This window comes from Streptomyces sp. A3M-1-3 (assembly GCF_024213665.1).
Lineage (GTDB): Bacteria > Actinomycetota > Actinomycetes > Streptomycetales > Streptomycetaceae > Streptomyces.
In genome coordinates, this window is sequence record NZ_JANAVP010000018.1 from 1 (window position 1) to 115,343 (window position 115,343).

A 115,343-nucleotide genomic window follows, 5' to 3' on the forward strand; every position below is an offset into this window, starting at 1 on the left:
CGTTCACAGCGTCCTCGCTGTGTTATTGCCTCCCACCGAAGCAGAAGGACTTTCAAAGGAACCTCGAACCTGCCGAAACAGGTCGGGGTATCAACATATCTGGCGTTGACTTTTGGCACGCTGTTGAGTTCTCAAGGAACGGACGCTTCCTTTGTACTCACCCTCTCGGGCTTTCCTCCGGGCGCTTCCCTTCGGTTTTGCGTTTCCGACTCTATCAGACTCTTTCGTGTCCGATTCCCAGTCGAAGCGGGATTTGATTCGCCTTTCAGGCCTTCGCTTTCGCGTTTCCCTTTGCGGCGGTTCCGACTTTATCAGAAGATTTCGGCCGAGCCGATCGGCTTCGAAATCCAGCAGGAAGTCGGATGCACTCCCCGGAAGTTCATTTCCGCTGGGGAGGCGACGTAGGTTCTAACCCATTGCGGTCGGATGTGTCCATCCGAGGCAACCGTTCGAATCTACCTCCCCACGCCACCCGTGTCAACAGGCCTTGCGGGGCGAGGAGGAGACTAACAGCTCGGATGCCGTCGACGCACATCAGGCCGCGGTGGGCAGCACCGCGCTGCGGTCCGGTGCCTCGACGTCCCCCGTCTCACCCGCTCGCGCCGCCCTGCCGCCAAGGACGTACACGTACACAAGAAACGCCAGCTCAGCGGCGATACCGATGGCGATGCGCGCCCATGTCGGCAGTCCGGACGGAGTGACGAAGCCTTCGATCACGCCCGACACGAAGAGGACAACGGCGAGGCCGATCGCCATCCCGATGGCCGCTCGGCCTTGCTCCGCAAGGGCTACGCGGCGCGTGCGGGGGCCCGGGTCGATGACGGTCCAGCCGAGGCGCAGGCCCGTGCCGGCGGCGACGAACACGGCGGTCAGTTCGAGCAGGCCATGCGGGAGGACCAGGCCCAGGAAGGTGTCGAGGCGGCCGGCGGAGGACATCAGGCCGATGCCGATGCCGAGGTTGAGCATGTTCTGGAAGAGGACCCAGATCACCGGCAGGCAGAGAAACGCGCCGAAGACGAGGCAGATGGCGGCGGCCTGGGCGTTGTTCGTCCAGACCTGGGCCGCGAAGGACGCGGCGGGGTGGCTCGAGTAGTACGTCTCGTACTGGCCGCCGGGACGGGTCAGCTCGCGCAGCTCCGCAGGCGCGGCGATCGCGGCCTGGACCTCGGGGTGGGTGGCGATCCACCAGCCGATCAGGGCGGCCACGGCGGTGGAGATGAGCGCGGTGGGCACCCACCAGTGGCGGCTGCGGTAGACCGCGGCCGGGAAGCCGGCCGTGAAGAAGTGGGCCGCGTCGCGCCAGGTCGAGCGGCGGGTGCCGGTGACAGTGGAGCGGGCCCGGGCGACGAGCTGGGTCAGGCGGCCCGTGAGCATGGGGTCGGGGGCACTGGACTGGATCAGGGAGAGATGAGTCGCCGTGCGCTGGTAGAGGGCGACGAGTTCGTCGGCCTCGGCTCCGGTGAGGCGGCGGCCGCGGCGCAGGAGATGGTCCAGGCGGTCCCACTCCGCACGGTGGGCGGTCACGAAGACGTCGAGATCCATCCGGCTGCTGCTCCGCTCCAGGGTGCTGGTGACGTGCCAACCGTACTGAGGCACGATTCCGGTCAGCTTGGCAGACTGGATGTTCAAGGGGCAGGGCAGGGAAGGGTGGGCTTGGGTGAGTGAGCTGGTGACGGGGGACGCGGTCGTCCTGGGGTTGCGGCCGGCGAGGTTGCCGAGCCGGGCGCTGGCGCTCGTGATCGATTTGGCGCTCGTGTGGGCGGTCTACCTGCTCGTGTCGATCGGGCTGCTGGCTGCCACCGCGTCGCTGGACGACGCGGCGGCGATGGCGGTTTCGATCGCGAGCTTCGTGCTGGTGCTGGTGGGCGCGCCGATAGCCGTCGAAACGCTGAGTCATGGGCGGTCGCTGGGGAAGCTCGCCTGCGGGTTGCGGGTGGTGCGGGACGACGGGGGGCCGATCCGGTTCCGGCACGCTCTGGTGCGTGGGGCGATCGGGGTCGTCGAGATCCTGATGACTTTCGGTGTGGTCGCCTGTATCGCTTCGCTGGTGTCGGCGCGTGGGCGGCGGATCGGTGATGTGTTCGCGGGGACTCTGGTCGTACGGGAGCGGGTGCCCGTCGCGCGGGCTGCGGCCGTGCCGCCTCCGCCGCCGTGGCTCGTGGGGCGGTTCGCGGCGCTGGATCTTTCGGGGGTGCCGGAGGGGCTCTGGCTTGCGATACGTCAGTACCTGACGCGGATGGGGCAGCTTGACGCGCAGGTGGGCTGGTCGATGGCGCAGCGGCTGGCCGCGGATCTGGCGGCCGCCACCGGGGCTCCGGCTCCCGAGGGGGTGCCGCCGGCGGCGTATCTGGCCGCGGTGGTAAACGAGCGGCAGGCGCGGGACGCGCGACGGGCATTCGGGGTGTCCGGCGCGCCCGGGCCTGTGGGCCCCGCTCCTGTTGCTGCTGCTCCTGCTTTTCCGGTTCCTCCTTCCCCGCTTCCTGCTGGTCCTCGGCCCTCTGCCGGTCCCGCTCCTGCTCCTGCTCCTGCCCCTGTTCCCGCGCCCGCTCCTGTGTACGGGCAGCCCGCCGCGAGCGAGTCGAAGCCGCCGGCCACGGGGTTCGCGCCTCCCTCGTAGGCGGTCAGGCGACCGGGAAGACCGACGGCGGGCTTTCGAGGTCCTCGAGTTCGATGCCGGGAGCCGACAGGACCACGTCGCCAGCGATGTGGATCACGTGCTGCTCTCCCGTGTCCAGGGCGCTGACCTGGTACTCGTCCACCATGAGCCGCCCATTGTCAGTGGCGTGCGCTTCACTCTTCAGCAAGGCCCAGGACTGGTCCACAGTCCGCGGCGCCAGGACCGGGTCGGTGAAGGCCACGAGACGGACTCGGGTCGCGGGGAAAGCGGGGGTGAGGCGCAGCAGACGCGATGTCGCGATGAGGAACGCGGGGGACGTGCCGGTGAAGGCGTGGGCGGGGACATTGCCTTCGGTGGCGTGAGCGCCGGTCGGGTCGGTGCGTACCCAGGTGACGCCGTCCAGGGCGGCACCGCGCACCTGCCAGCTCGCGGCGTGCAGTTCTAGTCGGATGGGGCGGCCGAGTTCGTCGATGGCCAGATCGACGGATCCGGCGTGATCACCGGTGGGGGTGGTGGTTTGCGATACGTAGCGCCAGCCGGACGGGCCGGGGGCGCAGTGGAAGTGTTCTTCACCCAGGGGGGTGTGATCGTGCGGGTCATGGAGCGAATAGCGACCGCGGGGCATCGTGCTGTGAGTCCTTCACGATCCGGAACGGGGCAGGCCCCCGGCACGGGGGTGCGGGGGCCTGCTTCTTACCGATAGCCGTCAGTAGCGGTAGTGGTCGGGCTTGTACGGGCCTTCGACCTCGACGCCGATGTAGGCGGCCTGCTCGGGGCGGAGCGTGGTCAGCTTGACGCCGAGCGCGTCGAGGTGGAGCCGGGCGACCTTCTCGTCGAGGTGCTTGGGCAGCACGTAGACGTCGGTCGGGTACTCCTCGGGCTTGGTGAACAGCTCGATCTGGGCCAGCGTCTGGTCCGCGAAGGAGTTGGACATCACGAACGAGGGGTGACCGGTGGCGTTGCCCAGGTTCAGCAGGCGGCCCTCGGAGAGGACGATGAGTACCTTGCCGTCCGGGAACGTCCAGGTGTGGACCTGCGGCTTGACCTCGTCCTTGACGATTCCGGGGACCTGGGCCAGGCCGGCCATGTCGATCTCGTTGTCGAAGTGGCCGATGTTCCCGACGATCGCCTGGTGCTTCATCTTGGCCATGTCCGCGGCCATGATGATGTCCTTGTTGCCGGTGGTGGTGATGAAGATGTCCGCGCTGTCCACCACGTGGTCGAGGGTGGCCACCTGGTAGCCGTCCATCGCCGCCTGCAGGGCGCAGATCGGGTCGATCTCGGTGATGATCACGCGGGCGCCCTGGCCGCGCAGCGACTCCGCGCAGCCCTTGCCGACGTCTCCGTAGCCGAAGACGACCGCGACCTTGCCGCCGATCAGGACGTCGGTGGCGCGGTTGATGCCGTCGATCAGCGAGTGGCGGCAGCCGTACTTGTTGTCGAACTTCGACTTCGTCACCGCGTCGTTCACGTTGATCGCGGGGAAGAGGAGGACGCCGTCCCGCTGCATCTCGTACAGGCGGTGGACACCGGTGGTGGTCTCCTCCGTGACGCCGCGGATCTCGGACGCCAGCTGCGTCCACTTCTGCGGGGCCTCGGTGAGGGTGCGGTTCAGCAGGCGCAGGATGTGGCCGTACTCCTCGCTGTCCGCGGTCGACGGGTCGGGCGCCGCGCCGGCCTTCTCGAACTCCACGCCCTTGTGCACCAGGAGGGTGGCGTCACCGCCGTCGTCCAGGATCATGTTCGGGCCGCCGGTGGGCGTGTTGGGCCAGGTCAGCGCCTGCTCCGTGCACCACCAGTACTCCTCCAGCGTCTCGCCCTTCCAGGCGAAGACGGGGACGCCCTGCGGGTTCTCCGGCGTGCCGTTCGGGCCGACCGCGATGGCGGCGGCCGCGTGGTCCTGGGTGGAGAAGATGTTGCAGGAGGCCCAGCGGACCTCCGCGCCGAGGGCGACCAGGGTCTCGATCAGCACGGCGGTCTGCACCGTCATGTGCAGCGAACCGGTGATGCGGGCGCCGGCCAGCGGCTGCGCGTCCGCGTACTCCTTACGGATCGACATCAGGCCGGGCATCTCGTGCTCGGCGAGGGTGATCTCCTTGCGGCCGAAAACGGCGAGGGAAAGGTCGGCGACCTTGAAGTCCTGGCCGGTGGCGACAGTCGACATGCGAGCTGCTCCTCGTGGGGTAGGTCGAGGGTGGGTACGGCTGGCTCTGCGGCGACGCGGGCACACGAATGCCCGAGGCGACTCGCAGCGCAGTCCGTCGGAGGCCCTCTCTCCCTCGGCCGGCCCGCACTGCGGACCGCCCGACCGCCATCAGCAGCGACGTCTGACACTGGGAACGAATCTACACCGATCGGCTGACCGGACCCCAGCCCGCCCGGAGACGGGACGTGGCCGAATCGCGGACCCACAGAACAGAAGATTGCGGGCCTTCCGGGTCTTTTGGTCCGTGGTTGTCCGTGGCGCGTACGACGAAGACCCCCGCCCTGCCGGCGGGGGCCTTCATACGTACGGATCAGTGCGCGGCGTCCGGGGCGGGGCCGGGGCCGCCCGGCTTCTTGGCGGGGTTCTCCCGGCGCGCGGCCGCCGCCTCGCTGTAGATGTCCGGCTCCAGGTAGATCACGCGGGCGATCGGGACAGCGGCCCGGATGCGTTCTTCCGCCGCGTTGATCGAGTCTGCGACCTGTGCTGCCGTTTCGTCCTGCCGGACCGCGATCTTGGCGGCTACCAGCAGTTCCTCGGGCCCGAGGTGGAGCGTACGCATGTGGATGATGCGAGTGACGGTGTCGCCGTCGACGAGCGCCGTCTTGATCTTCTCCACGTCCTCGACGCCCGCCGCCTCACCGAGGAGCAGCGACTTGGTCTCGGCCGCGAGCACGATGGCGATCACGATCAGCAGCACACCGATGCAGAGGGTGCCGATGCCGTCCCAGACGCCGTTGCCGGTGGTCAGGGCCAGGCTGACGCCGACGAGCGCGAGGATCAGACCGACCAGCGCGCCGAGGTCTTCGAGGAGGACGACCGGCAGCTCAGGGGCTTTGGCCCGGCGGATGAACTCCTTCCAGGACAGCTTGCCCCGGATCAGGTTGGACTCCTTGATCGCCATACGGAAGGAGAAGGTCTCCGCGATGATCGCGAAGACGAGGACTCCGACCGGCCAGTACCACGCCTCGATGGCGTGCGGGTGCTTGATCTTCTCGTAGCCCTCGTAGATCGCGAACATGCCGCCGACCGAGAAGAGCACGATGGAGACGAGGAAGGCGTAGATGTAGCGCTCGCGCCCGTAGCCGAAGGGGTGCTGCGGCGTCGCCTGTCGTTGTGCCTTCTTGCCGCCGAGGAGCAGCAGCCCCTGGTTGCCGGAGTCGGCGACCGAGTGCACGCTCTCGGCGAGCATCGACGACGATCCGCTGAAGAGGAATGCCACGAACTTGGCAACCGCGATGGCGAGGTTGGCGGCGAGCGCCGCCACGATCGCCTTGGTTCCGCCTGACGCGCTCATGGGTGCAGGATGTCCCTTCCTTGGTGCTGCGGCCCTGGCGCCGCGGTACGGCCGCACATTGTTGCAGGAGCCGGTACGGGCTCCGCGTCAGGCCACCACTGTCGCCCGGAAGACCGTACCGGTCCCGGACAGGGTTACGGCCTCGCCCGCGGGTACGAACGCCGACTGGCCCGGATGGAGGGTCAGTTCACCGGCCCGTGGCGCGCCGGCCGTGCAGAGCAGGATCTGCGGGGTGGCGGTGGGGAGTTGGCGGGGTGCCGCGCCCTCGGCCAGTACGTAACGCGACAGCCGGAACTCGTCGGTGGGTGTCTCGTAGAGCTCCTCGCCGTCGGGTGTGGCCTCGGGGCGCAGGATGCCCGGGTCCGTCGGCTCGAAGCGCACGATGCGCAGCAGCTCGGGGACGTCGACGTGCTTGGGTGTCAGGCCGCAGCGCAGCACGTTGTCCGAGTTGGCCATGATCTCGACGCCGAGGCCGTTGAGATAGGCGTGCGGGATGCCGGCGCCGAGGAACAGCGCCTCGCCGGGCTGCAGTTGTACGTGGTTCAGCAGCATGGCGGCGACGACGCCCGGGTCGCCCGGGTAGTGGTGCGCGAGGGAGGCGTACGGGGCGTACGCGCCGCCGAGGCGTTCGGCGGCGGCCGTGGCCTCCGCGACGGTGTGGGCCATCTCCACGGGGTCCGCGCCGAGTACGGCGGTGAGGATCTCGCGGAGGGCGGCGTCCTCGGGATGCGCGTGCAGCAGGTCCACGTACGGCTTGAGGGAGTCGACGTCGAGGCCGGAGAGGAGTCCGGCGGACTCGTCCGGAGGCCGGAAGCCGCACAGTCCGTCGAAGGGGGTGAGTGCGCAGAGCAGTTCGGGTTTGTGGTTGGCGTCCTTGTAGTTGCGGTGGGGTGCGTCGATCGGGACGCCGCGGCGCTGCTCGTCCGCGTACCCGTCCTTCGCCTGGGCAAGGTCGGGGTGCACCTGGAGGGAGAGAGGTGCGCCGGCCGCAAGGATCTTGAGCAGGAAGGGCAGGCGCGGGCCGAACTTCGCGACCGTCGCAGCGCCCAGCTCGCGCTCCGGGTCGGCGTCGATGAGGGTGGACAGGGCCGTTGCGCCCGCGCCGCGGTCGACGCGGGAGGGGGCGCCGGGGTGGGCGCCCATCCACATCTCGGCCTGGGGTTCGCCTGTCGATTCGATGCCGAGGAGTTCCGGGATGGCGGTCGTCGAGCCCCAGGCGTAAGGGCGGACGGTGTTGGAGAGGCGGTCCATTGCGTCTCTTCCTGGGTACGTGTCGGGCCGGGCCGTGGTTACGCGTGGTGGTTACGCGTGCCCCGCCGAAGCCAGCGACAAGTAGACGGCGGCGAAATCCGTGACGGCGAGGAGTTCGGCGAGGCCCTCGAGCTCGCTGCCCTCCTCGGGTTCGAGTTCGCTGATCGCGGTGTCATGGCTCAGCGCGAGTTCGCGGGCGGCGGGGGCGGCGGTGAGTCCGCCGGTCGGGCGGTCGCGGAGCAGGACGACCCGGGCGTGCAGGGCCTGCGGCTCCTCCACCCGGTCACGGAAGAAGTCCTCGGGGTCGGCGCCCGCGGCGTACACGCCCGAGAGCAGTACCCCGTGGGCGGGCAGGGCCTGGGGCAGCTCGGCGGCGAGTGCGGGCTGCCCGGCGAGTTCGGCGAGTACGGCGGCGAACCGGCGCCCGGCGGGGCCCGCCCCCGCGCCCTCCGTCCAGATGAGCGGGAGCGAGTCGGCGAGCTCGGCGGCGAGGGTCTTGGCCGGATTGCCGTACGTGGCGATGGCCGGGCCGCAGCGTTCGGCGGTGCGGTCGAGGCGGTCGGCCACCCGCTGGAGGGCGTCGGGCGGTGCGGTGACCAGGCCGACCCGGTCGAGGAGGATCAGCAGCGGGGTGAGCAGGGCCCAGAGCGCGCCGGGGCCGGCGGACGCCGCGGTCTCGTCGTACTCCTCGAACGGCGCGGTCGCCATCGGCACGACAAGGCCGTGCACGCCGCCCACCGCCTCGCTCAGTGGCGAGCGCTGCGGGGCGACGGCGACGACGGTGCAGCCGCGCCGGTACGCCTGCTCGGCGAGCACGGCGAGGCCCGGTTCCGAACCGTCCGTCGTCGCGATGAGCAGCAGGTCCACCGAGCCGGCCCAGCCGGGCAGCGCCCAGCGCAGCGCACCGGCGGCCGCGGCGACTCCGGTGGGATGCAGCCGGCTGACCGGGCAGGCGGCGCCGGCCAGCGCGGTGATGAGGTCCGCGACGCCGTTCGCCGCGGTGCCGGGGCCCGCGATGAGGACGGCGCGGGGCCGTCCGTCCGGCTTGATGTCGCCGAGGCCCGCCTCGGTGGCGTGCCGGGCGGCGGTGCGCACCCGTGCCCCGGCCTCCGCGGCCCCGCGCAGCAGGCCGCGGCGGTCGGCGCGGGCCAGGGCTTCGGGGGCATCGAGGAGCGACTCGTCGAGCATGGTGGTAAAGCCTCCGATCGCCGTTTTCGTACGTCGTGCGGGGTCGTACCGGTGCTGCTGTGCCGTACGGGTCTACGCGTGCGGGTTATGCGGGGCGGCGGGCCTCGTCGACGAGGAGCACGGGGATACCGTCGCGTACGGGGTAGGCCAGGCCGCAGTCCTTGCCGGTGCAGATCAGCTCGGGGCTGTCGGATGCCGACCGGTCGCTGAGTGGCGAGTGGCAGGCGGGGCAGGCGAGGATCTCCAGAAGGCCGGCTTCGAGCGGCATGGGGTGGGTCCCTTCGAGCATGCGGTTTGGGCCACGTCAGCGTACCGCCGGGGGGCGTGGTCCGCGGCGCGGCGCCCGGCGCGACCGGCGTCGCGCCGCGGTCGGCCGGGGGCCCCGGAGCAACTGCTCCCCGGCCGTTCCCCTCCCCGAAACCGGTGGCAGGCCCCCAGCCTCCCGGCGGCGCGGCAGCTTCGCGCCGCCGGTGCGTCCGACCATGGGCCGGCCCCGCGCCGGGGGTCAGGCGCGGATCAGGGACAGGACCTCGTCGCGGATTCTTGCCGTTGTCGCCTCGTCCCTCGCCTCCACGTTCAGACGCAGCAGCGGTTCCGTGTTGGAGGCGCGGAGGTTGAACCACCAGTCCGGCGTCGTGACGGTCAGGCCGTCGAGTTCGTCGAGGGTGACGTCCTCGCGGTCCGCGTACGCCGCCTTCACCGCGGCCGTGCGGCCCGCCTGGTCGGCCACGGTCGAGTTGATCTCGCCCGAGCCGCGGTAGCGGTCGTACTGGGCCACCAGCTCGGACAGCGTGCCCTGCTGCCCGCCGAGGGCGGCCAGCACGTGCAGCGCGGCCAGCATGCCCGTGTCGGCGTTCCAGAAGTCCTTGAAGTAGTAGTGGGCCGAGTGCTCACCGCCGAAGATCGCGCCGGTGCGGGCCATCTCCTCCTTGATGAAGGAGTGGCCGACCCGGGTACGGACGGGCGTGCCCCCGTGCTCGCGGACGACCTCGGGCACCGACCACGACGTGATCAGGTTGTGGATCACCGTGCCGCCGCCGTGCTTGGCCAGCTCGCGCGCCGCGACCAGCGCGGTGATCGCGGACGGCGAGATGCCCTCGCCGCGTTCGTCCACCACGAAGCAGCGGTCGGCGTCGCCGTCGAAGGCCAGGCCGAGGTCCGCGCCCTCGGCGATGACCCGGGCCTGGAGGTCGGTGATGTTCTTCGGGTCGAGCGGGTTGGCCTCGTGGTTCGGGAAGGTCCCGTCCAGCTCGAAGTACATCGGGACCAGGTCGAGCGGCAGGCCCGCGAAGACGGTGGGCACGGTGTGGCCGCCCATGCCGTTGCCCGCGTCGACCACGACCTTCAGCGGGCGGATCGAGGCCAGGTCGACGAGCGAGAGGAGATGCGCGGCGTAGTCGGTCAGGGTGTCCCGCCGGCTGATCGTGCCGGCGGTCGCGGCCGGGGCCGGAGCCGGCGCACCGGTGGACGACCACTCCTCGACCAGCGCGCGGATGTCGGAGAGGCCGGTGTCCTGGCCCACCGGGGCGGCGCCCGCGCGGCACATCTTGATGCCGTTGTACTGGGCCGGGTTGTGCGAGGCGGTGAACATCGCGCCCGGCAGGCCCAGTTGCCCAGAGGCGAAGTACAACTGGTCGGTCGAGCACAGGCCGATCTCGGTCACGTCGACGCCACGCGCCGCGGCGCCCCGCGCGAACGCCCGCGACAGGCCGGGGGAGGAAGGACGCATGTCATGGCCGACGACGATCGCGTCCGCACTCGTGACCTGCACGAAGGCGGCGCCGAAAAGTTCGGCCAGGGGCTCGTCCCACTGGTCGGGGACCACTCCGCGTACGTCATACGCCTTCACGATCTGCGACAGATCAACAGCCACGGCCACCATCCTCCTGAGTTCCCCTGCGGTCGGTTCAACCTACCCGCAAGAGCTGAACGACGGCCGTGCGGCGGGATGCTGGTCAGGATTCCGGCGAACGCAGTACGCGCAGATGTCCGCGGCGCGTCGCCCCGCCGTAACCGGCCGAGGGATCGGGCGTCCGTGCGCCGCTGCCGCCGGCTTCCGCCGCGCGGTCGTGCGGCCGGGCCGCTTCCCGTACGGCGTTGGCGAGCGCCTCGAGATCGTCGCCGCTGGGGCGCGAGGGGGCGGACCCGTCGGAGAGACGGACGACCTCCCAGCCGCGCGGGGCGGTCAGCCGCTCGGAGTGCTCGGCGCACAGGTCGTAGCAGTGGGGCTCGGCGTAGGTGGCGAGCGGGCCGAGGACTGCGGTCGAGTCGGCGTAGACGTACGTCAGTGTTGCGACGGCAGGGCGGCCGCACGCGGTGCGCGAACAGCGACGTACAAGGCTCACGATGTTGGACGGTACCGCACTCTTGAGCGGGCCGCGACGACTCTCCCTCAGGTCACTCCACCGTGTCGTGACGTGATCCCAACCACAGGAGCACCAGGGGCAACTGGGTTGACCTGCGGAGAAATGAGGGCACTCCGGCACTGTCGGCGATGATTGCCGTCACCACTCGACCCAAAAGCCTTCAACCGACGTGAGATCGCCGGTCACGGAAAGATCCGGAATCGAACCAAAGCTTGGCTGGAATGCTCAATGAGCGACATGCCGTATCCCGTCCGACGGAGGCGGCCGACCGCGCGGCCGCGGAGCTACCCTGCGTAAGTGATGGACACTCCCGTACCGCCCCGCCCGACCGAGCCCCGCCCGACCGAGCCGCGACCGCGCCGCCGCGACCGTCACGGGCGCGGGATGCGCGGGCCCGTCGCCCCGCCCCAGGTGCCGCTGTCGGCCAGCCGCGCGGAGGTGTTCGGGGACCTTGTCCAGGACTCGGTGGAGCGTCTGGAGCGGCGCTGGCCGCAGCTGGCAGAGGTCGAGTTCCTCGTACTCGACGTGCCGGCGACCGGCGGGCCGGACAGCGGGTGGAACGACGAGGCGGTCCCGCTGGGCGGACTGATCACCGCTCGGGACGGCCGGGCCGCGCGGATCGTCGTCTACCGGCGGCCGGTCGAGATCCGTACGAAGAACCGCGACGAACGCGCGATGCTCGTGCACGAGATCGTCGTCGAGCAGGTCGCCGAACTCCTGGGCCTGGCACCGGAGTCGGTCGATCCACGGTACGGACAGGACTGACGGCCGGCCGGCCGACGACGTCTCGGCCGCCCGGTCGCTCGGCCGCTCGGCCGCTCAGTCGTCCAGTACCGACAGGTCCTGCACGGCTCGCGGCACCGCGACCGTCCCCCGGTCGTCCGACAGCGTCTGGACCGTGAACATCGGGATGCCGTCCTCCGGCAGCTCCAGCGTCCGCGCCGCGTGGAGCGGGCCGCCCGACTCCGTCTCGACCGTCAGCGCGTACGAGCCCTTGAGCCCGGCCGGGACGGGCGGCTGAACCTTGAGGGTGGTGCCGGCCTTGACCGTGTACGTCTCGACCGCCTGGGCCCCCGCCTCGGTGCCCGCGGAGGCGGTCACCTTCACCTTCACGGTCGACTCGGGCGCCACCAGCGACAGGACCGATCCCTTGGCCCGGTTGTCGGCGACGGTCGCCCGCTCCCCCACCGGCCCGGCCGCCGGGATGAACGCGACCTCCTGCTTCACGCCCGTGCCCCGCGTGACACGCAGCGCCGCCACGACCGGGGTCGCGCGGCGGCCCTCGGCGGGCGTCAGCACGAGGGAGCCGACTTCGCCCTTGGTGACGTCCTTGAGCTCCAGTGACGTGGTCATACCCGACTTGACGTGCAGGTTCTCCGCACTGGCCGGCGTGAAAGAACCGGTCGGGCCCGCCAGCCGCACCTTCAGGTCGGCGTCGTCCTGGCCGGGCACGAAGGCCACCAGCCGGGCCGAGGTGGCGTCCGCCGGGACGCCGGGGAGCACAAGGCTTCCGGCGGGGTCGGCGGAGGCCGGCAGCCAGTCGGAACCGGCCTTGTCGTCCATGGCCTGGACGGAGGCCCCGACGCGGCCGGTGCGCGTGGTGACGTGGACCGTCACATCGGCTGCGGCGGTCCCGGTGAGGGTGGAGAGCAGCACGGGGACGGAGGACTTGGCGGGGACGGGGATGCCTTCGCCGGCCTCGGCCTTGAGGGCGCCCTCGGGTCCGTACAGCTCGATGTCGACGACGGCGGCGGTGTCGTCCGGGTTGGTCAGGTGGACGTAGTCCTGGCGCTCCTTCGCGGTGCTCGCGGCGGGGAACCAGAAGTCGGTGTCGGGCGGGGTGCAGCTGACGCCGAGCACGCCGCGGGCGCCGCCCACGGTGACCGTGGTGGTCTGCTGAGCGGCCCAGCCGGGGGCGAGCCGGCCCTCGGCGGCGCCGATGAGGGCGGGGGCCTCGGCGCCGGTGGCCGTGCCCGCGGCCGGCTTGCCGGGCTCCTTGACGGAGACGACGGGCTTATCGGCCGCCGGGTCCTTCGGGGCCGTGTCCGTGTCCTGGTCCTGGTCCGCGTCCTGCTCAGTGTCCTTCTCGTCGTCCTTCTTAGGCTTGTCGGCGTCCGGCGCGGCCAAGGAGCTTACGGACGGCATCAGTTGAGCGGTGCCGGCCTTGGCGGAACCCGCCGAGCCGCCTCCCGCCGGGGTGAAGGACGTGTACGTCGTCTCGGCGAGGTCCGACGTGCTGGGCGCAGGGCACAGCAGCGAGGAACGCTCGACGGGCAGCCGCGCCGCCGCGTCGGCGTCCGGGGCATCCGGGCCGCCCGGCGCGGTGAGCGCGGCGAAGCCGGTGACGGCGGCGAGGGCCGCGGCGGCCGCGATGAGGGAGAGGGTGGGGCGGTTCACTGGTTGTTGCTCCCGTCAGGGCGCTCGGTCTCATGGCCGTCGGGGCGGGGCCGCTGTCCGTAGCCGTAGGGGTCGTACGAGTCGGCCGGGTAGGACTCGCCGGGGTACTGCTCTGCGCCGTACGGGTCAGCGCCGGCCTGGCCACCACCGGACCGCCCACTGCCGTACCGGTCACTGCCGGACTGGCCGCGGGCGTACTGCTCCCCGGCGTGCTGGCCGCTGCCGGACTCGCCGCCGGGGTACCGGTCGCCGGCGTACCGGCCACCGCCGGACTGGCCGCCGGCGTACTGGCCGCCGGGGTACTGGCCTTCGCCGGACTCGCCGCCGGCGTACTGGCCGCCGGGGTACTGGCCTTCGCCGGACTGGCCGCCGGCGTACTGGCCGCTGCCGGACTGGCCGCCGGCGTGCTGCGAGTTCGGGTACTGGCCGGCGCTGGACTGAGCTTCGCCGTACTGGTCGCTGCCGGACTGGCCGCCGGCGTGCTGGTCGCCTGCGTGCTGCGAGTTCGGGTACTGGCCGGCGCTGTACCGGCCTTCGCCGTACTGGTCGCTGCCGGACGGTTCGCCGGCGTGCTGGTCGCTGCCGGACGGCCCGTTGCCGTACTGCTCGCTGCCGTACTGCCCGTAGCCATCGCTCCCGTACGTCTGTTGCTGCGGCACCGCGGCGTACGGGTCCTCGTAGCCCGGCGCCTGCGCGGGAACGGCGGGGCGCGGCTCCGGCGCGTCGCCGTCCAGGTCCGCGTCGGCGGCCTCCGCCTGGGCCGCGGCCCGCAGTCGGCGGGCCCGGCGGCCCTCGCCCTCCACCGGCTGGGCCGACACCGTGACGGCCTCCTCGGGGAGGTCGTCGTCGATCTCCCGGCGCCGACCCGGCAGGGCGAGCACCAACAGCACGACGGCGAGCGCCCCTTGGGCCCAGATCCACGCCGTGTGGGTGACGGGGTTCTCGTACGTCAGGTCGAACCGGCCGCCCTCGGCGGGCAGTTCGAAGCCCTGCGCCCAGCCGTCGACGGTCTTCTTGTCCAGCACCCGCCCGTCGAGGGTGGCCTGCCAGCCCGGCGCCGCCTCGTCCGCGATACGCAGCACGCGTCCGTCCGGGCCCGCCGGGATCTCGGTGTGTGCCTCCACGGGCTGGGAGGCGACCGGCAGCGGATCGTCGCCCGGCCTGCCGGAGACGATCACGGCCCGCGCGACCTGGCGGTCGACCCGCCACAGCGCGCTGCCGTCCAGCTGGCTCAGCCGGCTGAGGCCCGGCGTGGCGTCGAGCACCCGGCTCATCTGGCGCGGGGCGCCGTCCCGTACGAGGACGTAGCGCACCGCGAAGCCGCTGAGCTGGCTGGTCTGGTCGGCGCCGGAGCCCGCGACCAGGTTGGAGACGATCTTGTCGAGACGGGCGTTGCTGCCGCCCGCCTCGGCCAGTTCCGCGTCGCCAAGGCGGCCGCCGGACCCGCGGACCAGCGTGTACGAGACCTCCGCCTGCGACGCACCGCCGAGCACAAGGGTGCGTGCCTGGTCCCGCGTACCGCTCTCCTCCGCGACGAACGCCGGCACCTGCACCGGGTCGCGCCGCGTCAGCGGGCCGTCGGCGCCGCTGATCATCCAGCCGGCGACGGCCACCAGCGGTCCCACGACCGCGGCCAGCGCGATCAGCGCGGCGACGGGCTGCCGCCAGCCGAAGCTCTGCGCGGCGACCCGCTCGCGGGCGCCGTCGGCGCCCAGCACGGCCGCGCCCAGCAGGGCGATGCCGTATACGAGGGTCGCCGGGCCCGCCCAGCCGGACCGGTTGGCGAGCGCGGCGAACAGCAGCGCGACGAGTGCCACGGCCCACGCGGTACGGATCGCGAACTGCCGCTCCCCACGCAGCAGGGCCGCGAGCGCCGCCAGTACGACGCCGATGAGCACCAGCCCGCCCCCGGTACCCGGGCCGCCGGGGCTGGTGCCGAGCAGGTCGAGGGCGGAGGCGGAGCCGGAGCCGAAGGCGAGACCCGCCTCGCGGAAGAAGGCGGACGGGCCGGCCAGCAGCGACAGCGACCAGGGGGCGAGGACGAGCAGCGGGGCGCCGAGGGTGGCCAGGAAGCGCAGCCCGTACGCCGTGATGTCGTCCCGCTTCAGCGCCAGGCCGGCGATGCCGAGCACGAGGGCGATGGGCCACACGATCGGGGTGAAGGCCATCGCGAGCGTGAGGAGGAGGGTGTACGTCCAGACCGCTCCCCCGCCCGTCGCCCGACCGCCACCCCTCAACGACGCGCTTCGCGCGGCCCCGTCTGATGCGCGCGCGCCCCCGGCGCGCACCCCGTGTGCCGCGATGCCCGCACGTGCGATCAGCGGCAGCAGAACCGCCAGTACGGCCGTACCGAGCCTGCCGCCGGCGAGCGCGCCGGTCGCGGCGGGCAGGAAGGCGTACGCGACGCTCCCCCAGGCCCGCAGCAGCCGGGACTCGACGAGCGGCCGCGAGGCGAAGTAGGCGGCGAGTCCCGCCAGCGGCACCGAGCAGACCAGCAGCACGGTGAGCGCGATCCCGGTGGAGCCGAAGAGCACGCTCGACAGCGCCGCGATGACGGCGAGATACGGCGGGGCGGTCTGGGTGCCGCCGGTGCCGACCGGATGCCAGCCGTCGAGGTGGCGGGACCACAGGCCGAAAGGCTCGGCGGGCGCGGGCAGCAGCGCCCCGCCGGCGAGCGCGCCGCCGCCCAGCAGGGCGCGGCAGGCGACGAGGGAGACCAGAAGGAGTACGGCGAACAGGACGGGGGCCGGCTTGCGCGCGATCCGCTTGAGCCGCGCGAACTGCTCGATCTCCAGGTAGTCGGCGTCGTCGCCGCCGGGGCCGGACTCGACGGCGCCGTGCCGTCCCGCGGAGGCGGCGTCGGGCTCGGCCCGGCCGCCGAAGTTCCCGGCGACCTGTTCGACGGTGGCCCGGATGGTCGCGCCGGGCGGCGGGAAGAGGGGGCGCAGCTCGCTCGCCTCGACCGCTCCGCGACCGCGCCTGCGCCGCGCGGCCAGGATCTTTCCGGGCCGCAGGAGGGTGCCAATGAGGCCGGTGACCTCGTCGACGGCCTGCCCCGGCGCCTTGCCGACCAGATAAGCGAGGGTGCGCAGCAGGGTGCCGAGCACCAGGCGCAGCAGTACATAAGGGAGTGCGGCGCCGCGCGAGTTGACGAGCATCGTGTAGACGGCGCCCGCCTTGTCGACGCGGTGCGGGGACGAACCGCGCCGCGCGAAGCGCGTCGTTGAGGGGTGGCGGTCGGGCGACGGGCGGGACGAGCGGCCCGCGCAGTCGATCGGCCGCCGTTCGCGGGCGGCCGCCTCCGCGTGCCGCATGACGGCGTCGGGGCCGATCTTGACCAGGTGGCCGGCGGCGTGGGCGCGCCAGCACAGGTCGACGTCGTCGCGCATCAGGGGCAGCCGCCGGTCGAAACCGCCCAGCTGCTCCCAGACGTCACGCCGGATGAGCATGCCCGCGGTGGAGACGGACAGGACGGAGCGCACGGCGTCGTGCTGGCCCTGGTCCTGTTCGCGTCGGTCGAGTCCGGTCCAGCGGCGGCCGCTGTTGGCGATCGAGACACCGGCCTCGAGCAGCTGCTTGCGGTCGTACCAGCCGCGGAGTTTGGGTCCGACGATGGCGGTGGACGGGCTGCCGTCGGCGACGCGCAGCAGCTCGGCGAGCGCGTCGGGCTCCGGCGCGCAGTCGTCGTGCAGGAGCCACAGCCACTGCACGGGCTCGCCGTGCGGCAGTTCGGGCATGTCGTAGGCGTCGTCGCGCCAGCTGCGGCTGACCGGGTCCCAGCCGCTGGGCCGCTTCAGGTACGGCAGGTCGTCGGGCGTGAGCACGCCGGCGGTACGGGCCGCCTCGTCGACGGCCGTACCGAAACCGCTGCGGCGCGCGAGGTGCAGTACGCGCTCGGCGCCCAGTGCGTCGGTGAGCAGCCGGGCGGAGTCGTCTGCGCTGCCGGTGTCGGCGGCGATGACGTTCTGCACGGGGCGCTCCTGGCCGATCAGCCCGGCGAGCGCCTCGGGCAGCCAGCGCGCGCCGTCGTGCGAGACGACGACGGCGGTGACGACATGCCGTGGGAACTCTGGGGCGGCGGCCGCGTAGGGGGCCGCCGAGTGGCTGTGCACGGACATCGCGGTACGGGCCCTCCGGCCGGGGTCCGGGGGTCGCGCCCCCGAAGGCTGCTGTGCTGACTGCGGTTCACGCCCGCGCCCGGTGGGGCGTTGGTGCGTCTCGGACGGGGCCCCACCCTAACGGTCCACAACAGCGACGGTCCGCCGCCTGCGGGGAAGGTGCAGGGGACGGACCGTTCGTTACGTACGGCTTGTGCTGTTTGGTCGCTCAGCCGGTCGCCCGGCGTCAGATGGCGGCCTTCTTCAGTCTCCGGCGCTCACGCTCTGACAGTCCGCCCCAGATGCCGAATCGCTCGTCGTTGGCGAGGGCGTACTCGAGGCATTCGGAGCGGACCTCACAGGCGAGGCAGACCTTCTTGGCCTCGCGGGTCGAGCCGCCCTTCTCGGGAAAGAAGGACTCGGGATCGGTCTGGGCGCACAGTGCGCGCTCCTGCCATCCGAGCTCTTCGTCCGCCTCGTCGACCAGCAGTTCCTGAAACAGCTCGGTCATGTGCGCCCCTCGTCTGTCTTTGCGTCCCCGTGATGTTGCCGTTACCGAATCCGGCTGAACGACACGAGTGAAATTACAAGTGTGTGGATCCGGGCCAGTCAAGCCGAGATCTGCTATTGGGCCCCTTATTCACTCTGCGGAACCAAGGCTGTGCGGAAAGTGTTCAAATCGCTAAAAACCATGACACATGCCAATGGCCCATCCGCGACCCGTCCGCAACGTCCCCCTCACCCGTACAAGACGCAGCAGAAGACGACCTTGTTGCGATCCGGCCACCGAAGCGATCCGGATCACAGTCCGGTCACGAGACCACAATGGCGTTTACGGGTTCGGTTGCTGCGCACCTCTCCTGGCCGCCGCCTGCACAAACCTTTCTCCGAGTGGAGTAACCGGATGAGGTGAAAGATTTCACTCCAACCGGACATTGAGTTGACAGCGGCGGAAGGAGTCCGGTCTCCTTTACTTCATGCCAGCGACCGCAGCGCTCTCCCGGACCCCCATGCGTGGGTTCCGCAGCGCTGTCCAGGCGCGCTGTTGCTGTTCCAGCTGTTGATGCCCCGCGCTCCAGCTCATCTCTTCATCTCTGCGACACCCCAGCACTTCTGCCGAGGAACCCCCGCACCCATGAACAGCGACAGCGACCTCTCGATCGCCGGCGACATCCTCGCCGTACAGCACCTTCTCCGGCCTGCCCCCGAGCACCCGGCCACCGTCGCCGAGTTCGCCGGGCTGGCCCGCTCCATCGCCGCCGACCGTGCGCAGTGGGAGCACCTCGTCGAGTACGACGCCTCCTCCCGCTGGTACCACCGGCTGCGCACCGGCCCCGGTTACGAGGTCTGGCTGCTGAGCTGGGTCCCCGGCCAGGGCAGCGGACTGCACGACCACGGCCGCTCCTGCGGCGTGCTCACCGTCCTCGACGGCGAGCTGACCGAGCGCACCGAGCGCGCTCAGCGGTCCCTCGGCGCGGGCGCGCAGCGGGTCTTCGCCCCGGGCTACGTCCACGAGGTCGTCAACGACTCGCTCGAGCCGGCCGTGAGCCTGCACGTCTACTACCCGGGCCTGACCGAGATGCCCATGCACTCGGCGCAGTGCTCCCCGACGGCCCAGGACATCGTCCCCGCCTGACACACTGCTGCCCATGCGCATTGTGGTTCTGGCCGGCGGCATCGGCGGCGCCCGTTTCCTCCGCGGCCTGAAGGCGGCCGCTCCCGAAGCGGACATCACCGTCATCGGCAACACCGGAGACGACATCCATCTGTTCGGGCTGAAGGTCTGTCCCGACCTCGACACCGTGATGTACACCCTCGGCGGTGGCATCAACGAGGAACAGGGCTGGGGGCGTACGGACGAGAGCTTCCGGGTCAAGGACGAACTCGCGGCGTACGGCGTCGGCCCCGAGTGGTTCGGCCTCGGCGACCGCGACTTCGCCACCCATATCGTCCGTACGCAGATGCTCGGCGCGGGCTTTCCGCTGAGCGCGGTCACCGAAGCACTCTGCGCCCGCTGGAAGCCCGGCGTCCGGCTGCTGCCCATGTCCGACGACCGGATCGAGACGCATGTGGCCGTCACGGTGGACGGCGAGCGCAAGGCGATCCACTTCCAGGAGTACTGGGTCAAGCTGCGGGCCTCCGTCGAGGCGCACGCGATCGTCCCGGTCGGCGCGGACCAGGCCAAGCCGGCACCCGGCGTGCTGGAGGCCATCGCGGAGGCGGACGTCATCCTCTTCCCGCCGTCCAATCCCGTCGTCAGCGTGGGCACCATCCTCGCCGTCCCCGGCATCCGCGAGGCCATCGCCGAGGCCGGGGTCCCGGTCGTCGGCCTCTCCCCCCTCGTCGGCGGCGCGCCCGTGCGCGGGATGGCGGACAAGGTGCTGGCAGCGGTCGGGGTCGAGGCGACGGCCGCGGCGGTCGCGCAGCACTACGGCTCCGGGCTGCTCGACGGCTGGCTCGTCGACACGGTGGACGCCGGGTCGGTGGACGAGGTCGAGTCGGCCGGTATCCGCTGCCGTGCCGTACCGCTGATGATGACCGACCTCGACGCCACGGCGGCGATGGCCCGCGAGGCGCTGGCGCTCGCTGAGGAGGTACGGGCGTGAGCTCGCCGTCCTTCCGGGTGTGGGCGCTGCCCGGGATCCCGGAGGTCCGGGCCGGCGACGATCTGGCCAAGCTGATCGCCGCCACGGAGCCCGGTCTCGTCGACGGCGATGTCCTGCTGGTCACCTCGAAGATCGTGTCGAAGGCGGAGGGCCGGATCGTCGAAACGGCCGACCGCGAGGCGGCCATAGACGCCGAGACGGTACGGGTGGTCGCCCGGCGCGGGCCCCTGCGCATCGTCGAGAACAGGCTCGGCCTGATCATGGCCGCGGCCGGTGTCGACGCGTCCAACACCCCTGCGGGCACCGTGCTGTTGCTGCCGCTCGACCCGGACGCCTCGGCCCGCGCGATCCGGGAGGGACTGCGGGACACGCTCGGCGTGGATGTCGGCGTCGTCGTCACGGACACCTTCGGCCGGCCCTGGCGCAACGGTCTGACCGATGTCGCCATCGGCGCCGCGGGCGTCCAGGTCCTCGACGACCTGCGCGGCGGCACCGACGCGCACGGCAATCCGCTGAGCGCCACGGTGGTCGCGACCGCCGACGAACTGGCCGCCGCGGGCGACCTGGTGAAGGGCAAGACGGGCGGCCTGCCGGTCGCGGTGGTCCGCGGTCTGCCCCATCTCGTGGCGGACGTAACGGACGGAGCCAGCGCGATGGTCCGGTCCGCCGCGGACGACATGTTCCGGCTCGGCACGTCGGAAGCGGTGCGCGAGGCACTGACCCTGCGGCGCACCGTGCGGGAGTTCACGGACGAGCCGGTGGACCCGGGCGCGGTGCGCCGCGCGGTCGCGGCCGCGGTCACGGCCCCGGCGCCGCACCACACGACGCCCTGGCGTTTCGTACTGCTGGAGTCGGCGGGGTCCCGTACCCGGCTGCTCGACGCGATGCGGGACGCGTGGATCGCGGACCTGCGCGGCGACGGTTTCACCGAGGAGTCGATCGCGAAGCGGGTGCGACGCGGCGATGTGCTGCGCCGGGCGCCCTACCTGGTCGTCCCGTGCCTGGTGATGGACGGCTCGCACACGTACGGGGACTCGCGGCGCGACTGCGCCGAGCGCGAGATGTTCGTGGTCGCGGCCGGCGCGGGCGTGCAGAACTTCCTGGTGGCACTGGCGGGCGAACGCCTCGGCTCCGCGTGGGTCTCGTCCACGATGTTCTGCCGCGATGTCGTACGCGAGGCCCTGGACCTCCCGGCCGGCTGGGACCCGATGGGAGCGGTGGCGGTGGGCCACGCGGCGGCCCCGCCGAAGGACCGGCCGGGCCGGGACGCGGAGGACTTCATCGCGGTGCGGTGAGAACGACCGCTTCCCGCCCCTCCGCTCCGAGCACGTCAGGCAGGACTTCGACTTCTACTCCCCCTGATCAAACGGCTTCACTTTGGGTCGTCACGAAGCCGCGGGCTACGCCAGAAGTTCCCTCTCCACCAGTACAGCGCCTCTCTGTCCTGAGGCCAAGGAGCCTCCTTGACGCCAGGCTCCTCAAAGTGGTCCCGATCGAGATCGATTGGCCTCCAATCGGGATCGCGAGAATAGCTCTCGCTAGTAGATTCAATTTTGGGAAGCCGCTCTATACTACTGTCCGTGTGCCCATTCACGAACTCCACGAACTCGTCCAGCGTGTAATCACTGCCGTGGAAATCTTCCCCACCAAGTTTGTCGCCAGGCTTTCCACCAACGGCCGTTCGGCAGTCCGGCCCACTGTTGTGAACGAGTACCGGCGTAGCTCCCGCCAGCACATATTGATCCGAAACGGTTCGGGTTCTGGGTCGTTGTGGTGGTGTGAGTGATCTGGTGGGGGACGCGCGGCATCTGTCGCCGTCAGCGCAGGAAGCGTTACGGCTGCGGGCGGTGGCCGCGCTGGTGGAGGGCCGGGGCCGCGAGGAGGTCGCGGCGGTGTTCAGGGTCTCACTGAAGGCGGTGGACGGCTGGTGGGCGAAGTGGCTGGCCGGAGGCCGTGACGCTCTGACCGCCCGGCCGCGGGGCAAACGCGTGGGTGAGCATCAGGTGCTGTCCGAGGCCGAGCAGGCAGCCCTGCGCCAGGCGGTGCTCGATCACCGCCCTTGCGATCTGGGGCTTTCGGGGCAGTTGTGGACGCGCGGCCAGGTTGGTGCTCTGATCGCGAAGCTGTACCGGGTCCGCCTGACCGACCCCGGGGTCGGCAAGTACCTGAAGCGGTGGGGGCTGTCCTTCCAGCGCCCTGACAAGCGGGCCGTGGAACAGGACCCGGAAGCGGTGCGCGAGTGGCTGGAGGAGACCTGGCCGGCGATCCGGGCGAAGGCGAAGGCCGAGGGCGGCGAGGTGCTCTTCGCCGACCAGGTCGGGATCCGCTCCGACCAGGTCACCGGCCGCACCTGGGGCGAGAAGGGACGCACCCCCATCGTGCGCCGCACGGGAAACCGGTTCTCCGTGAACGCGATGTCCGCGATCAGCACCAAGGGCCGCATGCACTTCATGGTCTTCACCGAAACCTTCGACGCGACCGTGATGTGCCGCTTCCTGGAACGGCTTGCGGTCACTTCAAGCACAAGATCCATCTCGTAGTCGACGGGCACTCCGCACACCGCTCGAAGACGGTCCGCACCTGGCTCGCCGGCCACACCGAGGAGATCGAGCTGCACTTCCTGCCGCCGTACTCGCCCGAGCTCAACCCCGACGAGCTCGTCAACGCCGACCTCAAGCACAGCCTGCCCAAAGGCCACCGGGCCCGTAACCAGGCCGAACTCGCCACGGAGACCCGCCGGTTCTTCCGCCGACGGCAACGCCAGCCCCACATCGTCCGCGGCTACTTCCACGGCCCCCACGTCCGCTACACCCTCGAAGAGAACCCTTTGAGTTTCTGATCAATAGTACGTGTGCTACGCGACCCCTCTCTATCTGCGTATTCGCAGATCAGCGGCGGTTTTTGGTTCCGCTGGTGTCCGTGGTTGTGCGGGGGAATCCGTGGTTGTTGCCGTCGCTACTGCCGTCAGGGGTACGGGGCGCGCGGTCGTGCTGCCGCTGGCGCAGTGTCGGTGCAGGGGAGGTCCGTGAGCGGGCGGTTCGCCTGGTCCTGGAGACCCGCGACCAACTCCTGCGCCAGGGCCACCAGGTCGCCCGCTGCACCGTGGAGCGGCTGATGAAGGCCGAGGGCCTGTCCGGCGCGGTGCGCGGCAAGAAGGTCGTCACCACCGTGTCCGACAAGAGCGTCGAGCGGGCCCCCGACCGGCTGAACCGCCGGTTCCTGGCCGGCGCCCCGAACCGGATCTGGGTCACCGACTTCACCTACGTGCAGACCTGGGCCGGGACCGTGTACGTCGCCTTCGCGGTCGACACGTTCTCGCGCCGGATCGTGGGCTGGGCCGCGTCGACCAACAAGCGCACCCAGTTCGTCCTGGACGCCCTCGACAGGGCCTGTGGCAGCGCGACCGCACTGGCACCTCCGTCCAGCCGGGCGAGCTGATCCACCACAGTGACGCGGGATCGCAGTACACCAGCTTCCGCCTCGCCGCCCACCTGGCCGCCGAGGACATCGCGGCCTCGGTCGGCGACGCCTTGGACAACGCCCTGATGGAGTCGACGATCGGCCTGTATAAAACAGAGTTGATAAACCGTCAGGGACCCTGGCGGACTCTCGCCGATGTCGAACTCGCCACCGCCGAGTGGGTGGACTGGTACAACCACACCCGGCTCCACGGTGAGCTCGGCCACATCCCCCCGGTCGAACACGAAGCAGCCTACTACCTCCAGAACCCCCCAAACACGCAGGTCACAGCCACAATCTAGAGTCTCGAACGAATTCGGAGCGGTTCATCAAGACCCCATGAAGACCCGCCAGCACCGTCTGGCGGGGCTTCAGATTTGCGAGTTGAACGACTACGGACCTTGGTTCCCACCCAGGAAGTCACGAACTGCCGAGACGCTGGTCCGCCATTCAGAGATGGAATTTCCGTCTTCATCGACAGTGAGTCGTGACCTAACGGAAGACCACGGCTCAAGCGGGTCGAAATCCCTCTCCAGCTCATCCAGGAAGATGATCGAGTTCTGGATAATTACATCTTCCCCTCGCCTATAAAGGGGCCAGCAGAAGATGAAATTACTCGCTTCCGGATTGGTGATCGACGCAATGAGACAGGAGTCTCTTTCCTCCCCATCGAAAATCACCTGAATCGAATCGCGCCAACTACGTTCATACTCATCGATGCTCCAGTAGGAGAGATCCATGTAGAACGACTCGGCGAAGTCGCCAACAGTGATTCTGCCAGTTGCCCCCGCTTCTTGATGGAGCAAGGCAGCCGGGGGTCGATCCGATGCAACCTCGATAGAGAAGGCGTCAGTTCTTGAGGTAGTTGAGATCTGCATCATAGGTGCCAATCCTGTCGCCTCGACGGCTGAATACTTTCCAGCCCCCAGACACGTTGTGCCCATCGACATCGGGAGTGATGTAGTTCTTGCCGTTGAAAAATACGTCCTGCCCGTGCGAGTTGAACGGCGCCTTTTGGGGAGCAATTCTCCTGCCGTACCCCAGGGCTCCCGCCCGATCCTTTAGCGTACCCGCGTAAAGCTCTCGGTTCTGCGCACTGCGCGCGGCCACCGAATCAGGATGATACGGGTCACCCTTCAATGCGGGAGAAGAGGTGTAGCCCTCAGGGAGATCACAGTTGCTGTTGTGAACCAGGACCGGAGTCTCGCCCGCCAGCACATAGTACGTGTGGATGTTGCTGACCGTCAGGTTGTAGACGGCTGCCTTCTGAGTCCAGCGTTCGACTGCGGTGATCTGGACAAGCGTTCCTGCACTGGTGCGGAGCCACTGGCCCGAGATGAGGTCCGTGGCGTCGAGCCACTCGCCGAGTTCCGGGACCCAGAACGGGTGGCCCTCCGTCGCCGTTACCTTCGCAGTCGCTTTGCCGCGGTCGCCATCCGTGTCAATCGAGACGCGGACGAGGTTCTTCTGGCCCTCACTCTCATGAACGGCCGTTACTTTCTCGATCCGCGTCTTTCCGGTGTCCGGATCGGTCGCCACGACCTTGTCGCCCGGCTTGATCTCCTCAATGCGCGTCGTTGAACCGTCCGCCATGAGAACAAGGGCGCCCGCGGTGAAGCTGTTGCCGCATGTCTCGGCGACCTTGCCAACCACCTTGAAGCCCTTGAGGACCTTGGCCCACGGGAGGTCCAGCGCGGCTGCGCCGCAGCTCGACATCTTTCCTTGGCCGAGGCATCCCTTCCAGGCCTCGATGTCCGGAGCGACGACGCCGACGATGACCGCCGTCACCACCTTGTCGAAGGCGCTCTGTTCGTAGGACACCAGGCCCATCGCCTCTGAGGACTGGCAGAACGCGCTTCCCTGATCCGACGGCTTGTGGCACTTTCCTTGCGCCCACCGCTTGAGTCGCTCCTCGGCGCTGTCGAACTGCGCGTATTGCACGGCCAGTTCCTGTGCCGTCGGCACCTGTATGTTCTCGATCCAGACGCGCCCGTCCGCGGTCTGAGTGACCGTGACGTTCGGCTGCTGGGGAGAGGGGGTGGGGCTGGGGGTGCTGCTGACGTCGTAGATCTTGTCGCCGTCGCGGTCGTAGCACCCCTCGGTGGTGCACCCGGGGCCGTTGTCCGGGGTCCACACCGTGCCGGGGTCCGAGCCGCAGCCGTCGCAGAACAGGCCTGACGGGTCGGACGAGCTGGTGGGGTTGTTGTTGCTGTAGGCGTAGCCGTTCATCTGGAGCGGATCCGCGATGTCGATGATCGGGTCCACGGAGATGAAGCGACCGGCTGCTTGGTCGTACTCGCGAGCGCCGATGTGCGTGAGGCCCGAGGGGTCGTCGATGCCGTTGCCGAGGTACGAGCGCTTGTTGGGCCAGCTCGCCGGCTTGGTGCCGCGGACGTCGCCGTAGGGCTTGAACGCGCGGCGCAACACCGGCTGGCCCGACGTCTGTTCCACCGTGGTGGTGGCCGTACCGAGGTGGTCGGTGAGCAGCACGGTCAGCTTGTGGCCCGTGGTCGCGCCATTGGACGCCGAGCGGATGACCGTGGGGGCGCCGTCCTGGGTGTAGGCGCGGGTGGCCTGCTTGATCTGGCCCGCGGCCGTGGTCAGTTCGGTCTCACCCAGGTAGAGCACGCTGCCCGAAGGGGAGTTCTCCAGGACGCGGTTGCCTTCGGCGTCGTAGACGTACTTCGTCGTGACACCGTCGTCGGTGATCGTGTCGAGCTTGTTCTCCCTGGTCCACTTCAGGTTCTGGGTGGTGTTCGGCAGGTCGCGCAGCTTTGTGTTGCCCGCCGTGTCGTACTCGTAGACGCTGCCGCTGCCGGCCGGTGTGGACGAAACATAGGCGAGCGCGTGCGGCTGCGTCTTGTAGGACGGCAGGGCGCCGTTGGCCGGCACCGTGGTTCCGTAGCCGTAGGTGAGTTTGATGTCCTTCGTCGCATCGGCGGGGTTGTGCTTGACCAGCCCCTTGCGGTTGCCGATGACGTCGAAGGTGTAGCTGTCCCAGTAGCCCGTCGAGCCGCCCGAGACGGTTCCGGAGGCCGGAGCCGCTCCGTTCAGTGAGCTGGTCAGCGCGGCGTCCGGGGTCTCGGTGTCCGAGACGGTGTCCGGTGCGTTGGCGATGGGCCCGCGCGACGGCGCTCCGTCCGTGCGGTTGCCCCAGGCCGTACCGTCCGCGCTCTTGCAGCCGACGCCCGCCTTCGTCGGCGTGATGTTCGACGTCCAGGCGTGGACGAGCTCGTTCATCGCGTCGTAGGTGTAGCACTGGTTGTCCCAGGTGGACACAGCGCCGTCGGTGAGCCTGCGTGCCTGCGAGGTGATGTTCCCCGCGAGGTCGTACGAGTAGTAGTCGTCGTTGATCCGGTGCGAGTTGGCGGTCTCGCGGTCCACGACTGTGCGCTGCAGCTGCCCCGTGTGCTCGTTGACGAAGTTGGTCGTCCACACGCGGTAGGGCTGCGGCCCGCTCACCGTACGCAGCGGCTCGCCGTACGCCGAGTACGTTGCATCCGTGGTGTACCAGCTGGCTCCGGAGGTGGACTCGGGCAGCCCGTCCCCGTTGTAGCGGGTGATGACCTTCTCGGCGGCCAGCCCGCCCTTGGCCGGCAGCGTCGTCGTCAGCGGCTTGCCGGTCGGCGTGTAGGTGTGCGTGTAGGTGTAGGTGCCCGAGACGCCGGTCGTCATGGCGTTCGCGGGGATCACCGTCTGGCTGCCGGTCGGCCGGTAGCCCGTGTCGTACCCGGTGACCCGGTTGATGTAGTCGCCGCTCGCGTCGTGGCGGATCGAGGCGACGGGCAGGCCCGCGGCACCCGGCAGGGTGTCGTAGGTGAACTCCTTGGCGAGCGGGGCTGTCGCCGTGCCCTCGCGGACCCCGGTGATGCGGTTCAGCTCGTCGTACGTCGTGTAGACCGAGCCCCGTACGTCGCTGGTCCTGACCATTCGGTCGGCATCGTCGTAGAAGGCCGAGACGGTGCCGGTGTCCGGATCTGTGGACTCGGTGAGTCTCCGACGGGTGTCGAACGTGTAGGACCAGACATTGCCCGCCGGGTCGGTGACCTTGTCCCGGTTGCCCCGCGTGTCGTAGCCGTAGGTCGTCGTACGCCACTGGGGCGACGAGGCGCCTGCGTTGTGGTCAATCTTGGTCACCCGGCCAAGAGCATCGGTCCAGGTGTTCACCCTCGGGTACGTCGCTCCCGGCGGACGGACGGACGTGTTCGTGTCGCCGTACGTCCTCGCAGCGTCGTACGCGAACTCCCCGCCGTGGTAGGTCGCCACACGGACCGGGCGCTCGAGCCCGTCGAACCGCGTGCGGGTCAGGCTCGGGACGAGCGTGTCGGAGACCCGCTTGAACTGGACGGGCTGCGGCTCGCCCTTGGCCAGGTACCCCCCGGTCTGCTCGCTGACCAGGCCATGGTCGTCGTAACGGGTGTCCGTGATGATCCGGCCGGGGCCGTGCGCCTCCGACTGGGTCTGGACCGCGCGCATCAGGCCGTCGTAGATGGTGACCTGCTTGGCGTAGGTGCCGTCGTCCTTGATGGTCTCAAGGGTCACCGCGGACGGCCTGGTCACCGTCGGCTCGGCGTTCGCCAGCTGGTACGAGATCTTCACGTCCGGCTCCTGCGTGCCGGAGGAGCGCGCCGGGGACCAGCCCTTGACCAGTCGGCCGAAGGCGTCGTACTCGTTACGGGCCACCCGTCCGTTGGTGTCGGTGACGGTCAGCGGCAGGCCGCGCCCGGGGTCGAACGACGTGACGTTGGTGTGGCCCTTGGGGTTGATCGTGGTGATGGAGGTGACCGGGCCTCCGGCGTCGCCCGGCGTGTACCGGGTCTCGGTGGTGCCGACGACCGGCCTCTCCACCGTGCGCAGGCGCCCCAGCGGGTCGTAGGTCATACTGGTGACGACGGAGTAGGCCGATCCGGTGGCGTTGGTGTCGGCAGTCGCCGTCACCAGTCCCTTCACCGGTGTCGCTCCGTGCGCCAGGCCGTCGTACGACGTGCGGGTGGCGTTGAGCAGGTACGTCACGACGACGGCGGAGTCGTAGTCGGCACAGGAAGTGGCCGTGGTCCGCGCCTCCTTCGGCAGGCCGATGAGGTTGGCGGAGGTGTTGTGCACGTACTGCGTCTTGGCGCAGGTGTAATTGCTGAGCGTCTCACCGGTGCCGTTGGGCTTGACCACCGCGGTCTGCACCTGGATGGGCAGGCCGTAGACGGTGTCGACCTCGGCTTCCGTGCGGATCGCCTGCCAGCTGCTGCCGACGTTCTGAATCGCGTCGGAGCGCTTCATTCCGGAGCGGTGCGCGAGCAGCGGTCCGACTCCGCCCGCGCGCTCGCGCGACGCGGTCTGCTTGGACCAGGGAAAGTTGAGGGTCCGCTTGAGCTCACGGCCACCCGCGCCGGCGTGGGTGATGGTCTCGGCGACCATACCCGCGTACTGCTCATCGTCGTCCTCGACGAGCGTGATCGTGCCTGTTGAGTCCTTGACGGGTCCGCCCGCACCGCGAAAGTAGCGGGTGACGGCGTACGACTGGGCCTGCGGCGTACTCGCGGTCGGAGTCGAGTTCTTGGCGCCCTTGCGTGTCGTGACCTTCTGGTAGCCACGCCACTCGTTGTGCGTGCGCAGTTCGGGCTTGGTGAACTCGTCGTCGCCCTTGGCCCAGGCGGCATTGGCGTAGTCGTACTGGGTGGTGACGGTCTTCGAAACGCCGGTGATCTTGTCGGTCTCGGTCACTGCGTGGACGACGTACTTGTTGAACCATGCCAGCGCCGGCTTCTCCACCTCGCCGTCCGGCGACCAGCGGACGGGGTAGCAGGTGCCGTGGTTGTTCTCGGGTGCGACGGTGGGCTGGACCTTGCAGCCACCCTTGTAGATCACCTCGATGTCGCCGCCGTGCTCGGTGGAGACGGCACCGATGCGCGGCCGGGTGAAGCCCGGACGAGGGTCGGAACTGTTCCTCGGGACGAGGTTCGGGAGCTGCTTGTCCTTCAGGTAGCTGCCCAGCGGGTGGCTGGGGTCGACGACGTACGGGTGGAAGCTCACCCCGGCCTCGGACATCAGCGTGCCGCTGGTCGCGCCGGGCGTGAAGCCGTAGCGGGTGATGGAGTTCAGCCAGAGGCCGGGCGAGGTGTTGTACCAGTCACGCGGGAAGGCGTGGTTGAGCAGGTACGTGTCGACCTTGGCCGGCGCGGTGCCACCGGGGCGGTGGGCGTAGGTGGTGATACCGCCAAGGCGCATCCGGTTCCAGAAGGACGGGAAGGACGGGCACAGCTTGGAGGTCGACTTGCAGTTGAGGTTGCCGGGGCTGTCCCACCACGGCCGGTAGGAGGCCGGGTCGTCTGTGATGTCGAACTTTGCCGACTCGCAGGCCGCGGCACTCTGCAGACAGCGCTGTTGCAGCACGAAGTCGATCTTCGCGGAGGGGGTGCCGCCGAGGTTGTCGTCACGCAGGCCGTACTCGATGAGGTCGGGCAGACCGCCACGGATGTACTTCTCGGGCGTCTTGTACTTCTCGTTGACCGCGTAGTAGTTCGTCGACTGGTGCCAGTTGACGATCATCGCGTTGCCGTGGACGTCGACGACCTTGTCCAGGCCCCATTGCCACGCCTGCTGCTTGTTGGTGTCGTTGTTGCAGCGGGAGGCTGCGAAGGTGGAGGCGTAGCACGGCTCGCCGGGGTGGTTGCCGAAGACCGGAACGGTGAACACCGATTTCGTGTCGGCGTGACCGTCCCCGATCTTGTTCAGGCCGTAGTAGTACTTCGTGCCGTCGGGCGTCGTGACGATCCAGTGCTCACCGTTGTTGTCGCCGTTGTCACCGCCGGTCTTGAGCTCGACGCGCGTGCCGTCGTCGCTCTGCGGCCGGTAGGTGTCAGCGTCGACGCGTACCAGCTCGGTGGTCTTCCCGCCGAGGGACATCACGGCGTTGTAGGAGACCCAGCACAGGTCTCCCGTCTTGTCCTTCTTCCCCGGATTGTTGGGGGGGCCGGCGTCCGTGGCCTCGCGGTCGTCCTGGCACGTGCGGTAACGACGCTCGATGTGGCCGGGGTCGTAGTCCCAGCCCTCGCCGACCCAGGAGGACTGCGGTGAGGAGGAGGCCGTCCTGCCGTCCACTGCCTGGGAGTTGTAGTCGAGAGAGATCCGAGGCGCGGGGCCTGCCGCGACCGGCGGCACCGCGACCGGGTACGACCATGTGAAGGCGCCCGAGGAGCTGCCGGCCGACCAATGGCCATTGGAGATGAGCGGGGTCGCCTTGAAGGAACCCCCTTCACCCGCACCCGAGTCGACCGCACCGACGACGGCCCTGTCACCGCCGGCCGCGGCCGGCTGGACGTACGTGGCCTGCATGACGCCGGAGCCCGGCTTCGCGGACCGCTGGGCCGAGACCGGGGCGACCGTGCCGTCGGCGGCGGTGTCGACCGTCGCCGTGATCGTCTTCGTCTTCGCGTCGTTGACCGTCTCCAGTTCCTCGTACGCCTGGCACTCCTCAAGATCCGGGGTGGCCAGGTAGCACTCGGGGAACTGCACGAACTTCAGGCGGGAGGACCAGTCCGCGCCGTAGAGGTTCTGGTACGCCTGGTAGCCGAGCTGGACGGAGATGGGCACCGAGCCGGTGACAGGCGCGGTCACGGTGACGACCGCGCCGTCGACGCCGTCGGACACGGCAGCCGTCGGAGCCGCGATGTCCACCGTCCAGGTGCCGGTGGGCATCGCACCGCCCGGGGCCTGGCCCAGCTTCACCGGCAGATCCTCGACCGGCTCGTACGCGGCGGGATCGGCCGAGGCCGCGCCGGTGGTCAATGCTGCGGGCTGCACGGGGGTGCCGAACGTGACGGAACCGGTATCCGCCGCAGGCTGGGTGGCCGTACCGGCCGGAGCCTCGTTCTGGTTCTCGGGCGCCTCGGCCTCGATGCGCTCCAGGTCGGCGTCGTGGTCCCCGCCACTCACCTCCCGCTCGTCGGGCAGCTCCTCCAGGACGAGTTCCTCGCGCGGGACCTCGTCCTTGGCCGGGTCCGGTGGCAGTGCCAGCGCCTGCACCGGAAGGAGCGCAACGAGCAGTGCGGCGCTGACAACCGGCACTACGGCGGAGCGAATGCGCCGACGGCGCGCGGAAACAAAGGCAGGCACGGGTGAGGTCCCCCCGGACGACAAGGAGCGGCTCTGGGCGAACCCAAGGTGAAGCCACATCAGACCGGGCGATTGTGTGGGGCCTCTGTGAAGAAAGACCAGCCCAGAAGTGATCATGTGGTGATGATCGCAGCCATTTATGGGGCGAATTCACCACAGTGGAGGCGGAATTATGATATTGAAATCCAATACATCATCAGCGGGGAGAACGGAACTCTCGACGCATTCCCCATGCTGCGGCACCAGACGACGTGAAGTGGCCTGCCGTTTTGCCCTGTCGGCGGCCTAATCCGTGTGTTTGAGCTCCGCTCCGTCCCCGCCGGCGCATTCGCCGAACAGCCGCCGGGCCCTGCCAGTGGCACCGCTGACTTCCGCGCCCGGCTCCTCTACAGACGCGTGGGACGTGACGCCAGTTCCCCGGTGGGTCATGATCTGCTCGTATCCGTCACGCCCGGGCTCTGTTCTCAGCGCTCCCCGTGACCAGTTGGAGCCCGGTCGCGGTCTGCCGCAATCCGGTTTCGAGGGGGGAAGGGAACCTCGCTCATGACGAGCAGATGGCGCCGCATGCCCGGACGCCGGTCACTCGCGGCGGCCGCGGTGGCAGTCGTCTTGGCCTCAGGCCTCACGTACGCCGGATTGAACGGCCCGACGGAGCAGCGGGATTCCGCCAAGGCAACGGCCCGCGCTCCCCTGAGCGAGGCCGACGCCTCCGTGCAGGCCGCGCGCACGGGTGCGCCGGTGGAGGCGACGGCCATGCGTACCGCGTACTCCTCCACGTGGGCACGCGCCGACGGAATGATGCAGCGGCGCATACATGCCAGCCCCATCCGCGCGAAGGTGGACGGGACCTGGAAGGCCATCGACGCCACCCTCACCCGGGCCGACGGCGGCTGGGCGCCCAAGGCGACCAACGTCCGGATGGTCTTCTCCGCCGGCGCGAAATCGTCGGCCGCGTCCGGCTCCGGGCGTGCGTCCCGCAGCGAGGTCCGCAGGGTGTCGCTGCTGAAGTCCGAGGGACCGGCCGGAAATGCTCTGGTCACCCTGACCACCGGGGGTCACGACATCGTCCTTACGTGGCCGGGCCCCATACCGACGCCGGTCATCGACGGCTCGCGCGCGCTCTACCCCGAGATCCTCCCGGGCGCGGACCTGGTGCTGACCGCCGACGACGGCGGCTTCGCCCAGCTCCTGGTGGTGAAGAACCGTCAGGCGGCCGCCGACCCGCGCGTGGCCCAGCTCTCGTACGGGCTCTCCTCCCCCGACCTCAGCTTCAGTCTCGACCCGGTCACCGCATCCTCAGCGCCGTGGACCCCGGCGGCATGGACGTGGCGGTCTCCCCCACGCCTCTGATGTGGGACAGCGCGGGAACCCCCGCGATGACCGACGGCGGTGCCGGCACCTCCGCGTCCCCGACCGTGCCCGAGGTCATTCCGTCCGGCTCCGCTCCCGCCCCGGAGCCCGAGGACTCCGGCTCGGCAACTCCCGAGCCCACGGACTCGATGCAGGACGGTGACCACGACGACCCCTTCGACGAGGTCCTGCCCGCGGCGAGCGACGAGGCTGGCGACCCGTCCGTCGTCGACGCGATCGAGGGCTCGACTCCGCCCGTCCCCGCCGAGCCCACTCCCGAGCCCTCGCAGACCGGGGCCGCGGCCACGCTTTCGCTGCCTGCGCTCAACGGCCCGCAGCCGGACTCCCACGGCACGCTCGTGGGGACCGATCTGTCCGGCGCCAACTGGCTGCTCACTCCCGACCAGGAGTTCCTGACCGACCCGTCGACGGTCTACCCGGTCTTCATCGACCCGTCGATCAGCAAGCACACCAACGACTGGACGACGGCCTACAGCCGCCACAAGGACGCCAACTTCTACAACGGCAAGGGATTCAACAAGGGCGGTACTCATGAGGCGCGAGTCGGCTTCGAGTCCGACACCTGGGGCACCTCCCGCTCCTTCTTCAGCATCGACTGGGACCCGGACCTCAAGGGCGCGACGGTGCACAGCGCAAAGCTGGTCGCCCTGGAAACCTACTCGTGGTCGTGCAGCAAGCGCAGCATGACGGTGCACCTCACCGGCCCGATCAGCTCCAAGACAACGTGGAAGAACGCGCCGAGCATGACCGACAGCAACAAGATCGGCGGCGCCAGCTTCGCCCACGGCTGGAAGGCCTCGTCCTGCCCCGACGAATACGTCAGGTTCGACATCAAGCCCACGGCCAAGCGCGCCGTCGACGGTGGCTGGAAGTCCATGACCATCGGCTTCAAGGCATCCGACGAGGGCTCGCAGTACTCCTGGAAGAAGTTCCAGGCGGACGGCGGCAACGACCCGTACGTCGACCTGTCGTACAACCGTGCGCCGGCCGCTCCCTCGAGTCTGGACCTCGACCCCGACCAGAGCTGTGACACCACGGCTCCGTACATCAACGTGGGCGCGTCCTCGGTCACCTTCTGGGCGAGCAGCAGCGACAAGGACAGCAACCTCGCCCATGTCTACTTCGAGCTGTGGCCCACCTCGGGAAGCGGAAATCTGCTCGGGGCGAAGGGCAAGGTGTCCGTGGGCAGCCAGAGCTCATCGGCCCGCGTCAACACCGGCTCAATTCCGACCGGCAATGTCACCGGCGGCCTCAAGCTGGTGAACGGCACCACCTACTCGTGGCGTGCCAAGGCCGTGGACAAGTTCGGTGCGACGTCCTCGTACTCGCACACCAAGACGCCGTGCCGGTTCGTCTTCGACAACTCGAGGCCGACCGCGCCGAAGGCCACCTCGACGCAGTTCCCGGACGCCGACGCGAAGGACAACGGCTTCTACAACGACACCGAGGACTCCAAGTGGAGCACGGTGAAGTTCGGTACCGCGGGCTCCTTCACCTTCAAGGCGTCCCAGACCGATGTCGTGAAGTTCGAGTACGGCTTCAACTCCGCCACCTACCCGTTCTCGGTCGCGCGTACGAACGGCTCAGCCGTCACGACGCTGACCACGGCGTCCAACGTCAAGCCGCCGCTGGCCGGACCCAACGTCCTCTATGTGCGTGCGGTGGACGATGCGGGCCACGTCTCCGAACCCCTGAAGTACTTCTTCTACGTCACCCCCCGGGACCAGGCCGACACCCCTGGCGACTTCACCGGTGACAAGCTGCCCGACCTGATGGTCGTGGACGGCAACGGCAATCTGCGGCTGTACCCGTCCGAGTCGACGACCGATCTGGTGAAGGGCACCGGAGACCTCGACTACTCGATGTCGGGCGCCTACCGGGGCAACCCGGCCAAGGACCCGAACGGCGACGACGGGCTTCCGCCCTATGTAGCCGCGCCGTCCGGCTACTGGAAGAACACCCTGATCACCCACCTGGGCGACATATACGGAGGCGATGGTCTGCAGGACCTCGTCGCCGGCCGCGAAGGCAAACTGTGGGTGTACCCGGGTGACGGCTACGGGGCGGTCAACATCGACAAACGCCAGCAGATCCTGCTGCCGTCCAATGCTCCGGCGCCGGACACCATCACCCAGATCGTCTCCGCCGGAGACGCCACGGGCGACGGCAAGACCGATTTCTTCCTCACGGTCGGCGACGCCTTCTGGGTACTCGTCGGGTACAACGGCGCCTCCATCGAGCAGGCCGTCCAGCTGTCCAGCTCCCCGTGGACGGAGCGCGACATCGTGACCGTGCAGGACATCACCGGTGACGGCGTCACCGACCTGGTGTACCGGACCGATGTCAACGGCCGGTTGCTGCTGCGCACCGGCAAGAAGGCGGCCTCGGGTACCGGCACGGACCTCAACTCACTGGCGGCGGCGGTGAACTCGGCCGGCGGTGTCGACACCGAGTACGGGGTCTCCGGCTGGGGCTCCACCAACCTGCGGATCCTGTTCGGTACCCCCGACGCCAACGGCGACGGCATCCCGGACATCTGGACGCTGCGGCAGGACGGGGCGGTCCGTATCTACGCCGGAAGCCGGACCGCGCTCTCGGGCTCCGGCACCGAGATCGTCAGCAACAGCGACGGGGTCGGCTGGAAGAGCAAGATGACCATCGGCTGACGCCGTTGATGCCACGGCTGAGGGGCCCGACCGAACCGCCAACCGGTCGGGCCCCTCAGTCGTCGCCGCGTGCCGTCGCGGTCACAGCCTCGCGATGTCCCAGCGCGGCATCTTCGGCTTCCGGCGGGCCGGAGTACGGCCGCTCAGCAGGATCAGCCGGGCCGCGCGGTGGCGTTGGCCCGCGTACGGGGCGAGCAGTTCCAGCATCATCTCGTCGTCCGCGTCCCGGTCGCCGGCCAGGGCGTGGCCGACGATGCCCGGGAGGTGCAGGTCGCCGACCGTGACCGTGTCGGGGGCGCCGTTGGAGCGCTGGACCGTCTCGGCCGAGGTCCACGGTCCGATGCCGGGGATCAGTTCCAGCCGGGCGGCCGCCGCCTCGGGGGTCATGGCCGCGGCCTCCTCCAGGCGCCGGGCGACCCGGACCGCGCGCATGATCGTCGCGGAGCGCTTGTGGTCCACGCCCGCGCGGTGCCACTCCCAGGAGGGGATCAGCGCCCAGGTGCGGGCGTCCGGCATCGCGTACATCCGCTCGGGCGCGGGGCCGGGGGCGGGATCGCCGTACTGGCGGACCAGCAGGCGCCAGGCGCGGTACGCCTCGTCCGTGGTGACCTTCTGTTCCAGGATCGAGGGGATCAGGGATTCCAGGACCAGGCCGGTGCGGCACAGCCGCAGGCCGGGGCGGCGGCGGTGCGACTCGGCGACCAGGAGGTGCCGCGGGGCGAACTCCGACGGGTCGTCCGCCTCGCCCAGCAGGGCGGGCAGCCCGTCCAGCAGCCACTGCGCGCCCGGGCCCCAGGCCTGCGCGGCCACGGCCCCGTCCCCGGCCGCGACCCGGATCGTGCCCGGGCCGGCGGGGGTACGGCTCGCCCGCCAGACCGAGCCGTCCGGCGTCGTACGGAACGTGGGGTCGCCCGGTCCTCGCCGCAGCGGGCCGAGGACCAGCCCGAGGTCGAGGGGGCCCGGCGGGGTCCAGCGCCGGGAGAGGGCGGCGGCCGGCCGCGCGGGTGCCGGGACAGCGCCCGTGGGCACGGCGACGTGCCCGCCCCGGACTCCGGAGCGGGTCACACGCTGCTGGGGTACGAAGCGTCCTGCCACCCTGAAGAGGCTACTGGTCGGAGGAGAACCGCACCGCACCCGCGGGGAGAACGGCGTCGCACCAGATGCGGACGCCGTCGCGGAGCTCGTTGTCCGCCCCCACCACCGCACCGTCGCCGATGACCGCGCCGGACAGGACCGTACGGGCTCCGATGCGGGCGCCTGCCCCGATCAGCGAGCCGGAGATCACCGCGCCCGGTTCGACGACCGCGCCGGCCAGGACCGTACTGCCGTCGATCCGTACGCCGGCGCCGATCTCCGCGCCGGCGCCGATGACCGTACCGCCGGTGAGCTTGGCGTCCGGTGCGACGAGCGCGGTGTCCAGGACGAGCTGGTCGCCGCACCGGCCGGGGACGGCCGGCGACGGGGCGCGGCCCATGACCAGGTCGGCGGAGCCGCGGACGAATGCCTGCGGGGTGCCGAGGTCCAGCCAGTACGTGGAGTCGACCATGCCCTGGAGGTGGGCGCCCGAGTCGAGCAGGCCGGGGAAGGTCTCACGCTCGACGGAGACCGGCCGGCCGGCCGGGATGGCGTCGATGAGGGAGCGGCGGAAGACGTACGCGCCCGCGTTGATCTGGTCGGTGACGATCTCCTCCGGGGTCTGCGGCTTCTCCAGGAACGCAGTGACCCGGCCGCTGGAGTCCGTCGGCACCAGGCCGAAGGCGCGGGGGTCCTCGACCCGGGTCAGGTGGAGGGAGACATCGGCCGCCGAGGACCGGTGGGTGGAGACGAGCGCGCGGATGTCGAGGCCGGTGAGGATGTCGCCGTTGAAGATCAGGACCGGGTCGTCGGGTCCGGAGTGCAGCCGGGAGGCGACGTTGCGGATGGCGCCGCCGGTGCCCAGCGGCTCGTCCTCGGTGACGTACTCGAGGTGCAGCCCGAGTGAGGCGCCGTCACCGAAGTGCGGTTCGAAGACCTCCGCCAGATAGGAGGTGGCGAGCACGATGTGCTCGACGCCCGCCGCCCGTGCGCGCGCCAGTTGGTGGGTGAGAAAGGGCACACCGGCCGCCGGGACCATCGGTTTCGGGGTGTTCACCGTGAGCGGGCGCAGCCGGGTGCCTTTGCCGCCGACCAGGAGGATCGCTTCTGGCGCTACAGGCGCTTCAGTCAACGTGGGTGCCTCTTCTTCCTGCTGGGGCCTGCCCGGTGGGCGGCCAGTGTATGCAAACCATTCCGGTCATCGGCCCTGATACTGGGCCGACGTGGTCCGGGCGCTGCCGAGCTTGCTGTAGAGGCGGGCACCGGGGCATTCGGTGGCGAATCCGTCCCGGTGCCCGGAGATGACGTTGAGTCTGACTTTCCGGCCCTTTTTATAGAGGTTCCCGCCGCCCGACGTGAGGGTCGTCCGGCCGAGCGGGTTGGCTCCGTACAGGCCGAGCTTCCAGGCGGTTAGGCGCGCTACGGCGTCCACGGCCGCCTTGGGCGGGGCCGAGTTGCCGAAGCTGCCGAGGACGGCGATGCCCATGCTGTTGCTGTTGAAACCGAGCGTGTGCGCACCGAGGACCGGCTTGGCTACGCCGCCCGCTCGCCCTTCGTAGATGTTTCCGCACTTGTCGACGGCGAAGTTGTAGCCGAAGTCGCGCCAGCCATTGCTCCTGACGTGGTAGCGGTAGATACTGCGAAGGACCGAGGAAGCCTGCGAGCACTGGTAGTTGTTGCCCGACGCGCTGTGGTGCACGAAGGCCGCCTTCACCGTCTTGGTGTACACGAAGCCGGTTTCCCGGAGCTTCTCGTCGGCGCCCCAGCCCTTGCGCGTGACGATGCGCGGGCGGGGTCCGATGTACGGGGCCACCGCCGGCCCGGCGGCGCCGTCGGTCGCGATGACCGCGTCGGCCTCCGACTCCCCCTTGCTCAGTGCCTGGATCTCGCGGGCGCCCAGCGGCGCGAGCGGGGTGTTCTGCGGGTCGTCGCCCGGGTCGACGAGTTCGATGCGCATCCCCGAGGGGAGGCGGACGGCTGCGGTGCTGCGGTCGGCGTTCGCCTGGACGCGCACCTCCACACCGTCGGAGTCGCCGACCCACAGCGGGGCCGTGCTGCCACGCACCCGGCCCGAGGTGTGCTCGTCCGTCTCCGGATCGGCCGAGTGGTCCTGGTTGTGCGTCTCCAGGTCCTGCCAGCCGGACCAGTCGGTGGTTCCGGTGGCCCTGGTGCGCACCTGGACGCTGCCGTGCAGTTCCGCGTCGGCGTCGTCCCAGACGACCCCGACCAGCGAGAACGTCCGTACATCGCGCGCCGGCAGGCCCGCTCTCGCCGGGCCGGGGACACCCGCGGTCCTGTCCCCGGAGTCACCGAGCGGGGCCAGTGGCAGGGACTGGGTGGAGCCGGGCACCGCCGCCTCGGCGGGGGCCGCCGGGGTCGCGGCCACGGTGTCGGGGGGCAGGGCGGCAAGCGGGAGCGCCAGTGCGGCCGTACACGCGACGCCGATCGAGGAAGCAAGAAATCCACGCATACATCCGATGTTGTACATAATCAGACAAACCTGTCCATCGGAGAGTTGACGGCCCATCGGCCCGACGCACCCCGCCACTCGCCCGTACGGCCGACCGGGCGCGGCGCCGCCCGCGTACCCTTGCGCGGGTGAACGCCACTGATCGCACCCCCGCCGACCTGCTGCGATCCGCGCTCGCCGCGGATCCGGCCCGCCCGCTCGTCACCTTCTACGACGACGCCACGGGCGAGCGCGTCGAACTGTCCGTGGCCACCTTCGCCAATTGGGTGGCCAAGACCGCCAATCTGCTGCAGGGAGACCTGGGCGCGGAGCCGGGTGACCGACTGGCGCTGCTGCTGCCCGCGCACTGGCAGTCCGCGGTCTGGCTGCTCGCCTGTTCGTCGGTGGGCGTGGTCGCGGACGTGGGCGGCTTCCCGGCGCAGGCCGACCTGGTCGTCAGCGGACCCGACACGCTGGAGGAGGCGCGCGCCTGCGGCGGGGAGCGTGTGGCGCTGGCTCTGCGCCCCCTGGGCGGCCGCTTCCCGCAGTCGCCGGCCGGCTTCATGGACTACGCGGTCGAGGTACCGGGCCAGGGCGACCGCTTCGCGCCGTACGCCCCGGTCGACCCGGAGGCGGTGGCACTGTCCGTACGGGGCGAGCAACTCACCTCCGTACAGGTGGTCGAGACGGCGCGCGCGGACGCGGCGGCCCAGGGTCTCGAACCCGGCTCACGGCTGCTGTCGGGGCTGGCGTACGACAGCTGGGAGGGGCTGTCGGCCGGCCTGTTCGCACCGCTCGCGGCCGGCGGCTCGGTCGTCCTGTGCCGCAACCTCGGCCAACTGCCGGAGGGCGGGCTCGAGAAGCGCATCGAGACGGAGCGGGTCACCGGCACCGTGCTCTAGTGCTCCACAAGTCCACCCTTCTGGGCGCACCGGCTGCCGGGGGTCCGGGCTTGAGCGGCACTACCAGTACATGATCGACGGTACGCACACCCAACCGCGACTTTCGGCCGTCTACCCGTGCAACCAGGCGGCCGGTGCGCCGCCGACTCCGTGAGGGATGGATGCAGACGTGACCGAGAGCGCAGGCACGCCCCCCGAACGGGAGAACCCGGCCGAGGACGAGCCGCCGACCGGAACGCCTGACCCGGACGGGCCCGCGTACGACGAGACGGACGACGAAGCGCACGCCGAAGCGGACGATGACGCGGGCGATGACGCGGGCGATGACGCGCCGGCCGACGATCTGGCCGATGCCGACGCCGTCGCCGATGCGGATGCCGACGCTGACGACGACCTGGCCGACGCTCACCCCGCCGACGACGACGGCGATGTCCCGGACGACGACGACCCCGACGACGACCCTGCCGACGAAGTCCCTTCGGCGTCGGCCAACCGCAGGCGCCGCCTGTTGCGTTGGGCCGCCCTCGCCACCGCGCTCGTCGTCCTCGGCGGGGCCGGCGCCGCCTGGTGGCTGTACCGCAAGCTCAACGGCAACATCACCACCGACACCACCGCCGCCGCCGAGTTGGAGGCGTACGAGAAGGAGCGGCCCCCGCTCACCGTGCGGGGCGCTCAGAACATCCTGCTCATCGGCTCCGACACCCGCGCCGGCCAGGGCAACGGGAAGTACGGCACGGACGCGGGCACCCAGCGTTCGGACACGACGATCCTGCTGCACCTCGCCGCCAACCGGAGCAGCGCCACGGCCGTCTCGGTCCCACGCGACCTGATGGTGGAGATCCCCAGTTGCCGGCAGCAGGACGGGACCCGTTCCAAGGAGCAGTTCGCGCAGTTCAACTGGGCGTTCGAGTACGGCGGTGCGGCCTGCACCATCCGTACGGTCGAGATGCTCACCGGCATCCGGATCGACCACCACATGGTGATCGACTTCCGCGGCTTCAAGAAGATGGTCGACGCGGTCGACGGCGTCGAGGTCTGTCTCAAGGAACCGATCAACGACAAGGACGCCCATCTCAAGCTGGCCGCCGGCCGGCACACCCTGCGCGGCGAGCAGGCGCTGGGGTTCGTCCGCGCGCGCAAGAGCATCGGCGACGGCAGCGACACCGAACGGATGGACCGCCAGCAGCAGTTCCTCGGCTCGCTCGTCAGGAAGGTGCAGAGCAATGGCGTACTGCTCAATCCGACCAAGCTCTATCCGGTGCTCGACGCGGCGACCTCGTCGATCACGACCGATCCCGGGCTGAACAGCCTGCGGGATCTGTACGGACTCGTACGCGGCATGCGCGACATCCCCACCGAAAAGGTGCAGTTCCTGACTGTTCCCCGCCAAACATACCGTTACGACGTTAACCGGGACGAACTCAACGAGCCGGAGGCGACCCGCCTCTTCGAGTATCTGCGTATGGACCGGCCGCTGAATGTGGCCTCGTCCAGCTCGGAGGAAGAGGGCGAGGAGGACGGCGAATTCGCGAAGAAGCCGAGCGGCGAGGCCACCCCTTCACCCAGCCCGGCGCCGACGTTCACGGGCACTACGGCGGCGGCCGGTACGTGTCGGTAGCGGATTGGGCGGATTGCCCGCTTGTAGGGGAGTGGAATTTGTCACCAGCATGGCTAGGCGCTGAACTGGGCGGATAGTGTGAGCGATCCGGTGAACCCGGCCCTGAAGGCCGCGCACCGCCGGATCGTAAGACCGAGCGCCTGGGGGGAGGCGTTTCGCGTGGCACCGACGGAGGACTCAAGCAACCGTGGATGCGCAAGGCCGTGGGCGGGCGGACGAAATCGATCCCGCAGACCAGTGGGTACTCAACCCCGACACCGGCAACTACGAACTGCGACTGGACCGCTCCGTAGGGCAGCCGTCCGTCTCGCGCCCCCGCAGAGCCCCCGCCGCCCCCTCCGGGAGAACGACCTCCGGATCGGGCACCGGAGAGACCCGGGAGACGGCCACTCACGGCAGGACCACCACGACGCCCCGGCGCAAAGTGCCGGGGCCGCGCCGTGGTGAAGAACCGCCGCCGGGAGGCCGGCGCGGCCGTAAGCGGAAGCCGGAGAAGTCACGCAGGAAGAAGGCGCTGCTGATCACGGGCGGCGCCATGGCGTTCGTACTGGTGGGCGGCTCGGTGGGGCTGTACGCCTACTACAAGTACCTCGACGGCAACATCAACACGATCGGGGTCGGCAGCGCGGGCAGCGGCGGCTTCAAGAAGGACCAGGCCGTCAACATCCTGCTCATCGGCACGGACAAGCGGACCGGCAGCGGCAACGAGGGCTACGGCGACAAAAACAGCCCCGGCCACGCCGACACCACGATCCTGTTCCACGTCTCCAAGGACCGGACGAACGCGACCGCGGTCTCCATCCCCCGCGACCTGATCACCGACATCCCGGACTGCCCGACTCAGCAGGAGGACGGCAGCCAGAAGGTGATCCCCGGCCAGCAGGGTGTCCGCTTCAACACCAGCCTCGGCCAGTCCGGCCGGGACCCGGGCTGCACGATGCGTACGGTCAGGGAGCTCACCGGACTCACCGTCGACAACTTCATGATGGCCGACTTCAACGCCATCAAGACGCTGACCACCGCGGTCGGCGGGGTCGAGGTCTGTGTCGCCAAGGACGTCAACGACAAGGACTCGAAGCTGAAGCTGACCAAGGGCACGCACACGATCGAGGGCGAGCAGGCCCTCGCGTTCGTACGCACCCGGCACAGCTTCGGCAACGAGAGCGACCTCGACCGGATCCAGACCCAGCAGCAGTTCCTGAGCTCGCTGATCCGCAAGATGAAGTCCGAGGACACTCTCACGAGCCCCACCAAGCTGATGGATCTGGCGGAAGCCGGCACCAAGGCGCTGACGGTCGACGACTCCATAGGGGGCATCAAGGAGCTGGCCGGGCTGGCCGGGGAGCTGGCCAAGGTCAACCCGAAGAACATCACCTTCACCACGCTGCCCGTGATCGACAACCCGGCCGAGACGGTCAAGGCGACGGTCGTGGTCAACGAGAGCAAGGCCGATCCGCTCTTCGCGATGATGCGTTCCGACACCTCCCTGACCGAGGTGAAGAAGAAGGAGAAGGCGGCCAAGAGCAAGCAGGAAGCGCTGCTCAAGGGCGAGCGGGCCGAGCCCTCCGACGTACGGGTGGATGTGTACAACGGCGGCGGCCCGGCGGGCTCCGCGCAGACGACCCTCACCTGGCTCCAGAACGAACAGGGCGTACCGAAGTCCAGCAACCTCGGCAACGCGCCCGCGAAGCTGACGAAGACGACACTCGAGTACGCACCGAACCAGGCCGACCAGGCCCGCGCGCTCGCCGACATGATGGGCCTGCCCGCCTCGGCCATGAAGCAGGCCACGACGGATGTCGCGGCGACGACGCCCATGACACTCACGCTGGGCGAGGACTTCGAGGGCGCGGGAATCCCGCTCAGCGGTCCGACGAAGGCACCGAAGGACATTCAGCAGGTCCAGGCCGACAAGGCGGTGTGCTCCAAGTGATGCCTGCCCGGCGGACCCGACACAGAGCTTGACAATCAGGGGGACGAGTGACGCAGAGCAGCGTGCAGAGGGAGGGGGCGCCCCCGAGGGGGGAGCACGTCCGTGAACTCGGCCTGCACGAGGGCCTGTACGAGGGTGGGGACCCGCAGAGAGAGCCGGCGGACGCGGGAGACGCCCACCGTCGCCGCGTACCCCGGCGCAGACGTCGCGGCAAGTGGCGCATACTGCGCTGGGCCGCGGCGGTTCTCTCGCTGCTCATACTGGGGACGGCCGCCGCCGGATACCTGTACTACCGCCATCTCAACGACAGCATCAAGACGGACGAACTGAACCTTGGCGACAAGGAGATGGGCCGGTCCAAGCCGAACGCCTTCGGCCAGATTCCGCTGAACATCCTGCTCATCGGCTCCGACGCCCGTGACTCCAAGGCGAACCAGGACCTCGGGGGCGCCAAGGAGACCTTCGGTGGCACTCCCCTCGCGGACGTGCAGATGCTGCTGCACGTCTCCGCCGACCGCAGCAACATCTCCGTGATCAGCATGCCGCGCGACACCCTGATCAGGATGCCCAAGTGCACTGCGAAGGACGGCGAGGTCTTTCCGGCGACCGTCGGGCGGCGGATGACCAACGAGTCCCTCGGGCGGGGCGGGCCCGGCTGCACGGTGGCCGCCTGGCACAAGCTGACCAAGATTCCGATCGACCACTTCATGATGATCGACTTCGCCGGTGTGGTCTCGATGGCCGACGCCATCGGCGGTGTCCCGGTCTGCGTCACCGACAACGTCCACTCCCGCAACCACAAGGGCGAGGGCTCCGGGCTGAAGCTGGAGAAGGGCACCACCAACATCCAGGGTGAGGAGGCGCTGCAGTGGCTGCGGACCCGGTACGGCTTCGAGGACGGCACCGACCTGGCGCGTACGCACGGCCAGCACATGTACATGAACTCGATGGCCCGCGAGTTCCGCGAGAACGCCAAGCTCAGTAACCCGACCAAGCTGAACAGCCTGGCCCAGGCCGCCATCGAGGCGATGGTCGTCGACGAGAGCCTCAACAAGATCGACAAGCTTTTCGATCTGAGCATGGAGCTCAAGAAGGTCCCGACCGAGCGCATCACCATGACCACCATGCCGTGGATACCGTCACCGTCGGACCCCAACCGGGTCGAACCCAAGCCGGGCGACGCCGACAAGCTCTTCCAGATGGTCCGCGACGACATCCCGCTCGACGGCAAGGCCCCTGCCAAGAAGAAGCCCGCCACACCCGCATCCAAGGATCCGGCCGCTCCGATCGGTGACATCGCCGTGCTGGTACGCAACGGCACCAGCGGCAAGGACGGCGCTCAGGTCCGCGAGAGGGGCCGGGCCGGCGCGGTCACCGGCGTGCTCGGCGGGAAGGGCTTCACGGCGGCCAGGGCCGACACTCAGTTCGCGGCCGAGGACAAGACCGTGATCCGCTTCCCCAGCAGCGATCTGGAGGGCGACGCCCAGGCGGTCGCGAAGGCCCTCGGTGTGCCGCTCAGCTCGGTGCAGCGGTCGACGGACGTGTCGGGCATCACGCTGATCGTGGGCGCGGACTGGCGTACGGGGAACACGTTCCCCAAGGCGTCCACGACCGACGACGGCAATGCGCCGACCTCGGCCCGCCCGCTCAACGGTGAGGACAAGAAGTGCATGCAGGTCCAGAAGGGCTTCACCTGGTAGCGAGGACGACCTGACGTAGGAAGGGGCCCCCGCGCGGGGGCCCTTTCGTACGTACGGTGCAGCTGTCGTGGCCAGGTGAGGCCGGGTGGGGCCAGGTGGCTAGGCCGACGCCGAGTCGGCGGACGGCCGGACGGCCGGGCGGCGGCTCGCGATGACCTTCTTCGCCAGCGCGCGCGGGCTGGTCAGGAAGCCGTACCCCCAGGACATGTGCATGGTGGCCAGGGCGACGGGGATCTGCGCCCGCGCCTTCAGCGGCAGGCCCTTGCCCACCGGGACCGAGCCCGCCACGATCGCGGCGAGATAGCCGGCCGGGACGACGAGGCCCCACGGGGTGACGGCCGCGCCCAGCACCGCGCCCGCGGCGATCGCGCAGACCGCGGTCGGCGGCGCGAGATAGCGCAGGTTGATCGAGCCGGCGTGGTAGCGGGCGACGACGTGGCGCCAGCGGCCGTAGTCCTTGTACTGCTTGGCGAGCGCCCTGATGCTCGGGCGCGGCCGGTACTGGACCTTCAGCTCGGGCGAGAACCAGATCATCCCGCCCGCGTCGCGGATGCGGAAGTTCAGCTCCCAGTCCTGGGCCCGGATGAACTCCTCGTTGTACCCGCCCTGCCGCTCCAGCGCCTCGCGGCGGAACACACCCAGATACACGGTTTCCGCGGGACCGGCCTGGCCACCGGTGTGGAAGGCCGCGTTGCCGACGCCGATCTTCGAGGTCATCGCGGCGGCGACCGCGTGCTCCCAGTCGTTCTCGCCCTCGGCGTGCATGATGCCGCCCACGTTGTGCGCGCCGGTCTCCTCCAGCAGCCGCACGGCGGTCGCGATGTAGTCCGGCGAGAGCATGCCGTGGCCGTCGACCCGCACCACGACGGGGTGCCGGGACGCCTTGATGGCGGCGTTGAGGGCGGCCGGGGTACGGCCGGTCGGATTCGGGACAGTGTGGACGCGGGCCCGGGCGTTGCCCGCGGTCTCGTGTACCAGCTCGGCGGCGATCTCGTCGGTGCGGTCCGTGGAGGGCCCGAGCGCGATCACCACCTCCATCTCGCCCTCGTACTCCTGCTCCAGGATGTGCTGGACGGAGTTCCTCAGATGACGTTCCTCATTGAGCACCGGCATGATCACGGAGACGGATGGATGCTGGGGCATGTGGTCCTTCGGGGGTCCGGGGTCGCCCCCGGGAGACAGCAGTATCAGTGGTCACGTTACCGCGATCGGGGGACACGGTCGCGCGCCGCCCGGTTGCCGGCGGCTGTCGCAGATCGTATGGGCCTACGGTGCTCACGGTCCCCCCCTTGCCGCCAGCGGAGGTGTCCCACGTGCCCCAGCCGCACCGCTCTCCCGGTTCCCGGCCGCCCCGGCCGCCCCGGAACGCCCCGCGGCGCGGACCGCACCGACGCCGCGACCGGCCCCGGTGGGGTGTGCGGGTGGCGACAACACTCTCCGTGGTGGTGCTGGGGTCCGGAGCGATCGGACACGCGCTGATGACCGGCCTGGACACAGGGATCGACCGGGTCGACCCCTTCAGGGACATGAAGAACCGGCCCGAGGCCGGCCACGGCATGAATGTCCTGCTCGTCGGCACCGACGGCCGGGACAAGATCACACAAGAGGAGAAGCAGAAGTACCGGCTGGGGGGCGCGCCCTGCCACTGCACCGACACGCTGATGCTGGTGCACATTTCGGAGAACCGGGAACGCGCGAGCATCGTGAGCCTGCCCCGGGACAGCTACGCCGAGGTGCCCGCGCACACCGACCAGAACACCGGCGAGCGGCACGAGGCCCACCCGGTGAAGCTCAACGCCGCGTACGCGGAGGGCGGGCCCCACCTCACCGTGCGCACCGTCGAGCACATGACCAAGGTGAAGATCGACCACTATCTGGAGGTCGACTTCACCAGCTTCATGAAGACCGTCGACGCGGTCGGCGGGGTGAAGATCTGCACGGTCCGGCCGATGAATGACTCGTACACCGGACTCAGCCTGCCCGCCGGCAGCCACCAGCTGACCGGCGGACAGGCCCTGCAGTACGTCCGCTCCCGGCATATCGACGGCGCCTCGGACCTCGGCCGCATGCAGCGCCAGCAGCGCTTCCTGGCCGCGCTCATCTCCCGCGTGACCGGCACCGGAGTCATGCTCAACCCGGTGAAGTTCCGCCAGGTCTCCGCCACGCTGCTCGGCTCGGTACGGGCGGACAGGGGCTTCGGTACGCAGGAGATGTTCACCCTGGGCCAGGCGATGCGCGGCTTCACACCGGCGTCGTCGGAGTTCACGTCCGTACCGGTCGTTGACGTCAGCCACCCGGTCAAGGGCATCGGCTCGACCGTCAAATGGGACGAGCCGAAGGCCACGAAACTCTTCAGCGCGCTGCGCGACGACCGCCCCCTCGCCCCGTACCGGCCGAAGCGGCAGCGGGCCGCGCCCGTCGACGTCGCCCCGCAGCAGATCCGCGTACACGTCGAGAACGGCACGGCCATCGACGGCCTCGGCGGCCGCGTCGACAAGGCCCTGAAGGCCACCGGGTTCAACACCACGGGCAGCCCGGGGAACGCGGCGAGCCGCGACGTGCGGCGGACGGTCGTGTCGTACGACCCACGCTGGAACCGCTCGGCGCAGTCGCTGGCGGTCGCGCTGCCGGGGGCCGAGCTGCGGGCGGTGAAGGGGCAGGGGCCGACGCTGCGGGTGACGGCCGGCACGGACTTCAAGGGAGTCACACCGGTCCGGGCGGAGGACCCCTACCAGGGCGAGTTCGGCGTGGTCACGGGCGACCAGGTGGTCTGCCCGTAGGTGGTGGCCCGAGCGGCCGGGGCCGGCTCAGTCGTCGAAGCCCTCGGCGGACCGCTTCTCCCGCAGTTCCTTGATCGCCCGCCGCCGGGCGAGCCGGTGCGTACGCCGGATCTGCGCCTCCTGGTAGCGCCGCTCGTCGCGCTCGGTCTCCGGTATCACGGGGGGTACGGGCCGGGGCTTGCCGTCTGCGTCGACCGCGGCGAACACGAGGTACGCGGTGCCGACCTGGGTCGCCGGCGTCGACTCGTTCCAGCGCTCCGCCAGGACCCGGACCCCGACCTCCATCGAGGACCGGCCGGTCCAGTTGACCTGCGCCTTCACATGAACCAGGTCCCCGACCCTGACCGGCTCCAGGAACACCATCTCGTCCATGGACGCGGTGACGGCGGGGCCACCGGAGTGCCGCCCGGCAACCGCGCCCGCCGCGTCGTCCACCAGCTTCATGATCACGCCGCCGTGTACCGTCCCGAGCAGGTTGGTGTCACTGCCGGTCATGATGTGCGAGAGGGTCGTTCGTGAAGCTGCGGTGGGCTTGCCGGGAAGATCTGTCATGGTCACCACCTTAAGTCCGGCCACATTGCATCAGCTCTGCAACAGCCCGGGCCCGATTCCCCACCCGCCCTGTCAGCCGGCACGACCCGGCATGCATGCTTGTCGGCATGAATGACTGGCCCGACGGATGGACCGACAACCGCAACGACCGGTACGGACGGGGCAGCGCGAGCGCGCAGCCCGAAGGCGCCCGGTCCATGCGGCACATTCAGCGCAGGCAGGCCCAGGGACCTGCCGCCGCACCGCCGGTGCCGGGCGTTCCGCCGCAGCAGTCGCAGGGTTACGACGACTACGACGGCGCCTACAACCAGGGCCAGGTCTACGGCGGCGGCAACGGCTCCGGTGGCCGTCCGCGGCGCACGGCGCAGGCCGCCCCCGACTGGCGCCGCCGCTTCAAGCGGGGCGCGCCGGCCCTGGCCGTCGTCGTCCTGGCGGTTTCCGTCGGTACGTATTTCTGGGCCGACTCCAAGCTCAAGCGCGAGGTCGACCTCTCCAAGGTCATCGAGCGGCCGGGCGAGGGCGACGGCACGAACTACCTGATCGTGGGCTCGGACAGTCGCAAGGGCATGTCCGCCGAGGAGAAGAAGAGGCTCCGGACGGGCTCCGCCGACGGCAAGCGCACCGACTCGATGATGATCCTCCACGACGGCAGCAACGGGCCCACCCTGATCTCGCTGCCGCGTGACTCGAACGTGGAGATACCGTCCTTCCGCGGCTCGGACTCCGGCAAGCTCTTCCCGGCCCAGGGCCGCCAGGTCAAGCTGAACGCGGCGTATTCGGAGGACGGCCCCGAACTCCTTGTCCGTACCGTCGAGCACAACACCGGCCTGCGCATCGACCACTACGTCGAGATCGGCTTCGCCGGCTTCGCGAACATCGTGGACGCGATCGGCGGCGTGGAGATGGACATCCCCAAGGCCTTCAAGGACAAGAACTCCGGGGCCGACTTCCAGGCCGGCAAGCAGACCCTCAACGGCGAGCAGTCGCTGGCCTTCGTCCGCACCCGCTACGCGTTCGCGGGCAGCGACCTGGACCGCACGAAGAACCAGCAGAAGTTCCTCGCCGCCCTGGCGAGCCAGACGGCGACGCCGGGCACGATCCTGAACCCCTTCAAGCTGTACCCGACCATGGGCGCCGGCCTGGACACACTCATCGTCGACAAGGACATGAGCCTGTGGGACCTGAGCCAGATGTTCTTCGCGATGAAGGGCGTCACGGGCGGCGACGGCAAGTCCATGAACATGCCGATCTCGGGCACCAGGGGCGGCAACCTGGTCTGGGACAAGGCCAAGGTGCAGCAGCTGGTGCAGCAGCTCAAGAACGACGAGAAGGTAACCGTCGAGTCGCATTGACTCCTCCCCCTCCCAACGGAGTCCTCAACGAGGGGGATTCCTAGCTCACGTCGCCTGCGGCCCGGCGGACCAGCAGGTCTTAAACGATCAGCGCTAGCCGGGTATGAGACCAGCCCGGACGAGCATCACGCGGGCGGAGTTCTTGTCTCTGGGCGAGACGGCTCCGCACGCGGTGCACCTATACGTTCGTTCCGAAAGAGGTAGTGCGTGCTTGGCTCTTGCTCCGCACTGTGCGCAGTCCATTGTGGTGTGCGCGGGGTGTACGAGGTGCAGCTCGCGACCGTGTTTGCGGGCCATCTCGATCAGCGCTCGCTTGGTCGCGCCGATGGCAGCGTCAGCGGCCTTCCTCGCCATGGTGGACTTGGCGAGGACCTTCGGGCGAAAGTCCTCCACCGCCAGGCGGTCATGGTCGCGGGCCACAGCCTTGGCCCACTTGCGGCCGGTGTCCTCACGCTGCCGGGCCACCTTCTTGTGGAGCTTCGCGGTCTGTCGCTTCGCCTCGCGGTAGCCCTTCGATCCTGTCTGGCCACGCTTCGGCTTCCGTCGGGCCATCATCCGCTGGTAGCGGGCCAGACGCTGGGCGGTGTTCTTCCCATGCTGCGCGTGGGGGAGATCGTGCGCGTCGGAGGTGGTGGTCGCGGTCTCTTTGACGCCCCAGTCGATACCGATGTCGCGGCCGGTGGCGGGCAGGGCCTCGGTTGTCGTGGCGACCACGAACGATGCGTACCAGTGTCCGAGACTGTCCCGGTACACGCGCACCGAGGACGGGGGCTTGGGCAGCTCCCGCGACCACACGACCGTCAACGCGATTCCGAGGTCGCCCTCAGCACTCCCGTGGTGGACGCCGAATCGCCCGGCGGCGATTCGGCTTAGCCGGATCCCTCCCCCACCTAAAGTAAAGGTGGGGGCGTCCTCCGGTTATCAGGTGAAAGACAGAGGCACCCCGAAGGGTGCCTCTGACCCACCGAGAGTGCGGTCAGTCACTGACCGGCGGGCTCGAGCACGACGGGCAGCTCCGTAAGGCCGCGGAAGGCCGGGAACGGAACCTCCAGCCAGGGCGCCTCACGCGCGGGGTCGGCCAGAGCCACCCTTGGGAAGCGGCTGAACAGACCGGTGAGAGCGAGCTGCATCTCCAGTCTGGCCAGCGGCGCTCCCAGGCAGTAGTGGATGCCGTGCCCGAACCCCAGATGGCCACTTTGCGCGTCCGGTCGCGTCACATCGAACTGGTCCGGGGAGTCGAACTTCAGCGGGTCGCGGTTGGCCGAGGTGAGCGCGATCTGCACCAGGGCGCCCTTCGGAATCCGCGTCCCGGCGATCTCTACATCCTCGGTCGCGAAACGGAACGTCGCGCTCTCCACCGAGCCGTCGTAGCGCAGCAGCTCCTCCACCGCCTGTCCCACCAGCTCCGGGTTCGCCTGCACGGCGCGGAGCTGATCGGGATGGGCGAGGAGATGGTGGACGGCGTTGCCGATGAGGTAGGCGGTCGTCTTGTGACCCGCGAACATCAGCAGAAACGCTGTCGAGATCAGCTCGTTCTCCGTGAGCCCGCCGTCGTTGTCCCGGGCTGTGATGAGAGCGCTGAGCAGGTCTTCACCCGGGCGGCTGCGCTTACGGGCGATGAGGTCCGCGAAGTACGCGTGCAGGCTCTCCTCCGCCTTCTGCTGGGCCAGCTTGGATTCCTTGCTGAACCCGGTCTGCGCCACCGTGGTGGACGAGCGCTGCACCTCCGACCGCTCGTCCGTCGGCACGCCGAGCAGTTCGCAGATCACGGTGATCGGCAGCGGGAACGCGAACGCGGGCAGCAGGTCGACCGGTTTCCGGGTCGCGCATCCGTCGAGCAGCGTGTCGACGATGTCCTGGATCTGCGGCCTCAGCGACTCCACGCGGCGCGGGGTGAACTGAGAGCTGACCAGCTTGCGCAGCCGGGTGTGCTTGGGCGGGTCGGAGTTGAGCATGTGATCGTCCAGAGCCACGGACGAGTCGCCGAAGATCCTCCGGTAGGCGTCCATCGCCCCGTACATGTCCTTGCTCAGCCGCGGATCCGCCAGGGCGGCCCGCGCATCCTCGTACCGCGTGATCAGGTACGTGTCGATGCCGTGCGGCGGCCGCATGGGGCATACGGGCGCCGCGTCCCGGAGGCTCGCGTAGACCGGGTGAGGGTTCCGCCGGAACTCGGGGGTACATCTCTCGGCTGCTGCGACGGGGTCTTCCAGGGTGGTCACGGACGGCTCCTCAGGTCGAAGACAGCCTCGGCGTTGCCGCCGAGGATGAGCTGCTGGGACGCCTTGTCGACGGGCAGCTTCTCGATCATGCGAATGAGCTCCTCCAGCGGCGCGGACATCGGCGGTGAGTCGGTGCCGAACAGCATCCGCTCGGGTCCCAGCACCTCCGCGTTGAGGCCGAGGTGCGCCGGGCTGAAGGGGCTGGTGTCGACGTACATGCGCTGCAGCGCCGCGCCGGGGTCGGCCGCCGGCGGGGTGGAGGCCGGCGCCGGCGGCGCGCCCCCGGCCCAGTGCCGGGGGCGCGCCGCCGTCTGCAGGCGTTCCGGCAGCAGCGCGAGCGCGCCGCCGCCGGTGGCGCCGATCAGTCGCAGGCCGGGGTACTTGTCCAGCCATCCCGCGAACGCGATCATGGCCATGCCCATCGTGACGTCGCCGAACCGGCCGATCTGCTCGACGAAGCCGACGTCGTCGACCCGTTCCGTGCCGATCGGCTCGGCCGGGGCGTGCACCAGGACCGGCACTCCCATCTCGGCGGCCAGCGCGAAGAAGGAGTCGGCCCGCTCGGAGCCGAGCAGCTCGCCGTGGACGCTGGAGGTGGTGATCAGACCGACGAAGGCGGGGTCTGCCAGCGTCTCCCGGACTCCTTCCAGGTGATCGTCGTCGCCGAACGGGTTGGCGTACACGTACCCGCGCAACTGGTCCGGGAAGGACGCGATCAGGCCCGACATCCAGGCGTGGAAACCTCGCAGCCGGTCTCGTGGCTGCGCGTAGTTGTCGACGCCCGGGACTCGCGCCATCGCGCCGGCGCCAACCGGACTGCCGATGATCGTGAGGTCGATCCCGGCCTGAGCCCGGGCGGCGAGCATTCCGTCGACGTCGGTCAGGCTGGGGGGCATGGGGAAGCGTCTGGCCGCCTCCGGTGGGGACAGATGCCCGTGGATGTCGATGATCATTTGCGGGTTCCCGGGTTCGGTGTGAGTGCGTGGGTGACCGCGACACAGTCCTCGTCGCCGTGCCCCTGCTCGGTGGCGCGGATGTGGGCCTCCGCGGCCGCGGAGGCGAGCGGAAGCCGCACTCCGGCCTCCGCGGCCTGGTCCACGACGAGTTGGAGGTCCTTGGCCATCAGGCGCAGCCGGAAGTCCGGCTTGTCGTAGTGCCCGACTGCCAGGCGCTTCGACTTGAACGACATGACCGGTGAGGCGAAGCCGCTGCCCGCGATGGTGCTGAGGACGAGCTGCCGGTCGAGTCCGGTGGCGGCCGCCAGCTCGACGGCCTCGGCCAGAGCCTGCACCTCGATCCCCATCAGCAGGTTGAGGAGCAGCTTCATCCGCATGCCGGAGCCGAGTTCGCCGAGGTGGACGACCTCCTTGCCCAGCATGTCGAGCAGCGGCCGCCCCGCGGTGAAGACCCGCTCCTCGCCGCCGACGAACAGCCGGAGTCCGCCGGTACGGGCGTGCTCGCGGTTGCCCAGCATGCCGACGTCCAGAACGGACGGCACGTCCCCGGCGAGACGGACGACCTCTTCGGGGGCCACCGTGCTGGCGCAGACCAGGGAGCCCGGGTACGGGCCCCCGGTCAGGACCCCGTCCGGTCCCCGCAGCACGGCGCCGAGCGCTTCGCCGTCGGCCACTGCGCAGATGGCAGCGCTCGTACCTTCGACGGCATGGGCCGGGTGGGTCGCGGCGAATGCGCCGGCTTTGGCGAGCGGCTCGGTCCGCTCCGGGGTGCGGTTCCAGACCCGCACCTGAATGCCCTGGTCAAGAAGGCGAGTTGCCAGGCTGGTGCCCATCGTGCCGAGACCGAGTACGGCGACGGGGCCGGTGGGGCGCGTCATTCCTTCACCCCCACGGTCTCCTGGATGACCTGGAACCGCAGCGACTGAGTCTTGTCGACCCACTCGCGCAGCGGAGCCACCAGTGCGCGGTGGTCCTCGCCCTGCTGCCAGGCGAAGAAGTGCTCGGGCGTCTCCCACTCGCTGGTGATCACCCACTGCCGGGAGCCGTCGATGGGTTTGCCGAGTCTTTCGATGAGGTGCCCGGGGACGCTGGCGACGGACTTGCGCATCCGCTCGTACATGTCCAGAAACCCTTGTTCGCCGCCCTCGATGACGTGGACCGCGAACACGACGGACAGCTTTTCGGCCGATTGGCCCTTCTGCGCAGTGCCCATGTCTCCTCCTGGTGGTGAGATCTGACAGAACACGACTCCAACCGACTCATGGCGCTGGGGGCCGCGCAACTCCGACATGGGCACAACCCAACGGACACAAGGGCTCCGCCGCGACGGCTAGCCCGTACGGGTGACAGTCGAAGACCCCTCCCAAAGGCGTGACCGTACGCCCAAGCGACGTAAAAGTGGACGCGCTTGCTCCTTGACGATCAGCTGCGACCACGCGGCTGCGACTTCGGCTCGTGGACTTCACTCAGGTTCAGTGCGTAGCGAATTCCTGGGCGGCCACCCAGCAGGACATCGCCGGTGGGCGCGAATCCCACGCGGGCCGGCACGGCTTGCGAGCCGGCGTTGTCGAGTGTCGTCGCGGCCCGCAGCACGGTCAGGCCGTACTCCGCGGCAGCAAGAGCGCATATCTCCCGAACGGCGGCCGTGGCCAGGCCCTGACGGGCGGCCCTCTCGGCGATCCGGTACCCGAGCTCGGCGGAACCGTCCGCCACATCGATCAGATTGACCCGCCCCAGCACCTCGCCGCCGCTGCCCACCAGCACGTTGAAGTAGTGCAGCCCGGCGGCCTGCTCGGCGAGCAGGTCGCTGTGCCGTGCGTCGAAGTGCGCGAAGTAGTCGTCGCCACGGTCGGGAACCGACGCGGCGAAGTAGGCCCGCTTCTCCTGCTCGAACACGAGCAGGGCAGGGCCATGGTCGAAGCGAAGGCGCGCTGAAGCTCAGGTATGGGAGAACGCTACGCACCTCTCGCGCTCGCGGGTGGCCCTGCCCCTGGGAGCTGCTCTGCCCGAGCGGTGGTGGGTTGAGCCGCGGTGACCGCGTGATCCCCCAGAGCTGTCCCAGGTCAGACCGTTGCGAACCGCCGGGCAGCGATGCCGAACCGGCCACCGCGCTTCCGCGCGCTGCGCCTGCCCCCTTGACGCGGCTGATCCCGGAGGGTGAGGGTCGTGCAACCAGGCGCAACGGGCTCGACGGCGGAGGTTGTCATGGCACTACGGTTCGTCGGTAAGGATCCTGAGTCCGGAGATCACGGATCTCCGGCTGTGTGGGTCGATGAGGAGACGAAGGATCTCCTCGTTCAGGGGTGGAAGGCGGACGAGCAGACGACCGGCGAAAGCTCGAAAGATGTTGCGATCCCCGACCACGAGACAGTGATCCGGGTACCGAAGCGGATGATCCCGCTTCTCAGGGAGGCGCTTGATGTCGCAGAGCTTGACTAGCTTTGCGGACCTTCTCCGGGCGGCTGAGAGATCGGCCGTCCATCTGGAGATGCGCGATGCGTACGGCGTAGAGAACGAGATCGAAGAGTTCGCGGCATGGAAGAGAGGCAACCGGCTCGATCCCGACGACCGTACGACATGGTGGCGGCCCTGGCTCGACCTTGTTCAGGAGGTCACGAGCAAGGGTGTGGTTATGCGCCGCGCCCGGATCGTCTCGGAGCCTGTCAGCGACTACATCCGCTTTGAACACTCCGGCACGTTCACAAACGTCGCGGCGGGCGAGAAGATTCGTTGGCTTCCTCGGCGTCACGCGTCCGAACTGACTCTGCCCGGTAACGACTTCTGGCTGTTCGACGGCCGGTTGGTTCAATTCAACATCTTTGATGGCGACGGCCGGTGGGTCCACACCGACCAGACGGAGGAGCCTGCCGTGGCTCAGCTCTGCACGTCGGCCTTCGAAGCAGTGTGGGAACGCGGTATCCCGCACGAGAAGTACAGCGTCTGACGCTGGCCGGCTGGTTCATGTCCTCGTCCCCGCTCTCCAGCGCACAAGCGGCGCGCGCCGCCCTGGCAGCCCGCTTGCAGGGCATCATGAAGGACGCCGGACTCACAGGGCATGAACTGGCCGCTCGGTGCGGCTGGCACAAGTCGAAGTCGTCACGGATCGCCCGAGGCAAAACACCGCCGTCCGACGCGGATATTCGGGCCTGGTGTACGGCTTGTGGGGCCGCGGATCAGATAGCGGACCTCATCGCGGCTTCACGCAACGCTGAATCCATGTACGTGGAGTGGAGACAGATCCACCGCGACGGGATGCGTCGCGTTCACGAGCAGACCGTTCCGCTGTACCAGCGGACCCGTCACTTTCGTGTCTACGCCTCCAACCTCGTTCCCGGGATGCTCCAGACCGCCGAGTACGCCACGGGTCTGCTCCGCTCCATCACAGAGTTCCAGGGCACCCCAGATGACGTTTCGGACGCCGTGCGGGCCAGGCTGGATCGCTCGCGCGTCGTACGCGAGGGCGACCACCGCTTTGCACTGCTGCTGGAAGAGACGGTTCTCTACTACCGCGTCAGTGACGACGAAGCCATGGCAGGCCAGCTTGGCTACCTGCTCTCCGTCATGGCCCAGCCGAACGTCTCGCTGGGAGTGATCCCTTTCGAGGCCCGCCGGACGGTCTGGCCCCTCGAAGCGTTCTACGCCTTCGATGACGCCCAAGTGGCCGTTGAGACTCTGACCGCAGAAATCAACGTGACGGCCCCAGGAGAGATCCGTACGTACCTGAAGGCGTTCGGTGAGCTGTCCCGAATCGCTGTGCACGGCTCGGAGGCTCGCGCCCGCATTACGAGGGCAATCGACTCACTCGGATGAATCTGTGCAACCACGTGCAACATCGTGGACCGCCAACTCATCTGCTCCATACGGTCGTTGCATCGAGAGCGGATCAGCCGGGGAGGCCACGCAATGGTGACGCAGAAGCCGCAGGGATACCACCTGAGCGAGCCACCGGCCGAGCCCTCGGCCAAGCCGGGTTGCTCCTCTTGCCTATCCATCGTGGTTGCCCGGGAGAACGCACGATCCAGGGGTGACTACAGCGGCGTGTCTGACCGCAATGTGGAGCTGCGCCGGCACCACGGAGACGCACACTGATGGACATGCAGACGTGGCGCGACGGTCGCGCGCGGGCGGAGGACGCCACCAAAGCGCTTCGGGAAGCGCTGGCAGCCTTGGGCGTCCCGGAGCGTGTGCAGGAGCATCTGCGGCCGATGGTCACTCGCACCGGCAGGCCGTACGTGCATGTGGGCACGGTGCGGGCAGACCACATCGAGCAGATAGCGGAAGCGCTGCGTATCGCGGCTGCCGTGGGTAATCCGGCGGCACGCTCCGAGCGGGCCTGACAGAGCCCTCACAGCCCTTGCGGGGGCACTCGTTTGAACTTCCGCCCGGCAGGGGCGGCAGGGCGGCCCGTGGACGCGTGGGCCCTCGGTGACAGCAAGCGGCCGGACATAGAGCCGCTGCGCTACACCACGGAAGAACTGGATGCGGCCGGTATCGACCCGGCGCGCTTCGGCCTCTCGGCCTGACCCACGGAACCACCCGACTGACGGCCCTGCCCTTCCCCCGAGGGGCGGGGCCGTCGCCCTCTCAGGAACGGATCTGCGTTGCACATCCATGGTTACGCCTGGCTGGGTGAGAAACCCGCATTCGACAAGGAAGGCGACAGACGGCCGGAGCACCCTGGTTTCTCGTACTCCGAACTGCCGCCCATGCAAACGGCCCACTGGCTCCTGAAACCGTCGCCATTGATCCGGGGGACGTGGGAGGAGCCGAAGGAAGCAGCCGAATGGCTCGGCAACCAACTAACGGAGTTCGCCCCCCGGTTCGCCTTACAGTCCGAGCAGGACACCACACGGCTTGCCGGTCTGGTGGCCTCAGCCGTGGAACGGCTGGCCTGGGGCGGGGACGTGTCCCACGGGCACTACTTGAGAGACATCTCACGTGCCTAAGAAGTCAAGCCGCGACGACCAACTCCGCTGTCGAGGAGGTAAAAGCATGCTGTTCGTCCAAGAGCTGTCCGGTCTGCAAGCAGTGGTAGAGCTGGCCGATCATGCGGTTGAACAGGTGCCGCTGGGCCTGGGCATGCCAGTCCCCGTGCTCGCGTCGTCGGCGGTAGTGCGCGTCAGCCCCAGAAGAGGCTCTCAGCGAGGAGAAGGCCCAGAGAAATCCAGCGGTGATCAGCCGGTCGTTCTTGATGAAGCGCCGTCCGACGTAGCGTTTCTTGCCCGAAGCGCGAGTGATGGGAGCCGATCCCGCGTAGGCCTTCAAGGCGCGGGCGTCGGCGAAGCGGCTGCGGTCGTCTCCGATCTCGGCGAGCACCCGGGCGGCGAGTTGTACTCCCAGGCCGGGAAAGCTGAGGAGGATCTCAGCGTCCGGGTGCCGGCGAAAATGTTCCTCCACCGCCGTCGCGAGTTCCTCGGCGGCCAGGCAGGCTGCGTCCAACTGGCGTATCAATGCCAGAAGTTGATAGCCCATGGCATCCTCGACGGCCTGCGGCTGGTGGGCGTAGTCAGCGCGGAAGATGGTTCGCAGGCGATCGGCCTCGGCGTCGATGCCCCGGGTGCGGCCCGCGCGTTTCAGTGCCGCCCGCAGCTGGGCCGGGGTGAGTCTGGCGGCCCTGGCCGGGGTCGGTGCCGAGGTCAGCACCGCGCGAGCCTCGGGGCGGGCCAGGCCGTGCTGCTTGCCCAGAAAAGCGTCCAGGGCGGCAGGGAAGAACTCCCGCAGCAGCGAGCGGACCTGGTTGACCAGCTGCTGACGCGCCCAGACCGCGTCTTGCTGGGCACGGGCGAGGACAGTGATCGCCCGTGCGAGATCGGTGTCGGCGGGCAGCTGGCGGTGCGCGTGTCTATCGGTTCGCAGGATGTTCGCCAGGACCAGGGCATCGCCGGGGTCGGACTTCTTGCGCGAGACACTGTGACGGTCGCGATAGCGGGCCGCAGCGAGGGGGTTGATCGCGTAGATCGGCCGTGTTCCGGTGTTCAGGGCGGCAACGAGCAGGCCCCGTCCGGTCTCGATGGCCACCGGAATCGGTTCCTCGACGGTGTCGCCGTACTCGGCGAGCAGGTCCAGCAGCAGCCGGTAGCCCGCCGCGTCATCCGTGATGCGGCGCTTGGCCAGCAGCTGTCCGGTGTTATCGACCAGAGCCACGTCATGGTGGCTCTCGGCCCAGTCGATCCCGCAGAACACGGTCACACGGTTCTCCATTCTCTTGTTGTGTGCGCAGGTGGGGAGCCTGTGCGGGCCACGCGGCGACCTAATTCCAGGACTCTTCGGTCCGCCATCTCACTAGCCGTTCGCGGCACCAGCGCACCGCAGGGGCCTCCGTCTTACGAAGAGCTCGGCGGCTCGGGAGGAAGCGAAGAGGTCGCCCTGCGACGGGCTCACACCACAACGATCTACGTGCGGGAGGCCGGGTTGGGTTCCGCAGCGGCCCGAGACACCGGGCGCCACCGTTCTCTCATAAGGCCTCGACGGGCCGGGAACCGACAGGAGTCTGCCCGGTGCCCACGCGGCCGCTACGAACCCAACCCGCTTCAACAGTCCAGCAGCTCACCCACGAGCTGGTCTGGAACCGCCTACACACGAATTAGGAACCCTGTTCCACTCCGTAGCCCTGGTGACGTGCTCACCCAACCGGGCATCGCCGGAGCTGACGTGCCCGGCACCGTAGTTCGGCAACGACGAAGCCCCGGCCAGTGGCCGGGGCTGCTGTCCCGGACGGGCCGGGAGCCGATCACGGCTCCCGGACCACCCGGGAAGGTCGGTGACCTGCGAAACCCTGCTACGGCAGGTTCCTTGCCATCACGATCCGCTGGACCTGATTCGTACCTTCATAGATCTGCGTGATCTTCGCGTCGCGCATCATGCGCTCCACCGGGTAGTCGCGGGTATAGCCGTAGCCGCCCAGGAGTTGGACCGCGTCCGTGGTGATCTCCATGGCCGCGTCCGAGGCGTAGCACTTGGCGGCCGCGCCGAAGAACGTGAGGTCGGCGTCGACGCGCTCGGACTTGGCGGCCGCCGCGTAGGTGAGCTGGCGGGCCGCCTCCAGCTTCATCGCCATGTCCGCGAGCATGAACTGCACGCCCTGGAAGTCGGCGATCGGCTTGCCGAACTGCTTGCGCTCCTGGACGTAGCCCTTGGCGTAGTCCAGCGCGCCCTGCGCGATGCCGAGGGCCTGGGCCGCGATCGTGATGCGGGTGTGGTCCAGGGTCTTCATCGCCGTGGCGAAGCCGGTGCCCTCCTCGCCGATCATGCGGTCGGCGGGGATCCGGACGTTGTCGAGGTAGACCTCGCGGGTCGGGGAGCCCTTGATGCCGAGCTTCCGCTCCGGCGCGCCGAAGGAGACGCCCTCGTCGGACTTCTCGACCACGAACGCGCTGATGCCCTTGGAGCGCTTGGTGGGGTCGGTGACGGCCATCACCGTGTAGTACTCGCTGACGCCGGCGTTGGTGATCCAGCGCTTCACGCCGTTGAGGATGTAGTGGTCGCCGTCGCGGACCGCCTTGGTCTTCATGCCCGCCGCGTCCGAGCCGGCGTCCGGCTCGGAGAGGCAGTACGAGAACATCCCGTCGCCGGCGGCGAGCGGGCCGAGGTACCTCTTCTTCAGGTCCTCGGAGCCGGAGAGGATCACCGGCAGCGAGCCCAGCTTGTTGACGGCCGGGATCAGGGAGGAGGAGGCGCAGACGCGGGCCACCTCTTCGATGACGATCACGGTCGCGAGGGCGTCGGCGCCCGCGCCGCCGTAAGACTCCGGTACGTGCACCGCGTGCAGGTCGGAGGAGACGAGGACGTCCAGCGCCTCCTGCGGGAAGCGGGCCTGCTCGTCCACCTCCGCGGCGAACGGCGCGATCTTCGCCTCGGCGAGGGAGCGGACGGTTTCGCGGAGCATGTCGTGCTCTTCGGCCGGGCGGTACAGGTCGAAGTCGGTCGCGGTGCCGCTCACCTTTGACGCCAAGGTCTTTCACTCCCCAAGGATGCTAACTACCGTTAAGTAACCCAATTTTAGACGGCTGCCGCCCACCGGCATACGTGAGCTTCGCGACAGCGGCGGCGGACACAGGGGAACGTCCCCGGAAAATGCCCGACTATGCTCGGGCGCGCACGCCTGCCCGCACCCCACTGGAGCACCACATGGCCCTTAAGATCACCGTGATCGGCACCGGCTACCTCGGCGCCACGCACGCCGCGGCCATGGCCGAGCTGGGCTTCGAGGTGCTCGGGCTGGATGTCGTCCCCGAGAAGATCGAGCTGCTGGCGGCCGGCAAGGTCCCGATGTACGAGCCGGGGCTGGAGGAGCTGCTGCGCAAGCATGTCGCGGGGATAGAGGGGTCGAGCGGACGCCTGCGCTTCACCACGTCGTGGGAGGAGGTCGGCGAGTTCGGCGATGTCCACTTCGTGTGCGTGAACACTCCGCAGAAGCAGGGGGAGTACGCGTGCGACATGTCGTACGTCGACGCCGCCTTCGAGTCGCTGGCGCCGCAGCTGCGGCGGGCGGCCCTGGTCGTGGGCAAGTCGACCGTGCCGGTCGGCAGCGCGGCCCGGCTCGCGGCGCGGCTGGCCGAGCTGGCGCCGGTGGGCGCGGCGGCCGAGCTCGCCTGGAACCCGGAATTCCTGCGCGAGGGCTTCGCCGTACAGGACACGCTGCACCCGGACCGGATCGTCGTGGGCGTCGAGAGCGAGCGGGCCGAGAAGCTGCTGCGTGAGGTGTACGGGACTCCGGTCGGGAGAGGGGCGCCGTTCGTGGTGACGGACTTCCCGACGGCCGAACTGGTGAAGACCTCCGCGAACTCGTTCCTGGCGACCAAGATCTCGTTCATCAACGCGATGGCCGAGTTGTGCGAGGCGGCGGACGGCGACGTGGTGAAGCTGGCCGAGGCGATCGGGTACGACGAGCGCATCGGGTCGAAGTTCCTGCGCGCCGGAATCGGCTTCGGCGGCGGCTGTCTGCCGAAGGACATCCGCGCGTTCATGGCGCGCGCGGGTGAGCTGGGCGCGGACCAGGCGCTGACGTTCCTGCGCGAGGTCGACTCGATCAACATGCGGCGGCGCGGGCACATGGTCGAACTCGCCCGGGACGCGGTCGGGGGCGGCGGCTTCCTGGGCAAGCGGGTGGCGGTGCTGGGCGCGACGTTCAAGCCCGACTCCGACGACGTACGGGACTCACCTGCGCTCAATGTCGCCGGTCAGATCCACCTGCAGGGCGGCCAGGTGATGGTGTACGACCCGAAGGGCATGGACAACGCGCGGCGCCTCTTCCCGACGCTCGGGTACGCGGACACGGCGCTGGAGGCGGCCCGGGGCGCGGATGTGGTGCTGCACCTGACGGAGTGGCGCGAGTTCCGCGAGCTGGACCCGGCGGAGCTGGGCGAGGTGGTCGCGGAGCGACTGATCCTTGACGGCCGCAACGCCCTGGACCCGGTCCGCTGGCGCGAGGCGGGCTGGACATACCGAGCAATGGGCCGCCCCCGCGGGTAGCTTGTTCATGGCCTGACACGCCGGGCGCGGGCAGCCGCCTCGGCCGTCGTAGACGCCGGTACGGCCGCGGGGCTGCGGGTCGCTCCGGCCGGGCATGACGCGCCCGGCGCCGGAGCTGACAGGGCATGGGTGCTGCCGGAACGGCTCCGGGGCTTCCGTCGGGGCGTGCTCAGGGTTTGGGGGTGCGTTTTGCACGGTACGTGCGCATTTTCGCTCGGCTTCCGCAGACCGACATCGTGCACCAGCGGCTGCGGCCCGCCGGGCTGCGGTCGTAGTACGCCCAGCGGCAGTCCTCCGCCTCGCACGCCTTGAGACGTGACCAGGTGCCGGCCGTGACGGCCTCCGCGACGGCCGCCGCGATACGGGCGGTCAGGCCGGAGCCGTCGCCGGCCGCGCTCAGCGCCGCCGCGCCCTCCTGGTCCACCGTGACGACGAGCGGAGCGCCCGACAGCAGGCGGGTCAGGGTGCCGGCCGCCTCGGGCGGCATGTCCTGGCCCGCGTGGGCCAGACACGCGGCCCGCAGCGCCTCCCGCAGTTCCTCGGCCCCCGCGAGTTCGTCCCCGGAGAGCGCGAACGTCTCGGCGAGGCGGTCCTCGCCCGTGTCGACGCTCAGCGTGTTCACCAGCGCTTCCACGAGCGCGAGGCCCCCCGGCGCGGGCGCTCTCTCATTCATGCTTGCGACGTTACCTCCTATGCGGGAGTATGAGGTAACGGTTACCGGTTAGAGATAGGTACCGGTAACTCCCGCGAGGAGGAGAACCATGGCTGTCGCCAAGCTGGGCACCGTCGTCCTGGACTGTCCCGACCCGCACGCACTCGCCGCCTTCTACGCCGAACTGCTCGGCGGCAAGGTCGAGGCCGACGACGAGGGGTGGGTGGATCTCAGCGGGTACGAAGGGACGCCGCTCTGCTTCCAGAAGGCACCGGGGTACGTGGCTCCGAGGTGGCCCGCGCCGGACGCCTCGCAGCAGTTCCACCTCGACCTCACCGTCGAGGATCTCGACGCCGCGGAGGCGCGGGCGCTCGCGCTCGGCGCGCAGGCACTGGACGCGGACGACCGGACGCGGTCCTTCCGGGTCTATGCCGACCCGGCCGGGCATCCGTTCTGCCTCTGCGCCTCCTGACCGCGGCGTAGTACGGCCATACGTCCGGGGGCGGGGGCGGGCACTTTGCGCGCGCCCGCCCCCGCCCCCGCCCGGCCCCCGTCGCGTCAGGAAATGACCGCGTTGGACGGGCCCCGGCGGGACTGGATGTCCCGGGCCACGTCCTCCGCCGCACGAAGCACCCGTACCGCGTTCTGCCAGGTCAGCTTGGCCAGGTCCGCCGAGGACCAGCCCCGGCGCAGCAGCTCGGCGATGAGGTTCGGGTAGCCCGCCACGTCGTCCAGGCCGGCCGGGGTGAACGCCGTGCCGTCGAAGTCGCCGCCGATGCCGATGTGGTCGATCCCGGCGACCTCGCGCATGTGGTCGAGGTGGTCGGCCACGGTGGACGCGGTGGCGACCGGGCGCGGGTGAGCGGCCTCGTACGCGCGGTGGACCTTCATCGCCTCGGGCGTGGTGTCGAGGGGGTGCAGGCCGTGGGCCCGCATGTTCTCGTCCGCCGCCTGGGTCCAGGCGACCGCCGCCGGGAGGATGAACTTCGGGACGAACGTGGCCATCGCGACGCCGCCGTTGGCCGGGAGCCTGCCCAGGACGTCGTCGGGGATGTTGCGCGGGTGGTCACAGATCGCACGCGCGGACGAGTGCGAGAAGATCACCGGCGCGGTGGAGGTGGCGATGGCGTCGCGCATCGTCGTGGCGGCCACGTGCGAGAGGTCTACGAGCATGCCGCAGCGGTTCATCTCCCGTACGACCTCCTGGCCGAACGGGGTCAGGCCGCCGGCCCGCGGGACGTCCGTCGCGGAGTCGGCCCAGTCGATGTTGTCGTTGTGCGTGAGGGTCATGTAGCGGACGCCGAGCGCGTGCAGGGCGCGCAACGTCGCCAGCGAGTTGTTGATGGAGTGGCCGCCCTCGGCGCCCATCAGGGAGGCGATCCGGCCGTCGCGGCGGGCCTGCTCCATGTCGTCCGCCGTGAGCGCCCGGCTCAGGTCCGCCGGGTAGCGGGCGATCAGCTGGCCGACGCCGTCGATCTGTTCCAGGGTCGCGCTGACCGCCTCGTCGCCCGCCATGTCGGAGCGTACGAACACGGACCAGAACTGCGCGCCGACGCAGCCGGCCCGCAGCCGCGGGATGTCGGTGTGCAGGTACGCCGACTGGTCGGCAGCGATGTCCCGCTGCGCGAGGTCGTAGCGGACCTGTTCGCGCAGCGCCCACGGGAGGTCGTTGTGACCGTCGGCCACGGGGTGGTCGGCGAGCAGTTCGCGGGCCCGGCCGAGGTACTCGCCGTACTCCTCCTGCTTCTGGGACTCCTCGTGGTCCTCGTGCTTCTCGTGCTCCACGGCTCCTGTGCCTTTCGCCGTCACTGGCCGAAGCCGAACGAAGCCGCGCTCTCGACCTTCGACCGCAGGCGCCTGCCCTTCTCGGTCGCCTGCTCGTTCAGCTCCTGCTGGAACTCGCGCATACGGGCGAGCAGGTCCGCGTCCTGGGTCGCGAGGATGCGCGCCGCGAGCAGCCCCGCGTTGCGCGCGCCGGCCACCGAGACCGTGGCCACCGGGACGCCCGCCGGCATCTGGACGATGGACAGGAGCGAGTCCATGCCGTCGAGGTACTTCAGGGGTACGGGAACGCCGATCACCGGGAGCGGGGTGACGGAGGCGAGCATGCCCGGCAGGTGGGCCGCGCCGCCGGCGCCCGCGATGATCGCCTTCAGGCCGCGGCCGGCGGCCTCCTCGCCGTACGCGATCATCTCGCGCGGCATGCGGTGCGCGGAGACGACGTCGACCTCGTACGGGATCTCGAACTCGTCCAGGGCCTGGGCGGCGGCTTCCATGACGGGCCAGTCGGAGTCGGAGCCCATGACGATGCCGATGAGGGGAGAGCTGGGGGAACTCATTCCGTGACCGTTCCTCTGAGGTAGCCGGCTGCGTGACGGGCGCGTTCGATTACGTCGTCCAGGTCGTCGCCGTAGGTGTTGACGTGACCGACCTTGCGGCCCTGCTTCACGTCCTTGCCGTACATGTGGATCTTGAGCTGCGGGTCGCGGGCCATGCAGTGCAGGTACGCCGCGTACATGTCGGGGTAGTCGCCGCCGAGGACGTTCGCCATGACCGTCCACCTGACGCGCGGGCGCGGGTCGCCGAGCGGCAGGTCGAGGATGGCCCGGACGTGGTTGGCGAACTGCGAGGTGACCGCGCCGTCCTGGGTCCAGTGCCCGGAGTTGTGCGGGCGCATGGCCAGCTCGTTGACGAGTATCCGGCCGTCGGTCGTCTCGAACAGTTCGACCGCGAGGTGGCCGACCACGCCCAGCTCCTGCGCGATCCGGAGGGCGAGCTGCTGGGCCTGGCCCGCCAGCTCGCCGGCGAGGTCCGGGGCGGGGGCGATCACGGTGTCGCAGACGCCGTCGACCTGGACGGACTCGACGACGGGGTACGCCACGGCCTGGCCGTGCGGCGAGCGGACGATGTTCGCCGCGAGCTCGCGGCGGAAATCGACCTTCTCCTCGGCGAGGACCGGCACACCGGCCCGGAAGGGGGCCTCGGCGTCCGCTTCGGAACGGACGAACCAGACGCCCTTGCCGTCGTAGCCGCCGCGCACCGTCTTGAGGATGACGGGGAAGCCGTCACCTTCGGCCGCGAAGGCAGTCACATCGGCGGGGTCCGCCACGATGCGGTGCCGGGGGCAGGGCGCGCCGATCTCGTCCAGCTTGGCGCGCATCACCCCCTTGTCCTGGGCGTGCACCAACGCCTCGGGCCCCGGCCGGACGGGAATGCCGTCCGCCTCCAGGGCCCGCAGGTGCTCGATCGGGACATGCTCATGATCGAACGTGATCACATCGCAGCCGCGCGCGAAGGCGCGCAGCGTGTCCAGGTCGCGATAGTCGCCAATGACGACATCGCTGACCACCTGGGCCGCCGAGTCCTGTGGGGTATCGCTGAGGAGCTTGAATCTGATGCCGAGGGGGATGCCCGCCTCGTGGGTCATACGGGCGAGCTGACCGCCGCCGACCATGCCGACTACCGGGAACGTCACGCCACCAGGGTATCCGCCACGCCCGACCGCCCCGGTCCAGCCCGCAGGGGCGTACTCGTGGCCCGGCGATTAGCATGGCTGGGTTGACGCAATCGACCGACAGGGGCTAGCGATCATCATGAGCGCTGTGTCGTACAAGCGGGCAGCACTCTCCGCACGGCTGCGGCAGCTCGCCCGCGAGGTCGCCAAATTCGGCGCGGTCGGCGGCCTGGGCCTGCTGGTCAACCTGGGTGTGTTCAACCTGCTCCGGGCCACCACCGACCTCCAGGTGGTGCGGGCCAGCGTGCTGGCGACCGTCGTCGCCATCGGGTTCAACTACGTGGGGTTCCGTTACTTCACGTACCGCGACCGCGACAAGAGCCGCCGTACCCGGGAGCTGACGCTCTTCCTGCTGTTCAGCGCACTCGGCCTGGTCATCGAGAACGGCGCGCTGTACGTCGCGACGTACGGTTTCGGCTGGGACACCCCGCTGCAGAGCAACGTCTTCAAGTTCCTGGGCATCGCCGTCGCCACCCTCTTCCGCTTCTGGTCCTACCGCACCTGGGTGTTCCGCGCCCTTCCCGCGCGCGAGGCCGTGCAGGCCGCCGAAGCTTTCCTGGAGACCCCGAGGGCGCGGGTCGGAGCGGAACGATCCCACCGATAAGGGCGGCTCAGCGGACCGTCTTCGCCGGCTCCTCGCGCTCCCGCGCCACCCGGCTCAGGAACAGCGCGAAGACCGGTGGATGCGCCTGAAGCAGCTCCAGCCGGCCGCCGTCCGCCTCCGCCAGGTCGCGGGCCACGGCCAGCCCGATGCCGGTGGAGTTACGGCCGCTGATGGTCCGCTCGAAGATCCGCGCGCCCAGGTCGGACGGCACGCCGGGGCCCTCGTCGGTGACCTCGATCACCGCCTGGTTGCCGGTGACCCGGGTACGCAGGGCGACCGTGCCGCCCCCGTGCATCAGCGAGTTCTCGACCAGCGCGGCGAGCACCTGGGCCACCGCACCCGGCGTACCGACGGCGCGCATGCCCTGCTTCCCGGAGCGGACGATGGCGCGGCCCGCGCTGCGGTAGGCCGGGCGCCACTCCTCCACCTGCTGTTTGACCACCTCGTCGAGGTCGAAGACGACGGCGGAGCCGGTCCGCGGGTCGCGCGAGTTGGTCAGCAGCCGCCGCACCACGTCCGTCAGCCGCTCGACCTGGGCGAGCGCGATGGACGCCTCCTCCTTCACGGTGTCCAGGTCCTCGGTGACCGTGATCTCCTCCAGCCGCATGGAGAGCGCGGTCAGCGGCGTACGGAGCTGGTGCGAGGCGTCGGCGGCGAGCCGGCGTTCGGCGGTGAGCATCCGCCCGATCCGCTCGGCGCTGGCGTCGAGGACGTCGGCGACGCGGTCCAGCTCGGGGACCCCGTACCGCCGGTGGCGCGGGCGCGGGTCTCCGGAGCCGAGCCGTTCCGCGGTCTCGGCGAGGTCGGTGAGCGGTGAGGCCAGCCGGTTGGCCTGGCGTACGGCGAGAAGCACCGCCGCGATCACGGCCAGCAGCGCCACCGCACCGATGATCAGCAGTGTGCGGCCGAGCTCGTCGGTGACGGTGGAACGCGACTCCTCGACGGTGACCGTCTCGCCCTGCTCGCCCGTGACGGTGGAGCGGATGACGCTGCCGGTGGGGCGCTTGCCGATCTCGACGGGCGCGCGGCCCGGGATCACGATCCGGGCGTACCGGTTGGCGCCGATCTGCTCCGCCAGGACGTCCGGCTCGAGCGCGACGTCCTCCAGGACCTTGGAATCGACGACACTGACCAGGCGCAGGGCCTCGGAGTCGACGCTCTCCTGGGCGCTGTTGCTGATCGTGCGGGTCTCGACAATGACGAGGGAGACCCCGAAGACGGCGATCACGACAAGCACCACAGCGAGCGTGGAATTGATCAGACGGCGGCGCATGAGGCTTGGGTATCAGCTCTTCTCGAAGCGGAAGCCGACGCCGCGCACGGTGGCGATGTAACGGGGGTTCGCCGCGTCGTCGCCGAGCTTCTTGCGCAGCCAGGAGATGTGCATGTCGAGGGTCTTGGTGGAGGACCACCACGTGGTGTCCCACACCTCGCGCATCAGCTGGTCGCGGGTCACGACGCGGCCGGCGTCGCGGACCAGGACCCGGAGCAGGTCGAACTCCTTCGCCGTCAGCTGCAGCTCCTCCTCGCCCATCCACGCGCGGTGCGACTCGACGTCGATCCTGACCCCGTGGGTGGCGGGCGGCTGCGCGGGCTCGGCCGCGCCGCGCCGCAGCAGGGCCCGTACGCGGGCGAGCAGTTCGGCGAGCCGGAACGGCTTGGTGACGTAGTCGTCGGCGCCGGCGTCCAGTCCGACCACCGTGTCCACCTCGTCGGCGCGGGCGGTGAGCACCAGGATCGGGAAGCTGTGTCCCTCCGCGCGCAGCCGACGGGCCACTTCGAGGCCGTCCATTCCGGGCAGACCCAGATCCAGCACGACGAGGTCGACACCGCCCTGCAGTCCGGCGTCGAGCGCGGTCGGCCCGTCCTGGCGGACCTCGACCTCGTAACCCTCCCGGCGCAGGGCGCGGGCCAGTGGCTCGGAGATGGATGCGTCGTCCTCGGCGAGCAGTACACGGGTCATGTGGGTGATGGTAGTCCGCGCGGGGCACGGGTCGTGGGGCGATCGGCCACCCCTGCGGGTCTGGGGTGGAAGGGAGTTGCTTACCTTCGAATGTGGGCAGTTCGTTGCATAGACACCTGTGATCCATCTCTCAAGTCCTTCCATATGCCGCAGTGTCGTGGCGTATGGTGGCGAGACGCCTGATGCACTACTCAGGGACCTTTGTGCCGTTATCGCGTGCCAAAGGTCTCTTTGCTGTGCGGGGCCGGCCCGCCGGCTCTCATGACACCCCCCACCGGGCGCGCATCCGCTCACGAGGCGGCGCGTCCCGAGCAAGCAAGGATCGACCATGGCGTCCAGCCTGACGAAGGACACCGCCGGATCCCCCTCCGGCGAGAAGACCTTCTTCGGCCACCCCCGCGGTATGGCCACGCTCTTCATGACGGAGATGTGGGAGCGCTTCTCCTGGTACGGAATGCGCGGCATTCTCGTTCTCTACTTGATCGCGGGCGTGCTCGACGGACCGCTCGAGGGCCGCGAGGCCCTGGCCGCATCGATCTACGGTGTCTACAACGCCGTCGTCTACATGGCCGCCATGCCCGGTGGCTGGGTCGCGGACCGCCTCTGGGGTGCCCGTAAGGCCGTTCTCGTCGGCGGCATCGTCATCGCGCTCGGCCACTTCACCCTCGCGATCCCAACCGACATCGCCTTCTTCTGCGGTCTCGCACTGATCGCGGTCGGCACCGGCCTGCTGAAGCCGAACATCTCCGCGATGGTCGGCGGCCTCTACGAGGGCCAGCCCAGTGCGCGCCGCGACGCCGGTTTCACGCTGTTCTACATGGCGATCAACATCGGCGGCATGGCCGCTCCGCTGGTCGTCGGCTACCTCGGTGAGAACGTCAACTGGCACCTCGGCTTCGCCGTGGCCGGTATCGGCATGACCCTCGCCGTCATCCAGTACGTCCTCGGCGGCCGTCACCTCGGTGACATCGGCAAGGAGCCGGCAACGCCGGCCACGGCCGAGGAGAAGCGCAGCGTCCTGCGCAAGGTCGCGCTGTGGGGCGGCCTCGCCGTCGCCGCGCTCGTCATCGACCTGGCCCTGGGCACGTACGACATCGAGCACATCGTCAACGTGCTGGCCATCCTGGGCATCGTCGTGCCGATCGTGTACTTCATCGCGATCTTCCGTAACCCGGCGCTCAAGAGTGAGGACCGACCGAAGATCCAGGCGTATGTGTGGTTCTTCGCGACCGCCGTGCTTTTCTGGATGATCTACGACCAGTCCGGCTCGCTGCTGACGATCTTCGCGGACAACAAGACCGACCGCATGATCGGCGGCTGGGAGTTCCCGGCCTCCTGGTACCAGTCGGTCAACCCGATGATGGTCATCATCCTGGCTCCGATCTTCGCCGCCCTGTGGGTCAAGCTTGCCAAGCGCAACCGCGAGCCCAGCACCCCGATGAAGTTCGCGCTGGCGATGCTACTCATCGGTGGCTCCTTCGCCATCATGGGCCTGGCCGGCGCCGCCGCCGTCAACAGCGAGACCGGCAAGGTCACCGTCTTCTGGCTGCTGAGCGTCTACCTCGTCCAGACTCTCGGCGAGATGTGCCTGTCACCGGTCGGCCTCTCCCTGTCGACGAAGCTGGCCCCGAAGCAGTTCGTCGGCCAGATCATGGGTCTGTGGTTCCTGGCCAGCGCTACGGGCAACGCCCTGAACGGCTGGACCACCAAGCTCAACGCGCCGCTGGGCGACGCCGTCTACTACACGATGTGGGCGATCACCGCCGTCGCCGCGGGCTTCGCCTTCATGACGGCGGGCAAGAAGATCCGCGCCCTCATGGGCAACGTCAAGTAGCTCCCCCGCGCCGGCGGGCGCACAAAGAGCCGGGCTGGTACGAAGTTCGCCTTCGTACCAGCCCGGCTCTTGTGCCGCTACGGGTGGCCGCCAGCACTCGGCCGACGGCCGATCAGCGCTTCGTCTGGACGCTGAACCCGCGCAGGTAGTTCTTGAAGCCGCACTTGACGTTCGACTTCTTCCCCGCCGATACCCACGGGCCGTGGAGCGTGTAAGTGACGACATGCTCCCGAGCACCCTGGACCTGGTCGCACTTGATCTCCACCCGGTGGAGACGGACGGCCTTCCCGCCACTGCTCTTGGAGCACGTGGAGTAGGCCGTGGGCCGGCCCAGGCCATCCAGCTTGGCGTATGCCTTGCACTTGTACTTGGCCCCTGCGGCCTCCGCCGGAGCTGCCGTGATCAACCCTGTCGCCGATGCTCCCATCACCATGGCGAGCGCCCCCGTGGCGAACCTTTTCCCCCACTGCATTTGCATTCCTTTCTCCGACCCACGCACATCGATGGGTGGTCATACCTCATCGAGCTGCAAGCATGGCCGATCACTCAACTTCGCCTTTGGTCAGACGAATGCACGGAACGTATCCGTCAGCGCAGCCCGCCGCGCAGCCTGCGCCATGGGGTGAATGTGAACACCGCGCCGCCCAGCAGGATCACCGTGCCCGCGACCAGGCCGAGGGCGCGTAGGCCGCCGTCGTTGGTCGCGCCCGTTTCGGCGAGGCCGCCGCCACTGGCCGCGCCGCCCGCCGAACCGCCGCCCGCGCTGCCGCTTGCGGATCCGCCTGCCGCGCCGCCCTGCTGGGCCGTGGTGTCGAGCTCCAGCGAGACGGCTGCCGTGCCCTTCACCTGGCAGGGGATGTTGATCTGCTGGCCGCCCAGGGACACGTCGATCGTCAGCGTGCCCGGGCTGAGCGTCGACTCACCGGTCGCACCCGGTTTGTACGTGCCGGTCATGTCGGGCAGGTCCACCGGCTTGCCCTGCTCCAGCGGGTCCTTGTTGGCCGGGCCCGTGACCGTGACCGATCCCTTGTCCGCTCCGCCGACGGTGACGGCCATCGACGGCTTGAGGGCGTTCGCGGGCAGCGGTGCGGGGCTGTTCATCACACCCTTCGCGGTCTTGACGATGAGGTCATAACTGCCGCCGTTCTTCTTGGCGTTGATCGTCACCTTCGAGGTGATGCTCGCCGGACCGGGCGACTTGCACTCGAAGTTGACGGAGACCTCGTTGCCGGGAAAGTCGGTCTCACCGCCGCCACCGCCCGTGGTGCCGCCCGTGGTGCCGCCCGACGTCGTACCACCGGACGTTGTCCCGCCCGATGTCGTACCGCCGGATGTCGTGCCGCCGCCCTCCGTCACCTTGATGGTCGCCGCGACGGCCACCGTCTCCTTCGGCGTGCACTTGGTGTCGGTCGACATCGGCTTGCTGACGTTGATGTTGTACGCATCCGGCGTCAGCGTGATCTCACCGGCCTTCTCCAGCTTCAGCTTGCCCTTCATGTCGGGCAGCACCATCGGGCTGTTCTTCGGGATCGGCGGGTTCTGCCGCGGCCCCTCCATCCTCAGGTCACCGCTCGCCGCCCCGCCCACCTTGACGGTGCCGGTCGGCTTCACCGTGTCCTTCTCCAGATCGATGATGTCGGGGTTCTTGGAAGCGGCCTCGACCGTCTTCCACACCACCTCGACCTCGTCGCCGACCTTCGCCTCCGCGGGTGCGGTGATCGCCACCTTCGTGGTGCCCTGGACGGGCGGCAGGCCGGAGATCGCCGGCGGGATGCACTCCGTCCTGTACGAGACTTCAGCGGCGTGGGCGGGGTGTGCTGCCAGCAGGATTCCCGCACCGCCGAGCATCAGCGCGACGCCCGCCGCGCTCATCCTCCGTTGCGTGGTCACGAATGTCCCTTCGTTGTCGGATGGTTCTCTGACGGTGCGGAGTCCGGGGTGAACCACGGCAGAGCCGTGGCGGTTGTCGCGGCGGTGGGGGCCTTCGGGAGTTTCGCGGTGGTCTTGGGCAGCAGCCGCACGGTCCGGTGGCGGCCCGCGCCCGCCGCCCCGCCCCGCGGCCGCACCCGGTCGACGACGGACATGCCGATGCGGAAGACCGCCGCCGGCACGACCAGGCAGAGCAGGATCCAGAAGAGGGTGACGCCCCACGGGCGCCCCACCCCCCAGGGCTGGGCCACCAGCACCTTCTCGCCGTACTTCATCGAGACGAGATAGTCGCCGTGCGCCCCCGATGTCAGCTGTACGGTCACCTCGACCCGCGCCTTCTGCCCGGGCGGGATCGTGCCCTTCCACTGCTGCTCCTCCCACGTGGGGGCGAAGACGCCGTGCGAGGTGCCGACCTGGAACACCGGGTCCTTGACCGGGGCCGAGCCGAGGTTGCCGACCGTGACGACGAGCTTGCGCGTGGCCGGCGCGCCGAACCAGACGAGGATCCCGTCGTCGCCCTCCAGCCGGGCGGCGGCGAGTACGGAGAGCCGGGCCGCGCCGGCCTGCGAGGGCAACGGGGTGACGGGGTGTCCCGCGACCTTGAACGGGGCGTCGACGGCGGCCGGTTCGCCGGTGACAGTGGCGACATGGACCACGCACGGGCACGGCTTGGGCGGTTCGGCGACCGGCAGCCGCTTGCTGAAGCGGCCCTTGGCGTCGGTGGTGACGGCCCGCCCGTCGGCGTTCGCGCAGCTGTTGGTTCCGCCGATCACGCCTCTGCCGGGCGAGGACTGGCCGCACATCAGCAGCATCAGCAGGGCCTTCGGCCGCCAGCCGGAGCCGGTCACGGTGATCTCGCCGCCCTGGCCGGCCTGCTCCTTGGACAGCGTGACCGCCGGCTTCCCGTCCGCGGCGGCTCCGGGAGCAGGCAGGAGTACGAGCGCGAGTGCGGCGGCCAGGGCGAGCGCCGCCGACGCCACCGAACGGCCCGGGCGGGCCGCGACCCGAAGCCACTCGCGGCCCGCCGCACGTCGCGTGTCCGCCCCGCGCAGTGCGGCCGGCACTGCCTTCACGCGCGTGACCCGCTTACCTGTCCCGCCGTTCACGATCCCACTCCCGCCCTCGCCAACTGGCCTTCCCTACCGCTCTTTTCGCTGCTCTCTTCGTCCACGGCGGGCTCGTCCGGCGACCGGGTCCGCCGTCTCCGTACCACCCGCCGGGCGAGGCCCGCCGCGCCCAGCAGCAGCACGCCCAGCCCGGTCCACAGCACCTGCGGCCACGGCACGAAACTCACCGAGGCCGTCGCCTCGCCGTGCGCGCCGCCGCCCGCCGTCACGGTCAGCCGGACGCCGACCGCGTCGAGGGCGGGCGCGTCCGGCCAGCGTTCCGTGCGCTCCAGCCGCTGTCCCGGATTCAGCTCCACCGGCAGGGCCCGGGGTCCCCGGCGCAGCACGTCGCCGAAGAGGCCCTCGGCGCGGACCGCGAGGCGCGGGGTGAGCACGGTGTTGCCGCGGTTCACCAGCGCGTACCGGATCGTGGTGGCATCGCCCTGCCCCGTCACCGCGACGTCCTCGACGGTGAGCGCGGACAGCGTCGGCCCGCTGACCCGCAGATGCACCCGTACCTCCGCTTCCCGGCCGTCCGCCGTGGCGACAACCGCGCCGGGATGGTCGCCCGGTACGGCGCCGGGCGGGACGGTGACGGTGAAGGGGACGTCCGCGCGGGTGCGCGGCGGGATGCGTACCTCGTCCGCGGCGAAGGCGATCCACGGACCCGCGCCGCGCAGCCGTACCGTGCGGGCCCGGTCCGAGGGGTTGGAGAGGGCGAGCTTGTCCTCGAGCACCGCGCCCGGCGCGCCCTCCAGGTAGAAGTACGGTCTGCCGTCACCGCCCGGCCGGGCGGCCGCGCCCACCGCGGGCTCCGCCGTCCAGGCCGGCTCCCCCCGCGCCGCGAACGCCGTCCCGGGCGCGAGCGCGCACAGCAGTACGGCCGCGGCGAGCACGGCGAGTCGAGTACGGCGCGACGGCATCGGCGACATCGACGGCATCGGCGGCTCCCTGTCACGTACGTACATGCCTGGTGCGGCGGGCCGGGCGTCCGGGACGGTCAGCCCGCGGCCCGCCGGCCGCGCCGGGTCAGCCACAGCACGCCGGCCGCCCCGGCCAGCAGGACCGTGCCGCCGAGCGTGCCGAGCGCGACGGCCGAGTCCATCGGGCCGGTCTGCGGCAGCTGGTCGCCGCCGCCACTGCTGCCTCCGCTGCTGCTGCCGCCGCTGCCGGCGACGGTCAGTTCGAGGGACGGCTCGGGGTTGTTGCCGGGGGTACAGGTGGTCGTCGTCCCCAGCGCCTTGATGGTGAGGACCGAGGCGGTGAAGGTGACCTTGCCGCTCGCCCTGGGTGTGTACGTACCCGACAAGTCATTGATCTTGATCGGGGTGTTGGCGGGGATGGCCGCTGCGTTCGCCGGCCCCGAGACGGCGGCGGTGCCGCTCTCCGCACCGCCCAGCCTGATGACGGCGCTGGGGTTCATCGCGCCCTTGCCCAGCTCGACCGGGGACGACGAGACGCCCTTCTGGAAGGACATGGTGAGCCTGTAGGAGCTGGCGCTCCTGACGGCCTTGATGTCGATGGGCGAGACGGCCGACTTGGGACCGATCGGCGTCTTGCAGTTGTAGTTCACGTCCACGACATCCGCGTGGGCAGCAGGGGCGGCGATCAGCACCGCCGAACCCGCCACCGCCGTGGCCAGCGCGAGCGCAAGCGCGGCTGAGCGTTTCTGGTACGACACCTCGAGTTCCCCTCATGCCGGACGTTACTGACGACACATCAGATCGGCGCTCAAGGTACGCCTGGCACCTTGGGGAGGGAAGACAAAGAACACGCCCGATCCGGGCGTGCGAAGAGAGGCACGAACAGAGGTGCGGCAAGAGGTCGAACCGGCGGTAACAGGGGCCGGGGCGCAGCCCGCGCTAGGAGGGCGCGGCGAGCTCCGCCCAGACCGTCTTGCCGATGGCGTCGGCGCGCCGCAGGACACCCCAGTCCAGGCAGAGGCGCTGGACGATGAACATGCCGTGCCCGCCGGGCCGCCCGGCCCGGTGCGGCAGCCGCGGCGCCGGCTTGCCCGCGCCGCGGTCGGTGACCTCCAGGCGGAGCACCTTGCCGTCACTGGAGATCCGCAGCTCTTCCGGTCCCTCCGCGTGCAGGCAGGCGTTCGTCACCAGCTCGGAGACGACCAGGAGCACATCCTCGGCAGCCGCCCGCCGGTCGGCGTTGGGGGCGGGCAGCCAGCCCCAGTCGTACAGGGCCTGACGGGCGAAGTCGCGCGCGAGAGGGACGATGCCGCTGGCGCCGTCCAGGGCGAGCCGGCGTGCCCGGCTGTCGCCGGGTACGTCGGAAGCGTCGTCCGGATCCGGGCCCCGGTCGCCCGGCGGGTATGACCGGGTGGTGCTCATCAGCGCCTCACCTCACCGATTCACATCTGATTCAGAAGTCTTCTGCCCGACCGATGCGTGAGAACACCCACTCATCCGACCGGCGCGGCAGTTATTCGGCCAGCGCCGCATCGAGGGACTCATGCACGGTAAAGACGGACTCCGCCCCGGTGATCTCGAACACACGGGCCACGACCGGCAGCATCCCGGCGAGGTGGACCGCGCCCCCGGCGGCTTCCGCCTTGAGGCGGGCGCCGAGCAGCACATTGAGCCCGGTGGAATCGCAGAATTCGAGCTGGGAGCAGTCGACGACGAGGCGTGTGCTCCCCGCCTCCAGACACGCGTCCAGCGGTTCCCGCAGCAGCTCGGCCGTGTGGTGGTCGAGCTCACCGGCCGGGGTCACGATCGCGCTGTGACCCTGACTGCGGACCTCGACCCGCAGTCGGCCCCGATTTGCACTCCCGACCGTCCCGCGGTCCATGCACGTCTCTCTTCCGGCCGTGTCGTAGCTGCACTGATGCCGCTGAACCCTACGCCTTCCGTACGCGCTGCGGTAGCCGAACATCATTCCAAATATGTACGATTCGCACAAAAGACACTTGCAACGGCCCACCAGGAGCGGGTAGGGGTAGTAGGGACACAACCAACACGGCCGGCTTTGGAGGCGCCGCACTCAGCCCAGTGCAGACGTAAAGGCATCGGCAGCCATATGCCGAGAACGATGGAGGAGACCATGTCACCCCGGCTCGACGAAACGCGTACCCAGCCCGCGCCGCCCCACACGCCGCAGCAGCACGCGCCGTCGACAACCCCGCCCCAGCAGATCGAGGGACTCGCAGACCTTCCGGCGATCCCGCCGTACGACGAGGTGGGGCCGCTGGATGCCAGGGCCCTGTCCAAGACCCTCTTCGCGCGCCTCGAGGTGCTGGAGGAAGGCACCCACGAGTACGCGTACGTACGCAACACACTCGTCGAACTCAACCTGGCCCTGGTCAAGTTCGCCGCCACCCGGTTCCGCTCCCGCAGCGAACCGATGGAAGACATCATCCAGGTCGGCACGATCGGCCTGATCAAGGCGATCGAACGCTTCGAGCTCAGCCGGGGCGTGGAGTTCCCGACCTTCGCCATGCCGACCATCATGGGCGAGATCAAGCGCTTCTTCCGCGACACCAGCTGGTCGGTGCGCGTCCCGCGACGCCTCCAGGAACTGCGCCTCGACCTCGCCAAGGCCGGCGACGAACTCGCCCAGCAGCTCGACCGCGCCCCGACCGTCGGCGAACTCGCCGAGCGCCTCGACATCAGCAGGGAAGAGGTCGCCGAGGGCATGGCGGCGAGCAACGCGTACACCGCCAGCTCGCTCGACGCGCAGCCCGAGGAGGACGACTCGGAGGGTGCGCTGGCCGACCGTATCGGCTACGAGGACCACGGGCTCGAGGGCATCGAGTACGTCGAGTCCCTGAAGCCGCTGATTGCCGGGCTCAGCCCGCGCGACCGCCAGATCCTGTCGCTGCGCTTCGTGGCGAACATGACGCAGTCAGAGATCGGTGAGGAGCTCGGCATCTCGCAGATGCATGTCTCCCGGCTGCTGACGCGCACGCTCGTCCGGCTCCGCAAGGGTCTGACGCTCGAGGAGTAGCAGCAGGCGCCAGCAGCGATCGCCGACAACAAGCGCCGCCGTGACAGGGCCCGTTCCCGCTGAGGGACGGGCCCTGCGGCGTTGTTGACGAAGTGGTACGGACTGGGCCACATTGGATGGGGTTCTGGGGGGAACACATGGTTCTTGGGGTCAACGGGCCGTCCGCACACACCGCGTTGGAACAGCTGATGCGCGGCCGCCTCGGCAGGGAGTGCCTGTACGTACCGTCCTGCCGCCTCGGCCTCTATGTGGCCCTGCGCCACTGGTGCCCGCCCGGCGGCCGGGTCCTGATGTCCCCGGTCAACGACGACGTCATCTTCTTCGTGGTGCTCGCCGCCGGCCTGCGCCCCGTCCAGGCACCGCTCTGCGCGCGGGACGGCTCCATAGACCCGGCCGCCGTGCCCGACGAGGTCTGGGGCGGCCTCTCCGCCGTACTCACCACGAATCTGTACGGGAATCCGGACCCGGCACCCGAACTGCGCGCCCGCTGCGACCGGTTGGGGATCCCCCTCCTGGAGGACGCCGCCCACGCCATCGGCAGCGAGGTCGCGGGCCGGCCGGTCGGCACCTTCGGCGACGCGTCCGTCTTCAGCCTCTCCAAGCATGTGGGCGCCAAGGCCGGCGGCTTCCTGTCCGTCGCGGACCCGGGACTGCGCGACGCGCTGGAGAAGGCGCGCGACGACCTCCTCGATCCGCCGCGGCTCTCCGCCGAACTCGCCTACGCGTTACGCCCGTACGCCGAAGCCACCGTCCGGGGGCTGCGCCTGACCACAGCGGCGCGCGCCACCATGAGGCTGCTCGGGATGCAGGAGCGCGACGAGATACGGATGGAGCTGCGGCCGGACGAGCTGAAGCGGGCGCTCACCGCCGCACCCGCGCTCGACGACTTCCACTCCTGGGTGCGCGTCGACATGCACGACTACCGCATCGGCGCGGGCCGCCCCCGGCTGCGCCGCGTCGAACGGCTGCTGGGCCGGCTCGACGCCCGGCTCGCCGCCCACCGGACGGGCACCGGGAAGCTCCTCGCCAGCCAATGGGCCCTGCCGTCGCCCGGTCCCGTGCAGCCGCTGTTCCGGGTGCCGCTGTTGGTCGCCGACCGCGACGCGGCCATCGCCCGGCTCGCCCGGCACCGGATCACCGTGGGCTACCTCTACGACCCGCCGCTGGACGCGTACGCGGGGCCCGCTTTCACCGACCCTTCGTCCTCCCCCGCGCAGGCCGCCTGGTTCGCGCGGCACGCCCTGCCTGTCGACCCGCTGCGCGCCGACGACGTGATCCGGATCCTCGCCGGGTCGGACCGGGCGCCCGGGACGCCCGGGGGGCCCGGCGGTGGGTGACACCCGGACCCGCGAGCCTTCCGGCTCCGGTTCTGGCTCCGGCTCCGGCTCTGCCCCGCCCGACGACGTGCCGGTGGACCCCGACGGTACGGAGAACACCGCCCGGCCGGGCAGCGGCGGCGAGGGCGGCGACGGCGACGGCGGCGACTCGATGTTCCGTAACGCCTACGCGCTGATGCTGTCCACCGGCGTCTCCGCCGCGCTGGGACTCGGCTTCTGGCTGGTCGCCGCCCGCTACTACAGCAAGGAGGCGGTGGGGGTCGGCTCCGCCGCCATCGCCGCCCAGCGGCTGCTGGCCTCCCTCACCGCGACCACCATGATCGGCGCGGTGGTGCGCTATGTGCCGCGGGCCGGGCGCGCGACCGGCGCGCTGGTGCTGCGTACGTACCTCGTCAGCTCCGTAGTGGTGGCCCTGGCCTGCGGGGTCTTCCTGCTCACCCTCGACCTGTGGGGACCCACGTACGCACCGCTGGGCGGACTCGGCGCCGGTCTCTTCTTCACCGCCTCCTGTGTCGCGTGGGCCGTCCTGACCCTCCAGGACGGAGTGCTGACCGGCCTGCGCCGGGCGATCTGGGTGCCCGTCGGCAACGCCGGCTTCTCCCTCGGCAAACTGGTGCTGCTCGCCGTCTTCGCCACCGCCATGCCGGTCCTCGGCGTCTTCGTCTCCTGGTCGGTGGCGATCGCGCTGTCGGTCCTGCCGCTCGGCTGGCTGGTCTTCCGCAGGCTCATCCCGCGGCAGGCCGCCGCCGACCGCGACCGCGAGCCGCCCGCCCTGCGCGAGATCGGGCGGTTCCTGGCCGGCGACTCGGTCGGCGCGCTGTTCAGTCTGGCGATGATCAACCTGCTGCCGGTGATGGTGGCGGTCCGCTTCGACGCCGCGCACAACGGCTTCTTCTACATCGCGTACACCGTCGGCGGAACCATGGAGTTCATGGCCATCAACATGGCCTCCTCCCTCACCGCGCACGCCTCGCACAGCCCGGACCGGCTCGCCGACGGCGTGCGCGGCGCACTGCGCCGGATGGCCGTCCTGCTGGTGCCCGTCGTCCTGGTGCTGATCGTCTTCGCCCCGCAGATCCTCGCCCCGTTCGGCGCCGCGTACGCCGAGCACGGCACGACCGTACTGCGGCTGCTGGCCGCCGCAGCGCTGCCGCGGGTCGTCGTCGAGCTGTACATCGGCGTACTGCGGGTGCAGGGGCGTACCGGCATGCTCGCCGCGCTCCAGGGCGCCATGTGCGTGCTGGTCCTGGGCAGTGCCGCGTTGCTGCTGGGCCCGGTGGGGATCTCCGGGGCGGGGCTGGCGATGCTGCTGAGCATGACCCTGATGGCGCTGGTCGCGGCGCCCGGGCTGCGCGCGGCGCTGAGCGGGCGCCCACCCCGCCGGATCCCGTTCGGCGGGCGGTTCCGCCGTAAGGGCGACAAGGCCGAGGAGTACGGGACCAGCTGGGCGCGCCGGGCGGCGGAGCTGCGCGCGGAGGCGGCGGAGTCGTACGGCGGCCGCTGGGCCGAGGACACCGCCTATCTGCGCGGCGCGCACGACGGTGTGACGCCCGCCTTCGGCATCCCGGTGCTGCCCGACCCGGACGGCCCCCGGCGGTCCGCCGACCGTACGGATGAGGCCGCGGACGGCGGGGAGAACCGGCTGACCGAGGCGCTGTGGCTGCTGCTCGGGCTGGCGGCGGGCCTGTTCTGGGTGCCGCTGGCGCGGGCGGCCCAGGACCGGCCGAGCCCCGCCGGCCGGCTGTCGGGCACCGGGCTGACTGACGCGCTGCCGCCGGTCACCCTCACCGCCGGTGTGCTGCTGGTGGTGATCTACAGCGCGGCCGTCTCGCTGTACCGCGCGCGCCCCGCCCTGCTGGTGTCCGCGCTGGTGGTCACCGCTGCCGCCCTGCACACCGCGCCGCTCTTCCTCGGCGTACTGCCGGATCGCGTCGCGGGCCCCGGGCAGGAGGCGCTCACCGCGTTCCTGGCGGGGGTCGCCGGGCTGGACGGGACGGACGGGGTGGCGCGCGTCCTGCCAGTGTTCCTTCAGCTGCTCTGCCTCGGGCTGGCCGCCGAGACCCTGCGGGCGCTGGGCACGCACTGGCGGATCACGGCGGGGCTGGTGTGGGTGCAGGCCGTGGCCGGCTGGGCGGCGCAGCAGGCGTTCGCCGCGGCCGCGCTGCCCGTCTTCCTCGGCTTCCTCGGGCTGTACGCGGCGACGGCGGTGGGCCGGGCCGCACCGCGGAGTCGACCGCAGAGCCGGCGGCAGAGCCGGTGACGGCGGCGGGTCAGCGGGGCGGGACCTGCTGCTTGAACCACTTGTCCCTGCCCGCCTCCCGGTAGCCCTCCAGGGCGGGACCGGAGTCGACCGTCAGGTCGCAGTTCTTCCCCGGCACGGCCCGGTTCCACTGCACCAGCCCTTTCGCCTCTCGCATGGTCCGTACGGTCTCGGGAATGGCGGCGTACCAGTCCCGCTGCCGGTCGGGATCGGCCGGGTCGGGCGCGGTGCCGAACTCGGCGAGCATGACCGGCTTGCGGTCGGAGATGTTGGCGCGCAGCCAGTCGTAGGACGGCCGCTGGCTCTGGTCGAAGTCCAGCCAGTTGGGGGACTTGTGGCAGAGGAAGTAGTTGTACTGGTCCATGCCGATCCAGTCGACGTACGCGTCGCCCGGGTAGAGCTGCTTCATCAGCTCGCCGTGCTTCAGATAGCCGGAGACCGTCCACACCCACACCACGTTGTCGACGCCGAGTGCCTTGAACCGGTCGTGGAGGTGCCGGTAGGCGGCGACGTACTCGGCGGGCGTGCCGGCGTCGTTGACGCGGAAGTCGACCTCCTGGTCGAAGGAGAAGAAGATCCGCTTGCCGTACGCCTTGATGCGGCGGGCCTGCGGGTCGATGATCTCCTCGTCGTACTTCCCGGAGGCGATGTTCTTCCAGCCGAGCTGGTCCTCGGTCCAGTTGGCGTGGTGGGGCTCTTTCCACACCGTGGACTCCCACGCCAGCATGAGCAGCCGGTCCCTGCCGAGCGCCTGCTCGTCGGGGGTGAGCAGTTGCCCGTCCAGCGTGCCCCTCGACATGTCGTGGTAGTTGTAGACAAGGTCGAGCTTGCGGCCGATCTTCTTCTCGAAGCCGTACACGGCGTCCTTGAGCGAGCCGTTCGCGGCGTACGGCACATAGGCGCCCCACCACGCCCCGCAGGACGGTTCCAGCTCGGCGTCCGGCGCACACGGCCCGTCGGGCAGCTTCCCCGAGGCCGCGTTGTCCGGTAAGGCATGGCCCGCGGGCCGGGAGGAGTCCTCCTTTCCGTCCGTGCCACCGGATCCGTCGGACCAGGTGATCCATACACCCAGTCCGGTGAGCAGTGCTCCCACGGCGGCCAGCACCAGCGTGACGTACGCGACGCCCCGCCGGGAGCCGCCCGCGTGCCGTCCCGTCATCGGCCCCTCCCGGGTTCGGGTTTGGCACGCTCGACGGCGCCTCGCGTGGCGGCGGGCAGGGGCAGCCCCGGCAGGGCCGACGCGATGGTGGTGAACGCGGCGAGGGACACCAGGAACACGTCCGCGGAGAAGCCCTCCACCAGGAAGAGCGAGGTGGCGACCAGGGTGCCCAGCGACAGGCTGATCGGCGCGGCGAGGGCGAGGGCCTCCAGCCGTGCGCCGGGACGCAGCCCTGCCGGCTGCGGGAGGAGCAGGGCGAGGCCCGGCGCGACGGTGACGAAGAGCAGCACCGGGATCCAGCGCAGCGGTGTTCCGCCGGGCAGCGCGGTCGCCGCCAGGGCCAGCCATCCGGAGAGGGCCAGGGCCACTCTGAGCTGTGACTGCTTCACGGGTGCTACTCCCCCTGTCGGGTGTGGCTCTGCGGTCAGCTGTGGGGCGGTCCGGCTCAGCTGGGGCGCGGCCGGTACTCCAGTACCAGGCCGTGCTCGGACTCCTCGACGACCCGGAACAGCGGCGACCGCTTCAGGTCCTCCCGCATCCGGGCGAAGCTGCCGGGCGGCAGATAGCCCTCGCCGATGACCGCGCGGTCCTGGGTCGGGGTGAGGATGACGTACGCCCGGCGCCCCTCCGGGATGCCGGCGGCGAGGTAACCGGCCGGGTCCTTCAGCATCTTCAGGTTCTCGGGCACTTCCTGTTCGGCGAAGAACCAGCGCTCGTACCGGTCGTAGCGGTGGTACGCACCCGGGAAGGACCCGGTCGCGGCGAGCACCAGCGCGCCGTCCGGTGCCCGGTCGTAGGCCCGTACGACAAGCTGGGCCTCGGCCGGGGACGCGTAGTGCATGCCCTCCTTGCCGTAGTACGAGGGCAGGAACCCGGCCAGCAGCGCGACCAGGACGACGGGCAGCGCGACCATCGAGGCGCGCCGGACCAGCCGTCTGCGCTTGCCCGTGCCGCCCATGGCCGGGATCAGCGCGGCCGCCGCGAAGAAGGCCGTGCCGGGCAGGCCGAAGAGGTAGACCCGGAACAGCATCTCGCCGCCGTAGTCGTTGACGGCGAACATCGGTACGGGAGCGGCGGCCGCCAGCAGCAGGGGCAGCGCGGTACGGGTGAGCCGGCGGCGGAGCAGGACCGCCGCGCCGGCCAGCAGGCCGAGGGTGATCACCATCGCGATGTTGGCGCGCCCTACCAGTTCGGGTCCCGGGCCGGTCGGCTCTCCCGCGTATCCGGCGCGGGAGTTGTTCAGGAAGTCGCCCGCGGAGTCGCGCAGGGTGCTCAGCGTGTCCAGGAAGAGCACCCGGCCCATCGTGAGGTCCCAGACCAGCATGATGAGCCCGGCGACGACCAGCAGCCCGGCGTTGCGGTAGCGGCGGGTCAGGCTGAGCGCGAACAGGGTGGCGCACAGCATCACCGGGGTGAGCTGGTGCGAGGCGTTGATGGCCGCGACGAGCGGGGCGATGATCACCACGGCGATCGCGCGCTGCCGGGTGCCGGTGGGCGGCGGGACCACCGCGGCGGCCGGGTCGAGACGGTCGCGCGAGCGCAGCGGCCCGGCCGAGCCGGGTCGCACGAAGTGCCGTACGACCAGGGCGAGCACGGTGAGGTAGAGCAGGTAGGAGAGCCCCTGCGGGGACAGGTAGTCCTGGCCGACCCAGTTGGCGAGCTGGAAGATCCACACCGCGGTCCACACCAGCCGCCAGTCCTCGCTGAACGTGCGGTAGATGAGGACCAGGACCGGCATCATCAGCAGGCCGAAGACGACGGGCGCCCAGTTGATGAAGGACGCGGCGCTCTCGACGCCGAAGGCCCGGACGAGTGCGGCGTTGAGCGCGAAGAAGCCGGGCCACTGGTCGTACGCCGACATGCCGCCGGAGAGCGTCTGTTCGGGGTGCACGGTCCCCTCGGCCAGCAGCCGCGCGATGACGGCGTCGTGCTTCGAGGCCCAGGCGTAGCGCACGGAGTCGTACAGCAGGGCGGGGGGCGCCTTGAGCGCGAGCAGCATGGCGATGCTGTAGGCGGCAGGCCACCAGGGGGCGGTCCCCGCGCGGCGCAGGCTGACCACGAAGCCGGCGCTGAGGACGATGAGGGAGAGGTAGAACGCGACGGGGAAACGGTCGAGGAGTCCGTAGTCCCCGATGTCGCGGAAGCCGATCCGGGGCAGCGCGTACGCCCACAGTGCGGCGGCCGCCGCCAACGGCAGCCAGGCCAGGAGATTCTGCGTCTCTATCAGCTGCCGTGGGCGGAGCCGGCGTGTCCGGGGCGGCCGTGGCTGCTCGGCCGTTACCCCTGGTTCGCTCCCGGTCTGCTGGGCAGCGGGCGGCGGCTGCCCGGTGCTTCCCACGACCGGCGTGGGCACGCGTTGTTGCACTGTGCGACTCCCCCCCGCTGATGTGGTCGCGGCCGTCACGCCGCTGTCCCCTTCAGCGAAGTATAGGAACGTGCTTCGCTTTTGTACGGCTCTCGTACACACCTGTTGCAGTCGGCTGTCGCGGTGGCCACTAGCCACTGGCCACTGCGAACTGGCCACTGGGAACTGGCCACAGGGAACTGGCCATTAGCCGGCGAACACCGGCCCGCGGACCGCCGCGCGGGCCCGCCGGTAGAGCCGCCAGCCGACCGTGGGCAGCGAGTCCGGGTAGGGCGCGACCCTGGCACCCTTGCCGGACATCCAGGACTCGATGTCCGCGACGGTGTGGCCGCGGCGCAGGATGAGCCGGGCGATGCGGTACGCCTCGTCGGTGTCCGAGCTGAGCGCGTGCCGGACGGCGACCGCCGAGGCGTAGCCGGCAGCGCGGGCGGCGCGGCGGACGGCGGGGCTGTTGTAGCCGTGCGGATACGCCAGGTGCCGCACCTCGTGCCCGAGCGTGTCCTCCAGCACCTTCTTGGACTCGGCCAGTTCGTAACGCAGGGCGTCGGCGCCGAGGGTGTCCAGCTGGGGGTGGCTGACGGTGTGGCCGCCCACCTCCATGCCGTACTGCTCCAGCAGCGGCGCCCGGTCCAGCGTCATCATCGGCGCGGGCGGCAGCAGGCTGCGGCCGCCGGGGGTGATCGCACCGGTGGTGAGGTAGGCGGTGGCGGGCAGGCCGCGGCCGGCGAGTGCCTCGGCGGTGGGTCCGGGCAGATCCGCGAATCCGTCGTCGAAGGTGAGGGCGACGGGGCGGGGCGGCAGGGGGGCGCGGCCCGCGAAGTGGTCGGCGAGGGCGCTGACCGGGACGGGCGTGCGTCCGCTCGCGACGACCGCGTCCAGCTGCGCCGCGAAGTCCCGTGGCGTGACGGTGAATTCGGCGATCCAGGCGGGTGGATCGTCCATCACGGCGTGGTAGAGAAGTACCGGTATCCGGGGTGCTGCGGCGGCTCTGTCGCTCATCTCTCCCCCCAGGGAAGCGGGTTGCCGCGAACGCGGTGGCGGGCGCGGGCGTAACCGAGCGGCCCGTAGAGCATGCCCCTGCGCTCCAGCCGGGAGAGGCTGCGCGGCCAGGGGTACGCCTGCGCGCCGTGCTCGCCGGGCACGGGCTCGGCGTGCGCCTGGGGAGCCTCGCGGTGGGCGGTCATGGCGCGGGCGTGCGCGAGGCCGCGGGGCAGCCGGGCGAGCAGCGCGGGCAGCAGGGCGGGGCGGCGGACCAGGATGGCGGTGAGGAAGGCCGTGAGCCCGGCCCCGTACCCGTACGCCTGGTTCTCGAGGTCCTGCCAGGTCTCCCGGTGGTGGTGCCAGACCAGCGCCTCGGGCGTGTAGCGCAGCCGGTGGCCCGCGGCGAGGATCCGTACGAACGCGTACAGGTCGTCGCCGCCCCTGGCCGGCGTGCCGGTGCCGGTGGCGGGGTCGAAGCCGCCGACGGCCCGGAGGGCATCCGCCCGGAAGGCCATGTTGGCGCCGGAGCCGAAACTCCCCGCCGTGAACGGGAACAGCGGCTCGTCGGCGGGTGGGCGGCGCGGATCGTACGTACGCGCCGCGAAGCCCTTCGCGAAGCCGCCGTGGCTCTCCAGCAGCACCTGGGCGCGGGTGCGCAGCTGGGCGGGCAGGATGAGTCCGGTGACACAGGCGAGGCCCGGATCGGCCGCGAAGGGCGTGGTCAGGGCGCTGAGCCAGTGCGGGTCGGCGACCACGTCGTCGTCGGTGAAGGCGAGCACCTCGCCGCCCGCGGAGGCGACACCCCGGTTGTGCGCGACGGCGAGCCCGGGCACGGACTCCCGGACGTACCGGACCCGGTGGGCGTACACCGTCTCGACGAGGTCCCGGGTCGCGGTGGTGACGGGCGCGTTGTCGACGACGACGATCTCGAAGTCCGGATGATCCTGCCCGAGCAGCGAGTCGAGGGCACGGCCCAGCTGGGCACTTCGCTCCCGGGTGGCGACGACGACGGTTACGCGGGGCGGCGGCTGCGAACCACCGACGTCCACCCGCCCGGCCCACCGGGATCCGGCCCCACCGGCTTCGCCGGACGCGGCCGCGCCGGCTTCGCATCCGACCGGCTCGGCCGCGCCGGCTTCGCCCTCTACGGGCTTCGTCCCGACGGACTCGCCTCCTGCGGACTCGGCCCCCACGGCTTCGCATCCGACAGACTCGGCCGCGCCGGCTTCGCATCCGACCGGCTCGGCCGCGTCGGCTTCGCCCTCTACGGGCCTTGTCCCGACGGACTCGGCCCCCACGGCTCGGGCTCCGGCGGGCCCTGCTCGCGCCGACCCGGCACCAACCGACTGAGCCCCGGCCCCGCCGTGCCCGGCCCCGAAGGAATCGGTTACCGCGGACTCGGCCCCGGCCGGTTCTGGCCGGGATCGGCCGTGGTGGGGAGCCTGGCCCGGGGCGGAGCCGGGGGTGGGGCGCTCGGGGGCGGATGCGTCGGGGTCCGGCGTCGCCGGTTCTTGCCCCGCCAGTTGCGCGGCGGCCGTCTTCGCCAGTGCCTTCGCCGGGTCCTCGCCCGGCGGTACGCGGGTGAGGACCGTGCCCACCGGGCGGCCGTGCAGCCTGACCAGGGCGTAGACGTCTCCCCCGGTCACCGGCGGGCCGCCCGGGGCCGGGCCGAAGGAGATCACGTCCCCGGGGAGGCCGTCCAGGTCCAGTTCGGCGACTGCGATGTTCTGCTGCATCGGACTCCCCCGTGCGGCTGTGGGCCGGCTTGTCACTTGCCGCGCAGGCGGGCGGCCCGGTTCAGGGTCTTCGACGCGAACCTGGCCAGCCGAGGCCGGTCCCGTACGAAACTGTGCGCCCGGCGCGAGGGCTCCCGCCTCAGCCAGTACAAGGCCGCGCCGGGCCCTGGCCGAACCGCCGCGCCCTCGTGCACCCGCAGTTCGCCGGTCTTGAGCGCGTCCTTGTACTCCGCGGCTCCCCGGCCGAGGTCGAGCATCCCGATGCCCTCCGCGGCGGCCGCCTCGGCCATCCGGAGGTGAAGGATCAGGCCCGGCGAGAACTTGGCGAACTCCGGGTCGTACGCCGGAAACCAGCAGGACAGCACCGTGCGTGAGCGCAGCCCGAAGTGGGCCGCTGCCGGGCGGTCGCCGGCGTACAGCACGGAGAGCACGCCGGAGCAGCCGGGTGCGCGGGTGTCCGCGAGCAGCCGCACCAGGCGGGCTATCCACTCCTGCGCGAAGCGGTCCTTGCGGCCGGTGCGGCGGTACTGCGCGGACTTCCAGCCCATCAGCGTGCGCAGCGCCGCCGGGTCGCGCTCGTCGAGCACGAACCGCACTTCGCCCGCCTGCCGGCCGAGCTTGCGCTCCTTCGCCGTGGTGGTCCGGAAGAACTTGGGCGACTGCTCGCGCAGAACGGCCTCGTACCGCGCGTACCCCCCGCCCACATCGATCACGGGCGAGGCGAAGCCGCGGGCGGCGTGCGGGACGAAGAGCCCCTGGTCCGCCTCGAGATTGTCGAAGTCCCAGGCGGACAGCGAGCAGGCCCGCAGCAGTTCGCGGGTGTCCAGCCGGAGGCCGGGCCGGAGCACCGCGCCCTGGCAGTCGGAGACACCGAGGCCGATGGCCCGGCCGTGCCCGAGCGGCCCTTTCTCGTACGGGAAGAACCCGGCCGGCTCGCCGTCCTCCCGCAGCACCGCCACGCGCGCAGCGGGCCTCACCCGGCCGACGGCCAGGGTGAACTCCGGTTCCATGAACGGATTGGCCGGTGCGTCGGCCTTCGCCCGCAGCTCCCGCCAGGCTTCGATGTCGGCTGCGTCAAGCTCCCCGGGCCTGACCACACGGATGCGTACATCGCTCAACTCGACCCCCCGGTCTCCCCCATGAGCACGCTGAGAGCGACGGTACCGGCCGGTCTCCCGGCACGGTAGGGCGCGGCGCGGATCTCGTGACCGTCCTGTGAACAATGTGTGGCGGGTGGGGGAGGTGGTGCGCACGGGAACGACGCGTACTTCGTCAGGGTGACAGCGCCGCACATTTATGGCGTCCGCCGCACGTTGCTCTTAGCGTGGACTCATGACAACCCGAGTTCCCATCCGACAGCTGCAACAGCACGCCAGCGAACTCATCGACCGCGTGGTCTCCGGCGAGCGTGTGGAGATCACGCGGAACGGGCGTCTGATCGCCGTGCTCGGGCCGCCCGACCCGGAACAGCGGGTCATGGAGGACCTGGTCCGGACCGGCACCGTGGATCCGGACAACGCTGCCGGTGCCCGCGGCCTCGGCGACTGGGAGCCGTTGCCCGCACGGCCGGGCGCCCCTTCGAAGCTCTCCGAGGTGCTGCTGCAGATGCGTGAGGAAGAGGACCGTTGATCTACCTCGACTCGTGCGCCCTGCTGAAGCTGGTCCTCCCCGAACCTGAGACCGCAGCCCTGCGCACGTTCCTCTCCGCACGGGCCGCCGAAGGACATGTCACCTCGGCGCTGGCTCAGACAGAGGTGACCCGCACTCTCGTCCGCGTCGGTGCCGATCCTGAAGTGGGCGATGCGGCTGAGGAATTGCTCGACCGCCTTCTGCGTATCCGGATCACCGACCCCGTACTGCGAGCCGCAGGAATGTTCCCGATCCGTCATTTGCGCACGCTCGACGCCATCCATCTGGCCGGCGCCGAGTATCTCGAGCAGGCGCTCACCGCATTCGTCACCTACGACAAACGACTGGCCGCGGCGGCCGTGGAACGAGGGCTTCCTGTCGAGGCTCCGGGCGCCTGAGGGTCAGGCCGTGCGCCTGCCCTTCTGCCAGACCGCCGTCACCAGGGGGACCCCCGGGCGGTAGGCCAGGTGGACGTGGCTCGGGGCGTCGAGCAGGGCCACGTCGGCGCAGGCGCCGGGGGTGATGCGGCCGATGTCGGTGCGGCGCAGGGCCGCCGCGCCGCCTGCGGTGGCCGACCAGAGCGCCTCGTCCGGGGTCATGCCCATGTCCCGTACCGCCAGGGCGATGCAGAACGGCATCGAGCTGGTGAAGGACGAGCCCGGATTGCAGTCCGTGGACAGCGCGACGGTGACGCCCGCGTCGAGCAGGCGGCGGGCGTCGGGCCACTCGGCGCGGGTGGAGAACTCGGCGCCGGGCAGCAGCGTGGCGACCGTGTTGCCGCTCGCCAGCGCGTCGACGTCCTGCTGCGTCAGGTGCGTGCAGTGGTCGGCGGAGGCCGCGTCGAGCTCGACCGCGAGCTGAACGCCGGGGCCGTAGCTGAGCTGGTTGGCATGCACCCGGGGGGTCAGGCCCTTGGCCTGGCCGGCGGTGAGGATGGCGCGGGCCTGGTCCCCGTCGAAGGCGCCCTTCTCGCAGAAGACGTCCACCCAGCGGGCGTACGGCGCGCAGGCGTCGAGCATCTCGCCGGTGACGAGTTCCACGTACGCGGCCGGGTCGTCGGCGTAGTCGGGGGAGACGATGTGCGCGCCGAGGTAGGTGACCTCGTCGGTGTGCTCGGCGGCGATCCGGAGGGCGCGGGCCTCGTCGGAGACGGTCAGCCCGTACCCGGACTTGGTCTCGAAGGTGGTCGTGCCCTGGCGCCGGGCCTCGTGGAGGTAGCGCAGCAGATTGGCTTCCAGGGCCTCGTCGGAGGCGGCGCGGGTGGCGGCGACGGTGGTGCGGATGCCGCCCGCGGAATAACTGCGTCCGGACATCCGCGCGTTGAACTCGGCCGTGCGGTCACCTGCGAAGACGAGGTGGGAGTGCGAGTCGACGAAGCCGGGGATAAGGGCCCGGCCGGCTGCGTCGACGGCGTTGTCAGTGGCGGGTGCTTTGCTTGATTCACCGACCCAGGCGACGCGGTCGCCGTCGATGACGACGGCCGCGTCCTGGATCAGACCGAGGGGGCCTTCACCGAGGGAGGGGTCGTTGGTGACCAGACTGGCGATGTTGCTGATGGCGGTGGTCGTCGTCATCGCGGGGGCCGCTTTCGTCATGAGGGGTGCCGTGATGGGGAGTGCCGTGGTGGCAGGTGTCGTGGTGGGGGGTGTCGTGGTGGGGGGTGTCGTCGTGGCGGGTGTCGTGATGGAGGGTGTCAGCCGCGGACGGCTGCGATCGACTCGGCGAGGGCGGCGGGGACGTCCGGTACGAGCTGGTGGACTCCGTCGCGGACGACATGACGGCCACCCACGACCGTGTGGCGGACATCCGCGGCGGAGGCGGCGAATACGGCGGTCTCGGCGCCCAGCCGGGGCAGCGGTCCCGCTGTTCTGACCGAGTCCAGGGCGACGGTCGTGAGGTCGGCGAGCGCACCCTGCTCGATGGTGCCCGCGTCGTCCCAGCCCAGGGCCGCGTGACCGTCGGCCGTGGCGGCGCGGAGGAGGGCTGCCGCGGTCCAGTGGCCGCGGGTGCGGGTGCGCAGGCGCTCGTCGAGTTCCATCGCGCGTGCCTCTTCGAGCAGGTCGATCACGGCGTGGCTGTCGCTGCCGAGCGACAGCGGGCTGCCGGCCCGCTGGAGGCGGGCCGCGGGGCCGATGCCGTCGGCCAGGTCCCGTTCGGTGGTGGGGCACATGCAGGTGCCGGTCCTCGTACCGCCGAGGAGCGCGATGTCCTCGTCGGTGAGGTGCGTGCTGTGGACGCCCGTCGTGCGGGGGCCGAGGACGCCGTGGTCGGCGAGCAGGCGGGTGGGGGTGCAGCCGTGGGCCGCCAGGCAGGCGTCGTTCTCCGCGGTCTGTTCGGAGAGGTGGACGTGCAGCGGTGCCCGGCGGGCTTCGGCCCACTGGGCCACGGTGGCCAGCTGCCCGGCGGGCACGGCCCGTACGGAGTGGATGGCCGCGCCGATGCGGACGTGCTCACTGTCATTGAGGGCGCAGGCGCGCTCGGCCCAGGCGTCGGCCGTGCCGTCGGAGAAGCGCAGCTGCTGCTGGTTGGGACGCTCCCCGAAGCCTGCCGAAAGGTAAGCGGTGTCGAGCAGGGTGATCCGGATTCCGGCTTCGCCCGCGGCCGCGATCAGTGCCTCGCCCATCGCGTTGGGGTCGCCGTACGGGATGCCGCCCGGCGCGTGGTGGAGGTAGTGGAACTCGCCGACCGACGTGATCCCGGCCAGCGCCATCTCCGCGTATGTCGCACGCGCCAGCGCGAAGTAGCCCTCAGGTGTGAGCTTCTGGGCCACGCCGTACATGACCTCGCGCCAGGTCCAGAACGTCCCGGAACCGACCTGGACCGTGCCGCGCAAGGCGCGGTGGAAGGCGTGAGAGTGGGCGTTGGCCAGGCCCGGGAGGGTCAGACCGAGCAGGACGACGGAGCCGGGCGGCGGTACGTCGACCCCGGTCCGTACCTCTACGATCCGGCCGTCCGACACGGCCACCGCCACCGCCGGCTCGACATGGGTGCCGAGCCAGGCGTGCTCCAGCCAGTACGTCGTCGTCACGTGCACGCGAGACCTTCCAGTACGTCGGCGAGGGCCAGGACACCGGCGACGCAGTCGTCCTCGCCGGCGAACTCGGCCGGCGAGTGCGAGACACCGGTGGGGTTCCGCACGAACAGCATGGCGGTCGGGATGGAGCCGGAGAGGATTCCGGCGTCGTGTCCCGCGCCGGTGCCGAGCACCGGGATCCGGCCGCCCATGATCCGGTTCAGTTCGTCGCGCAGCGCGTGCTCGAACTCGATCACGGGGGTGAACGACTCCCGGGTGACCCGTACGTCGACGCCGTCGCGCTCGCCGCGCTCCGTCGCCGCCTTCTCGATACCGGCGATGACGGTGTCGAGGGTGCTCTGGTCGGCGGCCCGGGAGTCCAGCCAGCCGCGGACCAGCGACGGGATGGCGTTGACGCCGTTCGGCTCGACGGAGATCTTGCCGAAGGTGGCCAGCGCTCCGGCGAGCCGGGCTTCCTGGCGGGCGGCGAGGACCGTCGCGGCGTATGTGAGCATCGGGTCGCGGCGGTCCTCCAGGCGAGTGGTGCCCGCGTGGTTGGCCTCGCCGTGGAAGTCGAACCGCCAGCGGCCGTGCGGCCAGATCGCGGAGGCGATGCCGACCGGGTCGCCGGAAAGGTCCAGCGCGCGGCCCTGCTCGACGTGCAGCTCGATGAACGCGCCGATACGGGAGAGCCGTTCCGGGTCGGGGCCGATGGCCGCCGGGTCGTATCCGGCCCGTTCCATGGCCTGCGGCAGGGAGACCCCGTCGCCGTCGCGCAGTTCGTACGCCTTCTCGGGGGTCAGCTGCCCGGCGGTCAGCCGGGAGCCGACGCAGGCGAGCCCGAACCGCGCGCCCTCCTCGTCACCGAAGTTGGTGAGGGCGAGCGGCCGGGTGAACTCCACTCCCCTGCGGCGGAGTTCATCGAGCGCGGCGAAGGAGGACACGACACCGAGCGGCCCGTCGAAGGCGCCGCCGTCGGGTACGGAGTCCAGGTGCGAGCCGGTGACGACCGCGTCCCCGGCGAGGGGGTCGCCGAGCCAGGCCCACTGGTTGCCGTTGCGGTCGACTTCGTACGTCAGCCCGCGGGCCTCGGCCTGGGCCTTGAACCAGGCCCGGCAGTCGGCGTCGGCGGCGGTCCAGGCGTACCGCCGGTACCCGCGGGTGTCCGCGTGGCGGCCGATGGGCAGCAAATCCCGCCACATCTCTTGGAAGGAGGAGGAGGTGTGCCCCTGCCCCGCCCTTTCACCGTTTCCCACCGCTCCGCCCCGGACCCCGCGAGGATCCGGCGCCCCCAGCGCTCCACCCGGGACGCGGGGCTGCGGCGCGGTTTCCGGGGCTGGGCGCCCGGGCGCCTCCGGCCGGCCGGGGTGAGCGGCCGCGGGCCTGGGACGGTCGGCGGCTTCGCCAGCCGGGGAGGGGGTGGCCCCGGCCGGGGAGGGGGTGGCCCCGGCCGGGGTGGCGGGGGTGTTCACTCGCTCTCCCGCATCGGGACTCGGACCCCGCGGTCCGCCGCGACCGACTCGGCGATGTCGTAGCCCGCGTCGACGTGGCGGATGACGCCCATGCCCGGGTCGTTCGTGAGGACGCGGCGGATCTTCTCGCCCGCGAGCTTGGTGCCGTCGGCCACCGAGACCTGCCCGGCGTGGATCGAGCGGCCCATGCCGACGCCGCCGCCGTGGTGGATGGAGACCCACGACGCACCGGAGGCGACGTTGACCATGGCGTTGAGCAGCGGCCAGTCGGCGATCGCGTCGGACCCGTCGAGCATGGCCTCGGTCTCGCGGTACGGGGAGGCCACCGAGCCGCAGTCCAGGTGGTCGCGGCCGATCGCCAGCGGGGCGGCGAGTTCGCCGGACGCCACCATGTCGTTGAAGCGCTCGCCGGCCTTGTCGCGCTCGCCGTAGCCGAGCCAGCAGATACGGGCGGGCAGGCCCTGGAAGTGGACGCGCTCGCCGGCCATCTTGATCCAGCGGTGCAGCGATTCGTTCTCCGGGAAGAGTTCGAGCATCGCCTTGTCGGTCTTGTGGATGTCCGAGGCCTCGCCGGACAGGGCGGCCCAGCGGAACGGGCCCTTGCCCTCGCAGAAGAGAGGACGGATGTACGCGGGGACGAAGCCGGGGAAGTCGAAGGCCCGGCCGTACCCGGCGAGCTGGGCCTCGCCGCGGATGGAGTTGCCGTAGTCGAAGACCTCGGCGCCGGCGTCCATGAAGCCGACCATGGCCTCGACGTGGCGGGCCATCGACTCGCGGGCGCGCTGGGTGAAGTCGGCGGGCTTCTCGGCGGCGTACGAGGCCATTTCGTCGAGGTCCACACCGAGCGGGAGGTACGAGAGCGGGTCGTGCGCCGAGGTCTGGTCGGTCACGATGTCGATCGGGGCGCCCTCGGCGAGCATGCGCGGCAGCAGCTCGGCGGCGTTGCCCAGCAGGCCGATGGAGAGCGGCTTACGGGCGTCGCGGGCCTCGGTGGCGAGCTGGAGCGCGTGCGCCGGCGAGTTGGCGCGCACGTCCAGGTAGCGGTGCTCGATACGGCGCTCGATGGCGCGCGGGTCGCAGTCGATACAGATCGCGACGCCGTCGTTCATCGTGACGGCGAGCGGCTGGGCGCCGCCCATGCCGCCGAGGCCGGCGGTGAGCGTGATCGTGCCGGCCAGGGTGCCGCCAACCCCTTTACCCATTGAATGCAGCTTCGCGGCGACGGCGGCGAACGTCTCGTACGTGCCCTGCAGGATGCCCTGGGTGCCGATGTAGATCCAGGACCCGGCGGTCATCTGGCCGTACATGGTCAGGCCCAGCTGCTCCAGGCGGCGGAACTCCTCCCAGTTCGCCCAGTCGCCGACCAGGTTGGAGTTGGCGATCAGGACGCGCGGGGCCCACTCGTGGGTCTGCATCACGCCGACCGGACGGCCGGACTGGACGAGCATCGTCTCGTCCTGCTTCAGCGTCTGGAGCGTGCGCACCATGGCGTCGAAGGAGCGCCAGTCGCGGGCGGCCTTGCCGGTGCCGCCGTAGACGACGAGCTTGTCGGGGTGCTCGGCGACCTCGGGGTCGAGGTTGTTCTGCAGCATGCGGAGGGCGGCTTCCTGCTGCCATCCCAGGGCGCTCAGTTCCGTACCGCGCGGTGCCCGTACGGGGCGGGGTCCTGACATGGCGATGCCTCCTCCATTGCTGTCCATCACTGTTGGTCAATCTATTCATATCCTGACTGGATGAATAGTTGTAGTCAACAGCTGCGGCGCGACTCGCCGGATGATTGGCTGGCACACATGGCTTCGGAAAGCGTCACGGACGCACCGGTACGTCGCGATCAGGCCGTACGAGCGGCTGTGGAGCAGGGCCTCCTCACCGGGGCGGAGCCGGTGGTCTGCCTGCTGGACGTGGCCGGTATCCGCGCCTCCGCCGCCGCGCTGCACGCCGCCTTCGAGGCCGTCACCCGACCCGGCACCACGGTCCTGCACGCCTTCGCCGTGAAGGCCGCCCCACTGGTCCCGGTCCTGCGGCTCCTCTCGGCGGCCGGCATCGGCTGCGAGGTCGCCAGCGCCGGCGAACTGGCCCTGGCACGCGCCGCCGGGGTCCTGCCCTCCCGTACCGTCCTCGACTCCCCCGCCAAGACCCCCGGCGAGCTGCGCGAGGCGCTCGCGCTCGGCATCGCCGTCAACGCCGACAGCGCGCAGGAACTGGCCCGGCTGGACGCGTTCGTGCCCACCGCCCCCGCGGGCCCGCCCCTCGGCCTGCGGGTCAATCCGCAGATCGGCGGCGGCTCGATCGGCGCGCTCTCCACCGCCACCGCGACCTCCAAGTTCGGGGTCGCGCTGCGCGACGAAGGGGCACGCGCCTGGGTGGTGCGCACCTACCGCGAGCGCCCCTGGCTCACCCGGCTGCACACGCACACCGGCTCCCAGGGAGTGCCGCTGGAACTGATGGCCCAGGGCGTCCGGGAGGTGTACGAGCTGGCCGAGGAGATCAACGCGGCCGTCGGCCACCGGCAGGTCGACACCCTCGACATCGGCGGCGGACTCCCCGTCAACTTCGCCTCCGACGACGAGACCCCCACCTTCTCGGAGTACGCCCGGCTCCTGGCCGACACCGTCCCCGGCCTGTTCGACGGCCGGTACGGGCTGGTCACCGAGTTCGGCCGGTCACTGCTCGCCAAACACGGCACCGTCGTCGCCCGCGTCGAGTACGCCAAGACCTCCGGCGGCCGTCCGATCGCCGTGACCCACGCGGGCGTACAGCTCGCCACCCGTACCGTCTTCGCGCCCGCCTCGTGGCCGCTGCGGATCGCCGCGTACGACGCGAAGGGCCGCCCCAAGGCCGGCCCGGCCGTCCCGCAGGACGTGGCGGGCCCGGCCTGCTTCGCGGCTGACCTGCTCGCCGAGAGCCGTCCGCTGCCGCTGCTGGAGCAGGGCGACCTTGTCGCGGTGCTGGACACGGGCGCGTACTACTTCGCCAACCCGTTCGCGTACAACAGCCTCGCGCGGCCCGGCGTCCACGGCTTCACCACCTCACCGGACGACCCCGGCCGGGGGGTGCGCTTCGCGACCGTACGCACCCCGCAGACCCTCGACGAGATCGTCGCCGAGTCCGGCGGGGCGCACTCGGACGCTCTGCTGGACACGCGTACCACCTGACTGCCAGGCATCACACCCGCCCCACCGGGCAGAACTTCCTCCACACACCCCCGGGGGAGGTTCCATGTCCACATCAGACGCACCGGCCGCCGCACCCCCGCAGGAGCCCGGACTCAAGCGGGTGATCGGTCCGAAGCTGCTGATCCTCTTCGTGATCGGCGACATTCTGGGCACCGGGATCTACGCCACCACCGGCAAGGTCGCGGGAAAGGTCGGCGGCGCGCTGTGGCTGCCGTTCGCGATCGGCTTTGTCGTGGCGCTGCTGACCGCCGCGTCGTACGTCGAGCTCGTCGGCAAGTACCCGAAGGCGGCCGGCGCCGCGCTCTACACGCAGAAGGCGTTCAAGGTCCCCTTCCTGACCTTCATCATCGCCTTCATGGTGATGTGCTCGGGCCTGTCCTCGGCGAGCGCCGCGGCCCGCGCCTTCAGCGGGGACTACCTGGCCGAATTCACCGAGGCCGTGCCGCCCACCCTGATCGCGGTCCTGTTCATCCTCGCCCTCGCCGCGCTCAATCTGCGCGGCGTCTCGGAGTCCGTGAAGACCAACGTCGTACTGACCCTGGTCGAGCTGTCCGGACTGCTCGTCATCCTGACGATCGGCGCGTACGCGGTGCTCGCGGGGGACGGAGAGCCGTCGCGGCTCGGCGAGTTCCAGGCGACCGGCACCGGATACGCCCTGCTCACCAGCGTCCTGGGCGCCACAGCCCTCGGCTTCTTCGCCTTCGTCGGCTTCGAGGACTCGGTCAACATGGCCGAGGAGACGAAGGACCCGGTACGCACGTTCCCGCGGGCGATCTTCACCGGCGTCGCCGTCACCGGCACCATCTACGTCCTGGTGGCGCTGGTCTCCTCGCTGCTCGTGGACTACCGCGCCCTGGAGAAGTCCAGCGGCCCGCTGCTGGAGGTCGTCAAGGCGGGCGGCCTCGACTTCCCACCCAGACTCTTCGCCCTGATCGCGCTGTTCGCCGTCACCAACTCCGCGCTGATCAACATCATGATGGCCTCACGCCTCTGCTACGGCATGGCGAACGAACGCATCCTGCCGAAGGGCATGGCCCGCGTCCTGCCGCGGCGCCGCACCCCCGTCGTCGGCATCGTCTTCGTCTCGCTGCTCGCCATCGGCCTGGTGGCGACGGGCGAGATCGAGGGACTGGGCGACACCACGGCGTTCCTGCTGCTCTGCGTGTTCGCGGTGGTCAACGTCGCGGTCCTGGTGCTGCGCCGCGCCCCGGTCGACCACCCGCACTTCCGTACGCCCACGGCACTGCCGGTGCTGGGCGCGATCACCGCGATCATCCTGGCCAGCCCGCTCGCCGACCGCCCGGCGGACGTCTACATCCGGGCGGGGGTGCTGCTGGCGATCGGGATCGGGCTGTGGGTGGTCAACAAGCTGGTGCTGAAGGCACGCGGCGAGGAGTAGCAGGCGGGTAGGCGCACACCAAGGCCGCCGCGGGCTACTCGACGAACAGCCCGCGGGCGGCCGCCTTCGTGTCGAACTCCTCCAGCCGCGCCTGCGCGTCCGGCAGGCCGTCGCACATCGCCTCCAGCAGCACCCGCCCCAACAGCATCGGCGCGCACGCCGTGTCGAAGGCCAGGCCCGTGCCGACCGCCGCCGGAATCAGCAGATCCGAGTGCTCGGCGACCGGGGCGAACGCGGAGTCCGCCACCGTGACCACCTTCAGGCCGGCCGCCTGCGCGTGCGCCAGCGCCTCGACGACTTCCCGCGGATGCCGTGGCAGCGCGAAACACAGCAGCGTGGTCGCCCCCGCGCGCACCGCCGCGTCGATGCGGTCGGCCAGCATCGAGCCGCCCTCGTCCAGCAGCCGGACGTCCGGATGGACCTTGCCCGCGAAGTACGCGAAGCCGCGCGCCTGGGAGGAGGCGGCCCGCAGGCCGAGGACGGGCAGCGGCCGGGAGGCGGCGAGCAGCCGGCCCGCCTCCTCTACCGGCTCCGGGTCGGCGAGCAGTGTGGCGAGGTGCCGCAGGTTCTCGATCTCGGAGTGGACGGCCTGCTGGTACTCGTTGTACGCGTCGGTGGTGGCGACGGGCTCCGCCGGGGCCACTTCCCGCAGGTGCTTGCGCAGCGTCGGATAGCCGTCGAAGCCGAGCGCGACCGCGAAGCGCGTGACGGAGGGCTGGCTCACGCCCGCCAGTTCGGCGACTTCGACGCTCGACAGGAACGGCGCGTCGGCGGCGCTGCGCACCATGCAGTGCGCGATCCGCCGCTGTGTCGGGGTGAGCCGGCGGCCCTCGAAGAGCTGCTGCAGGCGCGCCGCCGGGCTGTCGTTCATGCCATCCCCCTCAGTGACATCACGCCTCCCATCGGCACCTATTCAGTCACATTGCACTCTGCATGACCATATGCAGCCGACAGGACCACGGGCAAGGGCTCCCTGACGGGTCAATCCAGCTGGTACGACGCTCACACAACGTCAAGACTCCGTAGCAGAATGTCGCATCGCATCACTCCCCTCAGATGTGCGAAAGGTGTCGAAATGGCACATTCAAGGCGCTCAGTGCTGCCGCCTTCCCGTATTCCCTCCCGTACGGGCATGGCGTCACTCATCGCCACAGCCGCGCTCCTGGCTTGCGGTGTGGCGCAGCCGGCAGCCGCGGCGCCGCCCCCCACGGCTCCGGCAGAGGACGCCGCAATCGGCGCAGCCACTGACGGTGGCAGTCCGGCAGACGTCTCGACGTTCTCCGGGGAGTGGAACGGCCCCTGGACCATCTCCTTCCTGCCGGACGGACGTTCGGCGCTTGCGACCGAGCGCTATACGCACCGTGTCGTCCGCCTCGGACTCGACGGCTCCAAGCAGCAGCTCGGCATGGTGCCGAACACGCTCACCGATCCCGTCCAGCTTCCGGGGCAGGGACAGGGACTGAGCCAGGGGAAGGGCGGCCTCCTGGGGGTCGCTCCCTCGCCGACCTGGGACGGCACGACGGACAAGCGCGTGTTCTTCATGCACACCACGGCGAGCGACACCCGCGTCGCGCGGATGAGCTACGACGGCACGTCACTCAGCGACTACACCACCGTGCTCGGCGGAATCCAGCGGGGCGGAGACCACAACGGCGGCAAGCTCGCCTTCGGTCCCGACGGATACCTCTACGTCTCGACAGGCGACGCCCGGCAGCCGAAACTCGCGCAGGACATGCAGTCGCTCAACGGAAAGATCCTGCGGATCACCGAGACGGGGGCCGCCGCCCCGGGCAACCCGTTCGGCGACCGCGTCTACAGCTACGGCCACCGCAACCCGCAGGGCCTGGCCTGGGACCGCAACGGCCGGCTGTGGGCGGCGGAAATCGGCGAGGACACGTGGGACGAACTCAACCTGATCAAGCCGGGTGCCAACTACGGCTGGCCCACCTGCGAGGGCGCCTGCAACGTCGCGGGCATGACCAATCCGATGATGACCTGGACGCCGGCCGAAGGCGTGCCCAGCCAACTGGCCATCGTGCGGAACGTCATCTACGTGTCCACGTTGCGTGGCCAGCGGCTGTGGCGCGTCCCGATCGACGGAAACAGCGAACGCGTCGGCTCGGCAACCCCGTTCTTCAACCGCACGTACGGCCGGCTGCGCCCCATCGCGAAGGTCCCCGGCGCGGACGAGCTGTGGCTCGGCACCAACGGACGTGGCACCGACAAAGACCAGATCCTCAAGGTGACCATCAAGTAGTCCCCAACGGAAAGGCAGGCACGACCGATGAACGAAACCAAGGAACAGACCGACCTGATCAAGGGGACCTTCGCGGAGGAGACGGACGAGACCACGTGGCAGGCGCCCGATCACATGGTCGTCGAGACCGCGCTGGAGGTCACCGGCTACTCCCTCAACTCCCGCTAGTACACGCGATGCTGCTGCAGGTGCTCGGCACCGCCGCAGGCGGCGGAATCCCCCAGTGGAACTGCGCGTGCCCCGGATGCTCCGGGGCACGCGCCCACCCGCACTGGCGCCGCCGTCACGCCTCCCTCGCCGTCCAGGCCGGCGAAGACCACTGGTACCTCGTCAACGCGACACCCGACATCGGCGACCAGATCGAAGCCCGGCCAGGACTCCAGCCCGGCCCCGGACTCCGGCAGACGCCGGTCGCCGGGCTCGTCCTGACCGACGCCGAACTCGACCACACCCTGGGCATCGCACGACTGCGTGAGGCGGACAGCCTCCAGGTGCTCGCGACGGCCCCGGTCCGTCAGGCCCTCCTGGACCGCCTGCACCTCGGGGCGGTACTGGGCCCGTACACCTCCGTCAGCTGGCGGGAGCTGCCGCCGCGCGGCGCCGAGCCGCTGGACGGTGGCGGTGGCGGTGGCGGTGGCGGTGGTGGGGCCTCGGCCGTACAGATCAGCGCGATCCCGGTGTCCGGCAAGCGCCCGCGGTACGCCGCCGACGCTCCGGACGACGACGCGTGGGTCATCGCGTTGCGCCTGTACGAGCCCGCCTCCGGCGCATCAGCCGTGTACGCCCCCGCCCTGGCCGCCTGGCCCGACCGCCTCCAGCAGGCCGCCGCCGAAGCCGACGTCGTCATCGTCGACGGCACCTTCTGGGACGACGAGGAGCCCCGGCGCACCGGCATCTCCACCCGTACCGCCACCGGCATGGGGCACCTGCCCATCGACGGGCCGGGCGGCACCGCCGAGCTCCTCGCCCCGCTCGCCGCCCGGTGCCTCTACACGCACCTCAACAACACCAACCCCCTCGTCGACCCGGCGGCACCCGAGCACAAGCGGCTCGCCCGGCTGGGCATCGAGGTGGCGCAGGACGGAATGGTGATCGAGCTGTGACCACGGCACTCGCCCCGCTCGCGGAGCCCTGGAGCCCCGCCGAGTTCGAGGCACAACTGCGCGCGGTGGGCGAGGAGCGGTACCACGACCGCCATGCCTTCAACCTCCGTATGCACAGCGGCGACCTGAGCCAGGCGGAACTCCGCCGCTGGATCGCCAACCGCTTCCACTACCAGCGCCACATCCCCGTCAAGGACGCGCTGATCACCGCCAAGCTGGACTCCCCGGGACTGCGCCGCATGTGGCTGCGCCGCATCCAGGACCACGACGGGCAGGAAGAGGGCGAGGGCGGCATCGAGCGCTGGCTGCGGCTCGGCGAGGCGGCGGGCGTGGACCGCGAGACCATGCTCTGCGCCGACACCGTGCTGCCGGGCGTACGGCTGGCGGTCGACGGGTACGTCAACTTCTGCCGCCTGCGCCCGCCCCTGGAAGCCGTCGCCGCTTCGCTGACCGAACTGTCCGCCCCGGACCTGATGCGCACCCGCATCGAGGCATTCGAACGCCACTACCCGTGGATCGAATCCCGTGGCCTCGCCTACTTCCGCACCCGCGTGTCCCAGGGCCGGCGCGACAGCGCCGAGGCACTCGGTCTCGTCATGGGCTGGGCCCGCACCCGGCAGGACCAGGAACGCGCCGTGGCCGCGCTCCGCTTCAAGTGCGATGTCCTGTGGTCGCTGCTCGACGCCGTCGATCGGGCGGGCCGCGGGGAGCAGACGTGAGGGCGGCGCCCGAGACCGACTGGCGGCCCGCACTGGCGCCCGTCATCGTGCTGCGGCACGACCGCCTGCGCGGCACGGATCTGCTGGTCCTCCCCGAACGCGTTGTCGTGCTGACGGGCAAGGCCGGCGCGGTCGTCGGCCTGTGCGACGGCACCCGCAGCGTGCGCGGGATCGTCGACGAGCTGGCTGAACGCTTCCCCGGCGCTCCGGTCGCCACCGACGTCCCGTCCTTCCTCGACCGTCTACGAAAGGAGGGCTGGCTCCGATGACCGCTGCCGCTCCAGCAAGCACCGCCACTCCGGCAGGCACTGCCGCCCCGGCCGGCGCACCCGCCCCGCCCGGCGCACCCGCCCGCCCCTGGGCCCTGCTGGCCGAACTCACCCACGCCTGCCCGCTCCAGTGCCCGTACTGCTCAAACCCGCTGGAGCTGACGCGGCGATCGCGCGAGCTGACCACCGAGCAGTGGACGGACCTGATGCGTCAGGCCGGCGAGTTCGGCGTCGTACACACCCACCTCTCGGGCGGCGAGCCGCTGCTGCGCCCCGACCTGGAGCAGATCGTCACCGCGGCCGAAGCCGCCGGGATCTACACCCAGCTGGTCACCAGCGGCACCGGACTCGACAAGGCCAGGCTGGACGCGCTGGCCGGCGCCGGGCTGCGCAGCGTCCAGCTGTCCGTACAGCACGCCGACGCCCGTGCCTCCGACCGGATCGCCGGACGCCCGTCCTTCGCCGCGAAGGAGCGGGCCGCGGCGCTCGTACGGGACATCGGCCTCCCCCTCGGCCTCAACGTCGTCCTGCACCGCGAGAACCTCGACGCCATCGACGCCATCGTCGAACTGGGCCTGTCCTGGGGCGTGGACCGCATCGAGCTGGCCAACACCCAGTTCTACGGCTGGGGTCTGCTCAACCGCACCGCGCTGCTTCCGACGCGGGACCGGCTCGCCCGCGCGCGGGACGCCGTCGAGCGGTGGCGGGAGCGGCTCGCCTCCGGTGGGCCCGACCTGGTCTGGGTCGTCCCCGACTACTTCGACGGCGTCGCGAAGCCGTGCATGGGCGGGTGGGGAGCGGTCTCGCTCACCGTCGCCCCGGACGGCACCGTCCTGCCCTGCCCGGCAGCGGCCTCCCTGCCGGACCTGGACCCGCCGAACATCCGCGACCATCCGCTGGCCTGGATCTGGGACCACTCCAGGGCCTTCACCCGCTACCGCGGTACCGACTGGATGGCCGACCCCTGCCGCAGCTGTTCGCGCCGCGACGAGGACTTCGGCGGCTGCCGCTGCCAGGCGTACGCGCTCACCGGGGACGCCGCCCGCACGGACCCGGCGTGCGGGCTGTCCCCGGACCACGGCGTCGTCCGGGCGCTGGCCGGCGACAGCGCGGACGGGGCGGCGCCGCCCTACGTCTACCGCAGGTACCGCAGGCCCGGAGCGCTCCGGACCGTGGCGCCGGCGGCGGATGGTGGGGTCAGCCCCACTGTGCCGGGCCCGAGTGCCCCGTAGCGTGAACGCATGGAAGCCCGCGACCAAGAGCTCAAGAAGGAACTCGACGCCACCTTGCAGGCGCGCAGGGAACTGGGGCCGGAGTACGAGTCCGCGCTGGTCGACTCGTTCCTGGAAAAGGTCGAGCAGCGCCTGGACGGGACGGTGGACCGGCGCGTACGCCGCCAGCTCGCCGAGCAGCAGATGGTGGTCGCCCGAGGGGCCCGTTCCCCGCACGCCGTGGACGGGAACTTCGGCGAGCGCTTCGGCTTCGGCATCATCACCATGATCCTCGCCGTCCCGCTGTCGGCGATCGGCGTGGTGCAGGCGGACCTGGAGGGCCTGCTCGTCACCTGGGCAGGCATCGTCGGCGTGAACGCCGTCTACGCGGTCAGGGGATGGCCCTGGTCCCGGCGGCGGCAGGCGTCCGACTGGGAGGACTGAGCGGCGAACACCGCAACCGTCAATTGAGCAACCCCGACGGCGAGCAACCACCTCCGTGAGAGCGGGCGCCGGCTTAGGTCCTGCCCGGCCGATCATGCCGGGCTCGCGTGCCCTGGCACCGCGCCTCGCCGCGTTGTCGTCGGTCGCCGACGTCCCCCAGCTACCGCTGGGAGGTGCCCCCACCGCGTCGACTCCCTCCTCCGCCTTGCGATCCACGGCACCAGACCCCGCTCCCTGATCCGGCCTGATCGACCGGACAGGACCTAGGCGCAAAGGGGTGCGTGGCGCGGGGACCGCCGCACCCTCCGGTGGCCCGGGAGGGCGGGACGACGGCGGTCCCCGCTTCAGGACACGGGCCGGGTCAGGGCCGGTCTGCCGCGTCCATGGCGTCATGGAGGTCCGGGAGCCGCTCCGGAGGTCCTTGGCGCCGTTCGTGGTTGTCGGCGGGGTGTTGCTTGTTCCTGCTTGCCGACAACCACCAATGTGCCGGACCCGTGTTAAGCGGGTGCTGCCACAACGTGTCGCGCTCGTACCACTTTCGCGAAGCCGAACGGACGCCAATCCTCCACTACTTGGTGCCTTTGGCGAGGAACGCCAGCAGGTCCTGACGGCTCACCACACCGGTCGGCTTGCCCTCGACCAGCACGATCGCCGCGTCCGCCTTGCCCAGTACGGCCATCAGGTCCCCCACCGGCTCGCCGGAGCCGACCTGCGGCAGCGGCGCGCTCATGTGCTTCTCCAGCGGGTCTGCCAGGGACGCGCGCTGCGTGAACAGTGCGTCCAGCAGCTCGCGCTCGACAACCGAGCCGATGACCTCCGCGGCCATGACGTCGGGGTGGCCGGCGCCCGGCTTCACGATCGGCATCTGCGAGACGCCGTACTCGCGCAGCACCTCGATCGCCTCGCCGACGGTCTCCTCCGGGTGCATGTGCACCAGCGAAGGCAGTCCGCCCTGCTTGTCGGCGAGCACCTCGCCGATGCGTGCCGCGGGGCCCGCCTCCTCCAGGAAGCCGTGGCCCGCCATCCACTCGTCGCTGAAGATCTTGCTCAGGTAGCCGCGACCGCTGTCCGGGAGCAGGACGACGACCACGTCGTCCGGGCCGAGGCCCTCGGCGACGCGCAGCGCCGCCACGACCGCCATACCGCAGGAGCCGCCGACCAGGAGGCCCTCCTCCTTGGCGAGGCGGCGGGTCATCTGGAAGGAGTCCTTGTCGGACACCGCGATGATCTCGTCGGTCACCGTGGGGTCGTAGGCGGTCGGCCAGAAGTCCTCACCGACGCCCTCGACGAGGTACGGGCGGCCGGAGCCGCCGGAGTACACCGAGCCCTCGGGGTCGGCGCCCACGATCCGTACACGCCCCTCCGAGACGTCCTTGAGGTAGTTGCCGGTGCCGCTGATCGTGCCGCCGGTGCCGACGCCCGCGACGAAATGGGTGATCTTCCCGTCCGTCTGCTGCCACAGCTCGGGGCCGGTGGTCTCGTAGTGGGAACGGGGGTTGTTCGGGTTGCTGTACTGGTCGGGCTTCCAGGCCCCCGGCGTCTCGCGAACCAGCCGGTCGGAGACGTTGTAGTACGAGTCGGGGTGCTCGGGGTCGACCGCCGTCGGACAGACGACGACCTCCGCGCCGTACGCGCGCAGCACATTGATCTTGTCGAGTGACACCTTGTCCGGGCAGACGAAGATGCACTTGTAGCCCTTCTGCTGGGCCACGATGGCGAGTCCGACACCGGTGTTTCCACTGGTCGGCTCGACGATCGTGCCGCCGGGCTTGAGCGCGCCGCTCTCCTCCGCCGCCTCGATCATGCGCACGGCGATACGGTCCTTGACCGACCCGCCGGGGTTGAAGTACTCGACCTTGGCCAGGACGGTCGCCTGGATCCCTTCGGTCACGCTGTTGAGCTTCACCAGCGGGGTGTCGCCGACGAGGCTGATCATCGAGTCGTGGAATTGCACCTTGTTCTCCAGGGAAGCGGTCTCCGGGGTCTCCGGCTACTCCGTGAGATGTCGCCAGCGTATGCGGAAAGTGATTGGGCGACCGCCGCTACGGGGCAGTTAGCACTTGAGCGGCTACGAGTAGCTCACGATCGGCTACGAGGAGGTGGCGGGGACTGTGTCGAGGGCGAGGGTGGCACGGCGCATCGCTGCGGGTGCGGCGTACGGCGGAGGCGGCATCGGTCTCCTGGGTGCGGCGGCAATCGGACTGGTACTGGCCGAGGTGCAGCTGGCGAAGCGGACGGTCGGGAACGGGCACGCGGATCCGCCCAGCGCCGACGGGCTGTACGGAACGGTCTTCGGCCGCGCCCGCCCGCCGCTGCGGCTGGGCATACTGGGCGACTCGACGGCGGCCGGGCAGGGCGTGCACCGGGCCCGCCAGACGCCGGGGGCGCTGCTCGCCTCGGGGCTGGCGGCGGTGGCCGAGCGCCAGGTGGAGCTGCGTAACGTCGCACTGCCCGGGGCCATGTCCGACGACCTGGACCGCCAGGTCATGGTGATGCTGGCGGACCCGACCCGGCGCCCCGACGTCTGCGTGATCATGATCGGTGCCAACGATGTCACCCACCGGATGCCGCCCACCCAGTCCGTCCGGCATCTCGCCGCGGCCGTGCGCCGGCTGCGTACGGCCGGGGCGGAAGTCGTCGTCGGCACCTGCCCCGACCTGGGCACGATCGAACCGGTGTACCAGCCGCTGCGCTGGCTGGCCCGGCGGGTGAGCCGTCAGCTGGCCGCCGCGCAGACGATCGGTGTGGTCGAGCAGGGCGGCCGTACGGTCTCGCTGGGCGATCTGCTCGGCCCCGAGTTCGCGGCGAACCCGCGCGAGCTGTTCGGCCCGGACAACTACCACCCCTCGGCGGAGGGGTACGCGACCGCGGCCATGGCGGTACTCCCGACGGTGTGTGCCTCGCTCGGCCTGTGGCCGGAGACGGACCGGCTGGACGCCTCGCGCGACGAGGGCATACTGCCGGTCGCGAAGGCGGCTTCGGCGGCCGCGTCGGAGGCGGGCACCGAGGTCACCGGCGCGCGGGCCCCGTGGGCGCTGCTCAAGCACCGGCGCCGGCGCCGGCTGCCGGCCGTGACGGACCCGGCGGCGGCCCCGGTGGAACCGGCGTCGTCGCCGCGGCAGCCATAAGCGGGGGCGGGGCTCCCGCAACGGCACACCTCTACGGCATCATGGACTGAGCGAGCGCTTAGAAAAGAGGCCCGCATCACACGGCCACTCCGGTGACCTGAGCGATACGTGCGGGTAACTTCCCACTCAGTCCTGCCCTGCCCCCTTCTCTTCGCCCTTCTGGAGCCCTCATGCCCGAAGCCGTGATCGTCTCTGCTGCCCGCTCCCCCATCGGTCGCGCCTTCAAGGGGTCCTTGAAGGACGTACGGCCCGACGACCTGACCGCCGAGATCATCAAGGCCGCGCTCGCCAAGGTGCCCGAGCTCGACCCGCGCGACATCGACGACCTGATGCTCGGATGCGGCCTCCCCGGCGGCGAGCAGGGCCACAACCTGGGCCGCATCGTGGCCGTGCAGATGGGCATGGACCACCTGCCGGGCTGCACCATCACCCGGTACTGCTCCTCGTCCCTCCAGACCTCCCGCATGGCGCTGCACGCCATCAAGGCCGGCGAGGGCGACGTCTTCATCTCCGCCGGTGTCGAGATGGTCTCCCGCAGCATCAAGGGCAACTCCGACACCCTGCCGGACACCCACAACCCGCTCTTCGCCGACGCCGAGGCCCGTACCGCCGCCCGCGCCGTGCAGGAGGGCGCGGACTGGCACGACCCGCGCGAGGACGGGCTGATCCCCGACGCCTACATCGCGATGGGCCAGACCGCCGAGAACCTGGCCCGCCTGAAGGGCGTGACCCGCCGGGACATGGACGAGTTCGGCGTACGGTCGCAGAACCTCGCCGAGGAAGCCATCAAGAACGGCTTCTGGGAGCGCGAGATCACCCCCGTGACCACCCCGGACGGCACGGTCGTGTCCAAGGACGACGGCCCGCGCGCCGGAGTCACCCTGGAGGGCGTGGAGGGCCTCAAGCCCGTCTTCCGCCCCGACGGCCTGGTCACGGCCGGCAACTGCTGCCCGCTCAACGACGGCGCCGCCGCGCTGGTCATCATGAGCGACACCAAGGCGCGTGAGCTCGGTCTGACCCCGCTGGCCCGGATCGTCTCCACCGGCGTCTCCGGCCTCTCCCCCGAGATCATGGGCTACGGGCCGGTGGAGGCGTCGAAGCAGGCGCTGCAGCGGGCCGGCCTGAGCATCGGCGACATCGACCTGGCCGAGATCAACGAGGCGTTCGCCGCCCAGGTGATCCCGTCCTACCGGGACCTCGGCATCGACCTGGACAAGCTGAACGTCAACGGCGGCGCGATCGCCGTGGGCCACCCCTTCGGCATGACCGGCGCGCGCATCACCGGCACGCTGATCAACAGCCTCCAGTTCCACGACAAGCAGTTCGGTCTGGAGACCATGTGCGTGGGCGGCGGCCAGGGCATGGCCATGGTCATCGAGCGGCTGAGCTAACCCCCGCGCGCCTGACCCGTGACCGAATCTCCCCCAGGATGTGACCTTTCTCCTGGGGGAGATGCATTTTCGCAGCTCACAGCCGTTACGGGGTTAAACACCAAGTTGAAAGACCTGTCCAATTCGTGACGTAATGCGCTGACAACCATTCCCAGACCACGACACTCTGATGTAGGAAGTCCGGGGGATCGACAGAAACCGGGAGAACGTCAGTGAGCGCAATGTCTCTTGCCCTGCTGCTGACCACGGCCGCTGCCACCGCCGTGGGCGGCGCCGCCCTGCACGCCGCCCACGGCCTGCGCAAGCAGGTCACCGCCCTGCGCGGTGAGCTCGCCGCGCAGGGCCACGGCCGCGGCCCGGTCGTACCCGCCGCCCGCACCCCCCTCGACACGCCCGCCGAGATACGGGCAGCCGTCGCCGAGGCCCTGGCCGAGGAGCGCGAGCGAGAGCTGGCCGAGGCGCGCGCGTTCTGGGCCGCGCAGGAGGCCCGCGACGCCGCGGACGCCCCCTCGCTGCTGGGCGGGCTGCACGGGCTGGGCGAGGACGCCCCGCTCTTCCTGCCCCGCCAGGCCGACCTGGTGGGCCTGGAGCCCCTGCTGGAACTCGACGACGAGCCCGTCACCGAGTTCGCGGAGGACTCCCCCGAGCTGGCCGCGGCCCGCCGCCGCCACCCCTCGCACCCCGACTTCGTACCGGCCCAGCCGTCCGCTCCGCTGGGCGACCACGAGCGCACGGTGACCCGCCTCGAGGAGCTCGCCGAGGCCCGCACCCCCCTCGCGGACGTCCGCCCCGGCCCGCTCGGCACGCTCGACGTGTACGTCTTCACCGACGGCACCACGCTCTGCTTGACCCCCGGCCACCGCGAGACCGCCGAGCGCCTCGCCGCGGCCCTGCGCGACGGCAGCGCCCCGGTGCTGCTGGGCGGCTCGGGCGTCTCGGGTGCGTACGCCCTGACGTTCTCGTGCGGCGAGGAGAGCGTCTACATCCTCGCGGACCGCGTCATCGCGTCCCTCTGACTCTTCACCGAGGGCGCTCGACCGGGAGCTCCTGACCGGAGCTCTCACCCCAGGGCCCGCGCCGCGGCCTCCGCGACCAGCCTCACGGCCTCGTCCACGTCACTCGAAGTTGACGCCGGCGGGGCCGTTCTCAGTGCCTCCGCCAAGTCATGACCCGCCACCGCGACTTGGTCCGCCACCACGAACACCCCGGCGTCCGGCATGATCCGCGGCTCCTGCCCAGGAGCCTGAAGCCGCTGGGCCCGTACGGCGAGTTCCCTGGCCAGGGCGAGGCCCTCGGCCGCGGCCCCGCGCTGCAGCCGGCTCTGCGGAGCGGCCCTCAACCGGTCGGCGAATCGGTCCACGGCAGCGGTCAGCGGCGTTGTATCGAGCACGCCGCGACCCTACGCGCCTGTGCGGCACTGTTGCCAACGGGCCAACGCTCAGGCACGGTGGCGTGAAGGACCAGACACGCGCAATGCGTCCGGAGGCGCCGATGTCCCAAGTCTTCTCCGAGGAAACCCACCGGAACATGCTCTCCCGCATCCCTCATTGCACCGGTCGTGAAGTCTCCGACTGGATTCGCACCGTCGATGAAGGCCCCGCCCTCTTCCGTTTCGAGGAGAAGGTCAGCTGGCTCCGCAGTGAACACGATCTGGCCTATGGCCATGCGAAAGCGATCATCCATGAGTACGACCTGAGGCGGGCCGCGCGCAAACTGCGCTGAGCACGTCCCACCACGACGAAGGGCCCGCGGAAATCCGCGGGCCCTTCGGTGGTACTGCGACTGCAGCGGCGGCGTATGTCAGTCGTCGCCCTGCAGGATCGAAAACAGCCGCAGCATCTCCAGGTAGATCCACACCAGCGTCAGGGTGAGGCCGAAGGCCGCCAGCCAGGACTCCTCGCGCGGAGCGCCGTACGCCACACCGTCCTCGACCTGCTTGAAGTCGAGGGCGAGGAAGCACGCGCCCAGGATGATGCCGATGACACCGAAGAGGATACCGAGACCGCCGCTGCGGAAGCCGAGGCCGTCACCGCCGCCGAAGACGGCGAACAGCAGGTTGACGGCCATCAGCAGGATGAAGCCCATGGCCGCGGCCATCACGAAGCCGTAGAAGCGGCGGGTGACGCGGATCCAGCGCATCTTGTACGCGATGAGCACGCCGCCGAAGACCGCCATCGTGCCGAGCACCGCCTGCGCCACCACACCGTCAGCGATGTAAGTGGAGACGGCGCTGCTGATCACTCCGAGGAAGACACCCTCGAAGGCGGCGTACGCCAGGATCAGCGCGGGCGACGGCTTGCGCTTGAAGGACTGGACGAGCGCCAGCACCAGCGCGACCAGGGCCGCGCCGATGGCGATGCCGTAGGACGTGCCGAGGTTGGCCGGATCGACCGGGAGGAGGACCCAGGCCAGCACGGCGGTCAGCACGACGGTGCCGAGCGTCATGGCCGTACGGGCCACGACGTCGTCGATCGTCATCACGCCGGTGCGTGCGGGCGCCTGCGGGGCGCCGGTCTGCAGGTCCTGCTGGGCGTACGGGTTGGTCGCGTACGGGCTGGTGGCGGTCCCCTGGGCGTACGGGCTCCCCTGGGTGCCCACGGCGGGACCCCCGGCCTGCGGCTGCTGCGCGTTGAAGCCGGCGTAGCCGTTGTCGCGGCTGAACCCCCGTCGCGAGAAGACCGGGTTGCTGCTCCTCATTTCACTCCTCCATGGCCACACTGCGCGGCCTTGCCACAAGAGTAATGCGTAAGCAAAAGAAGCACCCTAGTGCTCCGGGAGGATCTTTCCTCGACCGTTACGGGTTTACACCCCTCCCAAAACCCGCCCAGAGCCCCGACCGACGCGACGTGCGCCAACCGGGGCCTCCCCTCGAGCCCGGCCCTCTGCGTGAAGATGAATCCTCGCGCGGGTCAGCAGCCGTCGCCGTCGCCGCAGCAGGCGGGCGGGTTGCACTCCGGCCGTGCCCACAGCTCCTGGTCCCGGCGAAGCCCGATGCCTCGATCGCCTGGACCGTGCCCCTGATCTCGGCACCGTCGCGGAGCCGGCGGGTCTTGAACGGGTTGTGGTGGATGAACCGGCCGAACCACTCCTCGCACCAGGCGGCGTACTCGCGGGTGTGCAGCATGAGGGCGTGCCAGCCGGGGGCGACGGCTGTTGGCCGCATTGAGCCAAGTGCCCGAGGCCATGGCACCGCGGAACGCCTCCAGCAGTCCCTGGAGTGCTGCGTTGACGGAAATGACGCTGGTGTGGGTCGAAGGAATGTATTCCGAGCGGTAGATCTTCGCATCTGTGGAGCCGGTGGCACCGACGCTCTCCACGTCGTCCAGCTGGCTCCCCTCATACCCGGTGCGTTCTTCGGCAGCTGGGCGCTCTCCGGTGAGCAAGGATTGCCCCGCGGCTACCACCAGCCTGTTGGTGCCGAGCTTGCGAGGTCCCGCATCAGCGTTCCCCTTCGGCGAGGAGGAAATGCCGACGACGGCAATCATGGTCGCTATGCCGATGGCGATACCAAGAGCAGAAAGGATCACCCGCATCGGCCGTCCTGTCCACGCAGTCCGGTTGAGCCGACTTCCACGACATCATGTGCCGTCAGCCGGGCAGGAATCAGACGCTTCGAAGCCCGCGACATCGGACGCCACAGTTGGTGACAGCCGGATCACAGCACGTTTCGGCGTGTGCGTTGACAGCTTGCGTCAGTTGAGAAGGCGCTTAGCAGGGAGCACGCTGGTAGGCGGTGGGCGCTCGAGTGCGACATAGCGTCGATGTGCAGGGAGGTCGACATGTCGGCTGCTTCCGATGACGTGCGGTTGGCCCGTGGACAGGCCGCAGCGGCTGCGGTGGATGCACACGGCGTGGTCACCGCGTGGAGCACGGGTGCGCGTGAGCTGCTCGGTTACCTACCGACAGAAGTGGTTGGCGAGGAGGCCGAGGCTCTGCTCGCGGAGCCGCTTCCAATAGCTGCCAAGCGTTGCTGCACCCGGCGCGAAGCATGGGACGGTCTGATCACCCTACGACACCGCGACGGCCGCGGCCTGCACGTTCGGCTTCAAGCACAGCCGCTGCTCAATGCGGTTGGGGAGGCACACTGGTTCCTCACGGTCACTGCGCCCGAGGCGTCCGGAGAGACAAGCGCGAGGGCTGGCCGTGAACCGGACCCCCCGAATGTCAAGCAGTGGGCGCTGGAGCAGCTTCCTCTTCCCGTGGCGCTCTTCGACCGGCAGGGGTCTTGCTTTGCGGTGAACGCCGCAGTGACCGTCGCCATGGGAAAGCCGGAGAAGGAACTACTCGGCGTGCGCATTGGCCACTCCGGTCCCGGGCAGCCGATGAAAGGACTTGAAGGCATCGCCGAGGCCGCCGAGCGCGTATGGCGCAGCGGGGAGACAGCTCGGTTGGAAGTACACCTCCGTACACCAGGCGAGTCCCGTCCACATGCTTGGCTGCTCTCGCTCTATCCGGTCATGGATCCGGCAGGCCACGTCTGCGCCCTCTCGCAGGCAGCGGCCGACACGACAGAGCAGTTCCAGGCCCGCCAGTGGTTGAGCGTTCTCAACGATGCGGGGCTGCGGATCGGCACAACGCTCGATCTGAGCCGCACGGCGGATGAGCTGGCGGAAGTCGGCTCGGAGTATTTGGCCGACTTCGTCGTTGTCGACCTGCTCGATGGCGCCCTCAGTGGCGCAGGCCTCGAGAGAGCCCCCTCCGGCGACCCCCTCGTCCTCCGCCGCACTGCCCAGCGCTCCGTACTGCCAGGTTGTCCCGAAGCGGTGGTCCCGATCGGGGGGATCCACACCTACCATGCGGAGTCACCGCCGGGTCGCGCGCTGACCCTCGGCCGCGCCTCGCGCCACCAAGTCGATGATGCCACCCTGACCGCATGGGCTGCGGGCTGCACGGAACGCGCCGAGAGCATCCGCACCCACAAGATCCATTCGCTGATGGCCGTGCCCCTGCGGGCCCGTGGCACCTCCCTGGGGATTGCGGTCTTCTGCCGTCATCGCACTCCAGAATCCTTCGACGAGCAGGACCTACGGCTGGCTGAGGATCTGGTCGCCAGGGCGGCGGTGTACATCGACAACGCGCGCCGCTACACCCGCGAACGCGAGATCGCGCTCGCTCTGCAGAACCGTCTCATGCCGGACCGCATGATCGGCCAATCCGCCGTGGAGGTCGCCTCGCGCTACCTGCCGGCCGACCCGGACGTCGGCATCGGTGGCGTCTGGTTCGACGTCATACCACTGTCAGGAGCGAGAGTCGCACTAGTGGTCGGAGACGTGGCCGGCCGCGGCATCCAGGCATCGGCAACAATGGGTCGGCTGTGCACCGCCGTCCGTACGCTGGCTGACGTCGACTTGGCCCCCGACGAGCTATTGACCCAACTCGATGATCTCGTACTGCGCCTGGATCGCGAGGAGACGGCGAACGGCACGCACCAAGCACTGGACAGCGGGATGGGCGAGGTGGGAGCCACGTGCCTGTACGCCGTGTACGACCCAATTTCCCGCCTCTGCTCCATGGCCCGGGCCGGTCATCCCGTACCGGCCATGGTCACCCCGGACGGCGCAGTGGATTTCCTGGACCTCCCCGCCGGACCACCCCTGGGGCTGGGCGGTCTGCCTTTCGAGGTGGCCGAGTTCGAAGTGCCGGAAGGCAGCGTCCTCGCCCTCTACACCGACGGTCTCATCGAAAACGCACACCACGAGGCATATGACGGATACGCCAATTTTCGTGCGGTCCTTGCCAGTCCGCATCGCCCCCTGGAAGAAACCTGCGACAGGGCGCTGAAAATCCTACTCCCCGGCCACCGTACCGACGACGCTGCCCTTCTGCTGGCCCGCACCCACGTCCTGGGTGCCGACCAGGTGGCCACATGGGAACTGTCCGCCGATCCTGCGACCGTCGCCCATGCCCGCGAACTCGTCTGTGACGTACTTACCACCTGGCACCTGGAGGACTTGACATTCGTCTTCGAACTAATCGCAAGTGAACTCGTCACCAACGCCATCCGCTACGCCCGTCCCCCCATCCAACTACGGCTGATCCGCGACATCAACACCGTCATCTGCGAGGTGAGCGACGCCAGCAGTACCGCGCCTCACC

93 protein-coding genes and 4 pseudogenes (1 of these 97 running past the window's edge) are annotated in these 115,343 nt (G+C 70.2%); 43 read left to right on the forward strand and 54 right to left on the reverse strand.

The features are described from left to right. Positions 1-534 precede the first annotated feature (534 nt). Positions 535-1,542, reverse strand: coding sequence for a stage II sporulation protein M (locus NLX86_RS20870; RefSeq protein WP_254373378.1), 1,008 nt, complete (start codon positions 1,540-1,542; stop codon positions 535-537). Between the two features lie 115 nt (positions 1,543-1,657). Here NLX86_RS20870 and NLX86_RS20875 point away from each other — a divergent pair, with 115 nt between their 5' ends. After that, positions 1,658-2,617: an RDD family protein gene (locus tag NLX86_RS20875; protein WP_254373263.1), complete on the forward strand. Its 960-nt coding sequence runs from the start codon at positions 1,658-1,660 to the stop codon at positions 2,615-2,617. Between the two features lie 4 nt (positions 2,618-2,621). Here the strand turns inward: NLX86_RS20875 and NLX86_RS20880 are convergent, their stop codons facing one another. The 8 genes from NLX86_RS20880 to NLX86_RS20915 all read right to left on the reverse strand — a co-directional run bounded on the left by NLX86_RS20880 (position 2,622) and on the right by NLX86_RS20915 (position 10,952). Then, positions 2,622-3,242 (reverse strand): hypothetical protein, encoded by a 621-nt coding sequence (locus NLX86_RS20880; protein ID WP_254373264.1) that lies wholly within the window; start codon positions 3,240-3,242, stop codon positions 2,622-2,624. A gap of 81 nt (positions 3,243-3,323) precedes the next feature. Then, complete coding sequence (gene ahcY, locus NLX86_RS20885; RefSeq protein WP_254373265.1) at positions 3,324-4,781, reverse strand: adenosylhomocysteinase; 1,458 nt, start codon at positions 4,779-4,781, stop codon at positions 3,324-3,326. 352 nt (positions 4,782-5,133) lie between these two features. Next, positions 5,134-6,117: a cation diffusion facilitator family transporter gene (locus NLX86_RS20890; protein ID WP_254373266.1), complete on the reverse strand. Its 984-nt coding sequence runs from the start codon at positions 6,115-6,117 to the stop codon at positions 5,134-5,136. 87 nt (positions 6,118-6,204) lie between these two features. Then, positions 6,205-7,368: a mannose-6-phosphate isomerase, class I gene (gene manA, locus NLX86_RS20895; protein ID WP_254373267.1), complete on the reverse strand. Its 1,164-nt coding sequence runs from the start codon at positions 7,366-7,368 to the stop codon at positions 6,205-6,207. Between the two features lie 51 nt (positions 7,369-7,419). After that, complete coding sequence (locus tag NLX86_RS20900; protein WP_254373268.1) at positions 7,420-8,556, reverse strand: SIS domain-containing protein; 1,137 nt, start codon at positions 8,554-8,556, stop codon at positions 7,420-7,422. Positions 8,557-8,641: 85 nt separating this feature from the next. Further along, a complete protein-coding gene (locus NLX86_RS20905; RefSeq protein WP_254373269.1) occupies positions 8,642-8,824 on the reverse strand; it encodes a Trm112 family protein in 183 nt (60 codons plus the stop codon). A 237-nt stretch (positions 8,825-9,061) separates the two neighbouring features. After that, positions 9,062-10,429: a phosphomannomutase/phosphoglucomutase gene (locus NLX86_RS20910; protein ID WP_254373270.1), complete on the reverse strand. Its 1,368-nt coding sequence runs from the start codon at positions 10,427-10,429 to the stop codon at positions 9,062-9,064. Between the two features lie 82 nt (positions 10,430-10,511). Next, positions 10,512-10,952, reverse strand: coding sequence for a DUF3499 domain-containing protein (locus NLX86_RS20915; RefSeq protein WP_254373379.1), 441 nt, complete (start codon positions 10,950-10,952; stop codon positions 10,512-10,514). A gap of 270 nt (positions 10,953-11,222) precedes the next feature. Between NLX86_RS20915 and NLX86_RS20920 the strand changes: the two genes are divergently transcribed. After that, the gene (locus NLX86_RS20920; protein WP_254373380.1) at positions 11,223-11,687 is read left to right on the forward strand and encodes a metallopeptidase family protein; all 465 of its coding nucleotides are present in this window, start codon (positions 11,223-11,225) and stop codon (positions 11,685-11,687) included. A gap of 54 nt (positions 11,688-11,741) precedes the next feature. On the opposite strand, the gene NLX86_RS20925 is transcribed toward NLX86_RS20920, so the two are convergent. The 3 genes from NLX86_RS20925 to NLX86_RS20935 form a co-directional block, all read right to left on the reverse strand. Continuing rightward, complete coding sequence (locus NLX86_RS20925; RefSeq protein WP_254373271.1) at positions 11,742-13,319, reverse strand: DUF5719 family protein; 1,578 nt, start codon at positions 13,317-13,319, stop codon at positions 11,742-11,744. Beyond that, entirely contained in the window at positions 13,316-17,437 is a 4,122-nt protein-coding gene (locus NLX86_RS20930; RefSeq protein WP_254373272.1) for a glycosyltransferase, read from the reverse strand. Before NLX86_RS20930 ends, NLX86_RS20925 begins: the two co-directional genes overlap by 4 nt. A 226-nt stretch (positions 17,438-17,663) precedes the next feature. Continuing rightward, positions 17,664-17,927 carry a WhiB family transcriptional regulator gene (locus NLX86_RS20935; protein WP_254373273.1) on the reverse strand — a complete coding sequence of 88 codons (264 nt, stop codon included), beginning with the start codon at positions 17,925-17,927 and terminating at the stop codon, positions 17,664-17,666. 624 nt (positions 17,928-18,551) lie between these two features. Here NLX86_RS20935 and NLX86_RS20940 point away from each other — a divergent pair. The 5 genes and pseudogenes from NLX86_RS20940 to NLX86_RS20965 all read left to right on the forward strand — a co-directional run. Then, a complete protein-coding gene (locus tag NLX86_RS20940) occupies positions 18,552-19,052 on the forward strand; it encodes a cysteine dioxygenase family protein (protein WP_254373274.1) in 501 nt (166 codons plus the stop codon). A 13-nt stretch (positions 19,053-19,065) separates the two neighbouring features. Then, positions 19,066-20,022, forward strand: a complete 957-nt coding sequence (gene cofD, locus NLX86_RS20945) for a 2-phospho-L-lactate transferase (RefSeq protein ID WP_254373275.1) — start codon at positions 19,066-19,068, stop codon at positions 20,020-20,022. After that, positions 20,019-21,317, forward strand: coding sequence for a coenzyme F420-0:L-glutamate ligase (locus NLX86_RS20950; protein ID WP_254373276.1), 1,299 nt, complete (start codon positions 20,019-20,021; stop codon positions 21,315-21,317). The genes cofD and NLX86_RS20950 overlap by 4 nt, the downstream gene beginning before the upstream one ends. Positions 21,318-21,860: 543 nt before the next feature. Further along, positions 21,861-22,861, forward strand: a pseudogene (locus NLX86_RS20955) (IS630 family transposase). A 224-nt stretch (positions 22,862-23,085) separates the two neighbouring features. Continuing rightward, positions 23,086-23,783, forward strand: a pseudogene (locus NLX86_RS20965) (IS3 family transposase); the annotation flags it as partial. A 90-nt stretch (positions 23,784-23,873) separates the two neighbouring features. Here the strand turns inward: NLX86_RS20965 and NLX86_RS20970 are convergent. After that, entirely contained in the window at positions 23,874-24,362 is a 489-nt protein-coding gene (locus tag NLX86_RS20970) for a hypothetical protein (RefSeq protein WP_254373279.1), read from the reverse strand. Then, entirely contained in the window at positions 24,331-31,542 is a 7,212-nt protein-coding gene (locus tag NLX86_RS20975) for a polymorphic toxin-type HINT domain-containing protein (RefSeq protein ID WP_254373280.1), read from the reverse strand. Before NLX86_RS20975 ends, NLX86_RS20970 begins: the two co-directional genes overlap by 32 nt. Positions 31,543-32,133: 591 nt before the next feature. Here NLX86_RS20975 and NLX86_RS34795 point away from each other — a divergent pair. Continuing rightward, complete coding sequence (locus NLX86_RS34795) at positions 32,134-32,940, forward strand: hypothetical protein (RefSeq protein ID WP_308409621.1); 807 nt, start codon at positions 32,134-32,136, stop codon at positions 32,938-32,940. After that, a complete protein-coding gene (locus tag NLX86_RS20980; protein ID WP_308409622.1) occupies positions 32,895-35,627 on the forward strand; it encodes a DNRLRE domain-containing protein in 2,733 nt (910 codons plus the stop codon). The genes NLX86_RS34795 and NLX86_RS20980 overlap by 46 nt, the downstream gene beginning before the upstream one ends. 81 nt (positions 35,628-35,708) lie before the next feature. Here the strand turns inward: NLX86_RS20980 and NLX86_RS20985 are convergent, their stop codons facing one another. The 3 genes from NLX86_RS20985 to NLX86_RS20995 form a co-directional block, all read right to left on the reverse strand. Next, positions 35,709-36,722, reverse strand: a complete 1,014-nt coding sequence (locus NLX86_RS20985; RefSeq protein ID WP_254373281.1) for a DNA-3-methyladenine glycosylase 2 family protein — start codon at positions 36,720-36,722, stop codon at positions 35,709-35,711. Between the two features lie 10 nt (positions 36,723-36,732). Beyond that, positions 36,733-37,833: an NDP-sugar synthase gene (locus NLX86_RS20990; protein ID WP_254373282.1), complete on the reverse strand. Its 1,101-nt coding sequence runs from the start codon at positions 37,831-37,833 to the stop codon at positions 36,733-36,735. A 66-nt stretch (positions 37,834-37,899) separates the two neighbouring features. Continuing rightward, a complete protein-coding gene (locus NLX86_RS20995; RefSeq protein WP_254373283.1) occupies positions 37,900-39,171 on the reverse strand; it encodes an N-acetylmuramoyl-L-alanine amidase in 1,272 nt (423 codons plus the stop codon). Positions 39,172-39,299: 128 nt separating this feature from the next. On the opposite strand from NLX86_RS20995, the gene NLX86_RS21000 reads away from it, so the two are divergent. The 4 genes from NLX86_RS21000 to NLX86_RS21015 all read left to right on the forward strand — a co-directional run bounded on the left by NLX86_RS21000 (position 39,300) and on the right by NLX86_RS21015 (position 45,303). Further along, entirely contained in the window at positions 39,300-40,052 is a 753-nt protein-coding gene (locus NLX86_RS21000) for a TIGR03089 family protein (RefSeq protein ID WP_254373284.1), read from the forward strand. Between the two features lie 157 nt (positions 40,053-40,209). Further along, entirely contained in the window at positions 40,210-41,670 is a 1,461-nt protein-coding gene (locus NLX86_RS21005) for an LCP family protein (RefSeq protein WP_254373285.1), read from the forward strand. A gap of 187 nt (positions 41,671-41,857) precedes the next feature. Further along, the gene (locus NLX86_RS21010; RefSeq protein WP_254373286.1) at positions 41,858-43,603 is read left to right on the forward strand and encodes an LCP family protein; all 1,746 of its coding nucleotides are present in this window, start codon (positions 41,858-41,860) and stop codon (positions 43,601-43,603) included. 47 nt (positions 43,604-43,650) lie between these two features. Continuing rightward, positions 43,651-45,303: an LCP family protein gene (locus tag NLX86_RS21015; RefSeq protein ID WP_254373287.1), complete on the forward strand. Its 1,653-nt coding sequence runs from the start codon at positions 43,651-43,653 to the stop codon at positions 45,301-45,303. Between the two features lie 99 nt (positions 45,304-45,402). On the opposite strand, the gene NLX86_RS21020 is transcribed toward NLX86_RS21015, so the two are convergent. Further along, positions 45,403-46,446, reverse strand: coding sequence for a glycosyltransferase family 2 protein (locus tag NLX86_RS21020; RefSeq protein WP_254373288.1), 1,044 nt, complete (start codon positions 46,444-46,446; stop codon positions 45,403-45,405). Positions 46,447-46,718: 272 nt separating this feature from the next. Between NLX86_RS21020 and NLX86_RS21025 the strand changes: the two genes are divergently transcribed. After that, positions 46,719-48,083 carry an LCP family protein gene (locus NLX86_RS21025; protein WP_374213919.1) on the forward strand — a complete coding sequence of 455 codons (1,365 nt, stop codon included), beginning with the start codon at positions 46,719-46,721 and terminating at the stop codon, positions 48,081-48,083. 27 nt (positions 48,084-48,110) lie between these two features. Here NLX86_RS21025 and NLX86_RS21030 read toward each other — a convergent pair whose 3' ends face one another. Then, positions 48,111-48,635 (reverse strand): acyl-CoA thioesterase, encoded by a 525-nt coding sequence (locus NLX86_RS21030; RefSeq protein WP_254373290.1) that lies wholly within the window; start codon positions 48,633-48,635, stop codon positions 48,111-48,113. Between the two features lie 107 nt (positions 48,636-48,742). Here NLX86_RS21030 and NLX86_RS21035 point away from each other — a divergent pair, with 107 nt between their 5' ends. Continuing rightward, positions 48,743-49,987 (forward strand): LCP family protein, encoded by a 1,245-nt coding sequence (locus NLX86_RS21035; RefSeq protein ID WP_254373291.1) that lies wholly within the window; start codon positions 48,743-48,745, stop codon positions 49,985-49,987. Positions 49,988-50,049: 62 nt separating this feature from the next. Here NLX86_RS21035 and NLX86_RS21040 read toward each other — a convergent pair. From NLX86_RS21040 to NLX86_RS21065, 6 genes and pseudogenes are all read right to left on the reverse strand, one after another. Next, a pseudogene (locus NLX86_RS21040) lies at positions 50,050-50,800 on the reverse strand (RNA-guided endonuclease InsQ/TnpB family protein); the annotation flags it as partial. A gap of 167 nt (positions 50,801-50,967) precedes the next feature. Next, positions 50,968-52,209: a cytochrome P450 gene (locus tag NLX86_RS21045; RefSeq protein WP_254373292.1), complete on the reverse strand. Its 1,242-nt coding sequence runs from the start codon at positions 52,207-52,209 to the stop codon at positions 50,968-50,970. Further along, positions 52,206-53,162 (reverse strand): amidohydrolase family protein, encoded by a 957-nt coding sequence (locus tag NLX86_RS21050; protein WP_254373293.1) that lies wholly within the window; start codon positions 53,160-53,162, stop codon positions 52,206-52,208. The genes NLX86_RS21045 and NLX86_RS21050 overlap by 4 nt, the downstream gene beginning before the upstream one ends. Beyond that, positions 53,159-54,043: an NAD(P)-dependent oxidoreductase gene (locus NLX86_RS21055; protein WP_254373294.1), complete on the reverse strand. Its 885-nt coding sequence runs from the start codon at positions 54,041-54,043 to the stop codon at positions 53,159-53,161. Before NLX86_RS21055 ends, NLX86_RS21050 begins: the two co-directional genes overlap by 4 nt. Continuing rightward, positions 54,040-54,378, reverse strand: a complete 339-nt coding sequence (locus tag NLX86_RS21060; protein ID WP_254373295.1) for an antibiotic biosynthesis monooxygenase — start codon at positions 54,376-54,378, stop codon at positions 54,040-54,042. Before NLX86_RS21060 ends, NLX86_RS21055 begins: the two co-directional genes overlap by 4 nt. Before the next feature lie 209 nt (positions 54,379-54,587). After that, on the reverse strand, positions 54,588-55,061 hold the full coding sequence (locus tag NLX86_RS21065) for a GNAT family N-acetyltransferase (RefSeq protein WP_254373296.1): 474 nt from the start codon (positions 55,059-55,061) through the stop codon (positions 54,588-54,590). Between the two features lie 309 nt (positions 55,062-55,370). On the opposite strand from NLX86_RS21065, the gene NLX86_RS21070 reads away from it, so the two are divergent. The 5 genes and pseudogenes from NLX86_RS21070 to NLX86_RS21090 form a co-directional block, all read left to right on the forward strand. Continuing rightward, positions 55,371-55,604, forward strand: coding sequence for a hypothetical protein (locus NLX86_RS21070; protein WP_254373297.1), 234 nt, complete (start codon positions 55,371-55,373; stop codon positions 55,602-55,604). Further along, positions 55,585-56,109 (forward strand): DUF6879 family protein, encoded by a 525-nt coding sequence (locus NLX86_RS21075; RefSeq protein ID WP_254373298.1) that lies wholly within the window; start codon positions 55,585-55,587, stop codon positions 56,107-56,109. The genes NLX86_RS21070 and NLX86_RS21075 overlap by 20 nt, the downstream gene beginning before the upstream one ends. 17 nt (positions 56,110-56,126) lie before the next feature. After that, entirely contained in the window at positions 56,127-56,975 is an 849-nt protein-coding gene (locus NLX86_RS21080; RefSeq protein ID WP_254373299.1) for a helix-turn-helix transcriptional regulator, read from the forward strand. Between the two features lie 278 nt (positions 56,976-57,253). Then, positions 57,254-57,502 carry a hypothetical protein gene (locus NLX86_RS21085; protein WP_254373300.1) on the forward strand — a complete coding sequence of 83 codons (249 nt, stop codon included), beginning with the start codon at positions 57,254-57,256 and terminating at the stop codon, positions 57,500-57,502. 72 nt (positions 57,503-57,574) lie between these two features. After that, positions 57,575-57,688 (forward strand): annotated as a pseudogene (locus NLX86_RS21090) (DUF397 domain-containing protein); the annotation flags it as partial. A gap of 427 nt (positions 57,689-58,115) precedes the next feature. On the opposite strand, the gene NLX86_RS21100 reads toward NLX86_RS21090, so the two are convergent. Together NLX86_RS21100 and NLX86_RS21105 are read right to left on the reverse strand one after the other, a co-directional pair. After that, positions 58,116-59,366, reverse strand: coding sequence for an IS110 family transposase (locus NLX86_RS21100; protein ID WP_254373301.1), 1,251 nt, complete (start codon positions 59,364-59,366; stop codon positions 58,116-58,118). 577 nt (positions 59,367-59,943) lie between these two features. Continuing rightward, on the reverse strand, positions 59,944-61,050 hold the full coding sequence (locus NLX86_RS21105) for an acyl-CoA dehydrogenase family protein (RefSeq protein ID WP_254373381.1): 1,107 nt from the start codon (positions 61,048-61,050) through the stop codon (positions 59,944-59,946). Positions 61,051-61,292: 242 nt separating this feature from the next. On the opposite strand from NLX86_RS21105, the gene NLX86_RS21110 reads away from it, so the two are divergent. Next, positions 61,293-62,636 (forward strand): UDP-glucose/GDP-mannose dehydrogenase family protein, encoded by a 1,344-nt coding sequence (locus tag NLX86_RS21110; protein WP_254373302.1) that lies wholly within the window; start codon positions 61,293-61,295, stop codon positions 62,634-62,636. A gap of 169 nt (positions 62,637-62,805) precedes the next feature. On the opposite strand, the gene NLX86_RS21115 is transcribed toward NLX86_RS21110, so the two are convergent. Next, positions 62,806-63,309 carry a CGNR zinc finger domain-containing protein gene (locus tag NLX86_RS21115; protein WP_254373303.1) on the reverse strand — a complete coding sequence of 168 codons (504 nt, stop codon included), beginning with the start codon at positions 63,307-63,309 and terminating at the stop codon, positions 62,806-62,808. Between the two features lie 88 nt (positions 63,310-63,397). Here NLX86_RS21115 and NLX86_RS21120 point away from each other — a divergent pair, with 88 nt between their 5' ends. After that, complete coding sequence (locus NLX86_RS21120) at positions 63,398-63,760, forward strand: VOC family protein (RefSeq protein WP_254373304.1); 363 nt, start codon at positions 63,398-63,400, stop codon at positions 63,758-63,760. 86 nt (positions 63,761-63,846) lie between these two features. On the opposite strand, the gene NLX86_RS21125 is transcribed toward NLX86_RS21120, so the two are convergent. The 3 genes from NLX86_RS21125 to NLX86_RS21135 form a co-directional block, all read right to left on the reverse strand. Then, positions 63,847-64,992, reverse strand: coding sequence for a dipeptidase (locus NLX86_RS21125; RefSeq protein ID WP_254373382.1), 1,146 nt, complete (start codon positions 64,990-64,992; stop codon positions 63,847-63,849). 101 nt (positions 64,993-65,093) lie between these two features. Further along, a complete protein-coding gene (purE, locus tag NLX86_RS21130) occupies positions 65,094-65,627 on the reverse strand; it encodes a 5-(carboxyamino)imidazole ribonucleotide mutase (RefSeq protein WP_254373305.1) in 534 nt (177 codons plus the stop codon). Beyond that, the gene (locus NLX86_RS21135) at positions 65,624-66,763 is read right to left on the reverse strand and encodes a 5-(carboxyamino)imidazole ribonucleotide synthase (RefSeq protein ID WP_308409623.1); all 1,140 of its coding nucleotides are present in this window, start codon (positions 66,761-66,763) and stop codon (positions 65,624-65,626) included. The genes purE and NLX86_RS21135 overlap by 4 nt, the downstream gene beginning before the upstream one ends. 118 nt (positions 66,764-66,881) lie before the next feature. Between NLX86_RS21135 and NLX86_RS21140 the strand changes: the two genes are divergently transcribed. Continuing rightward, entirely contained in the window at positions 66,882-67,406 is a 525-nt protein-coding gene (locus NLX86_RS21140) for a GtrA family protein (protein ID WP_254373306.1), read from the forward strand. 7 nt (positions 67,407-67,413) lie between these two features. Here the strand turns inward: NLX86_RS21140 and NLX86_RS21145 are convergent, their stop codons facing one another. Continuing rightward, positions 67,414-68,679, reverse strand: a complete 1,266-nt coding sequence (locus tag NLX86_RS21145) for an ATP-binding protein (protein ID WP_254373307.1) — start codon at positions 68,677-68,679, stop codon at positions 67,414-67,416. Between the two features lie 12 nt (positions 68,680-68,691). Beyond that, positions 68,692-69,369: a response regulator transcription factor gene (locus tag NLX86_RS21150; protein ID WP_254373308.1), complete on the reverse strand. Its 678-nt coding sequence runs from the start codon at positions 69,367-69,369 to the stop codon at positions 68,692-68,694. 328 nt (positions 69,370-69,697) lie between these two features. Between NLX86_RS21150 and NLX86_RS21155 the strand changes: the two genes are divergently transcribed. After that, entirely contained in the window at positions 69,698-71,203 is a 1,506-nt protein-coding gene (locus NLX86_RS21155; RefSeq protein WP_254373309.1) for a peptide MFS transporter, read from the forward strand. A 112-nt stretch (positions 71,204-71,315) separates the two neighbouring features. On the opposite strand, the gene NLX86_RS21160 is transcribed toward NLX86_RS21155, so the two are convergent. The 7 genes from NLX86_RS21160 to NLX86_RS21190 all read right to left on the reverse strand — a co-directional run bounded on the left by NLX86_RS21160 (position 71,316) and on the right by NLX86_RS21190 (position 77,043). Next, on the reverse strand, positions 71,316-71,675 hold the full coding sequence (locus NLX86_RS21160) for a hypothetical protein (protein ID WP_254373310.1): 360 nt from the start codon (positions 71,673-71,675) through the stop codon (positions 71,316-71,318). A gap of 116 nt (positions 71,676-71,791) precedes the next feature. Then, a complete protein-coding gene (locus NLX86_RS21165; protein ID WP_254373384.1) occupies positions 71,792-73,075 on the reverse strand; it encodes a hypothetical protein in 1,284 nt (427 codons plus the stop codon). A 14-nt stretch (positions 73,076-73,089) separates the two neighbouring features. Further along, the gene (locus NLX86_RS21170; RefSeq protein WP_374213925.1) at positions 73,090-74,112 is read right to left on the reverse strand and encodes a hypothetical protein; all 1,023 of its coding nucleotides are present in this window, start codon (positions 74,110-74,112) and stop codon (positions 73,090-73,092) included. Positions 74,113-74,234: 122 nt separating this feature from the next. Continuing rightward, positions 74,235-75,179 carry a hypothetical protein gene (locus tag NLX86_RS21175; RefSeq protein ID WP_254373311.1) on the reverse strand — a complete coding sequence of 315 codons (945 nt, stop codon included), beginning with the start codon at positions 75,177-75,179 and terminating at the stop codon, positions 74,235-74,237. 59 nt (positions 75,180-75,238) lie between these two features. Then, entirely contained in the window at positions 75,239-75,919 is a 681-nt protein-coding gene (locus NLX86_RS21180; RefSeq protein WP_254373312.1) for an LPXTG cell wall anchor domain-containing protein, read from the reverse strand. Positions 75,920-76,100: 181 nt separating this feature from the next. After that, the gene (locus tag NLX86_RS21185) at positions 76,101-76,583 is read right to left on the reverse strand and encodes an ATP-binding protein (RefSeq protein ID WP_254373313.1); all 483 of its coding nucleotides are present in this window, start codon (positions 76,581-76,583) and stop codon (positions 76,101-76,103) included. A gap of 91 nt (positions 76,584-76,674) precedes the next feature. Further along, positions 76,675-77,043, reverse strand: a complete 369-nt coding sequence (locus NLX86_RS21190) for an STAS domain-containing protein (RefSeq protein ID WP_254373314.1) — start codon at positions 77,041-77,043, stop codon at positions 76,675-76,677. 240 nt (positions 77,044-77,283) lie between these two features. On the opposite strand from NLX86_RS21190, the gene NLX86_RS21195 reads away from it, so the two are divergent. From NLX86_RS21195 to NLX86_RS21205, 3 genes are all read left to right on the forward strand, one after another. Then, positions 77,284-78,198: an RNA polymerase sigma factor SigF gene (locus tag NLX86_RS21195; protein WP_254373315.1), complete on the forward strand. Its 915-nt coding sequence runs from the start codon at positions 77,284-77,286 to the stop codon at positions 78,196-78,198. A gap of 188 nt (positions 78,199-78,386) precedes the next feature. Then, on the forward strand, positions 78,387-79,535 hold the full coding sequence (locus tag NLX86_RS21200) for a DegT/DnrJ/EryC1/StrS family aminotransferase (RefSeq protein WP_254373386.1): 1,149 nt from the start codon (positions 78,387-78,389) through the stop codon (positions 79,533-79,535). Next, positions 79,528-81,795 carry a lipopolysaccharide biosynthesis protein gene (locus NLX86_RS21205; protein WP_254373316.1) on the forward strand — a complete coding sequence of 756 codons (2,268 nt, stop codon included), beginning with the start codon at positions 79,528-79,530 and terminating at the stop codon, positions 81,793-81,795. The genes NLX86_RS21200 and NLX86_RS21205 overlap by 8 nt, the downstream gene beginning before the upstream one ends. Before the next feature lie 10 nt (positions 81,796-81,805). Here the strand turns inward: NLX86_RS21205 and NLX86_RS21210 are convergent, their stop codons facing one another. The 6 genes from NLX86_RS21210 to NLX86_RS21235 all read right to left on the reverse strand — a co-directional run bounded on the left by NLX86_RS21210 (position 81,806) and on the right by NLX86_RS21235 (position 89,154). Next, on the reverse strand, positions 81,806-82,954 hold the full coding sequence (locus NLX86_RS21210) for a glycoside hydrolase family 26 protein (protein ID WP_254373317.1): 1,149 nt from the start codon (positions 82,952-82,954) through the stop codon (positions 81,806-81,808). Further along, positions 82,951-83,343 carry a hypothetical protein gene (locus NLX86_RS21215; RefSeq protein WP_254373318.1) on the reverse strand — a complete coding sequence of 131 codons (393 nt, stop codon included), beginning with the start codon at positions 83,341-83,343 and terminating at the stop codon, positions 82,951-82,953. Before NLX86_RS21215 ends, NLX86_RS21210 begins: the two co-directional genes overlap by 4 nt. Positions 83,344-83,399: 56 nt before the next feature. Then, entirely contained in the window at positions 83,400-85,307 is a 1,908-nt protein-coding gene (locus NLX86_RS21220) for a hypothetical protein (protein ID WP_254373319.1), read from the reverse strand. A gap of 198 nt (positions 85,308-85,505) precedes the next feature. Continuing rightward, positions 85,506-86,318 carry a polysaccharide deacetylase family protein gene (locus NLX86_RS21225; RefSeq protein WP_254373320.1) on the reverse strand — a complete coding sequence of 271 codons (813 nt, stop codon included), beginning with the start codon at positions 86,316-86,318 and terminating at the stop codon, positions 85,506-85,508. Next, positions 86,315-87,598 (reverse strand): glycosyltransferase family 2 protein, encoded by a 1,284-nt coding sequence (locus NLX86_RS21230; protein ID WP_374213926.1) that lies wholly within the window; start codon positions 87,596-87,598, stop codon positions 86,315-86,317. The genes NLX86_RS21225 and NLX86_RS21230 overlap by 4 nt, the downstream gene beginning before the upstream one ends. 470 nt (positions 87,599-88,068) lie before the next feature. Continuing rightward, on the reverse strand, positions 88,069-89,154 hold the full coding sequence (locus NLX86_RS21235; protein ID WP_254373321.1) for a GNAT family N-acetyltransferase: 1,086 nt from the start codon (positions 89,152-89,154) through the stop codon (positions 88,069-88,071). A gap of 214 nt (positions 89,155-89,368) precedes the next feature. Between NLX86_RS21235 and NLX86_RS21240 the strand changes: the two genes are divergently transcribed. Beyond that, complete coding sequence (locus tag NLX86_RS21240; protein WP_254373322.1) at positions 89,369-89,665, forward strand: type II toxin-antitoxin system Phd/YefM family antitoxin; 297 nt, start codon at positions 89,369-89,371, stop codon at positions 89,663-89,665. Beyond that, positions 89,662-90,063, forward strand: coding sequence for a type II toxin-antitoxin system VapC family toxin (locus NLX86_RS21245; protein ID WP_254373323.1), 402 nt, complete (start codon positions 89,662-89,664; stop codon positions 90,061-90,063). The genes NLX86_RS21240 and NLX86_RS21245 overlap by 4 nt, the downstream gene beginning before the upstream one ends. A 3-nt stretch (positions 90,064-90,066) precedes the next feature. Here the strand turns inward: NLX86_RS21245 and hutI are convergent, their stop codons facing one another. The 4 genes from hutI to hutU all read right to left on the reverse strand — a co-directional run bounded on the left by hutI (position 90,067) and on the right by hutU (position 95,823). After that, positions 90,067-91,260, reverse strand: a complete 1,194-nt coding sequence (gene hutI, locus NLX86_RS21250) for an imidazolonepropionase (RefSeq protein WP_254373324.1) — start codon at positions 91,258-91,260, stop codon at positions 90,067-90,069. Positions 91,261-91,358: 98 nt separating this feature from the next. Continuing rightward, positions 91,359-92,699 carry a formimidoylglutamate deiminase gene (locus NLX86_RS21255; RefSeq protein WP_254373325.1) on the reverse strand — a complete coding sequence of 447 codons (1,341 nt, stop codon included), beginning with the start codon at positions 92,697-92,699 and terminating at the stop codon, positions 91,359-91,361. Further along, a complete protein-coding gene (locus NLX86_RS21260) occupies positions 92,690-93,880 on the reverse strand; it encodes an allantoate amidohydrolase (protein WP_254373387.1) in 1,191 nt (396 codons plus the stop codon). The genes NLX86_RS21255 and NLX86_RS21260 overlap by 10 nt, the downstream gene beginning before the upstream one ends. A gap of 266 nt (positions 93,881-94,146) precedes the next feature. Continuing rightward, positions 94,147-95,823 (reverse strand): urocanate hydratase, encoded by a 1,677-nt coding sequence (hutU, locus tag NLX86_RS21265; protein ID WP_254373326.1) that lies wholly within the window; start codon positions 95,821-95,823, stop codon positions 94,147-94,149. Positions 95,824-95,940: 117 nt separating this feature from the next. On the opposite strand from hutU, the gene NLX86_RS21270 reads away from it, so the two are divergent. Both NLX86_RS21270 and NLX86_RS21275 read left to right on the forward strand, forming a co-directional pair. Then, positions 95,941-97,305 carry a diaminopimelate decarboxylase gene (locus NLX86_RS21270; protein ID WP_254373327.1) on the forward strand — a complete coding sequence of 455 codons (1,365 nt, stop codon included), beginning with the start codon at positions 95,941-95,943 and terminating at the stop codon, positions 97,303-97,305. Between the two features lie 64 nt (positions 97,306-97,369). Beyond that, positions 97,370-98,725: an APC family permease gene (locus tag NLX86_RS21275; protein WP_254373328.1), complete on the forward strand. Its 1,356-nt coding sequence runs from the start codon at positions 97,370-97,372 to the stop codon at positions 98,723-98,725. 34 nt (positions 98,726-98,759) lie between these two features. On the opposite strand, the gene NLX86_RS21280 is transcribed toward NLX86_RS21275, so the two are convergent. Further along, a complete protein-coding gene (locus NLX86_RS21280) occupies positions 98,760-99,596 on the reverse strand; it encodes a MurR/RpiR family transcriptional regulator (RefSeq protein ID WP_254373329.1) in 837 nt (278 codons plus the stop codon). Positions 99,597-99,857: 261 nt separating this feature from the next. On the opposite strand from NLX86_RS21280, the gene NLX86_RS21285 reads away from it, so the two are divergent. From NLX86_RS21285 to NLX86_RS21315, 7 genes are read left to right on the forward strand one after another with little or no spacing between them, the layout of a single operon-like run. Further along, positions 99,858-100,982 (forward strand): sorbosone dehydrogenase family protein, encoded by a 1,125-nt coding sequence (locus NLX86_RS21285; protein WP_254373330.1) that lies wholly within the window; start codon positions 99,858-99,860, stop codon positions 100,980-100,982. A gap of 27 nt (positions 100,983-101,009) precedes the next feature. Next, a complete protein-coding gene (locus NLX86_RS21290) occupies positions 101,010-101,150 on the forward strand; it encodes a pyrroloquinoline quinone precursor peptide PqqA (protein WP_254373331.1) in 141 nt (46 codons plus the stop codon). Between the two features lie 8 nt (positions 101,151-101,158). After that, on the forward strand, positions 101,159-102,085 hold the full coding sequence (gene pqqB / locus NLX86_RS21295) for a pyrroloquinoline quinone biosynthesis protein PqqB (protein WP_254373332.1): 927 nt from the start codon (positions 101,159-101,161) through the stop codon (positions 102,083-102,085). Continuing rightward, positions 102,082-102,804 carry a pyrroloquinoline-quinone synthase PqqC gene (gene pqqC, locus NLX86_RS21300; RefSeq protein ID WP_254373333.1) on the forward strand — a complete coding sequence of 241 codons (723 nt, stop codon included), beginning with the start codon at positions 102,082-102,084 and terminating at the stop codon, positions 102,802-102,804. Before pqqB ends, pqqC begins: the two co-directional genes overlap by 4 nt. Further along, a complete protein-coding gene (gene pqqD, locus NLX86_RS21305) occupies positions 102,801-103,073 on the forward strand; it encodes a pyrroloquinoline quinone biosynthesis peptide chaperone PqqD (protein WP_254373334.1) in 273 nt (90 codons plus the stop codon). Before pqqC ends, pqqD begins: the two co-directional genes overlap by 4 nt. After that, on the forward strand, positions 103,070-104,305 hold the full coding sequence (gene pqqE, locus NLX86_RS21310) for a pyrroloquinoline quinone biosynthesis protein PqqE (RefSeq protein ID WP_254373335.1): 1,236 nt from the start codon (positions 103,070-103,072) through the stop codon (positions 104,303-104,305). Before pqqD ends, pqqE begins: the two co-directional genes overlap by 4 nt. Positions 104,306-104,314: 9 nt before the next feature. Continuing rightward, positions 104,315-104,728 carry a hypothetical protein gene (locus NLX86_RS21315; RefSeq protein WP_254373336.1) on the forward strand — a complete coding sequence of 138 codons (414 nt, stop codon included), beginning with the start codon at positions 104,315-104,317 and terminating at the stop codon, positions 104,726-104,728. Between the two features lie 568 nt (positions 104,729-105,296). Here the strand turns inward: NLX86_RS21315 and NLX86_RS21320 are convergent. Continuing rightward, positions 105,297-106,682 (reverse strand): cystathionine beta-synthase, encoded by a 1,386-nt coding sequence (locus NLX86_RS21320; protein WP_254373337.1) that lies wholly within the window; start codon positions 106,680-106,682, stop codon positions 105,297-105,299. A gap of 172 nt (positions 106,683-106,854) precedes the next feature. On the opposite strand from NLX86_RS21320, the gene NLX86_RS21325 reads away from it, so the two are divergent. From NLX86_RS21325 to NLX86_RS21335, 3 genes are all read left to right on the forward strand, one after another. Then, positions 106,855-107,856, forward strand: coding sequence for an SGNH/GDSL hydrolase family protein (locus NLX86_RS21325; protein ID WP_254373338.1), 1,002 nt, complete (start codon positions 106,855-106,857; stop codon positions 107,854-107,856). Positions 107,857-108,026: 170 nt separating this feature from the next. Beyond that, the gene (locus tag NLX86_RS21330; protein ID WP_254373339.1) at positions 108,027-109,247 is read left to right on the forward strand and encodes an acetyl-CoA C-acetyltransferase; all 1,221 of its coding nucleotides are present in this window, start codon (positions 108,027-108,029) and stop codon (positions 109,245-109,247) included. A 221-nt stretch (positions 109,248-109,468) separates the two neighbouring features. Continuing rightward, positions 109,469-110,263, forward strand: coding sequence for a hypothetical protein (locus tag NLX86_RS21335; protein WP_254373388.1), 795 nt, complete (start codon positions 109,469-109,471; stop codon positions 110,261-110,263). A 44-nt stretch (positions 110,264-110,307) separates the two neighbouring features. Here the strand turns inward: NLX86_RS21335 and NLX86_RS21340 are convergent, their stop codons facing one another. After that, on the reverse strand, positions 110,308-110,637 hold the full coding sequence (locus NLX86_RS21340; RefSeq protein WP_254373340.1) for a hypothetical protein: 330 nt from the start codon (positions 110,635-110,637) through the stop codon (positions 110,308-110,310). Positions 110,638-110,738: 101 nt separating this feature from the next. On the opposite strand from NLX86_RS21340, the gene NLX86_RS21345 reads away from it, so the two are divergent. Beyond that, positions 110,739-110,969, forward strand: a complete 231-nt coding sequence (locus NLX86_RS21345) for a DUF4287 domain-containing protein (protein WP_254373389.1) — start codon at positions 110,739-110,741, stop codon at positions 110,967-110,969. 78 nt (positions 110,970-111,047) lie between these two features. Here the strand turns inward: NLX86_RS21345 and NLX86_RS21350 are convergent, their stop codons facing one another. Beyond that, a complete protein-coding gene (locus tag NLX86_RS21350) occupies positions 111,048-111,944 on the reverse strand; it encodes a Bax inhibitor-1/YccA family protein (protein ID WP_254373341.1) in 897 nt (298 codons plus the stop codon). A 1,082-nt stretch (positions 111,945-113,026) separates the two neighbouring features. Here NLX86_RS21350 and NLX86_RS21355 point away from each other — a divergent pair. Continuing rightward, positions 113,027-115,343, forward strand: the 5' portion of a protein-coding gene (locus tag NLX86_RS21355) for a SpoIIE family protein phosphatase (protein WP_254373342.1). The gene runs 164 nt beyond the window's last position; the window shows 2,317 of its 2,481 coding nt (coding positions 1-2,317); its start codon is at positions 113,027-113,029; the stop codon falls past the right edge of the window.

Bases quoted from the DNA above. Each gene is read 5' to 3' on its own strand.
- NLX86_RS21175 (WP_254373311.1), bottom strand. From the start codon at position 75,179: ATGCCGTCGATGTCGCCGATGCCGTCGCGCCGTACTCGACTCGCCGTG.
- NLX86_RS21055 (WP_254373294.1), bottom strand. From the start codon at position 54,043: ATGACGCGCCCCACCGGCCCCGTCGCCGTACTCGGTCTCGGCACGATG.
- NLX86_RS21270 (WP_254373327.1), top strand. From the start codon at position 95,941: ATGGCTTCGGAAAGCGTCACGGACGCACCGGTACGTCGCGATCAGGCC.
- NLX86_RS21080 (WP_254373299.1), top strand. From the start codon at position 56,127: ATGTCCTCGTCCCCGCTCTCCAGCGCACAAGCGGCGCGCGCCGCCCTG.
- NLX86_RS20890 (WP_254373266.1), bottom strand. From the start codon at position 6,117: ATGAGCGCGTCAGGCGGAACCAAGGCGATCGTGGCGGCGCTCGCCGCC.
- NLX86_RS21240 (WP_254373322.1), top strand. From the start codon at position 89,369: ATGACAACCCGAGTTCCCATCCGACAGCTGCAACAGCACGCCAGCGAA.
- cofD (WP_254373275.1), top strand. From the start codon at position 19,066: ATGCGCATTGTGGTTCTGGCCGGCGGCATCGGCGGCGCCCGTTTCCTC.
- NLX86_RS20935 (WP_254373273.1), bottom strand. From the start codon at position 17,927: ATGACCGAGCTGTTTCAGGAACTGCTGGTCGACGAGGCGGACGAAGAG.
- NLX86_RS21165 (WP_254373384.1), bottom strand. From the start codon at position 73,075: ATGAGCGCGGCGGGCGTCGCGCTGATGCTCGGCGGTGCGGGAATCCTG.
- NLX86_RS21070 (WP_254373297.1), top strand. From the start codon at position 55,371: ATGGCACTACGGTTCGTCGGTAAGGATCCTGAGTCCGGAGATCACGGA.
- NLX86_RS20900 (WP_254373268.1), bottom strand. From the start codon at position 8,556: ATGCTCGACGAGTCGCTCCTCGATGCCCCCGAAGCCCTGGCCCGCGCC.
- ahcY (WP_254373265.1), bottom strand. From the start codon at position 4,781: ATGTCGACTGTCGCCACCGGCCAGGACTTCAAGGTCGCCGACCTTTCC.
- NLX86_RS21075 (WP_254373298.1), top strand. From the start codon at position 55,585: ATGTCGCAGAGCTTGACTAGCTTTGCGGACCTTCTCCGGGCGGCTGAG.
- NLX86_RS21160 (WP_254373310.1), bottom strand. From the start codon at position 71,675: ATGCAGTGGGGGAAAAGGTTCGCCACGGGGGCGCTCGCCATGGTGATG.
- NLX86_RS21105 (WP_254373381.1), bottom strand. From the start codon at position 61,050: ATGCTCCGCGAAACCGTCCGCTCCCTCGCCGAGGCGAAGATCGCGCCG.
- NLX86_RS21315 (WP_254373336.1), top strand. From the start codon at position 104,315: ATGGAAGCCCGCGACCAAGAGCTCAAGAAGGAACTCGACGCCACCTTG.
- NLX86_RS21335 (WP_254373388.1), top strand. From the start codon at position 109,469: ATGTCTCTTGCCCTGCTGCTGACCACGGCCGCTGCCACCGCCGTGGGC.
- manA (WP_254373267.1), bottom strand. From the start codon at position 7,368: ATGGACCGCCTCTCCAACACCGTCCGCCCTTACGCCTGGGGCTCGACG.
- NLX86_RS21225 (WP_254373320.1), bottom strand. From the start codon at position 86,318: ATGAGCGACAGAGCCGCCGCAGCACCCCGGATACCGGTACTTCTCTAC.
- NLX86_RS21260 (WP_254373387.1), bottom strand. From the start codon at position 93,880: ATGTGGCGGGATTTGCTGCCCATCGGCCGCCACGCGGACACCCGCGGG.
- NLX86_RS20970 (WP_254373279.1), bottom strand. From the start codon at position 24,362: ATGATGCAGATCTCAACTACCTCAAGAACTGACGCCTTCTCTATCGAG.
- NLX86_RS20870 (WP_254373378.1), bottom strand. From the start codon at position 1,542: ATGGATCTCGACGTCTTCGTGACCGCCCACCGTGCGGAGTGGGACCGC.
- NLX86_RS21060 (WP_254373295.1), bottom strand. From the start codon at position 54,378: ATGGGCACTGCGCAGAAGGGCCAATCGGCCGAAAAGCTGTCCGTCGTG.
- NLX86_RS21200 (WP_254373386.1), top strand. From the start codon at position 78,387: ATGCGCGGCCGCCTCGGCAGGGAGTGCCTGTACGTACCGTCCTGCCGC.
- NLX86_RS21020 (WP_254373288.1), bottom strand. From the start codon at position 46,446: ATGCCCCAGCATCCATCCGTCTCCGTGATCATGCCGGTGCTCAATGAG.
- hutU (WP_254373326.1), bottom strand. From the start codon at position 95,823: ATGTCAGGACCCCGCCCCGTACGGGCACCGCGCGGTACGGAACTGAGC.
- NLX86_RS21120 (WP_254373304.1), top strand. From the start codon at position 63,398: ATGGCTGTCGCCAAGCTGGGCACCGTCGTCCTGGACTGTCCCGACCCG.
- NLX86_RS21030 (WP_254373290.1), bottom strand. From the start codon at position 48,635: ATGACAGATCTTCCCGGCAAGCCCACCGCAGCTTCACGAACGACCCTC.
- NLX86_RS20930 (WP_254373272.1), bottom strand. From the start codon at position 17,437: ATGTCCGTGCACAGCCACTCGGCGGCCCCCTACGCGGCCGCCGCCCCA.
- NLX86_RS21185 (WP_254373313.1), bottom strand. From the start codon at position 76,583: ATGAGCACCACCCGGTCATACCCGCCGGGCGACCGGGGCCCGGATCCG.
- NLX86_RS21085 (WP_254373300.1), top strand. From the start codon at position 57,254: ATGGACATGCAGACGTGGCGCGACGGTCGCGCGCGGGCGGAGGACGCC.
- NLX86_RS20905 (WP_254373269.1), bottom strand. From the start codon at position 8,824: ATGCCGCTCGAAGCCGGCCTTCTGGAGATCCTCGCCTGCCCCGCCTGC.
- NLX86_RS21290 (WP_254373331.1), top strand. From the start codon at position 101,010: ATGAACGAAACCAAGGAACAGACCGACCTGATCAAGGGGACCTTCGCG.
- pqqE (WP_254373335.1), top strand. From the start codon at position 103,070: ATGACCGCTGCCGCTCCAGCAAGCACCGCCACTCCGGCAGGCACTGCC.
- NLX86_RS21280 (WP_254373329.1), bottom strand. From the start codon at position 99,596: ATGAACGACAGCCCGGCGGCGCGCCTGCAGCAGCTCTTCGAGGGCCGC.
- NLX86_RS21190 (WP_254373314.1), bottom strand. From the start codon at position 77,043: ATGGACCGCGGGACGGTCGGGAGTGCAAATCGGGGCCGACTGCGGGTC.
- NLX86_RS21140 (WP_254373306.1), top strand. From the start codon at position 66,882: ATGAGCGCTGTGTCGTACAAGCGGGCAGCACTCTCCGCACGGCTGCGG.
- NLX86_RS21145 (WP_254373307.1), bottom strand. From the start codon at position 68,679: ATGCGCCGCCGTCTGATCAATTCCACGCTCGCTGTGGTGCTTGTCGTG.
- NLX86_RS20995 (WP_254373283.1), bottom strand. From the start codon at position 39,171: ATGCGTGGATTTCTTGCTTCCTCGATCGGCGTCGCGTGTACGGCCGCA.
- NLX86_RS21285 (WP_254373330.1), top strand. From the start codon at position 99,858: ATGGCGTCACTCATCGCCACAGCCGCGCTCCTGGCTTGCGGTGTGGCG.
- NLX86_RS20880 (WP_254373264.1), bottom strand. From the start codon at position 3,242: ATGCCCCGCGGTCGCTATTCGCTCCATGACCCGCACGATCACACCCCC.
- NLX86_RS21110 (WP_254373302.1), top strand. From the start codon at position 61,293: ATGGCCCTTAAGATCACCGTGATCGGCACCGGCTACCTCGGCGCCACG.
- NLX86_RS20940 (WP_254373274.1), top strand. From the start codon at position 18,552: ATGAACAGCGACAGCGACCTCTCGATCGCCGGCGACATCCTCGCCGTA.
- NLX86_RS21345 (WP_254373389.1), top strand. From the start codon at position 110,739: ATGTCCCAAGTCTTCTCCGAGGAAACCCACCGGAACATGCTCTCCCGC.
- purE (WP_254373305.1), bottom strand. From the start codon at position 65,627: ATGAGTTCCCCCAGCTCTCCCCTCATCGGCATCGTCATGGGCTCCGAC.
- NLX86_RS21350 (WP_254373341.1), bottom strand. From the start codon at position 111,944: ATGAGGAGCAGCAACCCGGTCTTCTCGCGACGGGGGTTCAGCCGCGAC.
- NLX86_RS21150 (WP_254373308.1), bottom strand. From the start codon at position 69,369: ATGACCCGTGTACTGCTCGCCGAGGACGACGCATCCATCTCCGAGCCA.
- NLX86_RS21195 (WP_254373315.1), top strand. From the start codon at position 77,284: ATGGAGGAGACCATGTCACCCCGGCTCGACGAAACGCGTACCCAGCCC.
- NLX86_RS20920 (WP_254373380.1), top strand. From the start codon at position 11,223: ATGGACACTCCCGTACCGCCCCGCCCGACCGAGCCCCGCCCGACCGAG.
- NLX86_RS21275 (WP_254373328.1), top strand. From the start codon at position 97,370: ATGTCCACATCAGACGCACCGGCCGCCGCACCCCCGCAGGAGCCCGGA.
- NLX86_RS21035 (WP_254373291.1), top strand. From the start codon at position 48,743: ATGAATGACTGGCCCGACGGATGGACCGACAACCGCAACGACCGGTAC.
- NLX86_RS21155 (WP_254373309.1), top strand. From the start codon at position 69,698: ATGGCGTCCAGCCTGACGAAGGACACCGCCGGATCCCCCTCCGGCGAG.
- NLX86_RS21115 (WP_254373303.1), bottom strand. From the start codon at position 63,309: ATGAATGAGAGAGCGCCCGCGCCGGGGGGCCTCGCGCTCGTGGAAGCG.
- NLX86_RS21210 (WP_254373317.1), bottom strand. From the start codon at position 82,954: ATGACGGGACGGCACGCGGGCGGCTCCCGGCGGGGCGTCGCGTACGTC.
- NLX86_RS34795 (WP_308409621.1), top strand. From the start codon at position 32,134: ATGACGAGCAGATGGCGCCGCATGCCCGGACGCCGGTCACTCGCGGCG.
- NLX86_RS21005 (WP_254373285.1), top strand. From the start codon at position 40,210: ATGGATGCAGACGTGACCGAGAGCGCAGGCACGCCCCCCGAACGGGAG.
- pqqB (WP_254373332.1), top strand. From the start codon at position 101,159: ATGCTGCTGCAGGTGCTCGGCACCGCCGCAGGCGGCGGAATCCCCCAG.
- hutI (WP_254373324.1), bottom strand. From the start codon at position 91,260: ATGACGAAAGCGGCCCCCGCGATGACGACGACCACCGCCATCAGCAAC.
- NLX86_RS21100 (WP_254373301.1), bottom strand. From the start codon at position 59,366: ATGGAGAACCGTGTGACCGTGTTCTGCGGGATCGACTGGGCCGAGAGC.
- NLX86_RS21330 (WP_254373339.1), top strand. From the start codon at position 108,027: ATGCCCGAAGCCGTGATCGTCTCTGCTGCCCGCTCCCCCATCGGTCGC.
- NLX86_RS21050 (WP_254373293.1), bottom strand. From the start codon at position 53,162: ATGATCATCGACATCCACGGGCATCTGTCCCCACCGGAGGCGGCCAGA.